Raw genomic sequence first — 115343 nt, 5'->3', positions numbered from 1 at the left:
GCGCCGCCCGCCCGCAATCTCTCCCGCTCCGCCGTTCCACCCCGGATCGCCCTTGGCCCGCGCCCGCGCCGGGGCCGCCGCCACCGCCGTATCGGCCAGCCCGGCCCCCGGCCCGGCCCGCCGCCCCAACCGCCGCCCGATCCACAGGTAGTGCTCGGCCGGGTCCATGCGCGACATCGCCACATCGGCATAGCGGTCGGCATACCATGCCGCATCGAATTGGCCCGACTGGCGCAATTACCCAACCGTCTCGGACTAAACTATTGTTTTTAATTACATTTTTTAGCCTCTCACCCGGCCCTCGGCCATGCCGAACAGGATATAATGGCGCAGCGGATCATGCCCCTGCGCCGCCACATCGGGATAGCGCGCCAGATAGGCCCGCTCATCAAACAGCCCCGCCTCGGCCACTTTTTTCGCCATCCGCGCGCTTTGCCAGCGCCAGGGCATCATCCACCACCAGCGCGGCCGCCGCGCAGTCACGTGGTACACTTCGCGCAGCCATTCGACCTGCGCGGCGCCGCGCAAGGCCTTCTCGCTCTCGGCCGACAACAGGCCCGACATCGTGGCCAATTCGCCGAAACGCTCGCTCAATTGCTGCTCCAGCCGGACCTTCTCGGCCTGCAAAGCCTGTGCATCCTCGACCGCCAGCCCATGCGCCCGCTCCAGTTCGGCCACCTGCTCTTCCAACTGGCGCGTCTGCTCGCCCCATGCCTGTTCGGCCTCGGCATGGCCGGTGGCCATGGCGGCGCGGCTCTGCTCGCTCTCCTGCCAATGGCCCTGCCAGAGCGCAGCCTCACCCTCAGCCTCCTGCAACAGCCGGGCCAGTTCGGTGATTTCGCGGGTAGCCTCGGCCTGATGGTCCTGCGCTGCAGCTTTGGCCTTGCGTGCCTCCTCCGCCCATGCGGCCTGCGCGCCCCGCGCGGCGGCCAGCGCCTCGCCCTGATCGGCCAGATCCCCGCGCAGCGCAGTCAGCATTTCGGCCATCGCGCCCACCTGATCCAGTGCGGCGCGCAATTGTTCGGCTTGGTCGTGCAACAGCGCCTGCACGTCGGCCAATTCCCCGGCCAGCTCCAGTCCGCTCTGCTGTTCGATCTCCAGCTCGGCGGACAAACGGCCGGCCTGTTCCCGCTCCTGCTCCAGCGCGGTCCGGGCCTGCTTCACCTCATCCTGCCGCCGGGCCAGCGCGCTTTCGCATTCTCCGATCCGTTGCCGATGTTCCTCCAATGCGGCGCGCAAATGCTCGATCTCACCCGCCATCGCGGCGCGCTCCTCGCCCCCGCGCCCTTCGCTCAGCGCCGCTTCGTCCAACCGCGCCTGCGCCAGTTGATAGGCCCGCGCCAGTTCGGCCAGCCCATCGACCGCCTCCTGCCGCTCCTGCCCGCGCTGGGCCAATTCCTCGGTCAGGGCCTCGACCCGCGCCTCCAGCCCGGCGCGCCGGGCATTCAGATCGGCGCGCTGAGCTTGGAGCTCCTCCAGCGCCCGCTGCTGCTGGGCAATCCGGCGCAGCGGTCGCGCAAACCCCGGCCCGGCCTCGTCCAAAGCCGCGCGCACCGCATCCAATTCGCCATAATCGCAGGCCCTCTCGCCCCCCTGAGCCCAGCCCAGCAGGACGCCATAGGCCCGCCGCACCCATGCCGACACCAACGGATTATCCACCACCGCCCGGTCCGATCGGCGATGATGGCGCAGATCCTGCGAGAGAAAGGCCTCAACCTCCTCGCCCACGCCCAGCGGCACCCGCGGCCATACCACCCCCAGTTCGCGCTCCACCCGGTCGGCCACATGCGCCCACTGGTCCAGCACCTGATCATAGCGGACCACCAGCCGCGCCCGCCCCCGCGTTGCCGCCTCGGCCTCCAGCACATGGCGCAGCCACACCAGCAGCGCGACCTGCGCATCCACACCATCGCGCCGCGCCAGTGAATCGGCCACCTCCAAAGGATTGCGCAGCGGCATGACTATCGCCGCCTCCACCCCTTCGGCGTCCAGCACATCCAGCCAGAAGCCCGCCAGACGGCACATGCGCGGGTCCTTCAGCGCAAAGAGCGGCGCATCGCCAAATTCGGCGCGCAGCACATCGCGCGCCCTTGCCACATCGCCCTGATACCCCAAAGAGCGCGACCACCCGTCATGCACCGGCAGCCAGTCGAACCAGTCGCTCCCGACCTGCGCCAAAATGGCATCGTTAAAGGCGCGCACGGCATCCGATTCCCAATGGCCGGCGGGGTTGGTCGGATTGCCGCCCAGCAGCGTGGCGGGCAATCCCGCGCCCAGCAGCGCAAACACCCGCGTCAGCGCGCTGGTCCCCGAACGATGCATGCCCAGCACCAGCAGGGCCATGCGCCGCGCGCTCGGCCGGGGCGCGTGGCCCTGCTCCGCGCCGGGCTTGCGGGCGCCGCTGTGCAGCAGCACCTCTTCGGGCCGCCGGATCGGGCCGCCCGCCTCCGACAAAGGCCGCAGCGCTGTTTCACCCATGGCTTGCGTGGCTATGTTCATAATTGCCTGATCCCTGCCCCGAACCTTGCCGCGCCGGGAGGGCCATTCCCATCCCTTCGCGCCGTGTGTCTTTGGGCTAAAACCGGGCCTTGCCCCGCGCAACAAAGGCTCTATCCATTTCGGCGGAGATTACGCATTCGCCCGCGATTCGACTGTGGCCATCGTTTACTTTCATGGCGTTGCAGCCCGCCCCGTGCGATCCGTTCACGCAGCAATTGGCGCGTTTCAGATCATCCCATCGGCAATATTCGTGCCCGCCAGATAGGCGCCCAGCCGCTCGCGCATCGCCTCATCCACCGGTCCGCCATGCGCCAGATGGGCAATCGAAAATTCCGCGCCGGTGCCGATCCGCCCCTCGCGGCTGATGATCCCGGCCCATCCGTCAAACACGCTGCCCATATCGATCGCCACGGCCCCGCGCCGCGCCGCGCCCGCCACATAGGCCTTGCCCAGCACGCCCGCGCCCACCAGCACCAGATCGCCCGGCCCCAGCCCCTCGATCCGCGCCATCATCCGCGCATAGCCGGTGGGCCAATGCCGCTCATCCACGGCGCCTGGAAACTGCGCCTCTCCGCGCAGCAGCCATTGGACGACCGGCACGTCAAAATGGGCGGCAAATTGCCCCGCCACATCGCGGCACCCGATCAGCACCAGCCGCCGCGCATCGCGCACAAGAGCGCCCAGCGCGCCGGACCATTGCAGATAGAAATGCAGCGCCGCATCGCCCACCAATGGCCGCCGAACGCCCAATACACGCCCCAGATTGGCAAAAACCTCGTGATAGCGCATCGAGATCTGCAACTGGGCGCGGCGGGGGATGGCCAGCACATTGGCCTCGCGCATCGCGCGTTCCAGCCCGCGCGCCATCGCGCGCCGGTCATCACCGTCAGCCTGATCGCCAAACCAGATGCGCAGGCATAAGGCGATCTCCTCGCCCATATGCGGCGCATCGTGGGACAGCATCGCCCCCTCGCCATCGCCCAGCCGGACCAGTGAAAAGCCGCGCCCCTGCGTCAGCGCGGCCTGCGCAGCCCGCACCACCGGCAACAGGCCGACGCGGGGCCAATCGAGAGTTGTTTCCATCATGGCGCCTGCCTTGACAGAGCCACCCGGCCCCCCGCCAGCACGATTGCCACGCAAATGGAGCCGATATCAGCCCGCCCGGCTCAAGCCTTGGGCAAAGCGCCCGCCACTTTGTCCACGGTCGCGCTCACCATCGCCTCGACGCCCTTGTCGGTGGGGTGGATATGATCGGGCAATTGCAGGTCGGCGCGGTTAAAGATGGGCTTGAGGAAAAACGGATCGAGCACGGCATGATGCCGCGCCGCCACGGCGGGAAAGATCCCATTGAATTCGCGCGCATAATCCGGCCCCATATTGGGCGCGGCCAGCATGCCCATCACCACGGTCCTGATCTTGCGCTTTTCCAGTTCGGCCAGAATGGCGTCGAGATTGTCCTTGGTCTGGGCCAGCGGCAACCCGCGCAGCATGTCATTGCCGCCAAGGCTGATGACCACCAGATCGGGCGGTGTCCCCTGCGCCAGCGTGAAGTCCAGCCTTGCGCGCCCGTCCTGCGTGGTATCGCCCGAAACCCCGGCATTGACCACCTGCGCATTGATCCCGCGCGCGCGCAGCGCCGCCTCCAGCCGCACCGGATAGGCCTGTTCGGGGCGCAGACCATATCCGGCAAACAGACTGTCGCCCAGGGCGATGATGCGCACCGGCGGGCCTTGGGGCACAGACACGGGCAGGGCCGCGGCGGCTGCAGAGGCGCTGGGCACAGGCGTGGGCGTCTTGTCTCCGCCGCATCCCGCCAGCATCAAAACCGGCAGCAAAACCGCCGCCATCCCGCCCAAAGCCCTCATCAACCTGCCCTTTCGTGCGGGCCCTCCTTGCCGAATCCGGCCGGGCCACCCATAAACATATCGTGACCCAATCCCCTGACCGCAAGAGCGCGATCCTCGCCCGCAACCTCACTCTCTCTTTGGGGAGCGGCGATGGCGCCACCTCGATCCTCAAAGGCGTCGATCTGACCGTGCCCGATGGTCAGGTCGTGGCGCTGCTTGGCCCGTCGGGATCGGGCAAATCCTCGCTGATGGCGGTGCTCTCGGGGCTTGAGCGCGCCAGCGGGGGCGAATTGAGCGTGGCGGGCGCAGATTTCATGGGCCTGTCCGAGGATCAACTGGCGCTGGCCCGGCGCGGGCGGATCGGGGTGGTGCTTCAGGCGTTTCACCTGCTGCCCACGATGACGGCGCAGGAAAATGTGATGACCGCGCTCGAATTGGCGGGCGTGGCCGATGCGGGGCCCCGCGCCGCCGAGGAACTCAAAGCCGTGGGCCTTGGCCACCGGCTGCACCATTATCCATCCCAGCTTTCGGGCGGCGAGCAGCAGCGCGTGGCCATCGCCCGCGCTCTGGCCCCGCGCCCGGCGCTGCTCTTTGCCGATGAACCGACCGGCAATCTGGACGGCGCGACCGGGGCGGCGATCATCGACCTCATCCTGACCCGGCGGGCGGAGACCGGGGCCACGCTGGTCATCATCACCCATGACGAGGCGCTGGCGCAAAAGGCGCAGCGGATCATCCGGATTGCCGACGGGCGCATCGAATCAGATACATATCCATCCGACACCTATGCTTCGGACAAATACGCGTCGGGCGAAATGGCGTGAACTGGGCCTCGGCGTGGCGCATCGCGCGGCGGGAATTGTCGGCGCGGTTTCGCGGGCTTCGCTTGCTACTCGCCTGCCTGTTTCTGGGCGTCGGCGCGCTGGCCGCGATCGGTTCGCTGACCAAGGCGATCAATGAGGGGCTGGCCGCCAAGGGGCGCCAGATCCTGGGCGGCGATGTCCAGATTACCGTGTGGCAGCGCCCGATTTCCGCCGAGGAACGCGCCGCGCTGGCCCGCTACGGCCGCCTTTCCGATGGTCAGCGGCTGCAGGCGATGGCCTCGAATGGGGATACCACCGCTCCGGTCCAGTTAAAGGCGGTCGATGCGCTCTGGCCGATGGTCGGGCGGCTGGAACTGGCCGATGGGCGGCATGTAGGCGCCCCGGCGGCGGGCACGGCATGGATCGCGCGCGGGGCGGCCGAAAGGCTGGGCATCAAGCCGGGCGACAGCTTCACCATCGCGGGCAAGCCCCTGCGCGTAGGCGGGATCATCGCGGTCGAACCCGATGGGCTTGGCGAAGGTTTCGCGCTGGGGCCGACGGTGATCGTGCCCATGGGCTTTCCCGATGGCGCTGGGCTGACCGCACCGGGGGCGATGTATCGCAGCCGTTTGCGCATGGATTGCGCCGGGGCCTGCGATGCCGCCGCCATTGCCGAGGCGCTGACCAAGCGTTTCCCGGAAAACGGGCTTGATGTCCGCACCCGCGACAAGGCCTCGCCCGGCACCGAGACCTTCATCGCGCGCATGGGCGATTTCCTTGTGCTGGTGGGTCTGGCCGCGCTGCTGATCGCCGGGATCGGCATTGGCGGGGGCACCGCCTCCTATCTGGAGGCGCGGCGCGGGGTGATCGCGACGCTCAAAGTGATGGGCGCGACCAGCGGCGACATTGCCCGGATCTATGTGTTGCAGATCGCGGCGGCGGCGGCGGTGGGCGCACTGGCGGGGCTGATCGCGGGGGTGGCGGTGCTGCCGCTGGTGGTCAAGGCGCTGGCGGGCGTGTTGCCGGTGGTCGATGGTTTTGTGCTGGCGCCATGGGCGCTGGCGCGAGCGGCGCTCTGGGGCTTGCTGGTGGCGCTGGTGTTTGCGGCCGGGCCTTTGCTGGCGGCGCGGACCTATCCGGCCATGGCGCTGCTGCGCGCGCGGGTCGCCCCTGTCTCGGGGCGGCAGAGCTGGCGCTGGGTGGGCGCGGGGCTGGCCGGGATTATCGCTCTGGCCTTTCTGGGTGATGGGTCGGCCAAGACTACCGCGATTTTCCTTGGCGGGGCGGCGGGGGCCTTTGTGCTGCTTTCCGCGCTGGGCTGGGGCTTGGCGCGCATGGCCGCGCATCTGCCACGCCCGCGCAGCCCGATCCTGCGCCTTGCGTTGAGCAATATTCACCGCCCCGGCAATCAGACCGCGCGGCTGGTGACGGCGCTGGGCTTTGGGCTGACCGCCTTTGTCGTGCTGGCCGTGGTGCAGACCAGTCTGGACGCCAATATTGCCGCGCGCGTGCCGCAAAAGGCGCCCGATTATTTCGCCATCGACCTGCAACCGGGCGATGAGGCCGGTTTCCGCGCCACCGTGGCCGGGGCCGCGCCGGGGGCCAAGGTACGCACGGTGCCGACGCTGCGCGGGGCAATTCTGGCCTATGGCCCGGCGGGCGCGCAGACCCGCGTGGCCGATATGAAGGACATCCCCGAGGACGCCTGGCAATTGAAGGGCGAGCGCGGGCTGACCTTTGCGCAGGATGTGCCCGAGGGCAATGTCATCACCGATGGCGCATGGTGGCCGCGCGATTATCAGGGCAAGCCGCTGGTTTCGGTCGATGAAAAGCTGGCGAAATCGACCGGGCTGAAAGTGGGCGACAGTGTGACGGTCGGCCTGCTGGGCGTGGAGCGGACGGCCAAGGTGGCCTCCTTGCGGCGGATCGACTGGGATTCCTTCGGGTTCAATTATGTGCTGGTGTTTTCGCCCAATGCGCTGGCGGGCGCGCCCTTCAAGCTGGCCGCCACGATCAGCCTGTCGGACAAGCGCGAGCATGGCTTGCTGCGGGCGCTGACGCGGGCCTATCCCACCGCCTCGGTGGTCGAGGTGGGGCCGCTGCTGCGCGATGCGCGGGGCCTGTTGGGGCAGATGAGCGCGGCGATCCTGTCGGCGGCGGGCGTGGCGGTGCTGGCGGGGGTGGCGGTCTTGCTGGGCGCGATTGCGGCGGCGCGGGCGTCGCGCGCCTATGACAACACGATCCTGCGCGTGCTGGGCGCGGGGCAGAGGCAGTTGCTGGGGCTGCTGCTGGCCGAATATGGCGTGCTGGCGGGCTTGCTGGCGCTGGTCGCGCTGGCGCTGGGCACGGGGCTTGGCTGGCTGATCGTGGTTCAGCTTTTCAGCTTCGATTTCCTGCCGTCATGGGCCTATGTGCTGGGCGTGCTGGGGGGTGGGCTGGCGCTGGTGCTGGCCTTCGCGCTGGGCGGGTCGCTGCCTTTGCTGCGCACCCGCCCCGCCGAGGCACTTAGAGAGCTTTAGGGAGAGCTTTAACGGAACACATCCGCCATGCCGCGGCCGCGTGGATCATCGCCATAGCGGTTGCGGCCATAGGTGCCGTCGAGGCAGAAGAAGATCAGCAGCACGAACCAGCCGACAAAAGGCACCAGCCACACCAGCAGCCACCAGCCCGACCGGTCAATATCATGCAGCCGCCGGATGCTGACCGTATAGCTGGGGATCAGGGTGAACAGGGCGATCAGGCCGACAAGGAACTGGCCCGTCAGGCTGGTCTGGGTGCCCCAATAGAAATTCATGCCGTTGGTATAGGACACCGGCGCACCGAACAGCGCCATGATCGCCCCGTTCACCACCCACAAGGCGATGAAATAGAGCCAGAACTCACGCCTTTGCGAACGGCCCGAAATCTCGAAATAACGCCGCAGCGGCAGAAACATCCAATGCATTATTCAAACACACCCGCATAAGTGGGATCGAGCGGATCGGCCCCATATTTGTTGGCACCCACCGTACCCTTGCGCGCCATCATCACAAGCTGGACGATGGGAAGGATCCCGCCAATGTAGGGCACTTGTTCAAGAACGGCAAACACCAGCACCAGCCAGCCGGTCAGGTTCTGATCGTGAAAGCGGCGTACGGTCACGGCAATGGCGGGAATGAGGCTGGCCAGCGCGAACAGCGCCAGCAGACAGCCGGAAACCAGGACGCTGGTACTGCGCATCATATCCTGAAAGGCCAGAGCGCCTGAAACCCTGTTGTCGAGCATGGCCTGCCAGGGCATTTGCGCCGCGATAATTCCGCCCAGAACGACATAGACGAGGAACATGAACAGGGCGAACATCCAATATTCCTTGCGGCTGGACCGCCCGGAAAATTCAAAATAACGCCTGTAAGGCAAAAACATCCATTCCATGCATATCCCCCCGATACGAACTTACGCTCATTCTTACCGAAGGCATCACATTTCTGTCCGGCTGCCAAGGGCTATCCCATAGGTCTGCCCAATAAAAGGGGCTGCGTCCAAAGTCGCGGCCCCTTTTATTGGCGCTCAGAACTTGGCCAGCGCGGCCACGCCAAAAGTGCGCGGCGTGTTGACATAGCCCGAGATCGAACCCGATTGCGCCGGGCTGTCAAAGATCACGGTGATATAGCGGTTGTCCGTCAGATTGCGGCCCCACACGCTCAGCTCGAATTTCTTCGAAAGCTGCCATGTGGCCGAGGCGTCCACTTCGGACACGGTACGCTTGAACGGGCGCGCCGCGTCCAGCCCGGTCTGATAGGAAATGATCGCCCCGGTCAGCGGGTTCTTGGTGATGAAACCGGGCATGCCGTCCTGATTCTGCACCGGCGATTCGTAATGCCAGTTGCCGCGCAGGATGATGTGCTGCTCGCCCCCGATCGGCTTGTCCCATGTGGCCGACATAGTGGTGGAAAGCGGCGCGATGCCCGCAGGCGTCACGCCCGAAATGTCGCCAAAGCTGGAATTGGTGAAGCGGTTATATTTGGGCACCAGATAGGTGACGGCGGCGGCCAGCGTCAGTTCGCTCGTCGGCCGCACCGATCCTTCAAACTCGAAACCATAGACCGATTCCTTGTCCGCATTGAGCAGGTCGAAACCGATGCCGGTAAAGATGTTCGACTGGAAATCCTTGATCGACTGATAGAAGGCGGCAAAATTGAGCGTGGCCACCGACCAGTTGGCCTTCATCCCCACTTCATAGACGGTGGATTTTTCCGGGCGAGCAAAGCGCCCGCCATAGCGCAAATTGGTGGTGGCAAGGCCGCTGGCCGCAATCGCGGCGGCGTCGCTCAAGGCCGGGCGGCTGTCGCGCGAGAGGTTGATTGAGCTGGCCTTGAACCCCGTGCCGATGCTGGCATAGAAATTCATATGCTTGCTGGCCTCATAGGCCACCCGCGCGGTAAAGGACAGGTTGCCGTCATTGGTACGCCCCGGCTCAACCGCATTGGGCACATTGAGGAAAGGCGGCATGAATTGCAGCGCCCGCAGCGCCAGCAATTGCGCGGTCTGGTTCGACACGCCCGTCACCACCGAATTATAGGCGGTGGGGTTGGCGCCAGCAAAAGCGGCGATCTGGGCCGGAGAGGCAAAGCCGCCCGGCACGGAAAGCAGGCCGCCGATGGTCTGCGAAATGCCCGCATTGGTGGCCGCCGCGCGCATCGCGTTCAGGTCTATCCCCGAAAACACATCGCTCGACATCACGCCGGTGGCGTAATGCTTGTTGTCCTTGGTATAGTTCAGCCCGCCCGTCAGCGTCACGCGCGGCGCGATCTTCCAGTCCATCTGGCCAAAGATCGAGATTGCCTCATTGGCGAGATGATAGGCCTCCGACAGCCCGGTGCCCTGTTTGAAGAACTGACCGGTATATTTGGCCGGATTGCCCTGAAGCGTGCCGAAAGTACCCTCCAGCGAGGCGACGTTGAGCGTGTTGGCGCTGGCGCCGCGAATCAGCAGGTCGGCATAGGAACGCATTTGCGAACCATAGAGCAGCGCGCCGGTCTGGTTGATCTTCTCATTGAAATAATAGGCGCCCAGCAACAGGTTCACCTTCTCGCCCAGCTTGGCGGTGGCGCGCAATTCCTGGGTAAAGGTGTTGATGCGCACATTGGCGCTGTTTTGCCCCAACAGGTCGGCGGAGGTGAAGTCGCTGTCCTGATTGTTGTAATTGGTGTTGTGGCGATAGGCGGTGATCGAGGTCAGCTTTACCCCATGGATTTCATGGTCAATCTGGGCCGAAAAGCCATAGTCGCGGATGCGGTTGGTCGAGGCGAAATTGTTATAGACATCGCTATAGGGATTGGCGGGCGCATTGACCTTGCCGCCCACCGCCTGAATCGCCGCCGTGCTCGAGGACGAGAGCAGGTTGACCACCGCACAGCAGGTTTCGTTGATCTGGGAATAATCGGCGATGATGCGCACGCGCGGCCCGTTGTCGGGCACCCACAGCAATTGCCCGCGCGCAAACCAGCGGTTGCGATTGTTGGTGTTGCCGCCCGTGGCGCCATCGTGGACAAAGCCATCGCGGCGATTGTATCCGCCCGCAACGCTCACGGCCACCGTGTCGCTCAAAGGCGTTGTATACATGCCCTTGACCACCAGGGCATTGTAATTGCCATAGGAAACCTCGGCGCTGCCGCCCGGCTTGAACTGCGGCTCCATCGTGGAAATCGAGACGACGCCCGCGCTGGCATTCTTGCCGAACAGTGTCGATTGCGGGCCGCGCAGCACCTCGACACGCTTTACATCGGGAAAATCGGCGATCTGGGCCGCGCTGCGCGAGCGATAGACGCCGTCGATAAAGACGCCCACGCTGGGCTCGATACCGGCATTGTTGGCGCCATTGCCAAAGCCGCGGATCAGGAAATCGGTCTGCGCGCTCGACTGGTGTTCCGACACGCGCAGTGATGGCACCACGCTGGTCAGATCCTTGATGTCGCGGATCTTGGCGCGGTTGATGACATCGGCGGTGGTGACCGTCACGGCCACAGGCACCTGCTGCAAGGTCTGCTCGCGCTTGGTGGCGGTGACGACGATCTCATTGTTGACCTGGTCGTCGGCGGCCATGGCCGGAGCGGCCAGAGCCATAGCCAACCCGGCCCCGCCCGCCGCCAGCGCCATGCGGCGGCGCGAGGAAAACGAGACCGGCGTTTTTGCTTTACGCGCGGGCAAGGCCCCCTGCACGCGCAATGCAGATGTCTGGTTCATGAAAACCTCATCCTTCCCACGAACCGGCATGCCAACAAGCCCCCCGCCTGTCGTACCCCCGGTTTCCTTTTTATCGTGCCCTGTGTTATGCCTTGTCGGCATGAGGCTCAATCCTTTAACGATCCATGCCTCGGTTTATCCCACAAATTCTTATCAAAAACGCAAAGACCGCCGCAAAATTCCCATAAGTGGACAATAGCCTTCCGACAGCATCCCTCTTGTCGAGTCTTGCCCAAAGCCGCTGCGTAAGCTAGGGGCGCGCGCATGTTGCGGCGCAACCAAAGCGCCACCCCCAAAACGGGCCTTGCCGCCCGCTGTTGCAGAAAGCCTTTTTGATGTCCGGCCCGCTTCCGCTTCGCAATATCGCGATTATCGCCCACGTTGACCATGGCAAGACCACGCTGGTCGACCAGCTCTTCCGCCAGTCCGGCACGTTCCGCGACAACCAGCGCGTCGAAGAACGCGCGATGGACAGCAACGATCTGGAAAAGGAACGCGGGATCACCATCCTTGCGAAGCCCACCTCGATCGAGTGGAACGGCACCCGCATCAACATCGTCGATACCCCCGGCCACGCCGACTTCGGCGGCGAGGTGGAGCGCATCCTCTCGATGGTCGACGGCGTGATCCTGCTGGTCGACAGCTCGGAAGGCGCGATGCCGCAGACCAAGTTCGTGACCGGCAAGGCGCTGGCGCTGGGCCTCAAGCCCATCGTCGTCGTCAACAAGGTCGACCGTCCCGACGAGCGTATCCAGGAAGTGCTGGACGAAGTGTTCGACCTCTTCGTCTCGCTCGACGCCAATGACGAACAGCTTGATTTCCCTGTTCTTTATGCCTCGGGCCGCAACGGCTATGCCAGCGATGACATGAACCGCCGCGAAGGCACGCTCGAACCCATGTTCCAGCTCATCGTCGACCACGTACCGCCGCCGGCGCTCGACGTTGACGCCCCCTTCACCTTCCTCGTCACCCTGCTCGACCGCGATAACTTCCTCGGCCGCGTGCTGACGGGCCGCGTCACCTCGGGCACGGTCAAGGTCAACCAGCCGATCCACGCGCTGGATATGGACGGCAATGTGATCGAAACCGGTCGCGCCTCCAAGATCCTCTCGTTCCAGGGTCTGGACCGCGTTCCGGTTGAAGAAGCCCGCGCCGGCGACATCATCAGCCTTGCCGGTCTGTCTGTGGCCACGGTGGCCAACACCATCGCCGACACCACGGTGCGCGAACCGATCAAGGCCCAGCCGATCGACCCGCCGACCCTGTCGATGCGCTTTGCGGTGAACGATTCGCCGATGGCCGGGCGCGAAGGCACCAAGGTGACCAGCCGCATGATCCGCGACCGTCTGGAGCGCGAAGCCGAATCGAACGTGGCCATCAAGATCACCGAATCGGCCGACAAGGACAGCTTCGAAGTCGCCGGTCGCGGCGAACTTCAGCTCGGCGTGCTGATCGAAACCATGCGCCGCGAAGGCTTCGAACTGGGCATCAGCCGCCCGCGCGTGCTGTTCGGCACCGATGAAAACGGCAACCGCACCGAACCCTATGAAACCGTTCTGATCGACGTGGACGAGGAATTTGCCGGCACCGTCGTCGAAAAGATGGCCAACCGTAAGGCCGAAATGACCGACATGCGCCCCAGCGGCGGCGGCAAGACCCGCATCAGCTTCATCGCGCCCTCGCGCGGGCTGATCGGCTATCACGGCGAATTCCTGTCCGACACGCGCGGCACGGGCATCATGAACCGCCTGTTCGACAAGTATGGCCCCTACAAGGGCAAGATCGAAGGCCGCAAGAACGGCGTGCTGATCTCGAACGGCGCGGGTGAAGCCAATGCCTATGCTCTGGGCCCGCTCGAAGAACGCGGCATCCTGTTCGTGGGCGTGGGCGAAGCGCTGTATGAAGGCATGATCATCGGCGAAAACGCCAAGCCCGAAGACCTCGAAGTCAACCCGATGAAGTCGAAGGCCCTCACCAACTTCCGCGCCAGCGGCAAGGACGACGCCGTGCGTCTGACCCCGCCCAAGGTGATGACGCTGGAACAGGCCATCGCCTATATCGACGAAGACGAAATGGTCGAAGTCACCCCCAAGAACATCCGTATCCGCAAGGCGATCCTCGATCCCAACGAGCGCAAGAAAGCCTCGCGCAAGAAGGATTGATCTTCGACGGATCGGTTTTGAAACACGAAAGCCGGGGGCGAAAGCCTCCGGTTTTTTGTTTGCGCGCCAGAAAAGAAAAGTGTTGAATGCTAGAGATTTACCTCCTTACGCTCCATATCTTTTCAGGAGACTGACATTGGTGAAGTTCATTCTCGTATTTGGCCCAACAAACAGCGGGAAAAGTACAGCCATTACACATTTCTGTGACGAAAAAGTATCAAATGTTAGAAAGCGCGTTCAAAAATATAATGATGAAACAGTAGATGACTTTAGAGCTACTGGAACAATTTTGAAAAATGGCCAATTAAGAGATATTGCCATCGCAAGCGCAGGCGATGTCAGGGCCATCATTGAGCAGAATTTTTCTTTCTTCAAAACTCTAAACCCCGTTTCAGAAATTATTCTTATATCTGCGAAACAAACGGGCCAAGGCATTCCATATCAAGTCACCATAGAACAAATTGAAAATTACCTCTCCCATATCAATCAACAGGTTGACGAAATCGATAAGATAATTACAATAATTCAAACAAATAAGCTTGCAAAAAATGCAAACGACCTCGAATTAGAGGCTGAGCGCGACCGCGTGGTGCAAGCGATCTACGATGCCATTTAACCCCTTTCCTACTCCCACCCCACCCGGTTAAACCCCTCCCCATCCGCTCCCGCCTGTGCGCAAGGGTGGGATCGGTGTTTCAGGCCGGCGTTTGTGGGCGAGTGGTGCGGGATGTGACCCAAGCCGTGGACCACGCCACACAGCGTCTGACCGATGGATCGGCGGACCGGGGCCTGAAATCCCCAAGTCGGTTGGGGCATCATCCGCGAGCCTAGATGCCCTGACTCCCCTGATCCACGCAAGGCCGTGCCGGGCTGTGAGCAAAGCGGCTACCCGGCCATTCGCACGAGCACGCGGCCCTCCTGCCCCTCGTATCTGCGGGGCGCCCCAAGCGTCGGCCTGATCTGCCCAAGCCGCTAGGCCCATTCATCCGCATTGGCCAGCGGAGGGGCAAACTCATCCAACCACCGCCTTCCTCTTCATAAACATCGAGCGCATGGGGCTAATCCAAGCCCGGTTGCGCGCCCAGCCCGATCGCCTCCGTTTATGATCCAGTTGGTCCGCCCGAAATTTCCGACAGGCCGCCTATTCCTGAACAATGCCTGCAAAGCGCATCCCGATTCCATTCAGCAAACCAGGCGTAGAAAACGAATCAACGGCGACACGGAGTTTCCCGGAAACTTCCATGAAGCCCAAAGTTCAGAAGAGGTGTACCATGCGCCAGTTCACGAAAAAGACGATCACTGCGGTGGCTCTGGCCGCCAGCGCTTTTGCCAGTTTTGCCGCAACGCCCGCGATGGCCGATCCCTATGGCCGGGGCGGTTATTACGGCGGCCGCCGTGGCGGCGGCGATGCGGTTGCGGCCGGTGTTATCGGCGGCGTGATCGGGCTGGCTCTGGGTGCCGCAATTGCCTCCGACCGTCAGCGCCGCCCGGTCTATGCGCCGGTTTACGCGCCCCCGCCGGTGGCCTATGCCCCGGCCTATGCGCCCGCCCCCGTCTATGTGGTGGACCGCAGCTGGGCCTGGCGCGATGGTTACTATTGGGACCATCACGGCAACCGCTACTATCGCGATGGCCGCCCCTGCGACGATTACGGTCGGCGCGGCTATTATGAAGGCCCCCGCGGCTATTACGAAGGCCGTCGCGGCTGGTAACATCTGACCGAATTGGCGGGGTGCTGACCTTCCCCTTACGCAACCGGCATCCCGCCAGACATCCTCTCCCAGAACCTCGCCGGCAATCCTCTGCAGCATGGCGGGGTAAACCTTGGGGGCGCATGACGGGCATCCTCGGCCTCCTTCGGGATGGTCGCCCGTCATGCGCCCTTTTTGTTTAGGGCCGCCCGTTTTTGTCCCACACCGCGCAGCCTCTCGCCAAAAGGTACAGGCTTCGCTATGGCGCGCTCGATGACACTCCCTTCCAAAACCAGTGATCTGCGCGTTGCCCTGTTCAGCGGCAATTACAACATGGTCACCGATGGCGCGAACAAGGCGCTCAACCGTCTGGTCGCCTATCTTCTGGCGCAGGGCGCGCAGGTGCGCGTCTATTCGCCCACCGTCGATGCGCCCGCTTTCGAACCGGCAGGCGATCTGATCAGCCTGCCCAGCTTTGCCATTCCCGGCCGCGCCGAATATCGGGTGGCCACCGGCCTGCCCCGCGCGGTGCGCCGCGATCTTGAGGCTTTTGCCCCCAATATCGTGCATGTCTCCAGCCCCGACCCTTCGGCCCACCGCGCCGTGACATGGGCGCGCGCGCGCGGCCTGCCCGTACTGGGCAGCGTTCACACGCGCTTTGACACCTATCCGCGCTATTACAACCTGGCCTGGGTCGAACCGATCCTGACGGCCATTCTGCGCCGGTTCTATCGCCGCTGCGACGGGCTGGTGGCGCCTTCGGAATCCATGGCGCAGGTGCTGCGCGAACAGCGGATGAATTACGACATCTCGCTGTGGAGCCGGGGCGTTGACCGCCATATCTTCGACGCATCGCGCCGCGACATGGCATGGCGGCGCAGCCTTGGCATCGAGGATCACGAAGTAGTCGTGGGCCTGTTCAGCCGCCTCGTCATGGAAAAGGGGCTCGATGTCTTTGCCGACACCATTGACCAACTGGTGGCGCGCGGCGTGCCGCACCGGGTGCTGATCGTGGGCGACGGACCGGCGCGCGAATGGTTCGAAAACCGCCTGCCGTCCAACGCCGTTTTTGCCGGTTATCAGGCCGGGACCGACCTTGGCCGCGCGGTGGCCAGCATGGACATCCTGTTCTTCCCCTCGATCACCGAAACCTTCGGCAATGTCACGCTGGAGGCCATGGCCTGCTCGCTGCCGGTGGTCTGCGCCGAGGCGACCGGATCGGAAAGCCTTGTCGACAACGGCCATTCCGGTCGCCTGATCCGCCCCGGCCATGTCCACGCCTTTGCCCAGGCCGTGCGCGGCTATATCGAGGATGCCGCCCTGCGCGCCGCCCATGGCGCGGCGGGCGAGGCGCGCAGCCGTGATTTCTCGTGGGATCGGATCAATCAGTCTGTCGCGGATACTTATCTGCGGTTGATCCGGCAGAAGGCTAGGGTGGGGAAGTAAAAAGGATGATGCGAGGGTCTAGACCCTCGCGCTCCCGTTACTGTCTGCGTTTGCGCCAAAGGTTCGACGTTTGGTGTCGGACGCGGCGTTTGAAATTTTAAAGCCTGCGGCGCCCATTTGCTTGCGCCGCAGGCTTTGAAACAATTGCCCCCAGCACCACGCCGCAAACCACCCACCACCCCATTACCGGGATTGCAAAGGGCCCCCGCCCTTTGCCCGCCGGAGGCATCTTCCTCCACCTGCCTAGGGCAAACCTTCCTTTTCCCCTCATTCCTCCCTACATACCCCCCCATGCCCGACCTTTTCGCCGCCGACGAACCCGCGCCAACACCCCGCGCCATTCCGGCGGGCGCGATTCCCTTGGCCGAACGCCTGCGCCCGACCGAATTGAGCGAGGTGATCGGGCAGGAGCATCTGACAGGCCCCAATGGCGCGATCGGGCGGATGGTGGTGGCGGGCAGCCTGTCGAGCATGATCCTGTGGGGCCCGCCCGGCACCGGCAAGACCAGCATCGCGCGCCTGCTGGCCGCCGCCGTGGGCATGCGTTACGCGGCGATCAGCGCGGTGTTTTCCGGCGTGGCGGATCTCAAACGCATGTTTGCCGAGGCCGAGGGCGCGCTGGCGCTGTCCGGGCGGCGCACGCTGCTGTTTGTGGACGAGATCCATCGTTTCAACCGGGCGCAGCAGGACGGCTTCCTGCCCTATGTCGAACAGGGCGTGGTGACGCTGGTGGGCGCGACGACGGAGAACCCTTCCTTCGCCCTCAACGCCGCTTTGCTCAGCCGCGCGCAGGTATTGATCCTGCACCGCCTCTCGCCCGAGGCGCTGGCCCATCTGCTGGCCCGCGCCGAGGAGGCCGAGGGTGTACCCCTGCCCCTGACGCCGCCTGCGCGCGAGGCGCTGATCGCCAGCGCGGATGGCGATGGCCGCTTCCTGCTGGGTCAGGCCGAAACGCTTTACAACGCGCAGATTGCCGCCCCGCTTGATCAGGCTGAATTGGGGCAATTCCTGCAACGCCGCGTGGCCGTTTATGACAAGGACCGCGACGGCCATTACAATCTGATTTCCGCGCTGCATAAATCTGTGCGCGGGTCCGATCCGCAGGCCGCGCTTTATTATCTGGCGCGGATGCTGACGGCGGGTGAGGACCCGATGTATCTGCTTCGCCGCCTTGTGCGCATGGCCTCGGAAGACATCGGTCTGGCCGATCCAATGGCGTTACAACAATGTTTGGCCGCCAAGGATGCCTTTGAATTCCTCGGCAGCCCGGAAGGCGAACTGGCCATCGCACAGGCGTGCCTTTATCTGGCCAGCGCGCCCAAATCGAATGCGGCCTACAAGGGGTGGAAAGAGGCGGCCGCCTCGGCCCGCGCCACAGGGTCGCTGATGCCGCCAGCCAATATCCTGAACGCGCCGACCAAGCTGATGAAGGACATCGGCTATGGCGCGGATTACGCCTATGACCATGACGCGCCCGACGCCTTTTCCGGCGCGAATTACTGGCCCGAAGGCATGGCGCCCCAGCAATTCTATCGCCCGGTCGAGCGCGGTTTCGAGCGCGAGATCCTCAAGCGCCTGGAATGGTGGGACCGCAAGCGGCGTGAGCGGGGCGGGTGACGCCGCGCTTTACCCATTTCGCCGCCATCGACTGGTCCGGCGCGGCCGGAGAGCGCCATCGCGGCATTGCCGTGGCGATAATGGCGGCCGAGGATGATACGCCCCATCTGGTCCGCCCCGGCCATGTCTGGTCGCGGGGTGAGGTGCTGGAATGGCTGGTCGATGAGACGCCGCCGCAAACGATCTTCGGCTTTGATCTGGGCCAGTCGCTGCCCTTTGCCGATGCGGGGGCCTTCTTTCCCGGCTGGGCCGACAGCCCGCCCGATGCGCGCAGTCTTTGGGCGATGGTGGAGGCATTCTGCGCCGATGATCCTCATCTGGGCGTATCCGGCTTTGTCGACCACCCCGAAATCGCCCGCCATTTCCGCCGCCATGCGGGGCGGGAGGGCGATCTGTTCGGCGGTGGGCGCGGGCGCTTCCGCGTGACCGAGGCCGCGCAGGCCATGATGGGGTGCAGCCCGACCAGCAATTTCAACCTCGTGGGCGCGGCGCAGGTGGGCAAAGGATCGCTTTCGGGTATGCGCCTGCTGCACCGCCTGCCGCGCGATATAGCCGTCTGGCCGATGGATGCGGCGGCGGCGGGAGGCAAGGTGGTGGTCGAAATCTATACCACCATCGCCGCCATCGCCGCCGGGCGCCGCGCCCGCGCCAGCAAGATCCGCGATGGCGCTGCGCTGGCGCAGGCGCTGGCTGCGCTGGGCTGTCGGCCGGGTGCCATACCCGACATGATCTCCGACCATGCCGCCGACGCCCTGATCACGGCGGCATGGCTGCGCGGCCATGCCCATCGCGGGGAATTGTGGCGCCCCGCGATGATGAATGACAAAATTGCGCAAACCGAGGGCTGGACCTTCGGCGCGCTTTAAGGCTATGGGGCTGTCGCGCCCAAGACGGCGCATGTCATGGGCCGGATTAGCACAGCGGTAGTGCAGCGGTTTTGTAAACCGAAGGTCGGGGGTTCGATCCCCTCATCCGGCACCATTTTCCTCCTTTCAAATCGCGGAAACCCCAGCGCTAAAACGAGGGGTAGTTGTCGGCCATGTCATTATGCGCCAGCGGCGGAATGTGATTCGACCGGAACCGGACATATTTGATCCATCGGCTGCAGCAGCTCTGGATATACTTTTCAAAAGAAGAGAGACAATCTGAGCAATGATCACCCGTGTGCGAAAGGGTACGATATTCTTCGCCATCAATGAATTGCCAGCCTTCGGGAAGGCCGTCTTCGTACAGATCATAAAAATGGTTATAGTTTGCGCGGCAATATACTGTCTTTCCACAAAAATCGCAGACACAAAACACCAAGACGCGCCTGACCATAGATTGCTCCATCCGTATATATCATGGAAATCGTCCCTCCCGATTCGTGAAAACCTTAATATGCACTCACCAGCCTGGTAAATACTTAGTCGATGAAATGAGTGCGCATATCCTTACCTATGATAATTCATTTTTTTGCTGTTAACCTTGACAGTCAACCGATCGCCAATACCCGAGCACCGCCAAACGCATGGCAAAAGGCCCGCCCCGCGCGATGCGGGGCGGGCCTTTGTCCTAAACCGAAGCCGTCAGATCAGAAATTGATCGCAGCATCGATGCCGAAGGTGCGCGGCGCGTTGAAGTTGCCGTAATCACCCAGGATATTGTTGACACTGCCCGTGGTGGTGCTGGTGGTGGGCGCACCGGGCAAGCTGTTCGAGGGGTCGCGGCGGAACACATACTGCGTGTTGAACATGTTGCGCGACCACAGCGTGACTGTCAGCTTCTGGCCGGAGTCGCTGACCGGGATATCGGCCAGAGCGACGCGACCGTTGAACACCAGCGAGGCGTCATTGTGGGTCGCGAACTGGTCGAAGGCCTGCGTCGACTGCGAATAGTTCGCGTCGATATGCAGCTTGGCCAGAGCGCCCGCGCCGCCCAGCGGAACTTCGTAGTCAGCCGAGGCCGAAGCCGCGTTGCGGGGCGTATAGACGATGTAGAACTTCTGATACACGCCGGTTTCCGGGATATAGATCTTCGGAATGTCGGTGTAGGTATAGGCATAAGAAGCGTTCAGCGTCAGGCCGGGCGCCACGCGGGCGGTGATGTCGGCTTCGATACCGCGGATCTTGGTGATGCCGGGCGCATTCAGCGTCTTGAGGATATTGATGTTGGTGGGTGTCGCCGTCGAGCTGTCGGTCTGGATCGAGCTGACGTCAACCTGGCTGTTCTTGCGGTCCATGATGTAACCGGCCAGGTTCACGCGAACCTTGCGGTCGAACAGGTCGGTCTTGAGACCCAGTTCATAGGCGGTCACGTCTTCCGGGTTGAACGGCAGATAGTTGGCGGTACGCGACGAGGCGCCGCCCGCGCGATAGCCGGTCGAGAACTTGGCATAGGCATGCGCGTCCGAAGTCACGTCCCAGGCCAGAGTCGCCATCGGGTTAAAACGGTTCCAGCTCTTGTTGAGCGGGGTATAGAAGTTATTGGCCGCAGCCGTAGTGTTCACGTCATAATTGACGTTGCGGAACATGTGCAGCACGCCGCGCTTCTTGTCGTTGGTATAGCGACCGCCGACCGTCAGATGCACCGTATCGGTGAAGTGATAGGTGCCCTGGCCATAAACGGCATAGGACTTCGACCAGACTTCCGAAGCGCGGTCGATCGAGGCGAAGGGGTTGGTGAAGACGTTCGAGTTGACGGTATAGCCGGTCACATTGCCCGAGCTGTCCGTGGTCCAGGTGTTCGAGTTAGGCGTGGCGGCATTGTCGCTCACATGCTCGTTGAAGTAGAACAGGCCGCCGACATAGTCGAGCTTACCAATGCTGCCCACAGCCTGGAATTCCTGGCTGAACTGGGCCTGCCACAGATTGGCGAGGCTGTAGCGGCTGAAACCGCCGTTGGCGGTGTAAACCGGAACGCGGTGGGCGCCGCCCGAGTTGTCCCACTGGGTCGCCGTCACCTGACGCCATGCGGTGATCGAGCGGATTTCCAGATCCGGCGAGACCTTCCACTTGAGCGAGTTGGTGTAGCCGCGCGTGGTGTCGACCGAGGCCTGCTGCGGCACGCCGATGTCGGCGGTGCTCATGCGGCTGGAACCGTTGATGGTGACGAGGCTGGGCAGAGACTTCACCGTGCCCGACAGGTTGGCATAGGCGGTGCCGGGCAGATAGCAGTTGGGAACGGCCGACTGCGCGGTGTTCACGCCGCCGACGGTGCCGGTGCAGCCGTTCGGGTTATAGTTCAGCAGCTGGCTGTAGAACGGGGTGTTCTTGTCCTGGCTAACGTCGAACGAGAAATCGTTGGTGATGTTGGCGGCGGGCTTCCAACGCACAGCGGCGCGCAGGCCCTTGCGGTCGTAATAACCCCAGCCCAGCTGACCCGGCATCGGGTTCTTGGTGATGGGCTCCTGATACTGCATCACGCCATCGAGCTTGACCGAGAAATTGTGGAATTCGGGCAGGTCGAGGTGGAGTTCGGCATTGTGCGAACCATAGTTGCCGATGCCGCCCTGAATGCGACCGCCGAACTTGCCCGAGGGGGCCTTGGCCACGATCGAAAGCGCGCCGCCTTCGGTATTACGGCCAAACAGCGTGCCCTGCGGACCCTTGAGGACTTCGATGCGCTCCAGATCGAACAGCGCGGCGTTCACGCCATGCTGGCGGCCCAGATACACGCCGTCGATATAGATGCCGACGCCCTGTTCACGGGCGGGCTGATTGGCGTCCAGCGGAACGATGCCGCGGATACCGATGGTCAGCGCCGAAACGCGCGCTTCAAACGGAGCCACGCGCAGCGAAGGCACCGCGCCGTCGCCCAGGTCGAACAGGCTCTGAACGTGACGCTTCTTGATTTCCTCGGCATTCACCACGCTGATCGAGATCGGCGTCTTTTGCAGGTTGGTTTCGCGCTTGGTCGCGGTCACCACGATGTCGGTCAGGCCCGAGGTGTCACCCGTGGGCGGGGCGGCGTCCTCGGCGGCGAAAGCCGGAGCGGACAACGCAAGCAGGCTCGCCGCAGCGAGGAAACGAGAAGCAGAGAACATATAACCCCCATCAAAGGCATGGCCAGCGGGAGGAAAGGGAGAGGAATTCCCATCCGGCCATTTGGTATTAAGGTGCAGACTGAGGCCGCCAATAGGTTGAGGGGGTTGCACTTTTTTGACGGGATTATGACACATCCATGACAAGGCCGAGTGATGCCCAAATGACACACAGCGCCCCGGCAAAGGGTGGCGAATCGGCGGAAATGCGCGACTTTCAAGGCGCCGCACCGGCACCGCCATGCCGATTTTCGCCCCGCTTCTTCACCTTTGGCGCGGAAAAATGACGATGGGTTAATCGCGAAAATTCCCCGCTCCACCCCTGTTTTGGCAATTTTTCGACCCGGTTTCGCAGGCTTGGCGGAATGAAAAGGGGGCGGCGCCCAAAGCCTGAATCGGTATTAACCACCGGATGTAACCAAATACGGCAAATTCTATCTTCAATCCCTGCGTGCTATATCTGTCAGGCTCGGGAACCAAGCGCCGATTCCCGGGTAGTGCGGATCAAATGGTCCACGGGGGAGGATAGCCATGCGCCGCCTTGCTTGTGTTGCAACTTCCGGGCTTGCCGCGCTGCTCGCCTTCGGGTGGGCGCCCTTGTGCGCCCAGGCGGGCATATTGCACCAGGCTCTGCGCGGCGCGCATCTCTCCACCGATATTGTCAGCGAATCGGCCATGACCGCGCTGGCGCACAATGGCACCGAAACGCCGCTCAACCGGCGGATGGATGTGGCGGTCATCACGCTGGAGCGCCCTGTGCTGCACCCCACACTGCAGGGGCGCGCGCTGTTGGGGCTGGATTTTCAACATGCCGGGATCAAGGTGATCGACGCCAATGACTGGGCGGACAATCCGCAGGACCATTTCAGCCTGTCCCTGACGCGCGAGATCTTTGTGGGCGCTCATCTGGCCTATCCGCTGGCGCTGGCGGCCTTGCCGATGGGCACGCGGCTGTTTGCGGGCGCGGGGGCCTTGCGCACGCAATTGTATGACCGCGCCGTGATCGGCCCTGCCCTGCGCAACCGCGACCGGATGATGGAGGGATGGCGTCTGTCGGCAGGGGCCGATGCGCCGATGGGGCCGGGCCATCTGCGGCTGGAATATCGCCTTTCGCGCAGCAGCGACACCGCCCCCGGAGAGGTCGCCGCGCTGGCCGGCAGCGCGCGCGACCGTCTCATGCTCAGTTACAGCGCCAATTTTTAGGCGACCATTTCTAGGCCACTTGCGCGCTGCTCTGCCGGATCGCGTTTTCGATGCCCGCCGGGATGGCCGGATCGTCGATGGTTGGCGGACAGGTCCATGCCTCGCCATTGGCGATCTTGCGCAGCAGATTGCGCAGGATCTTGCCCGAGCGCGTCTTGGGCAGCGCCCCCACCACATAGGCGGTCTTGAGCGCGGCCACCGCGCCCAACTCGCCCCGCACCCCGGCGATCACCCGCGCGGGCAGGCTGGCATCGGCATCAAACCCGGCGCGCGGCACGACAAAGGCGATCGGCACCATGCCCTTGATCGCATCATCCGCCCCGATCACCGCGCATTCGGCCACGCCGTCCTGCGCCGCCACGATCTGCTCCATCTGCCCGGTGGACAGACGATGGCCCGCAACATTGATGATGTCGTCGGTGCGGCCCATGATATGAACGAAGCCATCGGCGTCGATATAGCCCGCATCGCCCGTTTCATACCATCCGGGGAAAGCGGCAAAGTTCTTTTCCCAGCCCGCCTTGTTGTTCCACAGCGTGCGGAAGGCGCCGGGCGGCAAGGGCTCGCGCACGGCGACAAAGCCCGACTGATCGCGGCCCAGTTCCTTGCCATCGTCGCCCAGAATCGCAAATTCATAGCCCGGCACCGGAAAGCCCGCGCTGCCCGCGCGCCGCCGCGTGTCGCCAAGGGCATGGCAGGTGGCCACCCCCGGCCAGCCCAGTTCGGTCTGCCACCAGTGGTCGATCACCGGCAGGCTGGAATGCTCCTCCAGCCAATGGATCGTGTCGGGATCGGCCCGCTCGCCCGCCAGAAACACCGCCTGCAACGGGCCGGTGCCGATCTCGTGCAGGAAGCTGGCCGAGGGGTCCTCCTTGCGGATGGCGCGGATCGCGGTGGGGGCGGTGAAGAAGATCTTGACCCCGTGGCGCTGGATCGTGCGCCAGAAGGTGCCGGCGTCGGGCGTGCCCACAGGCTTGCCCTCGAACAGGACCGTCGTGGCCCCGACCAGCAGGGGCGCATAGACGATATAGGAATGGCCCACGACCCAGCCCACATCGCTGGCCGCCCAGAACACATCGCCCGGCCCCACGCCGTAAATGTTGGCCATGCTCCATGTGAGAGCAACCGCATGGCCGCCATTCTCGCGCACGACGCCCTTGGGGGTGCCGGTGGTGCCGCTGGTATAGAGGATGTAGAGCGGATCATCGGCCGCCATTTCGGCAGGCGGGGGCACGGGATCGGCGGAGGTTTCCTCGATCATCGCGGCCCAGTCGAGATCGCGCGGCGCAATGAGGTCGGCGGCCAGTACATCGCGCTGAAACAGCACCACATGGTCGGGCTGGTGGTTTGATGTGCGCAGCGCCTCGTCCACCATCGGCTTATAGGCGATCCTGCGGCTGCCCTCGACGCCCGCGCTGGCGGTCAGGATCAGGCGCGGGGTGGCGTCATCGATGCGCTTGGCCAGTTCATGCGCGGCAAAACCGCCGAACACCACTGAATGCACCGCGCCCAACCGTGCGCAGGCCAGCATGGCGAACATCGTCTGGGGGATCATCGGCATATAGAGGATCACGCGATCCCCACGCTCCACCCCAAGGCGGGCCAGCATCGCGGCCACGCGGCCCACTTCATCGGCCAGACGGGCATAGCTGTAGGTTTCGACGGTATCGGTGACCGGGCTGTCATAGATGATGGCGGCGGCATCACCGCGCCCGGCGGCAACATGGCGGTCAATCGCGTTGACGGCCGTGTTCAAGGATCCGTCAGGAAACCAGCCGCGCGCATCGTCCCATGCGCGCGACGGCTCCTTGCTCCATTCAACAGCCCCGGCAGCGCGGCTCCAGAAAGCTTCGCGGTTCTCGATGCTTTCTTGCCAGGCTGAAGTATAAAGCTCGCTCATGGCCATCCTCATGTTTATGAATTCTGGCCATGACTATCGCCTTATCGGAAGGTTTTCGATAGAACGACCAAAGTCGGATCGCCTTCGAAAGCCTCGGGGGTAAAGCCCTTGTCGCGCTCGACCTCGATGGCGGCATGGTTGTCGCGGCTCTCGATCGAGATCACGCGGCGCACGCCCCGGCGCTCGGCTTCGCGCGCCAGCAGGTCGAGCAAAGCCCAGCCCACGCCGCGCCCGCGATAATCGGCATGGACCGAAACCGCCACTTCGCCCGTGTCGAGCTGGTTGTCGCAGGCCAGCAGGCCCGAACCGACCAATTCGCCCGTGGTGTGTTCAAAGGCGATATAGCTTTCACTGCGGAAATGATCGGCGTGAATCAAGGGGTCGAGCTGATCATGGCTGACATGCTCACCAGCCGCGAAGAAGCGGAAGCGACGGTCCTGTTCGGACACCGCGTCGAAAAAGGCCGAAAGCGCGGCTTCATCGGCCTCGGTGGCGGGGCGCACGTCCAGCACCACGCCATCGCGGGTGGTGAGCTGGTGGCTGATGGCGGCATCGGTGGTCATGGCAAGTCTCCTTGAGAGGCAGGATGGACGCGCCTTTGGGCGCAAAAGCAAAGTCGCGCCTTGATTTGGGCCAAATAGGCCAGATCAGGACGCGACTTTCAAGGGAGTAAGACCTAAGTATTATTCATCGATGTTGCGGCGGAAAGTCTCGGGCAGGAAGAACAGGCCAAAGAAGAAGGTGGCCGCCGCCACGATCACCGGATACCAGAAGCCATAGTAGATATCCCCATTGGCCGCGACCATGGCAAAGCCGATGGCAGGCAGCAGACCGCCCAGCCAGCCATTGCCGATATGATAAGGCAGCGACATGGACGAGTAGCGGATCCGGCTGGGGAAGAGTTCGACCAGCATGGCCGCGATCGGGCCATAGACCATGGTGACCAGCAGGACGAGATAGAACAGGATCGCCACCACCTTGGGCTTGTCGATCTGATCCGGGTCGGCCTTGGTGGGATAGCCCACCTTGGTCAGTTCACCCACAACCGCAGGCTTGGCTTCGACCGCAGGCTTGCCGCCCTCGGCCGCCTTGGCGGGCGTTGCCGGTTTGCCGACCAGCGCGGTGGTGAAGTCGGCAATCGCCTTCTTCTTGTCCTCGCCCGAAATCTGGGCCGGATCGGGGGCGATGATGGTCTTGCCGCCAATCGAAACGCTGGCCACCGAACCCGAAGGCGCGGCCACGTTTTCGTAATTGATCGCCGCCTTGGCCAGAGCGTTCTTCACGATGTCGCAGCTGGTGGTGTCAAACTTGTTGGCGCCCACAGGGTCGAATTGCGAGGAGCATTCGCCCGGATAGGCCATGACCTTGACCGGGGCATTGGCCTGCGCATGGGCCAGAGCCGGATTGGCCGCCTCGGTCAGCGCATGGAACACGGGGAACATGGTGAGAGCGGCCAGCGCGCAGCCGGTCAGGATGATGGGCTTGCGGCCGATCTTGTCCGAAAGCATGCCGAAGATCAGGAAGAAAGGCGTGGCCAGCAACAGCGCGGTAATGATCAGCGTGTTGGCGGTCAGACCGTCAACCTTGAGCATCTTTTCAAGGAAATACATCGCATAGAGCTGGCCCGTGTACCACACGACAGCCTGACCCGCGATGGCGCCGAAGAAAGCGATCAGCACGATCTTGAGGTTCGACCACTTACCGAATGCATCCTTCAACGGAGCCTTCGAGCCGCTGCCTTCCGACTTGATCTTCTGGAACACCGGGCTTTCATGCAGCTTCAGGCGCAGCCACAGGCCCAGCACCAGGAACAGGCCCGAGATCAGATAGGGAATGCGCCAGCCCCATTGCTTGAAGGCTTCCTCACCCACACCGGTCACAGGCGAGCGCACGGTGATGACGATCAGCAGCGCCATGGCAAGACCGGCAGTCGCCGTGATCTGGATCCAGCTCGTGTAAAGCCCGCGCTTTCCGGCAGGCGCATGTTCGGCAACATAAGTGGCCGCGCCCCCATATTCGCCGCCCAGCGCCAGCCCCTGAAACATGCGCAGCACCACCAGCATGATGGGCGCCGCCACGCCAACCTGCTTATAGGTGGGCAGACAGCCGACGAGGAAGGTCGACAGGCCCATCACCGTGAGCGTGATGATGAAAGTATAGCGGCGCCCGAACAGATCGCCGATATGGCCAAACACCAGCGCCCCGAACGGGCGCACGATAAAGCCTGCCGCGAACACCAGCAGCGCCATGATAAAGGACGTGGTCTGATTGAGGCCGGTCAGGAACTGGGCCGCGATGATCGCGGTCAGCAGGCCGTAGAGATAGAAATCATACCATTCGAAAACCGTGCCCAGCGAGCTGGCGGTAATCACCAGTTTCTCGTCATGGGTGGCGACATGATGCTTTGGCAGTCTGGCTAGATCCTCTGCCGTTTCATGCAATACAGACATGACAGGCGCTCCCGTTATGGGTCTTTTGACCCGTTATGATTTGATTAGATCAGAAATTATAGCGTGCGGCAAACTCGAGCCGGTCGATGTTGCCTTTCTGGCCATTGATCAGTTCGCGCTGGCCGTGGCGATATTCGATGCCAAGGTCGATGGCCTTGACCGGCGAATAGAACAGGTTGACCGCGCCCGACCACGCCTTCTTGTTATAGGCGGCAATCGCGGTGGGGCTGAGGTCGCCGTCATAGTCGGCGCTTTGCATCGACCCGATGACATTGACGCGCAGGGTGGGCGTGATGGCGATGCGCGCGGCGGCCAGCGCGGCAAACACCCGGACATCGGCCAGGCTGTTGGTGGCCGCGACATAGACCGCATCGGGGGCAAAATTCAGGCCCACATAGCGCCCGATGTTCTGGCCATAGGTGGCCGAGAAACGCAGGTCGCTGGTGCGCTTTTCATTGAGGAAGATCTTGCCCGCAACCGATCCGCCAAAGCCCGCGCGGGTGATCCCCGCCCCGGCCGTTTCGGTGCGCACCTGACGACCCAGCGCGGCAAAGCTGATCTCGCCACGCCGCGTCATGTAATTCAGGCGGGCGGAAAAATCGGGCAGATGGTCAGTGCCGTTTTCCACCAGCGCGGCAGACCCTGCATTGGCCGTGGCGCTCTCGGGGTTTTCAACCGAGACGTGCAGCGTGGCCGCCTTGGAGAGCGGGGTGGAATAGCGCACCAGAGGCTGGCGCACGAAAACGGTGCCTTCGGTCGCGCCCACGAAATCGGTCGATTCGGGCAGGACGGCGGTGTTCTGGAACGTGGTCCAGTCCTGACCAAAGGTCCATTTGTCGAGCTGAACAAAGGCGCGGCGCAGCGCCAGCGTATAGCCATTGGTGGTGCGCTGGCTGCCGCCGCCGGTCACATTGGCGGCCGCGCTGGCCGTGGTCTGGAAATCGGTTTCGAGATAGCCGCGCACCGTATGGCCCGCCACCGTCGTGTCGAGGTTGAGCCAGATCCGCGTCTGCTTGGCCGAAAAATCGGTGTCGGTGCTCGATCGGCTGGTGGGTGTCACCACCGGGATCGCCTGAGGCAGATAGAAGTCGCGGCCCAGCGTGTTGGTGGCCACGGTGCCGCCGTCGAAATGGCTGTAATCGGCGTTGAACTTCAGGAAGCCGCCGATGCGGATATTCGTCGCGCCAACCCGCATCCCCTCGGGGGTCGGCTTCTTTTCCACCGCGGCCACGCGCTCGCCGGTGGCCTTGGCCTCCTGCGCGGCGCTCTGGGCCACCTGCGTGGCGGTGTTGGCCTGGGTGGCCACGGCCTGGACGGCCTCGCCCTGCTGCTGGCGGGTGGCGGCGGCATCGGCCCGCAACTGGCTCACCTCGGCCTCCAGCTTTTCCAGCCGGGCCAGCAGGGCAGCCTCACGCGCGCTCAGCGCAGGGGCCGCCTTGGCCATCGCACCCACCGGCGCCGCCAGCGCGGACGCGCCCAGCAGAACCGCCATCGCGCGCGCCTTTCCCGAAAAAAGCGTCATCAATCCTCTCCATCCATTTGGCCATCCCTTCTTGCGGGGGACAGTCCGATCCGTGATGGAAAGATCACTCGTAACAGCCGTTACGATCTATCCCGACCAAGGTTTATTTGCCGACCTTGCATGTACGACCTTGGTAAGGGCTACGACTTGGACCATATTGGCCTAGTATTGTTCCAAAGAATGGGCTGCGCGAGGGGCTCCCTCACGTTACGTCCATCGGAACGAATTTTGAGAGGAGTGCTGAAACGTGGGCGAAGCCATCTATCCCGTCCCCGCCGAATGGGCCGAAAATGCCCTGATCGACGACGCGCGCTATACCGCCATGTATCAGCAGTCGGTGAGCGATCCCGACGCTTTCTGGGCGACCGAAGCGCAGCGCATCGACTGGATCAAGCCGTTCACCAAGGTCAAGAACACATCCTATCACGCGGGCGATTTCGGCATCCGCTGGTTCGAGGACGGCACGCTCAACCTGTCGGCCAATGCGCTGGATCGCCATCTGGCCACGCGCGGCGACCAGATCGCCATCCTGTGGGAACCCGACAGCCCGGATGAGGCCGAACGCCGCATCACCTATCGCGAGCTGCACGAGATGGTGTGCCGCTTTGCCAATGTGCTCAAGGATCAGGGCGTTAATCGCGGCGACCGGGTGACGATCTATCTGCCCATGGTGCCGGAAGCCGCCGTGGCGATGCTGGCCTGCGCCCGTGTCGGCGCGATCCATTCCATCGTGTTTGCAGGCTTCAGCCCCGAGGCGCTGGCCGGCCGCGTCGAGGATTGCGGCAGCCGCATCGTCATCACGGCGGATGAAGGTCTGCGCGGGGGCAAGAAGGTTCCGCTCAAGAAAAACGTCGATGCCGCCGCCGCCCATGCGCCGGGCATTGAAAAGGTGATCGTGCTCAAGCGCACCGGGGGCGATGTGCCCATGGTGGCGGGCCGCGACATCGACTGGCACACGGCCTGCGCCGCCGCCTCGCCGGAAAACACCCCTGAGGAAATGAACGCCGAAGACCCGCTGTTCATCCTCTACACCTCCGGCTCCACCGGCAAGCCCAAGGGCGTGCTGCACACCACCGGCGGCTATTCGGTGTGGGTTTCGGCCACGCATCAATATGTCTTCGATTATCGCCCCGGCCAGATCTATTGGTGCGCGGCGGACGTGGGCTGGGTGACGGGCCATTCGTACCTGATCTATGGCCCGCTGCTCAACGGCGGCACCACGCTGATGTTCGAAGGCGTGCCCAATTATCCCGATCCCAGCCGCTTCTGGCAGGTGGTGGACAAGTATGAGGTCGAGATCTTCTACGGCGCCCCCACGGCTCTCCGCGCCCTGATGCGTGAAGGCGATGAATGGGTGAAGAAGACCAGCCGCCAGTCGCTGCGCGTCCTTGGCTCGGTGGGCGAACCGATCAACCCCGAAGCGTGGGAATGGTATCATAAGGTGGTGGGCGAAGGCCGCTGCCCGATCGTGGACACCTGGTGGCAGACCGAGACGGGCGGGACGATGATCACCCCCCTGCCCGGCGCCACGGCGCTCAAGCCCGGCTCGGCCTCGCGCCCGTTTTTCGGCGTGCAGCCGCTGCTGCTCGACAATGACGGCACGATCATGGAAGGTCCCGGCGACGGTTGCCTCGTCATTGCAGACTCATGGCCGGGTCAGATGCGCGGCGTCTGGGGCGATGCGGAACGCTTCTTCCAGACCTATTTCACCACCTTTGCCGGTTACTATTTCACCGGCGACGGCTGCCGCCGCGACGAGGACGGCTATTACTGGATCACCGGCCGCATCGACGACGTGATCAACGTCTCGGGCCACCGCATGGGCACGGCGGAAATCGAATCCGCACTGGTCGCCCATGAGCATGTGGCCGAGGCCGCCGTGGTGGGCATGCCGCATGAGATCAAGGGTCAGGGCATCTATGCCTATGTCACCTGCAACGCGGACGTCGAACCCGACGAGGCGCTGCGCAAGGAGCTGATCGCATGGGTGCGCCGTGAAATCGGCCCCATCGCCACGCCCGACGTGATCCAGTTCGCTCCCGGCCTGCCCAAGACCCGCTCAGGCAAGATCATGCGCCGCATCCTGCGCAAGATCGCGGAAAATGACGTCGGCAATCTGGGCGACACCAGCACGCTGGCCGACCCCTCGGTGGTCGATCACCTGCTGGCCAACCGCCCGCAACTGGCCAACGCATAAGACAAGTCGCTGTGATTAAGGACGGGCCGCCAACGAAAGTTGACGGCCCGTTCATTTTTGGTGGGCGCAAACGCCTGCAAGGGCTTGCCGCAAGGGCCAGCGGGTCTATCATAAGGCGCAGAACCGACAGCCCGGCCTGATGGCGAGTCGGCAGCATCATTGCCTGAAAGCCTGCCTCACGTGACCCAGACCGTCCTTATTGCTGATGACCACCCGCTCTTCCGCCAGGCGCTCAGCCTCGCCGTCAACCGGGTCCTGCCGCAGGCGCGCATCGTCGAGGCCGGAACACTGACCGCCGCCGCCCGCGCCGCCGCCGAGGCAGCCGACCTTGCGCTCATCACGCTGGATCTGAAAATGCCCGGTGCGGTGGGCTATTCGGGCATTGCGCTGCTCCACGCCGAAAAACCCGATGTGCCGATCCTCGTCGTCTCCAGCGCCGAAGGCAGCGCCGCGCCGCAGGAAGCGCGCGCATTTGGCGCCATCGGCTTCCTCTCCAAGGACAGCGACCTGTCCGCCATCGAAGCCGCGATCGCCGACACGCTGGGCGCTGCCGCCCCCGCCGCGACCGACGCCCATGGTGAACTCGACACCATCCGCCGCGAGGTCGCGGGCCTGACGCCGACGCAGCTCAAAGTACTGCTGGCCGTGCTCGACGGGCAGTTGAACAAGCAGATCGCCCATAACCTCGGCATCGCGGAGGCCACGGTCAAAGCCCATATGACCGCCATCATGCGCAAGCTCGACGTGCGGAACCGGACCCAGGCGGCGCTGGTGGCGCGGTCTTTGGGGCTGGATTTGAAGGGGTAAGGTTTGGAAGGTGCCTCCGGCGGGCAAAGGGACTCGGTCCCTTTGCAATCCCGTTAATGGGGTGATGGTTTACCGCTGGCGTTGTTTGGGTTTTTAAAGCCTGCGGCGCAGAGAAGTCAGAATTAGCCGCGCCGCAGGCTTTCACATTCCAAACAGCGCGTCCGACACCAGACGCCGAACCCTTGGCACAACGCAGACAGTAACGGGAGCGCGAGGGTCCAGTCCCTCGCATAAAAACTTAAACCTCAAACCCCCGCCAAAAACCCCTCGATCCCTGCCACATTGGCGGGCTTGGCCATCATCACCACGCCCATCGCCAGCGCCCGCTCACGGATCGCCGGATTGATCTCGGCGGTAATCAGCATCGCGGGCAGCCCGCTTTGCTCGGCGCGCAGGCTTTCCACAACGCTCAGCCCATCCTCGTCCGTATCCAGCCGATAATCGGCCAGCACCGCATCGACCGGCCCCTTGCGCAGGATGGCCCGGGCGGCATCGCCATCCTCGGCGCCGTGGGGATGGTGGCCCAGCGCGGTGAGCAGCGCGGCGGTTGCCTCCACGGTCAGCGGGTCATTGTCCAGCACCAGCACATTGAGCGCACGCGCATGGGCGGCCACGCTGCCGGGCGGAGGCGCGGCACTGGGCAGGCTCATCGTCACCGCATCCTGCGCAGCGGGCAGGGTCAGGCTGAAGCGGCTGCCGCGGCCCACTTGCGAGACGACCTCGATCCGCGCGCCCAGCAGGCGCGCGATCCGCCGCGACAGCGCCAGCCCCAGCCCCAGCCCTTCGGCCTCGACCTCGCCAAGGCGGGTGAATTCGCCAAAGATCGCCTCGCGCTGCTGCGGCGGGATGCCGACGCCGGTGTCGATGACATCGATGCGCAGTTCCTCGCCCTGCGCCGCCCCCTGTTCTCCCCCCTGCGCCTCATGCCGCCAGCGCGCGCCCACCAGCACTCCGCCATCGAGCGTATAGCGCAGGGCATTGGTGAGGAAGTTCTGGAGGAGCGAGCGCAACAGGCCCGGATCGGTGCGCAGCACCATCGGCCGCGCGCTCATCCGCGCCAGACGCAGTTCCAGCCCCTTCTGTTCGGCCATCGGGCGGAAATTCTCGACCAGATCGCGCAGAAAAGGCGCCAGCAACAGCGGCTCCGGCCGGGCCTGCACCCCGCCCGCATCCAGTTTGGAAATGTCGAGCAGCGCGCGCAGCAGATCCTCCGCCGCGATGATCGCATTGTCCACCCGCCCCACCAGCACCCGCGAATGTTCGGGCACATCGCGCGCCAGAGCCGCCGTAAACAGGCGCGCGGCGTGCAATGGCTGCAACAGATCATGGCTCGCCGCGGCCAGAAATCGGGTCTTGTCCCGGTCGGCCTGCGCCAGACGCTGGTTCGCCTCGGACAATTCATGCGTCCGCTCGGCCACGCGGCTCTCCATCCCCGCCAGCGTGCGCTTCAATTCGGCGCGCACCTGCGCCTCGGCGGTGATGTCGATGAAGCTGGTGACATAGCCACCGCCCGGCATCGGCCCGCCCACCATCTTGATGACCTGACCATCGGGGCGATAGCGCTCGAACGTGTATTCCTGGGCGCGGCGCAAATGGCGCAGGCGTTTTTCCACCTCATGCTCGACATCGGCCCCCGCGCCGAAATCGCCGCGCCGCGCATTGTGGCGAATGAGATCGGCCACCGGCGCGCCCACATAGAGCAGCCCCACCGGATAATCGAACAATTGCTCATAGCGTGTATTCCACGCCACCAGCTTCTGTTCGCCATCGACCACGCTGATGCCCGCCTCGATATTCTCAAAGGTGGCCGCCAGCAATTGCCGCGAGAAGGTCAGCGACTGCCCGCGCTCGTCCAGCAGGCGCGTCACGGCGGCAAGGCTCATCGTGCCCCCCGCCATCGCGCTGGCCACCAGCGCCCGCGCGCTGCTGGCCCCCACCACGGCGGCGATCAGCTTGCGCGCGCGCTGGGCCGAGCGGCTGTCGATGGCCATGCCCCGCCGCGCATCGGCAAATTCGCGCTCGGCGCGTTCGTGGCCGATGAAACTGGCGGTCAGGTCTTTGAGGTCCGACAGGTCCGACACCTGCCGCTGCCACCCCATCAGCGAGGGCAGCGGATTGCCCGCCCCCCGCCGTGCCGAAACGGCCACAAACATCGTCAGATTGACCCCCAGCGACCACAGCACCCCATGCACCAGCGGCGGCGCATGGCCGATGCCCAGCAGCCGCAACGGATCGAGCGGCCCCGCCGCCAGCCACACCCGCCAGCCTTCGGGCAGGATCGGCGGCAGCGCCAGCGTGTAGAGCCACAGCACCAGCCCCGCGCCAAGGCTGGCCCGCGCGGCCATGCCGTCGCGGTTGCCGCCAAACACGGCCAGAATCATATGCGGCGTGAATTGCGCCATTGCGGCAAAAGCCACCAGCCCGATAGAGGCCAGCGTCTGGCGCGGAGAAACCAGTTCGGCCCAAGTCAACGCCAGCGCGATGACCCCCACGATCGAGGCCCGCCGCACCAGCAGCATCCGCCGCCCCAGCACGCCCGCTTCGGCGCCAACCCCCACCCCGCCGCGCAGCAGCGAGGGAAAGATGAGATCATTCGACACCATCGCGGCCAGCGCGGTGGCGTCGGTAATGACCATGGCGGCCGCCGCGCTGATTCCGCCAATCAGCGCGGCGGCCGCGATCACGCCATGTCCGGAGGCCAGCGGCAGATAGAGCACGTAAAAATCAGGCGCCACCCCATGCCCCAGCGCGATAATCCCCGCCCATGCAATCGGCACGACCAGCAGCACCATCGCCAGCACGTAGGCTACCACGCCCCAGCGCGCGCGCGGCAGATCATCGACATCGCGCGCCTCGACCAACGCCATGTAGAACTGGCGCGGCAGGACGAGGATCGCGCAGGCCGAAATCAGCGCGATCACCCCGGTTTCCAGTGAAATATCCTCGGCGCGGAAATGGCGGGCCAGTTGGGCCAGCCCCTGCTCCGCGCGCGCGCCATCGGCCTGTATGACGATGCCTATGGCCAGCGCCGCCACCACAAAGAGCGCCAGCAGCTTGATCCCCGATTCGAGCGCGATGGCATAGACCATGCCCTCCGACCGGCCCGACCGTTCAAACCGCCGCGCGCCGAACAGGATCGCAAACAGCGCCAGCAGCCCCGCCGCGCCCAGCATCGTGGGCGCGACAACCGGGTCGCCATTGCCGGTGATGATCGCCATGGCCGTGCCAATGGACCGCAATTGCAGCGCCATATAGGGCACGCTGCCCGCCAGCGCGATCACCGTGACCAGCCGCGCCACCACCACATCATGGCCGAAACGCGCGGCGATAAAGTCGGACGGGGTGGTCGCCTGTGTCTCGCGCAGGGTGGCCGAAAGGCGGCGCAGAAAACCGGGCGCCAGCGCCAGCAGGGCAATCGGCGCGAGGTAAATGGGCAGGAAATTCCACCCCTCGCGCACCACGCTGCCCACCGCGCCATAGATGGTCCAGCTGGAGCAATAGACCCCCAGCGCCAGCGTATAGGCCCCAAGCCTGAGCCGTTTCAGCCCCGGTTGCGCCAATCGCAGCCGCCCGCGCGGTCTTTCGCCATAGGCCTCGGCCAGCGTGGCCACCGCAAAGAGCAGGCCGATCCAGCCCAATGCAAACAGCGCCGCCGTGCCCAAACCCATGACCAATCCCCCTATGGGCCGGTGTTAGCCCATGGAGGCGGGTGAAGCCAAGCGTCGATCAGGGCCAGGCGCGGACTCAGGCCGCCTGCGTCATCTCTAGCGCGCCCGCAATCGCGGCAAGAAACTGGTCGGTGGCATTTTCCCATGTAAAGCCCGCGCCGAACGCCGCCGCCCCGCCCCGCGACAGGCCCAGCGCGCACGCCACCGCCGCGTCCAGATCATCGTCCAGCGCGGCGACAGGTTCGGGGGCAATCCCGCCCTCACCCCGCCCATCCGCGCCCAGAATATCGAGCGGTCCGGCCACCGGATAGGCCGCCACCGGCACCCCGCAGGCCAGCGCCTCGATGATGACCAGCCCGAATGTGTCGGTGCGGCTGGGAAACACAAAGCAGTCCGCCGCGCGATAGGCCGCGGCCAGCGCCGCGCCGCTCCTGGGGCCGAGGAAATGCACATGGGGGTATCGCCGCTGCATCTCGGCCAGCGCCGGGCCATCGCCCACCACCACCTTGCTGCCGGCGGTGTTCAGCTCGCAAAAGGCCTCAAGGTTCTTTTCCGGCGCCACCCGGCCCACGTTCAGCAGGATCGGGCGCGGCAGATCGGCCATATCCGCCGCCACCGGCCCATCGGCGGTGAACTGGGAATGGTCGATCCCCCGGCTCCAGCGCCGCGTCTGGGTCAATCCGCGCGCGGCCAGTTCCACGTCAAGGCTGGGCGTGGCCACCATGATCGCGCGCGATGCGCCATGGAAACGCTGCATCACCGGCCAGAACCATTCCGCCGACAGCCCCGAACGCAGCGCCAGATATTCGGGAAACCGCGTGTGAAAGGCGCTGGTATAGGGCACCCCGCGCGCCCGGCACCAACCGCGCGCGGCCCAGCCGATCGGGCCTTCGGTGGCGATATGCACGATGTCGGGGCGATAGGTGTCGAGCATCCGCCGCGCATTGAAACGCGGCGCCACCGCCAGCCGGATCTGGGCATAGCCGGGCATCGGCATGGTCAGGAACCGGTCGGGGGTAATCATCTCTACCTCCGCCCCGCGCCCGCGCAAATGCTCGACCGTCGCGGCCAGCGTGCGCACCACGCCGTTGACCTGCGGAAACCACGCATCGCTGGCGATAGCGATCCGGGGGGCGATCCGGAGAGCGGTCACGCAGGCACGCCCACCGGCATCGCCTCTTGGGCCACCGGGGCCTTATCGGCGGCATTCTTCTTCAATTCGGCCAGCCAGTCGATGATGCTCATCTGGCCCGAAAAATCCTCGACCAGCGCGGTGCAGCTTTCCACCCAGTCGCCATCATTATAATAAGTGATCGCGCCGAACTGGCGGATTTCGGCCGAATGGATATGGCCGCATACCACACCGTCAACGCCCCGCTCGGCGGCGGCATGGGCCACGGCTTCCTCATAGCGGGTGATGAACTGGACCGCGTTCTTGACCCGCTTTTTCAGGTAAGCCGAGAGCGACCAATAGGGCAGATGCATCCGCCGCCGCACCGCGTTGAACGTGGTGTTGACCCGCAGCATCAGCTCATAGGCCTTGTCGCCAAGGAAGGCGAGCCAGCGGTGATAGAGCACGATGGCGTCAAACGCATCGCCATGCACCACCAGCAAGCGGCGCCCATCGGCCGTGGTGTGGATCGCATCGAGCAGCAGTTCCACCCCGCCAAAGGTCAGGCCCGCATAGGGGCGCAGCATCTCGTCATGGTTGCCGCAGATGAAGACCACCCGCGTGCCGCGATGCGCCATCTTCAGAATGCGGCGCAGCACCTCATTATGCGCGTCGGGCCAGTACCAGCCCTTTTTCAGCCGCCAGCCGTCGATAATGTCGCCCACCAGATAGAGCGTCTCGGTCTCCACCGAGCGCAGGAAGCTGACCAGCATATCGGCATTGCAGCCGCGCGTGCCCAGATGAACGTCGGAAATCCACACCGTGCGATAGCGCCGCTTGGGCCGCAGCCCCTTGGGATCGGGCGGTTCGGGCAGATCAAGCCATGAGGCGATCCCGCCCTTGGCCGAAACGACCGCCGCATCGCCGCCCAGCGCGCCGGGATTGCCCCCTTCGCCAAACAGAAAAGCGGTCTGGGCCGGATCGAGCCCCGAAGCAAAAGCAGCGCGCGCCATGGCATTTCCCCGATAGAACCCGTTGCGCGCGGATTATATCAGGCAAATTGCACCGCCATGACGGGGCCAAGTCAGAACTGTGACAGAGCCGCGATTACGGCAGATCAGCCGCAGTTTCCACGCTCAACCGATGCGGGGTCAGGCCCATCATCTCGGCCAGCACGCGCAGATCCTTGGCGCAGGCATCGGTATAGAGCGGGGCCATGGCGTGAGTCGTCGCCAGCACCAGCTTGCGCCCGGAAATGGTCAGCGAGGAGGCCTCCAGCACCTCGCCCGCCCCCGCGCAGAAGCGCCGCGCCAGCCGCGTGGCCATGCCCCAGATCACCGCCTCGCGCAGATCCTGCAACGGGGCCAGCCGGGGCAGTTCAGTGGGGATCTCGGCCTGACCGCTGTTGGCCAGCACGGCCATCGCGATCATCGCGCGCCCGGCCTCGTCCACGCCCAGCCAGCGTTTGCGCAGCGCCCATTGCGCGGCCTGTTCGGCGCGCAGATTGGGTTCGGAGCGCAAGGAGGCCAGCGCCAGCATCACCGCCGCGCGACGCAGATTGTCCGGCCCGGCATAGCCCAGCCGCGCGGTCCAGCGCGCCACCAGCTCGCCCGCCGAGGACAGGCCCGGCTGCTGCATCTCGACAAAGGCGATGACGCCCGCCAGCAAGGGGTCCTGCCCCGCCGTTTTCGCGCCCATCGCGCCCGCCAGCAAACCTTCGCGCAGGCCCCAGCCCGAGAACACCACACGCGAGGGATGCAATTCCTTGACCAATTGGCCCAACAAGGCCCCCGCATCGGCAAGGCTGGCCAGACGCGAGGCCGAAACACCGTTGATCGGGCTCAGCGCATTGCCCCGCGCCGTCTTGGACTGGAGCGCACGCACCGCCGAGAGCACTTCTTCGGGCGAGAGTTCATAGGCATGGGGATCGTCGATCGGCCAGTTCACCTGCTCCATGGCGAAGCGGGCAAAGGCGCGCAGCGATCCGCCCACCAGATAGAGCACCTGCCCCGAATGGGCGTCCCAGTCCTGACCTTTCAGCATACGGTGGATGCGGCGGGCGAATTTATCGTTCCCATCCGCCCGCAGCGCCGCCAGACGCAAAGTGCCCAAAGGCAGCGTCACGCCATGGGTGCAGCGCCCGCCGCCCTTGGCATCGCCCTCGATATCAATCAGTTCGAGCGAACCGCCGCCCAGATCCGCGACAATCCCGCAGGCGCCCGGAAAGGCCGAGAGCACGCCGCGCGCGCTGGCCACGGCCTCTTCCTCGCCCGAGAGCAGCCGGGGCGAGAGGCCAAGGGCGGCCACCTGTTCAAGAAATGCGCCGCCATTGGCCGCATCGCGCGCTGCCGCCGTCGCCACGGTCTGAACATCGTCCACCCCGCGCAGCTTGAGCACGATGGCAAAGCGCGCCAGCGCCGCCAGCGCCGTAGCCATGCCCTTGGCCGAGAGCATCCCGCTTTCGGCCACGCCCTTGCCCAGGCGCGCGGTGACCTTTTCATTGAACAGCACCACCGGCGCGCGCACCGGCCCGCCATAGATGACCAGACGCACGGTGTTCGAGCCGATGTCGATGATCGCGCGCTGATCCTGCGCGGACGGAAAAGAAGCGGGGAGGCGAATCATAGCGTTCCGTTTTACGCCCGGCCCCGGCGCAGCGCCAGTTTGGGCACCTTGCGCCCAGACCCCAGCGATGCCCCGCGCCCCGACAGCGAAGGATTGGTCATGAAATAGCGATGCGCGTTAAAGGGCTGCTCGCCCAGTTCGGCGCGGGTGTAATGGCCATCGGCGCCCAGCAGCCAGCTTTGCTCGCTGTCCAGCAGGTTGGCCATCATGACCTGATCGAGCACCTGATCGTGCACGGTCTTGTTGCGGATCGGCACCAGCACCTCGACGCGGCGGTCAAGGTTGCGGCTCATGCCGTCGGCGCTGGAAATGAACACGCGCGCGCGCGGATTGGGCAGCGCCGCCCCGCCCGCAAAGGCCCAGACGCGGGTATGCTCGAGAAAGCGCCCGATGATCGATTTGACCGTGATGTTTTCCGACAGACCCGGAATGCCGGGGCGCAGACAGCAGATGCCGCGCACCACCAGCCGCACCTCGACCCCGGCGCAGCTTGCCTCATAGAGCCGGTCGATGAGCTGGCTGTCGGTCAGCGAGTTGAGCTTGCCCCAGATCTGCGCCGGTTTGCCCGCGCGGGCATTGGCGATCTCGCGCTCGATGCTGCCATAGAGCCGTTCGCGCAAAGACACCGGCGCGACCGCCAGCAACGCGGTGCGGCGCGGCTCGACATAGCCGGTGATGAAGTTGAAGATCTGATTGGCGTCGCGCCCGATCGCCTGATCGGCGGTAAAATAGGACAGGTCGGTATAGATGCGGGCCGTGATCGGGTGGTAATTGCCGGTGCCGAAGTGGCAATAGGTGCGATAGACCTGCGCCCCGTCGCTGTCCTTTTCGCTGCGCACAACCATGCTGATCTTGGCGTGGGTTTTCCAGTCGACAAAGCCGTAGATCACCTGAACCCCGGCATTTTCAAGCTGGCTGGCCCAGTGCAGGTTCTGCTCCTCGTCGAACCGGGCCTTAAGTTCCACCACGGCGGTAACGGACTTGCCCGCCTCGGCCGCGGCGCACAGCGCGTTGATGATCGAGGATTGCTTGCCCGCACGATAGAGCGTCTGCTTGATCGCCACCACTTCCGGGTCTGCGGCGGCTTGCCGGAGGAAGTCGATGACGACCTCAAAGCTCTCATAGGGGTGGTGAACCACCAGATCCTTTTCGCGAATGGCCGAGAAAATATCGCCATCATGCTCAAGGATGCGTTCGGGATAGCGCGGCGAATAGGGCGCGAATTTCAGCTCGGGCCGCTTTTCATCGACGATGGCCGACAGGCCCGCCATGTCAATCGGCCCATGACTGCGGATGATGATCGCATGATCCAGCCGCAATTGATCGCGCAGCAATTGCTCGGCCTCGGGCAGGAAATCGCCCTGAAGCTGGAGCATGATGACGCTGCCCCGGCGGCGGCGCTGGATCGCGGTGCGGAAATAGCGCACCAGATCCTCGGCATCTTCCTCGATTTCGATGTCGCTGTCGCGCAGCACGCGGAACACGCCGTGGCCCAGCACCTGAAAACCGGGGAACAGGCTTTCCGCATTAAGCCAGATCACATCGGCGATCGAGACATAGGCCGCCTCATCATCGCCCGGAATGCGCACATAGCGCGGCAGGGCGGCGGGAATCAGCACCATTTCCATCACTTGCGCGCCATCGGCAATGCGCGTCAGGCTCATCATCACGCCCATGCCGCCATTGGTGACGAAGGGGAAAGGATGCGCCGGGTCGATGGCCTGCGGCGTGATGACGGGCAGGATGCGATCAAGGAAGTAATCCTTGAGCCAACGCGACTGCACCGGATCAAGGCTGCGCCCGCCCCGGTCGCCCACCACATGGATGCCCTCGCCCTCCAGCGCCTCGCGCAGTTCGAGCCAGATCTCCTGCTGCATCGCCTCCAGTCGCATCACCTCGTCGCGGATCGCGGCCAACTGGCGCGGCGGGGTCAGCCCGTCGATGGAAACTTCGGCAATATGGCGGCGCACCTGTCCGGCAAGCCCCGCCACGCGCACCATCAGGAATTCGTCGAGATTGTTGCCCGAAATCGAGAGAAACCGCAGCCTTTCGAGCAGCGGATATTCCATCCGCCGCGCCTCTTCCAGCACGCGCTGGTTAAAGGTCAGCCACGAGAGTTCGCGGTTGAAGAAGCGGTCGGGAATGGCCTTGATCGCGGCCAGATCGCTGCTGATGGGCGGGGTTTCGGCAACAGAAGCGGCAAGAGCGTCCATGATATTCCTCGACAAGGTGGGCAGGCACAGGCCCGCCCTCCCGACATAAGGTTACACTAGGATGACAGGGGAATGCCGCAAGGGCAATAATGCCCCTTTATCCCCGCCCGCGATAGGAAGCGACGCCTTGCTCTGGCACCCACAGTCCCTCGGGCGCGGGCCCCGATTGCCAGAACACGTCGATGGGGATGCCCCCGCGCGGATACCAATAGCCCCCGATGCGCAGCCATTTCGGGCGCATTTCATCAAACAGGCGCTGGCCGATGCCCACCGTCACATCCTCGTGGAAACCGGCATGATTGCGGAACGAGCCAAGAAACAGTTTCAGCGACTTGCTCTCCACAATCGTCTGATCAGGGGCATAGTCGATGACAATATGGGCAAAGTCGGGCTGGCCCGTGACGGGGCAGAGCGAGGTAAACTCGGGCGCGGCAAAGCGCGTCAGATAGAGGCTGCCCACGCGCGGATTGGGCACATAATCGAGCACCGCCTCGTCGGGCGATGCGGGCAGGCCGGTGTTCTGGCCAAGGAATTTGGGGGCAAGCGGCGCGTCATGGGAATTGCTCATGCCACCCCCATGCCACCGCCGCGCGCCCGAGACAAGCGGGCAGGCGGACAGGTGCGCAAGGGGGCCGCCATCCAGGGTTAAGGCTTTGAACAAATCCGTATAGGTGCAAGCCCCAGCTAGGATTAGCCCTCGCCCCGGCTTATCCCTCGGCTAACCCGTTTGGAGCGACAATGGGGCAATGCGCAAACTGTTCAGATCCGGCCGGACCCCATGGGCCGCGCCAATCCGCCTGAGCGGAACGGCGGGCGGATTGGCGGCGTCCGTTCTGCTGGGCGCCGCGAGCGCTCAGGCGCAATCGCTCGACGTTTTCGGCACGCCCCCGGCCCCAACGGCCACGGCCAGCAGCGCATCCACGCCCAAGGGTCCGCAAATCGTTCCCGTGTTCAAGGACCCGGTCGGCAAAATCCCCGTCACCTGGACACCCCGCCCCAGCCCGCCGCCCACACGCAGCGATCCCCCTCGCGCGGCGGCTCCGCGTGTTCAGGCCAAAGAAAACATCCCCGCCGAAACGCCCCGCCTCCGCATCGCCCATGCGGCGCCCCCGGTCGCACGCGCCGCGCCGGTTGCACCTGCTTCGGCCGCAGTTCCGGTTGCCCCCGCTCCAGTAGCCAAAGCCACGCCCGTGGCCACGCCCGCTCCGGCTATTCAGGCGTCGCCCGCCCCGCCGCGCGCCGCCGCGCCACGTCCGGCGGCCCCGGTTTCGGCGAGCGCGCCATGGCGTGACAGGCTCTATCCGATCGGCATCGGGGTCGGGCTGGCTCTGGAACTGGGCGCGTTGTGGCTGATCCTGCGCTGGCGGGCGCGGCGGAAAAGGCGGGAGCAGGGCGACGCCACACCCGAACCCAGCCCCGTCAAACGCCCCGCTCAGCACCGCGCCGCGCCGTCTGATCCCGCAGGCGATGAGGACCATGCCGCCACCATCGCGCGCATGTTCGATGAGGCCGTTGAGGCAGAGGCAGCGCAAGCCCCCGCGCCGACCGCAGAGCGCCCGCTCGCATCCTCCTTTCCCGCGGCCTATGCCGATGCACAGACCGCGCCCAAGTCGCCCATCACCAGAGCCGCGACCACAGAAATCCCGCGCCAGCCGGCCCACGCGGCCGCCCAAGCCTTTCCCGCCGATGCCCCAACGCCCGAAGCCATCACCATCGCGTCAAGGCCGGAGCCCGAGACAACGCCGCCAACGCGCGGCGTGTTCAAGCCATCGCCCCTGTTCAACCGCATCCAGCCCGCCGAACCGGCCAGGCCCGTGCCCATCGCCCCGCCCGATCCGCTGGCCATAGGCTTTGAGGCGCTGCGTTTGAGCACAAGCGCATCGCGGATCGAATTGCGGTTCCGCGTCACGCTGCGCAACGATGGCGCAGGGCCGCTCGGCCCGATTCGGGTGGACAGTTGCATGAGCACACCCGAGGGCGATCTGCCCCATACCGCGCTGGCGCACAGTCTGGCCACGCTGATGCCGGGCGAAGAGGCCGCGATTGCCGAGGAATGGCGCGTGCCGCTGGCCAAACTGCCTGCTTTGCGGCTTGGCGCAATGCGTTTGCTGGTCGGGGCGGCGCGAATCTTTGCCACGGTCGAGGGCGCGGCGGCCCATCCTTTTCAGGACCGCACATTTTTGATCGGCTTGCCGGAGGAAGGGGGGCGGCTGGTGCCGATTCCGCTGGATGGCGGGGCGCATTTATACGACAATCTGCTGGTGCAAAGCATTGCACACGAGTAGGGATAGAGCAGCCTTTCGCACTTGCAATATAATGCTTTAGTTCAATACAAACTTCATAGCAGCGCGTTTCCCGACAAAACCGTTTGCGTCGATCACAATTCGAGCCTAGATTTTTCGCTTTCGCAGCGAAGGAGGAGCGCCGGCGAATGGAAAGCCTGGTGACAACCCAGTGGCTGGCTGATGACATGGAGGCGTGCGATCTGCGCATCGTCGACGCCAGCAGCCACCTGCCCGACGCGGGGCGCAACGCGAAGGATGAATATGAAACCGGGCATATCCCCGGTGCGGTGTTCATGGATCTGGCCGATCTGGCCGATCCGGGGGCGCGGATCGAAAACACCCTGCCCGGCCCGGAACGTTTCGCCAGCCGGATGCAGTCGCTTGGCCTTGGCGATGGCAGCCGCATCGTGCTTTACGACGATTCAGCCATCCACAGTGCGGCACGCGCATGGTTCATGCTCAAACTGTTCGGGGCGCAGAATGTGGCGATCCTGGATGGCGGCCTTGCCAAATGGCATGCCGAGGCGCGCAAGGTGGAGGAAGGCGACAAGAAATTGCGCCACCGCCATTACACCGCATGGCAGGCCTCCGAAAAGCTGCGCGACAAGCTCTCCGTGCTGGCCAATATCGGCACGCGGGCGGAACAGGTGGTCGATGCACGCGGCGCCGCGCGTTTCGCGGGCAGCGCGCCCGAGCCGCGCCCCGGCATGGCGGCGGGCCATATTCCCGGCGCTTTCAATGTGCCCTATACGCTGATGTATCGGCCCGACGGCACGTTCAAGGACGCCAAGGGCATCCGCGAGGCATTTGTAAGCGCGGGCGTCGATCTGTCCCGCCCGATCATCGCTTCTTGCGGCAGCGGGATCACCGCCTGCGTACTGATTTTCGCGCTGCATCTGATCGGCAAGGAAGATGTCGCGCTCTATGACGGCAGCTGGGCCGAATGGGGCGCCGATCCCGCTATGCCCAAGGAAACCGGACCGGCGCAATATAACGCCGCCAGTCTGAAAACCGGGGCCTGACGATTTGACCGCACCGGGCGTTTCGGTGCGGCAAATTGTCCCTATTTGCAAACTCAACTTTTCGTTGGGCAAAAAAACGGCCAGAGCATCGCCATGGCCAAGAACATCGACACATCAGCCCTGCACACCGACACGCAACTGACGCTGGCAGGTCGCCGCCCGGAATGGACCGGGATCGAAAACCACCCCTCCGCCGTGGTGACGCCCGCCGTGTGGCGCGCCTCGACGCATCTCTATCCCGATATGGCGGCGCTGCGCGCGGGCCATGCCTATAATGAGGATGGGCGGTTCTATTACGGCCGTCGCGGCGCGCCGACGCAATGGGCGCTGGCCGAGGCGCTGACCCAGATCGAGCCGGGCGCGGCGGGCACGGTGCTTTATCCCAGCGGTCTGGCGGCGATTTCGGGCGTGCTGCTGGCGGTGTTGAAACCGGGCGATGTGCTGCTGATGACCGACAATGCCTATGAGCCGAGTCGGACGCTGGGCAATGGCATCCTGAAGACCATCGGCGTGGAAACCCGCTGGTTCGACCCCACCGACATCGCCAGTTTCGAGGCCGCGATCTGCGAGCGCACCGCCGCCGTCCTGCTCGAATCGCCCGGCAGCCTGACCATCGACGTGCAGGACGTGCCCGCCATCGCCGCGATCTGCCGCGACCGGGGCATCACCAGCATCATCGACAACACATGGGCCAGCCCGCTCGGTTTTGCCCCCCTGCCCCATGGCATCGACATCACGCTGATGGCGCTGACCAAGCACGCGGGCGGTCACAGCGATGTGATGATGGGCAGCGCCAGCGCAGGCCCCGAATGGTACGACCGCCTGCGCCGCCACGCCCAACAGATGGGCACCGTGGTCAGCCCCGATGACGCGGCACTGGTGCTGCGGGGCCTGCGCACACTCTCGCTCCGGCTGGAACGTGAAACGGCCAGCGCGCTGACCATTGCCGGATGGCTCGCGCAGCGGCCCGAGGTGGCGAAAGTGCTGTGCCCGATGCTGCCGGGCGCGCCGGGGCATGATCTGTGGCGCCGCGATTTCACCGGAGGCTGCGGGTTGTTCAGCTTTGTCCTGCGCGGGGGCAGCAGCGCGGCGCGCGATGCGTTGATCGATGCGCTCTCGCTCTTCGGGATCGGCTATTCATGGGGCGGGTTTGAAAGCCTGGCCACCCCGCTTGATCCTGCTCGCGTGCGTACGGCCAGCGTCTGGCCTTTGGCGGGGATGGAGGCGGAGGACCGCTTTGGCGTGCGGCTGTCAATCGGACTGGAGGATCCGCGTGATCTGATCGCGGATCTGGAGCAGGCTTTGGGGGTTTGGGCGGCCCAAAGGTAAAAAAATGTGCCTCCGGCGGGCAAAGGGACTCGGTCCCTTTGCAATCCCATTAATGAGATTTTTTAGCCGGGATCGGCGCGGATGGGACCATTTTATAAAGCCTGCGGCGCGGCGGGGTTGCGCTGATAGGCGCCGCAGGCTTTAAAATTCAGACGCCGCGCGCAACACACAACCCCGCCCTCATAGCGCAACGCCGACATTAACGGGATTGCAAAGGGCCCCTGCCCTTTGCCCGCCGGAGGCAAAAACTCTCCCCTTTAATCCACCCACTCCCGCGCCAAAAACCGCCCCCCCGCCATCATCAGAACGGCGGCCAGCAGATAGAACCCCAGCCCCAGCAGGATCGCATGGCGCAGGGCATCATCGCCATAGGCGGGCGTCAGCATATCCGAGAGCTTGCCGATGGTGAGCGAGCCGAGGCCAACGCCGATCAGATTGTTAATCAAGAGAAAGCTGGCCGAGGCGGTCGCGCGCATCGGGGCGGGCACGAGATGCTGCACCGCCGTCAGCACCGGGCCGAGCCAGAGATAGACCAGCGCCTGAGGCGCAAGGAAAAGCCAGAAAGCGATCTGGGCCGAACCGGAATAGAGCCCGGCGGCAAACAGCGGCACGCCCAGCAGGAAGGACACCGCCGGCAGCCAGCCATAGGCCGCGCGGCTGCGCCCGCCCAGCCAGTCGGCAAACACGCCGCCCGCCATCACCCCTACTGTGCCGCCGATCAGCAGCAGCAGGCCGAAGAACTGCGAGGTCTGCACCAGATCCAGCCCGAACGAACGCCGCATCAGCGAGGGCAGCCAGAAGGCCAGCCCATAGCCCATCATCGAGCAGGACCCCGCGCCAAAGCCCAGCAGCCAGAAGCTGCGCTTGACGGCAAGGATACGCAGAACATCGAGCAGGGCGGGCGCCTTGACGCTCTCAGCCTTGGGCGGATCGCGCACCAGCAGGCCGAACAAAGGCGTGAACACCAGCCCCGCCAGCCCCACACCCAGAAAGGCCGCGCGCCAGTTGACCGCCGCCGCGACATAGCCGCCCAGCAGCACCCCCGCCGCCGAACCGAGCGGAATGCCCAGCGAATAGACTGCCAGCGCCCGCGCTCGTTGGTGGGCCGGGAATGTGTCGGAAATCAATGCATAAGAGGGCGCAACGCCCCCCGCCTCGCCCACGCCCACGCCAAGGCGGCACACAAACATGGCCCAAAAGCCCGAGACCACGCCGCACAGAGCGGTAAAGGCGCTCCACACCGCCAACGAGGCTGCAATCACCCGCGTCCGGCCCCGCCGGTCCGCCAGCCAGGCCAGCGGCAGGCCCATCGTGGAATAGAGCAGCGCAAAGGCAAAACCGCCCAGCGCGCCCAGTTGCGTATCGGTCAGATGCAGATCGGCCTTGATCGGCCCGGCCAGAATGCCAAGGATCTGGCGGTCAATGAAATTGAACGTATAGACCACCAGCAGCATGGCCAGCACAAATATCGGCTTTTGCGTGGCCGGGTTTTTCCGGGTCGCGGGGTCGGACATGTTTCTCTCCCAAGGGGCCTTGCGCATGTCCGGTAAACCTTGCGGGGTAAACCTTGCGCTTTGGGCCTGCTTGGGCATAATAGTGAAAAATGAATCACGCTTCAAATTAGAAAGCGGCAAGAGCGATGTCTGATACGAAAAACACCCCGGCGCCCGCCCCCGTTCCCGGTGCGAACAAGGTGCCCAAGACCGAGCGCGGGCGGCGCACCTTGCGCGCGCTGCTCAATGCCGCGGCCGAGGAATTTGGCGAAAAGGGCTTTCACGACGCCGCGATCAGCCAGATCACCGCGCGCGCTGGCGTGGCCACGGGCAGCTTTTACGTCTATTTCGACAGCAAGGAAGCGATTTTTCAGGCCCTTGTGCGCGATCTTTCGGGTCAGGTGAAGGATTTCGTCGCCCCGCGCATTGCCGCCGCCCCGGACCAGATCGCCGCCGAACAGGCGGGCCAGCTCGCCTATCTGGAGTTCGTCCGCCAGCATAAAGAGATCTATCGCATCATCGACGAATCCGAATTCGTCGATCCGGCCGCCTATCGCGAACATTACACCAAATCGGCCACCCGCATCGCCTCCCGCCTGCAATCGGCGATGGAGCGCGGCGAGATCAGCGATGGCGATTGCGAGGTGCGGGCCTGGGCGCTGATGGGCATCAACGTGTTCCTCGGCCTGCGCTACGGCGTGTGGGGCGATGAGGCGCCCGAGGATGTCGTGCGCGAGGCGGGGCGCTTCATCACCGAGGGCCTCGCGCGGCGGGAGGAAAAGCCATGAACGACCATGTCACCCGCCACTGGCGCAGCGCCGAGGGGCTGAACCTGTTTGCCCGCGATTATGCCGGGGCGGGCGGCGAGGCGCGCCTGCCGGTGGTCTGCCTGCATGGCCTGACCCGCAATTCGCGCGATTTCGAAAATGTCTCGCCATGGATCGCGGCGCGGCAAAGGCGGGTGCTGGCGCTGGACATGCGCGGGCGCGGCCATTCCGAGCGCGACCCGGCAGAAAATTATGACATCGCCACCTATGTCGCGGACATCACCGCGCTGTTGGCGCAATTGGGGATTGGCCGGGCGATCTTTGTCGGCACCTCGATGGGCGGGCTGATCACGGTGGAACTGGGCACGCTCTATCCCGAACTGGTGGCAGGGGCGGTGATCAATGACATCGGGCCGCAGCTTTCGATGGTGGGGCTGGGCCGGATCGCGGGCTATGTGGGCCAGGGCAAACCCCTGCCCGACTGGCAGGCCGCCGCCGACGCCTGCGCGGCGATGAACGCCGATGTGTTTGCCCATTACGGCCCCGCCGACTGGATGGCCATGGCCCGCCGACTGTTCCGCGAGGAAGGCGGACAGGTCATCGCCGATTACGATCCCGGCATCGCCCGCGCGCTGGCCCGCATCGTGGCCGATCCGGACCCGTGGGGCAAATGGCACCGTTTTGCCGATGCGCGGCCCGTGCTGGTGCTGCGCGGGACGGTGACCGATCTGCTGGACGCGGATGTGGCGCAGGCAATGGTGGCGGGCAAGCCGCGCGCTGTTCTGGCCCCGGTGGCGGGCGTTGGCCATGCGCCGATGATGGATGAGCCGGATGCGCGGGAGGCGATGGGGCGATTTTTTGATCAGGTGGATTAAGGGGTAAATGCGAGGGACGGTTTTTAAAGAGCCGATTTGTCGAGACAAATCGGTTGGCCCCTCGCGCTCCCGTTACTGTCTTCGTTGCGCTATAAGTTCGGCGTTTTGTGTCGGACGCGGCCTTAGAAAAATTAAAGCCTGCGGCGCCATTAAACAGCGCCGCAGGCTTTTGTTTTTCATGTTCGAGACACCAAGTCGGTCCATCCGGCACCACCCCATTATCGGGATTGCAAAGGGACTGAGTCCCTTTGCCCGCCGGAGGCATCCCTTCCCTTCTCCTTAGAAATTCACCGTAGCCGTCGCAAACACCTGCCGCGGATTGCCCCAATAGGTGGTCAACACGCCTTCCTTGCCCAGCGTGGGGATCAGCGCGCCGCCCGCTGTATAGGTCAGCGCCCCGGTGGTGGGATTGGCCGCGACATAGGTGTAGCCGGAGGTCTTGTAGCGCTTGTCGGCGAGGTTCTTGCCATAAACGCCCAGCGTCCAGCGGCCGCCCGGCGCGCGATAGACGAGGCTGGCGTCGAAGAGCGCATAGGCAGGCTGGTCGAGATAGGGGTTGGGAATTTCGAACTGATAGGTCGTGCTCTTCCACGAGACGCCGCCCGACAGGTCAAGCGAACCGGCGGGCACCGGAATCGCATAAGTGGCCGAGGCGTTGCCGGTCCATGAGGGCGTGTTCTGCACCTTGCGGTTGGCGGCCACATCGGTGGGCTGGCCCGCGATCAGCGTAATATATTGCAGATATTTGGCGTCGATATAGCCTAGCGAGCCATTGAGCGAAAGCGCCCCCAGCTTCAGCCGCGCCTCGGCTTCCACACCCTGCATCCGCGCCTTGCCCGCATTGGTCACTACGCCGCAGAAGCTGGGCAGACCGCTGACCGTACAAGCCAGCGAGCCGGGGATCTGCACATCGGTGTAATCCATGCGGAATGCGGCCAGATTGAGCGCCAGTTTGCGATCGAACAGCCGGGTTTTCAGGCCGATTTCATAGCTGTCCACCTTTTCCGGGCGGAAGCTGAGGAACTGGCCCTGACTGACCCCGGCGGGGGCATTGACGCCCACGCCGCGCGGGTCAAAACCGCCGCCCTTGAAGCCCTGGCTGAAGCTGGCGTAAATCGTGTTGTTCGGATCCGGCCGCCAGTTGAGCGACACGCGCGGGGTGAATTTGGTATAGCTGGCGCTGCCCAGGAAATTGGTGCTGGGGGCGCCAAAGGGCGTTCCCGCCCCGCCGAATGTGGGCGAACCGCCGCCCAGATAATTCTGACGCAGGATCTGGGCATAGCGCTTGTCCCAGGTATAGCGCCCGCCCGCCTCGATGCTGATCTGGTCGGTGATGTCATAGGACATGTTGACGAAACCGGCCATCGTGTCGGTGCGGATATTGGCGTCGGTGTAGGCGGTAAAGCCGGGCAGCGTGGTGAACAGGCGCACGTCAAACTGGGTCAGCGCCGTGGCATAGAGGTAATAGAAACCCGCCATGCCGTTGAAACGGCCCTTGCTGTAAAGCACCTGAAGCTCCTGGCTCCATTGCTTATTGCGGTAATAGGCAGGTACATCGACGTCCTGCGAGGCGGTGGCGTCAAAGTCGATGGGCGAGGCCGAATCGTCCTTGCGGAAGGCGGTGATCGAACGCAGCGTCAGCGCCTCGGTCGGCTTGGCCTCAAGGAAGAGCGACCAGCCCCATGCCTTCACATCCTGCTTGGGGCTGTTGAGCCCCGCCTGCGTGTCGAACACATTGGCCAGCACCGGGGCGCCGCTGTACTGGCCCGGAATCTCGCGGTGGCCGCCGCGCGGGTTCGACATGTCATGGGTGTAATCACCGGTCAGGCGGGCGAAGATCTTGTCGCCATGCACCTCGATCGTGCCGCGTCCGGCCCAGATGTCCTTGTTATAATTCGACAAGCCCGTGGTCAGATTGCGCCCGAAACCGCCGCGCGTCAGCCGGGCCAGCGTGCCGCTGGCGCGGATCAACCCGTCCTTGGTGATCGGGCTGCTGATCGTGGCGACGCCATCGGCTTGGTCATAGCTGCCATAAGTGCCGCGCAGACCCAGATGCAGCTTGTCGTCGATCTTTTTCGTCACATATTTGATCGCGCCGCCAATGGTGTTGCGGCCGTAAAGCGTGCCCTGCGGCCCGCGCAGCACTTCGACGCGCTCGACATCGTAAATGTCCAGCACGGCAGCCTGCGGGCGGTTGAGATAGACGTCATCGAGATAGATGCCCACGCCCTGTTCAAAGCCCGAAACGGGGTCCTGCTGGCCCACGCCGCGGATGAAGGCCGAGAGCGTCGAATTGGTCCCGCGCGAAGGCTCCAGCGTCACGTTGGGTACTTCATCGGCCAGCGAGGTGATATCGGCAAAACCCTTGGCGGCCAATTGGTCGCCGGTCAGCGCGGTCATGGTGATCGGCACGTTGTTGAGCGATTCATTGCGGCGGCGGGCGGTAACGATGATGTCGCCATTGCTCGCGCCTTGCTGGGCCATAGCGGGCGCGGGCAGCGCGCCGATGGCCACGCTGGCCATCAAAAGGACGGCGGACGGACGGATGCTCTTGCGGGCGTTCAGGGCCATGTTCCTCTCCTTGCGCGGCGATCTTTTGCGCCGGCGTCTGAAGGGGACAATATTGAAAGGTGAACCGCCTTTCAACTTTGAATTACGGGCACACCGAAAAAGCCCGCAAAAGCGTTGCCAAGGCGCAACATGAAAAGTGGTTCAGGTGTTCTCGCGCGGGCCTGCGGGCCGCTTGGGGCTGCGCCCCAGCATCGCGCCGATATAAAGATGCTGGACCAGAATATAGCCCACGATGGTCATCGGCGCGGCCAGCAGAACCCCCGGCGGACCAAACAAGGTGCCTGTGGCGATCACCGTGAAAAGCAGCACGACCGGCGGCAGATCAACCGAGCTTTTCTGCACCATCGGCTGCACCACATGGCCCTGAATCTGCTGAACCAGCACAAACAGGCCGATGGTCCACAGGCCCGTGGACGGGCTGGCCGAAAAGCCGACCAGCACGCCGGGAATCGCGGCCAGCACTGGCCCCAGATAGGGAATGAAATCAAACGCCCCGGCCAGTATCGCCAGAGCATAGGCCGAGGGCACCTGCAACAGCAGCAACCCCACCAGCGTCAGCACCGCGATGAACAGGCTGGAGGCCATTTGCCCCTTGAGCCACAATTGCAGTCCGCGCCCGCAATCATCGAGCGCGTCGGCCATCAGGCTTTCGACCGAGCGGGGCAGCAGGCGCAGCACCCCGCCGCGATAGAACGCCGGATCGGCGGCAAAGAAGATGCCCCCCACAAACACCACCGCGACATCGGCGACCACCCCGCCCACCGAGATCACGAAACCGCTGGCCCGCTGAAAGATCGAGGACAATTGCTCACGCGCCACCTTGGCCATTTCGGACAGGTTATAGTCGATATGCCAATGGTCGAGATAGGCCTGCGCGGCATCCACCGCCTGCGGCAACTGGCGGCCCAGTTCGACAAACTGGCCCGAAACCAGCCCGCCGAACATCCAGCCCAGCCCCGCAAAAATCGCCAGCAGGGACAGCACCGCCAACCCCACCGCCGCCCCGTCGCCCAGCCGCAGGCGCAGAAAATGCCCCGCCAGCGAGCGCAGCACGACGGCCACCACCACCGAGGCAAACACCAGAATCAGCAGATAGGACAATTCCACCACCAGCGCCGCCAGCGCCACGATGAACAGCAAGGCCAGCGCCTTGCGGGTAAAGGCAATCAGATCATCGTCGCGCATGGAGCCCCGTGACTATTGGTGTATTTCCCGGTGCTTATGCCACAGCATCGCGCCAAGACACGAGTTTTATCAGGCCCGGCAGCGCAAATGGTCGACCAGCGCCTCGGCTGCAGCGGCAATTTCGCTCCATGCCGCGGCGAAATCCTCGGCCCCGCCATAATAGGGATCGGCCACCGAATGGCCCTCGCGCCCCGGCAGATGGTCGAGCAGCAGCGCCAGCCGGGCCGAGGCATCGGCCGGGGCCAGACGGCGCAGGTCGGCCAGATTGGCCTCGTCCAGCGCGATGATATGGCTGAAATGCCGGAAATCGGCGCGCTCGACCTGGCGTGCGCGCAATCGGGTGATGTCCACACCATGCCTTGCGGCCTCGGCGCGGGCGCGCGGATCGGGCGCTTCGCCAATGTGCCAGCCGCCGGTCCCGGCCGAATCGACATGCACGGCAAAGCCCGCCCGCGAGGCAGCGGCGCGAAACGCGCCCTCGGCCAAAGGCGAGCGGCAAATATTGCCCAAACAGACAAAAAGGACTGAGGCTTCCGACACCATTGAGGCGCAGATTAACCGCGATTCCGGCCCTTGTCACTCGCCGCGAGGCGCAGAATCGTGCGATTTGTTAAATTGTGGTCCCAATTCGGGACGGGCGCGGAAAGTCTTACCTAAAAGGTTGGATACGCGTTCTACAAAAACCAGACAGGCGAAACCTCGCACCCATGCGCCTGATGCAAGATCTCGCCCATCGAGCATTGCCAATATCGCCCCGCCTGCTTCAGGACGACTTTGGCGTCAATAACTCAATTCACGAAGTAGACAATAGGCCAGCGACAAAGCGCACAGCACTTTCGACGAATGGAGTGGCCCTGGAAAAAGCCCCCGTGTGCCGGGGCGAGACGCGATGCAAACAGGCGCTTTTCATCGCGCCAAACCCCGTCTAGGCCCCGAATCGTGACCCAATCCGCCCCCCTCCATCCGGTGCAGATGCGCCATCCCGATCTGACCCGCCTGGTCGAGTATTTCTATGGTCAGGCGCGTCAGGACCCAATGCTCGCGCCGGTCTTTGCGCGGATCACCGACTGGCCCCACCATTTCCGCGCGCTGACCGCCTTTTGGGCCACGCAGTTGCGCGGGCGCGGCCTTTATCGCGGCGCGCCCATCGCCGTACATCACGCCATGAAGGACCAGTTGAACCCGGCCATGTTCGACCGTTGGCTGGCCTTGTGGGACGCCTCCACCGCGCAGGTGATGGAGCCGCAGGATGCCGCCGCCCTGCAGGCCCATGCCCGCCGCATCGCCGCGGTGATGCAGAAGGCGATTTTCGAGTGAACGCCGCCCTGTGGGCCATGCTGGGCTGTTTTCTGGCCGGGATCGGCGCGCGCGACCAAATGCTGGTGGCGGCGTTGACCGCGCGGCTGGGGCGTCATGGCGGCCTGCTGATGATGGGGGCGATCACGGGCGCGCTGGCCTGTGCATTTGCAGCATGGTTTTCCGGCGAGATGGCCGCGCAGATGACCTATCCCGCGCGGCTGGTGCTGGCCTGTTTCGCGCTGATCGCGGCGGGCGGCGAAGCGTTAATATTTCGTCCCCGCTTCAAGGCCAAGGAACCGACCCGCTCGCTGTTCGCCGCCGCGCTGGTTTTGCTGATGCATCAGGCGGCCGATGCGGCACGGTTCATCGTGCTGGCCGTGGCGCTGGTGGGCGATGCGCCGATCCCGGCGGCGGCGGGCGGCGCGGTGGGCACGGGCTTTGCGCTGTTGCTGGGGTGGCTGGCCTCGGAGGCGATGCTGGACGCGCAGGGCGGGATTGTCCAGATCCGGCGCTGGGCGGGCGCGGTGCTGCTGGGGCTGGGTGTGGGCCTGTCGGGATGGATATGGTTGGGATTTAACGGCTAATCATCCCGATCACGCGCCAGATAAATCGCCCCAACCAATTACAATGGCCACATTGATCCATTTTTCCAATTGAACCAAACGCGCTAGACATCCCTTAACACAGCAAGGCCCCAATGCTGCGAGGCCTGATATTCAGCAAGGGATGCGCAAGATGAACGATCACAACGCCAAGACCGCCCTCACCCACAGCCTCAACGGCTTGCTGGCCGATCTCTTCACGCTCTATCTGAAAACCAAGAATTTTCATTGGCATGTCAAAGGACCGCAATTCCGCGACCTGCACCTCCTGTTCGATGAGCAGGCTGGCGCGATCTTTGCGCTGACCGATATTGTGGCCGAAAGGGTGCGCAAGAACGGCGGCGCGGCGCTGACCGGGATCGGCGCGATCGCCTCGGCCTCGCGCATTGCCGATCAGCCGCGCGCGGACCTGAGCGCGCAGGAGATGATTGCCGAATTGCGCGATGACAATATCCGCCTTGTCGAAGCGATCCGCGAGGTCAAGTCCGCCGCCGGCGCGGCAGGCGACAATGCCACCGAAGGCTTTGCCGATGACTGGACCGATCAGGCCGAAACCCGCGTGTGGTTTCTCTCCAGCCTGTTGGGCTGAAAAAGCGGCTCTGCCCGCCGCCCCGCGGGCAGAGCCTTTGCAGGATCAGATCTTCTTGACGATGCGACGCAGCGACTGCGTCATCATGTTCACCTTTTCCTTCTTGGTGATGTATTTCCAGGCGCCGTTCTTGCCCGCGCGGAACACATCCATTTCCGCACGCGAAGAGGTCAGCACCACGGAGGGAAAATCGACCTGAATCCGCGCCTTGAGATCGGCCAGCAAGGCAAAGCCGTTCATGCGCGGCATCGAGAGATCAACCAGCGCCAGATGCGGTACAAAGTTGCGCGCATCGACGATTTCCAATGCCTCAATCCCGTCAATGGCCCGGACGACCGATTTGACCTTGGGAATGTTCTTGAGCGCCTCAAGGATGATATAAGCATCGGCATCGTCATCTTCGACCAGAAGAATATCGATGCGTGCTTCATCCGTGCCGGCGGTCTTTTCCTGAACAGGATTGGGGCTTGCTTCTGGATTACGTTCCTTTTCAGCAACATTGGAAAGACGATCGTTCAAAACATGCTCAACCAGCATTACTTCCTCCATAAGCCCCCGATTAGATCAGGTGCGAAAAGGCGAACCGGCTATTTGCTGCCAATCCGCTATTTCGCATAAACAAAACCTATCTCTTTCTGATTATTATGTCCTTATGTAAGACTTAGTAAAATATACTCAGTTTACAATTTGTTCACGTCCCCGATTCTTGTTAACACAATCAATTGCATCGATTTACCATCGCAAAAGCGCCATCGATCAAGCCGGTCGAGATTGGATCAATTCTTATCGAATTCTGGCGTCATTACTTAGGGATGTCCCCTGATTTATGTGTCGATGCATAGGTTTGCATCCACACTCCGCCGCTTTGCCCTTGTCGCCGGCGTTTGCTATTCACCGTTCATGCCCCATGTCATCATCAACCAAGGCGCCAGCGACAGCGCCATCGCCGACTGGCTTGCCCAGCATCTGTCCGACGCACTTGCAGCACATTCTGGCGAAATCGCCATTTCGCTGCCAGGAGGATCGACTCCGTTTCCGATCCTTGCGGAATTGGCGCGTCAGGGCCTGCCTTTTGATCGAATCGCGGTCTGGCCGGGCGATGATCGCGTGGTGCCCGAGGATCATGCCGCCTCCAATGTCGGCCGCATCCGCGCCGCACTTGAACCTCTGGGCGCGCGCATCGTCCCGCTGGTCGAGGGCGCAGAGCCTCCGCGTTTCGCGCTGGTGTGGCTGGGCATGGGGCTCGACGGCCATATCGCCTCGCTCTTTCCCAACACCGACCCCCGGCCCGATGCCCCGGCGCGCGTGCTGCGCCTGACCCCCGATCCTCTGCCGCCCGAGGCGCCCTTTGACCGCCTTTCCCTGACCATCCCCAGCCTTGTCGCCACCGAGGCGCTGCTGTTCGTGGCGCGCGGTGCGGAAAAGGAAGCGATTCTGCGCGCGGCCATCGCTGGCGAACATGATCTGCCGGTGGCCCGCCTGCTGAACGCGGCGCAGGCGCCCGTCACCTGCTTTACCTGATGCCTGCAGGCGCGCCATGCTCGGCCTGATCGCCGAGGCGATCCTGGCGCGCCTGCCCGCGCCGCTGCACCGGGTCGCGTTGCGCGGGGCGCATGGGCTGCGCAAGACATGGTGGCGGGTCCGGCGGCCCAATCTCGAAGGCTGCCGGATCCTCGCGCTCGATGAAGCCGGGCGCGTGCTGCTGGTGCGCCATTCCTATGGCAGGCCCGACTGGATGCCTCCCGGCGGCGGCCTGAAACGCGGCGAAGACCCGATCCCGGCCTCCCTGCGCGAATTTTCCGAAGAGTTGGGCTGCGCCCTGATCGACGCGCGCCTGGTCGATGTGGTGCAAGACAGGCTGCACGGCGCGGGCAACAAGGTGCATATCGTGGTGGGCCGGTGCCTTGACACACCCCGGCCTGATCTGCGCGAAATCACCCATGCGGCGTTTTTTGCCCCCGATGCCCTGCCCGAAGATTTGATGCCGGCCCTGCGCGGGCGGATCGAGGTTTGGGTGTTGGGTGAAGAACAGAAGGGATAGATGCGAGGGATGAGTCCCTCGCATTCAGCCTTCCTTCTAAAACAACACCATCTGCCCCCCGCCCTCAACCGGCGGCGGCGCCTCTGCCGCCTCAAAGCCCGATAGCGTCAGCCCCATCAACCGCACCGCCAAGGGCAGAGGCAACAGATCGTCGAGCAACTCCCGCGCGATACCGGCAAATTCCTCGCGCCCGTCGACAAAACGGTCCAGCGTGCGCGAATGGGTGCGGATCGAGAAATCGGACAGGCGCAGTTTGAGCGTCACCGTCCGCCCCTGCGCCTTCGCCTTTTCAATATCTTGCCAGACCATCTCGATGATCCCCTCCAGCACTTGCCGCAGGCCCGGCCCGGTGGAAATGTCGCGGTCAAAGGTCCGCTCGCCGCCAAGGGATTTGCGCGGTCGGTTGGGCTTGACCGCGCGCAGGTCGATCGCCCGCGCCGCGCGATAGAGGTAATCGGCCAGCGACCCGAAATGCTCGCGCAAAAACGCAATGTCGCGCGCGCGCAGGTCCGCCCCCGTCTCGATCCCCAGCGCTGCCATCTTCTCCGCCCCGCGCGGACCCACCCCGTGAAACCGCCGAACCGGCAGCGCGGCGACAAAATCCGCCCCCTCGCCCGGCCGGATCACGCATAATCCGTCGGGCTTGTTCTGGTCGCTGGCGATTTTGGCGAGGAATTTGTTGTAGCTGACCCCGGCGCTGGCGGTCAGGCCGGTTTCCGCCTTGATGCGCGCGCGGATCAGCTCGGCAATGCGCGTCGCGCTGCCGATGCCTTTGATATCCTGCGTCACGTCCAGATAGGCCTCGTCCATCGCCAGCGGTTCGACGAGCGGCGTATATTCGCGGAAAATCGCGCGGATCTGCTGCGAGACCGCGCGATAGGCCTCAAACCGCGGCGGTTTGAAGATCAGCGCAGGGCACAGCCGCGCCGCGACCACGCTGGGCTGGGCCGAGCGGACGCCGAATTTGCGCGCCTCATAGCTGGCCGCGGCCACCACGCCGCGCTCGCGGCTGCCCCCCACGGCCACGGGCAGACCGCGCAGTGAAGGATCATCGCGCTGCTCAACGCTGGCAAAGAAGGCGTCCATATCGACATGGATGATCTTGCGCAGACCGGGCGCGCTGATTTCCTCATCCTGATGCGGGGCCGATTCCATGGATGCACAATAATGCCCCGGCGCGCATTTGGCACCGGGGCATCGCGGGATTTGAACATAAAAAGAACAAATCAGCGCTGGGCCAGCTTGCTTTCCTTCAGCTTGGCCGCAAAATGGGTGGTGGCCTTGTCCAGCGCCTCTTCGCGGCAGGTTTCGTAAAGGGCACGGGCCTTGAGCCGGTCGGGCAGGTCGGACATTTCATCGCACACCATATTGGCGGCGGTGGCCAGACGCTTGCGCATCACATGGCGGCCCTGCTCGGTCGAAAGGTCGAGATCGGCATAGGAGACCCGGATGGTCGGCGCATCGCCTTCCAGCTTTTCAAAGGTCACCGGAACAGACATGGTGGAGGAAGCAGGCGCGGCCGCATGGGCGGGCATGACGAAGGTGAACGTGGCAAGGCCCAGCGCGGCGGTGGTGGCAAAGCTCAGGGCAAAGGGGCTGAGAGCGGTGGTGCGGAAGATGGACATGGTCGGTATCCTTCTGATCAATTGTTGGCGTGGTTCAAACCGGCTCTGACCGGATGCCAGAAGGATTGCAGGGGGCGTGCCAATTTTAAAAAATATCTATATTTCTGATGTTTAAAAATTTTCGCCCAAAGTCACCCCTTGAAATCTGCCAAATCATCCGCATATATTCCCACTTATCAGCGTAATTTTCACCATGCGATTTGTTCACGCCGGGGCTAGCCATTTTGGCGTCATGCGGCCATGGTGGCCCCATGACTTCTCCTTCCCCCGGGCCTGCCGACAAGAAGATCGGCGGGCTGGAATTCATTCTCCTCATGGGTCTGGTACAGGCGCTGCAAGCGCTGGCGGTGGACTCGATGCTGCCCGCGCTTGGCGAAATGGCGCGCGAACTGGGCTCGCGCGATCCCAACGAGCGTCAGCTTGTCGTGGGCGTTTTCCTGATCTTCAGCGGTCTTGGCTGCCTGGTGCCCGGCGCGCTGGCGGATCGCTTTGGCCGCCGCCCGGTGCTGCTGGGCTGTATCGCGGCCTATGTGACCTGTTCGGCGGCTTGCGGTCTGGTAAAAAATTTCCAGCAATTGCTGGTGCTGCGCGCGATGGTGGGCTTTGCCTGCTCGGGGCTGGCGGTGCTGCCCGCCGCGATCATCCGCGATCTGCATGAAGGCGACCGGATGGCGCGGATGCAATCGACCGTCTCGATGGTCTTCATGATCGTGCCGATGATCGCGCCCAGCGTGGGCCAGGCGATCCTGCTGATGGCAAGCTGGCGCTGGATCTTTGGCGTGATGGCGCTGATGGGCACGGCGCTGGCGATCTGGATCTCGCTGCGCCTGCCTGAAACGCTGCGCCGCGAATATCGCCAGCCGATCAGCCTGCCCAACATCGGCCGCTCGATGATCGAGGTGACGACCACCCGCGCGGCGCTGGGCTATGTGTTCGGCATGGCGCTGATCCAGTCGGCCATGTTCGGCTATATCAACTCGTGCCAGCAATTGGTGGGCGAGCATTTCGGGGCCGGAACGCGCTTTCCGCTGATCTTTGCGGGCATGGCGATGGTGATGGCCTGCACCAATTTCATCAATTCGCGCATCGTCATGCGGTTTGGCGCCCGCCGGGTCAGCCATACCGCGCTGGTCGTCTATATCGCCACCAGCGCGCTGCAATTCTATATGGCGACGCGCCCGGATGAGACGCTGTGGCAATTCGTGCCGATGATGACGCTGAACATGTGCCTGCTGGGCTTTCTGGGGGCCAATTTCTCTTCGATCGCGCTCCAGCCCTTTGCCCGCAAGGCGGGGGCGGCCTCCTCGGCACAGGCATTCATCCGCATGGTGCTGGCCTCATGGCTGGGCGCGCTGATCGGGCAGGCGTTTGACGGCACGGCGCGGCCTTTGGCGGCGGCGCTGCTGACGGCGGGCTGCGGCTGCCTCGCCCTGATCCTTTACAGCGAGAAGGGCGAATTGTTCCGCCGCCGCAATCCTCCCGGCACCACCTATCCCATTGCCTGAACGGGCGGCCGGAAATTCCAGGCGACCACGCCCCTTTGCATTTTGCAAAAGAGTGCGCGGTCCAGCCAATCGGCGGGGTTGAGCGGCTTGTACCATATTGGATCATAAATGATGGTTAATTTCAACTTAACTCGCAGCCTTAAATAATAAATAAGGCAAACTTACAGATATTTAATCCCTGTTTGAACGGCATTTCGCCCAAAACAGAACAGGGGTCACAGGCATGAGCGTAAATATTATCCTGATTCTGGCTGCTTCAGGACTGATCGCTACATCGGCAACCGATAAGGTTCGCCCGACAGAAGCACTACCCAAAACCGAAGTAAACGCAGCACCATCGCATAACGAACCTGCGGGGCGCAATCATCCCGTCGGAACCGAATGGGCGCGTGAGAAGTTTTACCACAACGCTTCCCACGCCCTTGAGCATTTGCCTCACCCCAATCCGCATGCCTGCGGGTCGCATGGCGTAGCCATTTCGCCCTGCTGATAATTATAAAAATCGGGTCAAACCATTACGAAAGCCCCGCCTGGACCGGCGGGGCTTTTTGCGGGCCCAAGCCCCGCCAATCCGGTTAGACGCGCGCCACCGCCTGCGCCAGCTCGCCCCGGCGATAGGGTACCAAGGGCACCTGTTCCGGCGCCCCGGCCATCGCGCCGATCAGCCCGCCGCCCAGAAAACGCAATTTCTCGAATCCGCTGGTGGATACCCGGCTTTCCCATGCGCGCGGGCCGCGCGCGGCCACCTTGCGGGCAATCGCGCCATAGATCCCCGCTGCCGACAGCACCGCCCAGCGGCAGCGAAAAGGCAGACGCGCCGCCCCCGCCCGCGCACTGGCCTCATAAAGCTGCGCGGTGGCACACATGCGCGCGACCATCGCGGCCAGCGCCTCCCGGTTGCGGGGAGCCATCAGCTCACCCTCATCTACCCCCGCCTGCGCCAGCCAGTCGGCGGGCAGATAACACCGCCCCGCCGCATGATCCTCGGCAATGTCGCGGGCGATATTGCCCAATTGAAAGGCAATGCCCAGATCGCTGGCCCGGTTGAGCGTATCGCCATCCTCCGGGTCCACCCCCATCACCAGCGCCATCAGCACGCCCACCGCGCCCGCCACATGATAGCAATAGCCCAGCATATCCAGCTCGGTCCGGGGCCGCCATCCGGCCGCATCCAGCGCAAATCCGGCAATCACATCGCCGGTATGCACCGCATTGATCCCGCATTCCGCCGCCACCACGCCCAGCGCGTCAAAAGCGAAATGCCCGGTCACATCCCCGCCCAGCGCCCGCGCGGTCAGGCGGCGGATCTGCTCCAACCGCTCGGCCGCGCCGGCCTGCGCTCCCAACGCCCCGCCATGATCCTGATCGTCGGCCAGATCATCGCAAGCCCGGCACCAGGCATAGAGCAGCCAGACCCGTTCCCGCGTGGCCGCATCGAACAGTTTCGAGGCTGCGGCAAAGCTCTTCGACCCGCGCGCGATGCTCTCGCGCGCGGCCTCCACCAATGCCCCCCGGTCAAGGCTCACAGCGTCTTGGGGTCCATGCGGATGATCTGCTCGCCCGGCTCATGCGCGGCCATGCGGTCCAGCAACAGGTCCAGCTCGCGCTCGGCGAGAATGATGCCCTGATGCGCGGGCCGGATAAAACCGACCTCGCCCATGTGCCGGTTAAACGCCAGCAAGCCATCGTAAAAACCATAAGCGTTGAGCAAGCCCACCGGCTTCTGGTGATAGCCAAGCTGCGCCCAGCTCACCGCTTCCCACAGCTCGTCCATCGTACCCACGCCGCCCGGCAGGGTCAGGAAACCGTCCGAAAGCCGCTCGAACTGCGCCTTGCGCTCATGCATCGTCTCAACCGTGATCAGCTCGGTCAGGCCCGTATGCTCAACCTCGACATGGGCCAGCGCCACCGGGATCACCCCGATCACTTCGCCCCCCGCCGCCATCGCCGCATCGGCCACCGCGCCCATCAGGCCCAGCCGACCGCCGCCATAGACAAGCCCGATCCCGCGCCTTGCCAGCTCGGTGCCCACTTCCTGGGCCAGTTCGATGTAACGGGGATCGGCGGGAGTGGCAGAGCCACAATAGACTGCAATGCGTTTCATACCCCCACTTTAGCGAATGCTCCGCCATTGGCCAGACGGTTGATGGGGGGCTAGGTTTTTTTAGGAAAGGTTAGGTTGAGATGCCTCCGGCGGGCAAAGGGACTCGTCCCTTTGCAATCCCATTAATGGGGTGGCACGTGGTTGGCATGGATGTGTCTGCGGTATGAGTTGAAAGCCTGCGGCGCGGCAAGCTCACACTGATTGGCGCCGCAGGCTTTATATTCAAATACCCCCAGCACAAGGCAGCCCCAATGGCGCGACGCAGACAATATCGGGATTGTTAAGGGCCCCCGCCCTTAACCCGCCGGAGGCAAACCTTTAAACCCCCGCCAAACCCGTTACCCCGCCCGCTTCAACCGATAGGCATGCAACCCCGCCGCCACCGCCTTCAGCTCGGCATCCAATTCGCCCAGCAGCCGCTTTGCCGCCGGCCCTTCGTTGCGGCCCAGCGCAGTTTCGGCCCTTTGCGCCATGATGCGGATGCGCTGCATACCCAGCAGGCCCGCGTTGCCCTTCATCCGGTGCAGCCGCTTCATCATCGGTGAGGCAGGCTCATCCATCACCGCGATCTGGTCATTTTCGTCCAGGAACCTTTGCAGTGAATTGAGAAACAGCGTCTTGTTATCCGCCAGCCTTTCGCGGGCATCGTCAACATCGATCCCGTCGATGACCGGCCATTCGTCCGCCGCCTGTGCTCCGCCCTCGCCGTTGCGGGCGATATCGGGTTCGGCATGGCCGGTGGCCACCTTTTGCCGGATCACCTCGATCAGCGTCTTGGCGTCGAAAGGCTTGGTGATCAGCCCGTCCATCCGCGCCAGCGTGGCGTCGCGATCATCGCAATGCGCCGCCCCCGCCGTCAGCGCCACCACCGCGGGCCGCGCCGAACCCAGCGTCCATTCGATCTGGCGAAAGGCTTCATAGCCATCCATCACCGGCATTTGAATATCCATCAGGATGACGTCGAAGCCTCCCCTTTCGGCAATCACCTTCTCCACCGCCCGCGCGCCGTTTTCGGCCGTGGTGACGATCGCGCTTTCCAGTTCCAGCACATGGCGGGCCACTTCCAGATTGATCTCACTGTCATCCACGATCAGCACGCGGACGCCCTTGAGCCGGGGCGCGCCGACCTCTCCGCCCGGATCCTCGGCCACGATCAGATCGCCCGAGGCCAGTTCAAAGGGCAGATCGACCCAGAAATGACTGCCCTTGCCCGGCTCGCTGGCCGCGTCGATATGGCCGCCCATCAGCAAGGCCAGATCGCGCGAGATCGACAGGCCCAGCCCCGTTCCGCCGAAGCGCCGCGTGGTGGACACATCGGCCTGTTCAAACGGATGGAACAGGCGGCCGATATGCTCCGGCTCGATGCCGATGCCGGTATCATCCACCTGAAAACGCAGATGGGCCATCTCGTCATTGCGGTTCTTGACCGAAACGCTCAGGCTGACCTCGCCCGTCTCGGTAAATTTGATCGCATTGGTGACGAGGTTGAGCAGGATCTGATGCAGCCGCCCGCCATCGCCCACGATCATGTCGGGCAGGCTGCTCCCCCGCCGCAGGGCAAAGCGCAATTTGCGGCTGCCGATCTGGACAAGCGCCAGCCCTTCGATGCTGCGCAGCACCTCGTTCAGGCTGAAAGGGGCGATGGCCAGATCGATCTGGTTCGCCTCGATCTTGGAAATATCCAGCACATCATTGACAATGCCCAGCAAGGCCCGGCTTGCCGCCTTGATCTTGCCCAGCAGATCGCCCTGCTGCTGGTCCAGCTTCGTCCGCTCCAGCAGATAGCTCAGCCCGATGATCGCGTTCAAAGGCGTGCGGATCTCGTGGCTCATATTGGCCACGAACATGCTCTTGGCGCGATTGGCCGACTGCGCCTCATCCAGCGCGCGCTGCAAGGATCGCTCATGCTCGTCGCGCAGCGCCTCGGTGGCCTGACGCAGCCGCTCATCGGCCAGCCTTGTGGCATGTTCCAGCTCGGCCCGGCGAATCGCGCTGATGATGACCTCGCGCAGGCGTTCCGGGCTGACCGTGGCCTTGGCCACATAATCGGACACGCCCCGCCGCATCGAATCGGCCAGCACCTCTTCAGCATCGCGCAAAGTCACCAGAATGACCGGGCACGGCTCCTCGCGATGGGCGTGGATATCGGGCACCAGATCAGTGCCTAGTTCGCCGCCCAGATGATAATCGAGCAGGACGCAGTCGAACTTGTGCTTGCGCAATTGTTCGCGCGCCGAATCCAGGCAATTGGCCTCGGCTATCGTCGAAAACATGCCCATCCGGTCCAGCGCCCGGATGAACACCTCGCGGTCGACATCATCGTCATCGACCAGCAGGATGGATTGGGGGACGATCTCGGTCATCGCGCACCACCATCAAAGCGGCAGCCGGACCGACTGCGCATAATCATGCAGCAGCGCGGTCAGGCGCACCATTTGCGGGCCGATCGCCGATTTCAGCATATAGCCGGCCACCTGATCCTTGTACGCGCGGGTGCGGTCAGCATCGGAATCCGATGTGGAAAGGACAAAGATCACCGAGCTGGCCAGCGTGGGATCGCCGCGCACCGCCTCGAGAAATTCAAATCCGTTCATCCGCGGCATGTTCAGATCGAGCAGCGTGATATAGGGCCGATGCAACCGCTTGTCCGACCGGCCCCGCAATATATCCAGCCCTTCCTGGCCATCGCCGGCCTCGACCACATGGAAATGGCCGCCCACCTTGCTCAGCGAGCGGCGCACGGTTTCGGCCGCCACATCATCATCATCGACCACCAGAATATTGACGATCTCAGTCATCACGGTCACTCCGGGCAAAGCGAGGCCAATAGACGCGGAAATGGCATCCGCGCCGGCTATCGTCGCTCATCAGTTCGATGTCGCCCCCATGGGCCTCGACCAGCCGTTTCGCCACGGCCAGCCCCAGCCCCGAATTGTTGCGCCCCGAACTGGACACGGTCTGAAACAGGCGGAAGGCGCGGGCCTGTGCCGCCTCGGCGATGCCGGGGCCATCGTCGCGCACATCGATCACGCACATGTCGCCCTCGGCGCGCGCGCGGATCGTAATATTGATCTCTTCCCGATCATGGTGCTTGATCGCATTGGAGAGCAGGTTGCGTAAAACCGTGCTGATCGGCACGCGCACGCCGTCGAAATCCTCCACATCAATGTCGGTTTCGATCCGCACGCCCGGACCCGGCGCCTCCAACTCGATCACCTCAGCCACGATGGCGGCAAGGTCGATCGCCTCGTTTTTCAGCGTGCGCCGCCCGGCGCGGGCATAAGTCAGCAGATCGTCGATCAGCCGCTCCATCGCGCCGATCCTCTCGGCCATCCGGCCCAGATTGCGGCGCACCTCGGGCGGGGCGCTCCCGCCATAATCCTCCTCGATGAATTCGATCAGATTGGCGATTCCCCGCAGCGGGCTGCGCAGATCATGCGAGGCCACATGGGTGAATTCCTCAAGCTGCACATTGGCCTCGCGCAGGCGCAATTCGGCCCGCTTGCGCAGGGTAATGTCGATCACCAGCGCGCAGGTCATCCGCCCTTGCGGCAGATCGACGAAGGTCAGCGCGATTTCGACCGGGATTTCCATCCCGTCCTTACGCCGCCCCGACAGATCGCGCCCAAGCCCCATCGGCCGCACCGCAGGCGCCTTGATGAAGCCATCGCGCAGGCCGACATGCTGCGCCCGGTCGCGATGGGGCAGCAGAATTTCAACCGGCTGGCCCAGCAGTTCTTCCGCGCTGTAATCAAAGATTTCCTGAAGGCGCTGGTTCACAAGAACGATCCGCCCCTTTTCATTCAGCAGGATCAGACCGCAGGGCGAGGAATCGAACAGGGCGCGAAACGCGCTGTTCATGTCGGCCGCCTGAAAAGGCATGGTGCCGGGTTGCTCGATCATGGCCGCGCGGCCTCCCGCGCCCGGTGCGCCGCGGTGCGCAGGGAAAGGACGGCAGACATGGCCGCGCGCAGACCCCGCGAATGAATTGTATTATGCATATCGAAATTTTCCTTCGATCAATTCGCTTTTGTCGTCCTCCGTCCCAGTTGAACCCTCCTCATTCCATCACACTTTCGACAGTCACCATGGAATTTGTCTTAAAGTCTGATAAGTATTGCCGTCAAACCATGGATTAACCCAAAGTCACGGGACAATAATCCACTATGGCTCATTTATCATTTTCATGCCGCCGCGTCCTGAGCCGACGCCGTTTTCAATCGCAATGAAAACGTGCTGCCCACGCCGGGCGTGGATTCGCACCGGATATCGCCGCGCATCGCCACCACCGCCTTGCGCGCCAGCGTCAGCCCCAGCCCCGAACCTTCGTATTCGCTGCGATTATGCAGACGCGTCAGCGGCTTGAAGACATGTTCGAGATATTGCTTCTCAATGCCGATGCCATTGTCGGTTATATTGACCACGACAATCTCGCCATTCTGCGTGACCGACACATCGATCACGGGCTGCTCGCTTTTGTTATACTTGATACCGTTGATAATCAGGTTCTGCAGAACTTGTGACAGAAAGGAGGCATTAACCAGGACCAGCGCATCGCCGGTAAAATTCACTTTGGCGTTTCTTGCGGTGATATAGTCCTGAAGAGACGCAATCGTTTCCTTCAAAATGGCGGAAAAAACGCAAAGCTTCAATTCGGGCGTCTGCTGCAGCAAAGTATATTGCACCATCACATCGACCAGCGAATCGAGCCGCCGCGCGGCATCGCTCATGAATTTGAGCATCTGGGGCAGACGCTCGCCCTTCAGCCTCTTGGTCTCCTGCGCGATCATATCGGAAAAGGTGATGATCTGGCGCACCGGCTGTTTGAAATCATGGGCCAGCGCAAAGCCGAAGGCTTCTATATCAACCTGCTGATCGTGGATGGTTTTCATCCGCACATTAATATCGATCGCGTTGTTGATCGCGCGGCGCAGCGCCACGGGCGACATGCGGTTTTTCGGGAAATAGTCGGTGGCCCCGCTTTTCAGCGTTTCGGCGGCCAGCAATTCATCGCCCGCCCCGGTGCACAGGATGATCGGCAGAAACGGATATTGTTCACGCAGCAGGCGCACCAGCGTCAGCCCGTCCATATCGGGCATTTCATAATCGACCAGCACACAGTCGACTTCCTGTTCGCGGCAAATTTCCAGCGCCTCCTGCCCATTGGCCGCCACGATGCTGCGAGAATTGGGCTTGGCCGCCGCGATGATCCCGCAGACCAGCCCCTGCGACAGCACATCGTCATCCACGACCAGAATAAGGTGATGCTTCAAATCCGCCTCCGCCCCATCATTTTTAACCATTTCTATTGGCTCATCGTTAATTCTTCTCATTGGGCTGATTACGCATTTTCCGTGGTTGACACTTTAAAACTAACACCGCATCACTCATCCAACCATCTGTTACTACAAAACAAAGCATCCATTTCAGACGGACCTTGCCCCGCTGCCCCGCAGGGCCAACCGTGCCGATGACAAGACCGAAAGAGCGGCCCGCCGCGCCCACAGCCAAACCGGCCCATGGCGGCCCGAACCGGCAGGCAAAAGTTTCCCTTCCCCCGGCCAAAGCCATTCTGCCTTTCAACCTTGCGCGCATCGGCCCATGGGGGCGACCATGAATCAAACCACCTCCTCGGGCGCGCCCGGCCTTCATGCCTCTGCGGGCAAAGTTTGGCTGGTCGGCGCCGGACCGGGCGATCCGGACCTGCTGACGCTGCGTGCGGCGCGGCTGATCATGGGCGCGCGGTTGATCGTGCATGACGGGCTGGTCGATCCGCGCATTCTGGCGATGGCGCCCGCGGGTGCGCGCCTTGTCAGCGTGGCCAAGCGCCGCAGCCGCCATTCGATGCCCCAGGACGAGATCAACGCCCTGCTGGTGCGCGAGGCGCTGGCGGGCGGTGAAGTGCTGCGCCTGAAGGGCGGCGATCCGTTCATTTTCGGGCGCGGCGGCGAAGAGGCCGAAGCCTGCATCGCGGCGGGCGTTGCGGTCGAGGTCGTGCCCGGCATTTCGGCGGCCGTGGGCGCGGGGGCGGCGGCGCTCCTCCCCCTCACCCACCGCGACGCGGCCAGCGTGGTCAGCTTTGTCTCGGGCCAGTGCAAGGGATTGACCGACCAGAACTGGGCAGGCCTTGCCGGGGTCGGCCGCACGCTGGTCATCTATATGGGGCTGGCGACGGCGACGCAGATTGCCGAAAAGCTGATCGCTGACGGGCTTTCCCCGGAAACCCCGCTGGCGGTGGTTGAAAATGCCACGCGGCCCGATATGCGCGTGCTGCGTTCCCCGCTGGCGGCTCTGGCCGATCTGGTGGAGCGTGAGAGGGTGCAAAGCCCTGCCCTTATCATCATCGGCGCCGTGACCGCGCGCCCCCCGTCCGAACTACGCCAAGTGGCGCTGGAGGCAATAAAGTGAAGATTATCACGGGCAATGACCTGAAATCCGGGGCGGTGACCTGGTGGAATGGTGCGGCATGGTCGCTCCATGTCAATGATGCGGTGGATATGGGCGATGAAGCCGCCGCCGTGATCGCCGCCGAGGAAGCCGCCCGCCGCGTCAATGGCGCCTATGTCATCGAGGCGGAACAGACCGCCGACGGCATCCGCCCCGCTCACATCAAGGAGCGCATCCGCGCATTGGGCCCCACGGTCCGCCTTGACTTGAGCCTCGACCCCACCGCGACCCCCGACAAGGTGCTCTGATGTATCTGTACGACCATTATGATCAGGCGATGGTGGATGCCCGCGTCGCTGAATTCCGCGACCAGACCCGCCGCCGCATCGAAGGCACGCTGAGCGAGGAAAAGTTCCGCCCGCTGCGCCTGCAGAACGGCCTCTATCTCCAGCTTCACGCCTATATGCTGCGCGTGGCCGTGCCCTATGGCACGCTCTCGGGCGCACAGATGAAGATGCTGGGCGATATTGCGGACAAGTATGACCGCGGTTACGGCCACTTCACCACGCGCCAGAACATCCAGTACAACTGGATCAAGCTGGAAGACACGCCCGACATTCTGGCCGATCTGGCCAGCGTGGAAATGCACGCGATCCAGACCTCGGGCAATTGCATCCGCAATATCAGCGCCGACCAGTATGCGGGCGCCACCGCCGATGAACTGATCGACCCGCGCCCCTATGCCGAACTGCTGCGTCAGTGGTCGAGCTTCCACCCGGAATTTCTGGCCTTGCCGCGCAAGTTCAAGATCTGCGTGATCGCGTCCGACACCGACCGCGCGGCCATGCGCCTGCACGACATCGGCATCCAGATCGTGAAGAACGAAGCGGGCGAAATCGGCGCGGCGTTTTATGTGGGCGGCGGCATGGGCCGCACCCCCTTCATCGCGCCGCTGGTCAAGGCCTTCGTGCCGCTTGACGAGCTGATCACCTATTCCGAGGCCTGCCTGCGCGTTTACAACCGCTATGGCCGCCGCGACAACAAATACAAGGCGCGGATCAAGATCCTCGTCCATGAACTGGGCGTTGATGAATATCGCCGTCAGGTCGAGGAAGAATTCGCCCATCTGCAGACGCTGGCCATCGAGCCGCCGCTGGCCGAGCTGGAGCGCATCAAGACCTTCTTTGCCGATCCGGCCTATGAAGCGGGTCTGTCGGATGATCTCGACCTGTCGAACCCTGCCTTTGCCGCATGGGTGAAGAACAACACCGCCGCGCACAAGACGCCGGGCTATGCCATCGTCAACATCAGCCTCAAGCCGGTGAAGACCTTGGCCGACGGCAGCAAGCAGGCCGGCATTCCGGGCGACGCCACGGGTGAGCAGATCCGCGTGATGGCGGACCTGGCCAAAACCTACAGCTTTGACGAGCTGCGCGTGACCCACACCCAGAACATCGTCCTGCCCCATGTGCGCAAGGCCGACCTGTTCACGGTCTGGGAAAAGCTGGTCGCCGCCGAGCTGGCCGAGGCCAATCTCGACAAGATCACCGATATCATCGCCTGCCCCGGCCTTGATTATTGCACGCTGGCCAATGCCCGCTCGATTCCCGTGGCGCAGAAGATCGCTGAACGCATGGCCGACAAGGCCGAGGAAATCGGTGAGCTCAAGCTGAAGATCTCGGGCTGCATCAACGCCTGCGGCCATCACCATGCGGGCCACATCGGCATTCTGGGCGTCGACCGCAAGGGTCTGGAAAATTACCAACTCCTGCTCGGCGGCTGCGAAGGCGCGGACACCTCGCTGGGCAAGATCGTCGGCCCCGGCTTTGACGAAGACGGCATCGTGGGCGCGGTTGAAAAGGCCACGCAGGTCTATCTGGCCAACAAGGAAGGCGAGGAACGCTTCCTCGACACCTATCGCCGCATCGGCATGAACCCGTTCAAGGAAGCGATCTATGGCTGACGTCCAGTTCCTGTTCCGCGAAGGTGAAGAGGCCGTCAGCGCCCCCACCGTCGCGCTCTCGGCCTTTGCCGAAGATACCAATGCCACCGCCGTGGTGATCGAGCCGGGTGAGGATGCGCGCGCGCTCCTGCCCCATCTGGATCGCCTCTCGCTGGTCGAGGTCACCTTCCCCGCCTTCACCGACGGGCGCGGCTTCTCCTCGGCCCGCATCCTGCGCGAGGCGGGCTATACCGGCGAATTGCGCGCCAGCGGCGACATTGGCGTCGATATGCTCAGCCACCTGCACCGCTGCGGCTTTGACGCCATCGCGCCCAACACCCCGCTCGATCTGGCGCAGGCCGATACCGCGCTCAAGACCTGGCCGCAGGTCTATCAGGCCACCGTGGTCGATGGCCGCAAGCCGATCTGGGCCTTGAGGCACGGTCTGTAACATGGCCGCCCGCCCCATCGACCGCATCGACACTTCGGCGGCTTTCACTGCCGGGGACGTTGCCGCGCTCAACGCCCGCTATGCCGATGCCAGCACGGCGGATGTGCTGCGCGCGGTGCTGGTCGAGGGCGTGGCGGGCCGCGTCGCGCTGGTTTCCAGCTTTGGCGCGGAAAGCGCGGTGCTGCTCCATCTGGTGTCGGGCATCGCGCCCGATGCTCCGGTGCTGTTCCTCGAAACGGGCAAGCATTTCCCCGAAACGCTGACCTATCGCGACACGCTGATCACGCATCTGGGGCTGACAGGCGTCATCAACCTGACGCCGGATGCCGAGGTGCTGGCCAAGAAGGATGATGCGGGCCTGCGCTGGTCCTATGACCCGGACGGCTGCTGCGAAATCCGCAAGGTCATCCCGCTGGCCAAGGCTCTGGCCGGGTATGACGCCTCGGTGACGGGCCGCAAGGGGTTTCAGGCCGAAACCCGCGCGGGCCTGCCGATCTTTGAGCTGGACACGACCGATGCGGCCGGGCGTCTCAAGATCAACCCGCTGATCGACTGGAACGCAAGCCGTCTGGCCGCCTATATGGACGAGCATGACCTGCCCCGCCATCCGCTGGTGGCGCAGGGTTATCCTTCCATCGGCTGCATGCCCTGCACCAGCAAGGTCGCGCCGGGCGAAGACCCGCGCTCGGGCCGCTGGCGCGGTTGGGACAAGACCGAATGCGGCATCCATGTCGAAGGCGCGGCCAGCAATATCAGCGACCTGCCTCCGGGGTATGAACCGGCGTTTTAATCGCCCGCCGGGCCACGACCCGGCCTTTTGACAAGGCGAATCGCGGGCGGCGGGGCCTTGTTCCCCCGCCCGCTTTGCCCTATCCGCTGGCGCCATGTCTTTAATAGCCCAGCTCTCCGACCTTGCCGATCCCACGCTGACCCCTCGCCTTGTGCTCAAGGTGGGCTCGTCTCTGCTGGTTGATAATGCAGGCGCGCGGCGCGAATGGCTGACCGCGCTGGTGACGGAAATCGCGGCGGCCAAGGCGCGCGGTCAGGATGTGATTGTCGTCTCCTCGGGCGCGATTGCGCTGGGGGCGCGGCGGCTCGGGCTGGAAAAGGGCGGGCGCGGGTCGCTGGCCGATGCGCAGGCCGCCGCCGCCGTGGGCCAGATCGCGCTGTCGGGCCTGTGGGCTGAACTCTTGGGCGCGCACGGTCTGACGGCGGCGCAATTGCTGCTCACGCTGGAAGATCTGGAGGATCGCCGTCGCTATCTGAACGCCACGGCCACGCTGACGCGCCTGCTCGATGCGGGCGCGGTGCCAGTGATCAACGAAAACGATTCGGTTGCCACACAGGAAATCCGCTTTGGCGACAATGACCGCCTTGCCGCACGCGTGGCGCAGGCCGCGCGCGCCGATGCAGTGCTGCTGCTCTCCGACATTGACGGCCTGTATGACCGCCACCCCAAGGAGCCGGGCGCGCAATTGCTGCCGATGGTCAAGGGCATCACCCCGGAAATCCGCGCCATGGCCAGCCCCGTTTCGGGCAGCGGCATGGGCTCGGGCGGCATGATCTCGAAATTGCAGGCGGTGGAAATCGCCGAAATGGCGGGCATCGCGCTGGTCATCGGCAATGGCACGGTGGAAAGCCCGCTGCGCCGCATCATGGAACAGGGCGTGGGCACGCTGTTCCTGCCGCGCTCACGCAAGCCTGCGCGCAAGGCATGGCTGGGCGGGCGGTTGCGGCTCAAAGGCTCGCTGACCGTGGATGCGGGCGCGGTAAAGGCGCTGCGCGGCGGGGCCAGCCTGCTCGCCGCCGGGATCGTCGCGGTCGAGGGCGCCTTTTCGCGCGGCGATGCCATCACCATCCGCGATGATGCGGGCGCGGTTCTGGCGCATGGGCTGGTCGAATATGACGCGGGCGAATGTGCGATGCTGATGGGCCGCCAGTCGGCCGATCATGCCGAAATCCTGGGCTATGCCCCCCGCCCCGCCGTGGTCCACCGCGATCAGTTGGTGATGGTCTGATGGTGCGCAAGGATCGCCCACTGGTCGCGCTGACCGGCGGCACAGGTTTTGTGGGGCAAATGGTGCTGGAACTGGCCCGTTCGCGCGGGATTGCGGTTCAGGCGCTGGCCCGCCGCGCACAGGCGCCGCAGGACCATGTGGCATGGGTGGCGGGCGATCTGTCCACCCGCGGGGCGCTGGACGATCTGGTGCGCGGGACCGAGGCGGTGATCCATGTCGCGGGCCTGGTCAACGCCGCCGATCCGGAGGAATTCGAGCGCGCCAATGTGCTGGGCACGATGAACATGATCGAGGCCGCGCGCGCCGCCGGCGTGCCCCGCTTCATCTTCGTCTCCTCGCTTTCGGCGCGCGAGCCTGATCTCTCGGCCTATGGCGCCAGCAAGGCGCGGGCCGAAATGCTGGTCAAGGCCAGCGGGCTCGACTGGACGATCATCCGCCCGCCCGCTGTCTATGGCCCGCGCGATGCGGAAATGTTCGAACTGTTCCGCGCGGCCAAATGGGGCGTGGTGCCGGTGCCCGCCGGGGGCCGCGCCAGCATGATCCATGTCGAGGATCTGGCGCGCCTGCTGCTGGCGTTGATTCCGGGCGGCATGGCGGTCAATGGCCATACGTTTGAGCCTGACGATGGCGTGCCGGGCGGGTGGAGCCATATCGACATGGCCCGCGCGATCGGCGCCGCGCTGGGCAAACGGCCATGGGTGATTTCGCTGAAGCCCGGCTTTTTGCGGCTGGGCGCGCGGATCGACGGTATGCTGCGCGGGAACCGGGCCAAGCTGACGCCCGACCGCGTGGGCTATATGACCCATCCCGACTGGGTGGTCAGCCCCGAGGCCGCGCCGCCCGTCGATCTGTGGCGCCCGCTGATCGAAACGCGCGGGGGCCTGACGGGTACGGCGGAATGGTATCGCCGGGAAGGCTGGCTTTAACGGCCAGCCCTTCGGCATTTAACCCAAAGGCGACCAAGGCTTTTCGTCGGCCTCTTCCTGCTCGCCCACGGGGCGCTCGGTGATGGTGGCCGCAGGCAGATAGCCGATGACCGCATCGAGCAGCCTGTCGATCCCCGCCCCGGTCAGGCCGGACATCGCGAAAACCTCATCCGCCCCGGCTTCGAGCAATTCCTTGCGATAGGCGGCCACCAGTTCGTCATCGGCCTGATCGATCTTGTTCAGCACGACCAGACGCGCCTTCTCGTCGAGACCCGCGCCATAGGCTTCAAGCTCGCCCTCGACGATCTGCATCGCCTCGACCGGCTCGACGGGCTTGCCGTCCTTGTCCACCCCGGCAATGTCGATCAGATGGATCAGCACGCGGCAGCGCTCGATATGGCCCAGAAACCGGTCGCCGATGCCCGCGCCCTCGGCCGCGCCCGCGATCAGGCCGGGAATGTCGGCCAGCACGAATTCACGGTTCTTGTGCCGCACCACGCCCAATTGGGGGCGCAAGGTGGTGAAGGCATAGGCGCCGACCTTGGCCTTGGTGTTCGACACCTGATTGATAAAGGTCGATTTGCCCGCATTGGGCAGGCCCAGCAGGCCGACATCGGCCAGCAGCTTCAAACGCAGCCAGACGTACATTTCCTCGCCCGGCCAGCCCGGACCGTGCTGACGCGGGGCGCGGTTGGTCGAGGACTTGTACGAGGCATTGCCCCGCCCGCCATCGCCGCCGCGCAGAAACACCTCGCGCTGGCCCGCATAGGTCATGTCCAGCAGCACCGTTTCGCGGTCGTCGTCAAGGATCTGCGTGCCCACCGGCACCTTGATGACCATATCCTCGCCGCCCGCGCCGGTGCGGTTGCTGCCCGCACCGCCGCCGCCGCGCTGGGCCTTGAAGTGCTGGGTATAGCGAAAGTCGATCAGCGTGTTGAGGCCGGGCACCGCCTCGAAAATGATGTCGCCACCCTTGCCGCCGTTGCCGCCGTTGGGGCCGCCATATTCCTCATACTTTTCGCGGCGAAAGCTGACCGCACCGCCACCACCGCTGCCTGAGCGGACGAAGATCTTGGCCTGGTCGAGAAAATGCATGGGCAGGGTTCCGGCGTAAAAACATCAAATATCAATGCGAAAAGGGCCGTCTGGCATCGTGCCGACGGCCCAATCGCTTTTTGCTGTGCATCTGGTGGAGCCGAGGGGGATCGAACCCCTGACCTCGTCATTGCGAACGACGCGCTCTCCCAGCTGAGCTACGGCCCCGTTCCAGTGCAAATCCTTCGGAGAAATTCCCCTTGGGAGGCGCCCCCTTAGCGAATGGATCGCGGGGTGGGAAGGGGAAATTTCGCGCCCGATGAAATTTTCCCCGGCCTGCGGCCAACCCCGCGACATTGCCCTTCCCTCACCTGCCTTACTGAGTCCCCGCGCGCTGCGGCGCGGTGCCGGGGGTGCCATACTTGGCCTCCCAATCGGCCAGTTCGACGCGATAGGCCTCATAGGCGCGGTAGAAGTCCTCATAGACCTGCGCAAAGGCGGCAAAGCTGCGCTTGGAGAAATCGGGCAGATCGGCAGGCTTCACGCTCGCGCTCTCGCGGCTCATCACCAGCGCCGCATCGCAGAAATGGGTCAGCGTGGGCGGATAGGCGAAGTAATTGTAGACCTGCGTCATATAGGTTTCGCGGGTGCGGATATAATCCTTGGCCCCGTATTTCGCCTTGAACGTGGCATCCACGCCCGCATTGGCGCGGGCCAGCGGCTTGGCGTGGCTCTTGAGGAAAGCGCGGTAATTGTCGACGATCTCGCCATAGGCCGGACCGTTGCAGTTGAGCGCGGCGACATTATAGGCCGCGCGCAAATTCCACACCAATTGCGCATCGACCGAATCGACCAGAATCGTGTGGCGCACACCATCAGGCCCGCGCGTGGGAATCGCCACATTGCCAGCAGCCCCCAAAGGCGCGCGCGGCCGGGGCGGGATCACCACCACCTTGGGCGGCGGCGGGGGCGGCGGGGGCGGAGGAGGAGGCGGGGGCGGCGCCGCGCAGGCGCCAAGAACGGCCAGACCCAAACCCATCAATGCCAACCGGATACGATTCACCTGCCACCTCATTTCATACACCGCGTCCCATAGCGCGGCGCAAAGCCCGCTACGTTTAACCGATACGGGACACAAAGAAAATGCCCGAGGCGCCAAATGGCACCCCGGGCACGATAATCCGCCCGTCGCTCAGGCCGGTCTGCGACTGCCCTTAGCGGCGGTCGCCCAGAAAGCTGAGCAGGAACTGGAACATGTTGATAAAGTCGAGATACAGCGTCAGCGCGCCCATGATCGCCACGCGTTCGGCATAGGGCGTACCCGCAACCTGCACATAGCTCATCTTGAGCTGCTGGGTGTCATAGGCGGTCAGACCCGCAAAGATCAGCACGCCCAGCACCGAGATCGCGAAAGCCATGCCCGGCACGTGGAAGAACATCGAGATCAGCGAGGCGATGATCAGGCCGAACAGGCCCATGATCAGAAAGCTGCCCATGCCCGACAGGTTCTTCTTGGTGGTGTAACCCACCAGGCTGAGACCCGCGAAAGAACCGGCGGTGGCAAAGAAGGTCAGCGCGATCGACGGCCCGGTGTAAACCAGGAAGATCGACGACATCGACAGCCCCATCGCCACGGCAAAGCCCCAGAAACAGGCTTTAAGCGTGCTGCTCTGCATCCGGCCCATACCCGCGCTCATCGCGAAAACAAAGCCCAGCGGCGCCAGCACGATCAGCCAGCGCAGCGGCGTCACAAACACCTGCGCGGCCAGACCGCTCTGCACGAACAACAGCGCAACGATGCCCGAAAGCATCACGGCCGAAGCCATGTAATTGTAAATCGACAGCATATATTTGCGCAGGCCCGTATCGAGGGCGGCTGCGTCAACATACCCAGCATTCATCCTCGAAGACGCGCCAAAGCCCGTCTGAGTGGGCTGGGGGTCATTCCAGATGGCCATGTCATTCACTCCATAAAGCGCCGATCAGCAAAACCTGCGGCGCATAGAGGGAATATCGCCCCTACGCCCGCGGCTTTCAAGCGGGGGATAGGCTAAATTTGGTATCAAAGTGTTGCTCTGGGGCAAATTTGTCGTTTTTTGCCTTGGGCACAGAGGGCAGATGCCTCCGGCGGGCAAAGGGACTCGTCCCTTTGCAATCCCATTTTTGGAGTCTTGGATGGTTTGCAAGGGTACGCCTTGAGGAAATTGAAAAGCCTGCGGCGCCATTTAACTGCGCCGCAGGCTTTTCAATTTCAACCTCGCGTCCGGCACTCAACGCCGAACCCGAAACACAACGCAGACAGTAACGGGAGCGCGAGGGTCGAGACCCTCGCATTCAAACCCTTACTTACCACCCGCCCGTGCCATCGCGCCCAATTCCACATTCCGGTCCCGCGCCGCCGTCAGCGTGCCCAGCACCAGCGCGCCCAGCGCATCGCCCGAATCCAGCACCGACAGGCCCGCCAGCGTCGACCCGCCCGGCGAAGACACCCGCCGCGCCAGCTCACCCGGCCCCACGTCCGAGGACGAGGCCAAAGCCGCCGCCCCATCCACCGTGGCCAGCGCCAGACGCAGCGACTGTTCGGGATCGAGGCCCAACGCCGCGCCGCCCTGCGCCAGCGCGTCGATAAAGCGATAGACATAGGCCGGACCCGACCCGGCCAGCGCCGTCACCGCGTCAAACAGGCTCTCATCCACCCATTCGGGCGTGCCCAGCGGCGCCAGCCATGCCATCACGCATTCGCGCGCCTCATGGTCCAGCCCCATCGCCGCCACGCCTATCGGCGATTTGCCCAGCGCCGCCGACAGGTTGGGCATCACCCGCACCATCCCCCGCGCATCGGGGAAGCGCAGCGACAGGCTCGCCATTTCCACGCCCGCCAGCATCGAGAGCACCACCGTATCGCGCCCGGCCAGCGCCGTCAGCGCACCCGCCACGCCATCGAGCATCTGCGGCTTCACGCCCAGGATCAACAGGTCAAACACCCGCCCTTCCGGCAATGCGCGCAGCAGTTCAACGCCCTCGGGCGCGGCCTCGAGAAACGGATCGTAAATGGTGAAACGCTCGGCCGCCACGCCGCCGCGCAGCCACCCGGCCAGCATCGCCCCGCCCATATTGCCGCAGCCGATGAAGAGCACATTGGCAGGCCACATGATCACGCCTCCCCCGCCGCATCGACCAGCGCGCTGGCCAAAGCGTCCGCCGGGCTCTTGTCGCCCCACAGGATGAATTGAAACGCCGGATAGAACCGATCGCATTCCTCGACCGCCACCTCGACCAGCATCTGCGCTTGGCTGAGGCTGAGCAGCCCGTCATCGCTGAGCAGCAGACCATGGCGATAGAGCAGCATCGTGTTGTTCGACCAGATGTCGAAATGGCCCAGCCAGAGCTGTTCGTTGATCAGGCCCAGCACCTCGAACATCGCGGGGCGCTTGTCATCGGGCACGCGAATGTCGGGCAGGCACAGCAATTGCAGCACATTGTCCTCGGCCCGCCAGACCGCGCGCAACTGATAGGTCGCCCAGCTGCCCTGAACCTCGCCGGTGAGCTCATCGTCGCTGACGAATTCGTAATGCCACCCGCGCGCTTCGAACAATTGCCCGAGCATCTCGACCGGCGCGCAATCCTCATGCCGCCCCAAATCGCCCTCGCCAGTCCTCATCATGCTCATTCCAGTCTCAAGAACCCGATGCGGCGCGCCCCAGACCCAAGCATCAGACAAGGAGCGCGGGAGGCCTAGTGATACTCGGCTTGCATGGGGCACTCATACCCCCAAGCACAAGCCGCGTTTCGATCAAGCCCTGCGCATAACTCCATAAGCCTGTTTACAGCTTGTGGAAAAGACGTTTTGTTCGGCCCAATTTGAAACAGTCTTGATCCCCTTTACAGAGAATCAACAACTTGTCCCGCCGGACTGATCCACACAAAGCTGCCGTCATGCCCGGCTTTATGGGCCTTTTCATTAAACGCCTTGGCCGCCGCTTCGGTTTCAAACGGGCCGACCAGCACGCGATTGGTGCGCCCCCAATCGGAAATCGAGGGCTTCTGTCCCTTGAACAATTCCCCCTCGGCGCGCTGCAATTTGCGCCAGTCATAGAGGATGCGCTCATTGTCGCGCCCTGCGGCGATCTGGACCCAGATGCGGCTGGGATGCTGGGGCGGCGCGGCCTCCTTGATCTTTTCGGCCTCCCTCGCCTTCTCAACCTTGTCGGTCTTCTCGGCCAGCTTCTTTTCCTTTGCCTTTTCCGCCGCCTTCTCCTTGGCGCTCAACACCACAGGAGCGGGCGTCGGCGTGGCGGCGGGGGTTGGCGCCGGGGCGGGCGCGCTATGCGCAGGCTGGATCTTGCGAATGTCCACGGCGCCGCTGGCCGGGACGGTCGTGGTCGAAACCTTGCCGAAATCCTCAAACAATTCGGCAAAGCTGGGCTTCTTGCCCGCCGCCTTGCCGCCCGCCTTGGCCACGGCTGGCTTGACCGGCGCAGGCACAGGCGTGGCGGGCGCGGGCCGGGCAAACGCTGGCCTGACATTCGCAGCCGCCATCGGCGCGGCGCTGACCGGCGCGGAAACGACAGGCTGCGAGGGCTGCTCAACCACCGCCACCGCAGGGCGCGGCGCGGGATCAAGATCGCCATCCACCGTGGCCACCTGCGGCGCGCGGGCCGCGCTGCGCGAAAGGTCGAAACTCGACACGGCCGCAGGCGTGCTGGCCAAAGGCGCGACCGGACGGGTTTCCGCCGCGCGGGCCACCGGGCGAGGCGCAGGCGTGGCAGCCGCCAGTTCGACCGGGGCCGCAGGCGTATCCACCCGCGAAGGCTTGGGCTCGGGCGGCGCGGGTTCGCCGCGCGGCGGCAATTCCTCATTGGCCCTGCGCCCGGCAGATTTCGCGCCAGCCTTGGGCGCAGCCTCCGCCTGCGCCAGACGTGTGCCCAAAGGCTCGCCCGCCGGAACCAGCCCCTGATCCACCGCGCCCTGCCCGGCAAAGCTGGGACGCTTGAGATGCTGGCTGGCGATGTAATCGGCGATGCGGGCATTCTCCTGCCCGATCTGCGAAGGCTGGGGGAAAAAGCCCAGATTGGCCGCCGCCGCCTGCTGCGCCGGGGTCAGCTTGCGCATATAGCGCAGATAGGGCGCCATGGCGGCGGCCATTTCGGGCGGCATGGTCGAATTGGTGATCGCCACCGCCTCTTCCTCGCGGCCCATGATCGCAAAGGCAAAGGCTCGGATGCGCCACGCCCCGCGATCCTGCTTTTGCAGCAGCGGCGCCAGCACGGTTTCCACCGCGCGCCGGTCACCCATGATCGCCAGACTGAGCGCCAGACGCCGCGCCGCCTCATCCCCCGCGCCTGCGGCCAAAGCCTCCCGGTAATAGCGCTGTGCCGTCACATTGTCGGACACCAGATCATAGGCCAGCCCGCGATCGGCAATCTGCTCGCCGGTCAATGTCCCCGCCTTGGCCGCATCCTCGAACAGGCCCAGCGCGGTTACCGGGTCCTGCATCCGCATCCGCGCCGAACCAAGGCTGGCCATCACGCGCGGCTGATAGGGTTGCAGACGGTCGGCGCGGCTGAGAAATCCGATCGCGGCCTGCGTATCACCCAGCGCCAGCGCCGATTCGCCCGCCTGCAGCAAAGCCTCGACATCGCGCGGGTTGCGGCCCAGCCGCGCCAGCGCCGCCGACATGGCGCGATTGGGGTCCATGCCCTCGCCCTGCACGACGGGGGTGCTGATCGATGCGCCCTGCCCCCATGCCACCGGCATGGCCAACACCGAAGCCCCGGCCAGCAAAACACAGGCCAATCCCGCCCGCAACTGTCGCGGTTCAGGCCATACTGCGCTCATCTCGCCGCGCCCTATCAACCGGGCAGACAAGGCCCGCCCGGTCCCTTTCATCACTGGTTGTTCTGACGCCCAAGGAAGCGGGGAATGTTGATCGAGCCGCCTTCGTCGCCGCCATCCTCATTGTCATCGCGGCGGCGGGCCGACAGGTTCGCCATCCGTTCAAACAGTGTCCCTGCCGAACGCGGCGCGGGGGCGGGCTGGGGCGCCTCGGGTACGATCTGACGGCGGCGCGCTGCGGCGGGCGCCTCGTCCTCGTCGACCAGACGGCTTGCATCGAGCAGCAATTCGTCCCGCTTGGGCGCGGCCGGGGCCTGAGCCGGAATTTCCGCATTGCCCAGCGCGCCCAGATCAAGCGGCTCCTGCGACGGAGCAGGCGCAAAAGGAACCGGCTCCTGCACCAGCGGCGAGAAGCCGACCGGCTCGGCAGGCGCGGCCGCCGGAGCGGGCGCGATGGGCGTGAACACGGCGGGCTGCGCCGGCGGGGCATAGGCGGGCGCCGGAGCCTGGGCCACAGGCTGGGCCTGAACCGCCTGCGGGGCAAAACCGGGCCGGGCCGGGCCGCGCGCGGCCTGAAGGCTGAACGGGCGCGAGGCTTCCTCGGCCTGAGTCGCGGTCTGCTCGATGCCGGTGGCCACCACCGAGACGCGGATCTTGCCCTGAAGATCGGGGTTGAACGCGCTGCCCCAGATGATGTTGGCATTGGGATCGACCAGCTCGCGAATGTGGTTCGCGGCCTCGTCCACTTCAAGCAGCTTCATATCGTCGCCGCCGATGATCGAGATGATGACGCCCTTGGCGCCCTGCATCGACACGCCATCGAGCAGCGGGTTGGCGATCGCCTTTTCGGCGGCCTCCAGAGCGCGGTTCGGGCCTTCGCCCTCGCCCGTGCCCATCATCGCCTTGCCCATTTCGGCCATGACACTGCGCACGTCGGCAAAGTCGAGGTTGATGAGGCCCGGCATCACCATCAGGTCGGTGATCGAGCGCACGCCCTGCTGCAGCACTTCATCGGCCAGCTGGAAGGCTTCCTTGAAGGTCGTTTCCGCCTTGGCCACCAGGAACAGGTTCTGGTTAGGGATGACGATCAGCGTATCGACATGTTTTTGCAGCTCTTCGATGCCGCTTTCGGCGCTGCGCATCCGGCGCGTGCCTTCAAACAGGAACGGCTTGGTCACCACACCCACGGTCAGCACGCCCTTCTTGCGCGCCGCCTCGGCGATCACGGGGGCCGCGCCGGTGCCGGTGCCGCCGCCCATGCCGGCCGCGATGAAGACCATATGCACACCGTCGAGCAGACGGTCGATTTCAGCCAGCGTCTCCTCAGCCGCCGCGCGGCCCACCTCGGGGCGCGAACCGGCGCCAAGGCCCTGCGTGATGTCGGGGCCAAGCTGGATGCGATGTTCGGCGATGGAATTGTTCAACGCCTGGGCGTCGGTATTGGCCACCACGAAATCGACGCCTTCAATCTCGGCGCGGATCATGTTGGCGATGGCGTTGCCACCGGCGCCGCCTACCCCGATCACGGTGATCCGGGGACGCAGTTCCTCAACGGTGGCGGGGCCAATATTGATGCTCATTGCCTTCTCCTGCCGGGTGCGTAATCCGATTTAAAGGATCGGCACCGTATCGAGCGAAATTGCACATATCCAAGCCGCGAAGCAAAGCGTTTGCGCCATTTGTCCACAGAACTGCGACGTTTTGCGGCGTCATCCTATCAGAAATAATCGCGCATCGCGTGGAAAAACCGGGTCAGCACGCCCAGCCCCGCCCCCGCGCCCCGCCCGCCGCGCGACGGACCGATGGTGCGGATGTCCTGCGGATCGGAGGAGGCATAGAGCGCAAGGCCCGCCAGCGTGGAAAAACCGGGCGTGGCATGGGCCTCGGGCAGGCCTTTGAGCAGGCCGTTGGCGGGCCGCCCGATGCGCACCGGCCGCCCCAGCGCCCCTTGCGCAAAGTCGGCCAGGCCCGCCAGTTCGGCACCGCCGCCGGTAAAGACCACCTGCGCGCCCTTTACTCCGGAAAAGCCCATCTGTTTCAGGACTTTGGAAATCTCGTCCATCAATGTCGAAAGCTGGGCGGTGATGATGCTGATGAGTTCGGCGCGCGGGATGCGGTTTTTCTCATCGGCATGGCGCGCCAATTGGCCGGTGAATTCCTCGCCCGGGCCATGAACGGGAATCATCTCGCGGTGGTCGGCCGGGCTGGCGATGGCCGAACCGTTGACGCATTTGAGGCGTTCGGCCTGAAACCGGCGGATGCCCAAAGCCCCCGCGATGGCATCGGTAATATCGCCCGAACCCATCGGAATCGTGCGCAGCTCCAGCAGCATTCCAGCGATATGAACGGAAACCGTCGTCACCTCGCCACCGAATTCGACCAGCGCCACGCCCAGTTCGCGCTCTTCCTGCGACAGACATGCCAGCGCGGTCGCCATCGGGCTGGCCACCACCGCCTCGACATCGAGATGGGCGTTCTGCACCGATTCCGTCAGATTGCGCACCGGCGCGCCATCGGCCAGCATCACATGAATATCCACGCCCAGACGCTCGGCATGCAGCCCCTTGGGATTGGTCACGCCATGCGCCCCGTCCAGCGTGTAATGCGCCGGGCTGGCATGCAGCACCATCCGCCCCTCGGGCTGGATCACTTCGCGTGCGCCGATCAGCAGGGATTGAATGTCATCCGCCTCGATCCGCCGCCCGCCGATCTCGTTTTCGACATGGGCGATCCTGCTGGCCAGACCTGCGCCCGAACAGCCCACCCACACGCCCGAAACGCTGGTATTGGCCATTTTCTCGGCCCGCTCGATGGCGTCGCGCACGGCGTAGGTCGCCGCCGGCATGTCCACCACATAGCCGCGCTTCACCCCCTGCGCCGCGCGATGCGCACTGCCCAGCACCATCAGGTCGCCATTTTCCGCACGGCCCGCGATCAGCGCGGAAATGCGGAAAGAGCCGATATTGACCGCGCCAAACACGCGGGCGATACGCGGGACGGGCATCAGTGCTTCTCCCCGGTCTTGGCATGCGGCTTGGCGGTGGGCTTGGCAGCGGGTTTGGCGGGCGTTTTGGCCGCTTCCTTATGGGCCGTTTTCACCGGCTCCCTATGCGCAGGCTTGGCTGCCTCCTTATGCGCGGCCTCCTTATGCGCCGCCGGTTTGGCCGCAGCCTTGAGGATCGCTTTCACCGGGTCCTTGTGCACTTCCTTCGCCGCAGGTTTGGCGGCAGGTTTCGCGGTCGGTTTCGCAGCGGTCTTGGCCGGTTCCTTGTGCAGCAAGGTCTTGGGTTCGGATTTCGGTTCAGGCCTGGCCGAAGGTTTCACGGTCGGCTTGGTCGCTTCCTTCTCCACCGCCTTGGGTGTTTCCACCTTGGGCGTCTCGCTCTTGATGGCCACCGCCTTGGCCGCCACCGCTGCGGCCACGCCCGCCGCCGCCGCGCCCGCCACCGGCGCGCCGCCCGTTGCCAGCGAAGCACCCGGATTGGCCGGGTCCACATCGCCGCGCATCCGCATATACATCCGGTCGCCCGTGCGCATGTCAAAGGCCAGCACGCGCCCCCCGATCAACTGGTTCGTGCCATCCATGCGCGCAAAAGCCTGCAGCGCCTTGGCCCCCGCCTCCACGCCCTCGGGCAAGGCCAGCGTCTGGCCGCTCTTGAAGGTCAGGTTCCAGCGGCGATGGCCGACCCATTCAGCCTCGGCCACCTGACCGCGCAGCGCGGGCGCGGCCTCCAGCAGGCTTTCCAACGCCGCCATCTGCCCCTCTGCCCCCGCGCCCGCCAGCACCAGCAGGCCGCCGATGCGGCCCGGGCTGATACCCTGCAATTCATGGCCGGTGGCGTCGATCAGCACGAAACTGTCGCTGCCATCCTCATTGTGCTGCTTGAGCACCGCCTGCGCCTTGCGCTCGGTGATGTCGACGATCAGCGTGTCGGGCAATTGCCGCGAGATCCGCGCATCCTCGACCCAGCTCAGCGTCATCAGATCCTGCCGGATGCCCTCAAGATCGATCCGCGTCATCGCCTGCCGCCCCTGCTGGCCCAGCACGCGCTCGTAAACCTTCTGCTCGTTCAGCTTCTTGACGCCGTGGATTTCCACCCGGCGCACCGCAAACCCGGCCTGCGTGGCAAGGCTTGCCGCGCGCTGTTCGGCCAGCGAGGGCACCCCAGCCAGCCCCGCCACCACCCAGAGCAAGACCCCCGCCGCCGCCAGAATCAGCACGAGGAAGATCTTGTGAAGCTGCGCCTCGGAAATGGGCAGCATCGCCATCACCTGATCCATCAGCGATCCGGTGCGCGCGCGGGCAGCCTCCACCTTGCGGGCGGATTGGGCCTTGGCGGCCACCTTGCGGGCGCTGGCCCCGCCCCGGCGGATGGTCTGGCTCATGGCTTAAAGCTTTCCGGCGTCCTTCAGGGCTTCTTCGATAATCGCTTCCACCAGGGTTTCGTAATCCATGCCCAGATAGCGGGCCTGTTCGGGCACAAGGCTCAAAGGCGTCATCCCCGGCTGGGTGTTGATTTCGAGCAGGAAGAGGCCATCAACGCCCTTCTCATCATCCCAGCGGAAATCGCTGCGGCTGGTGCCCTTGCAGCCCAGGATCTGATGCGCGCGCAGCGCCAGTTCCTTGCACTTTTCCGCGATTTCATCGGGGATCTGCGCGGGACAGACATGCTCGGTCAACCCATCGGTATATTTGGCGTCGAAATCATAGAAACCGGTCTTGGGCTTCAGCTCGGTCACGCACAGCGCCCGATTGCCCATCACCGCCGTCGTCAGCTCCAGCCCGCGAATGAAAGGCTCGGCCATCAGCTCGTCGAAATGCTGCCACGGCCCTTCCACATCGCGCGCAATCGGATTGCCGTAATTGCCGGTGTCGGTGACGATGGCCACGCCCACGCTCGACCCCTCGGCGGCGGGTTTCAACACATAGGGGCGCGGCAGAGGATCGCCCGCATACAATTCGGCGGCCTTCACAATCCGTCCGCCCGGCATCGGAATGCCATGCGGCACGAGGAACTGCTTGGTCAGCTCCTTATCAATCGCAATCGCCGAAGTCGTCAGCCCCGAATGCGTATAGGTCAGGCCCAGCAGGTCCATCATCCCCTGCACCGTGCCATCCTCGCCCGGCGTACCGTGGAGCGCGTTGAACACCACATCGGGCGCGGCCGCGGACAAAACCTGCGCCACATCGCGGCCCATATCCACCCGCGTCACGCGATGCCCCCGCGCCTCAAGCGCCTTGGCCACACCCTCGCCGCTCATCAGCGAGACCGGGCGTTCGGACGACCAGCCGCCCATCAGGACCGCGACATGAAGTTTGGGGATGCTCACTTTTCGTTACCCACTCGCTTGATTTCCCATTCCAGGCTCACGCCCGACTGTTCCTTGACCCGGCGGCGCACTTCCTCACCCAGCGCCTCGATCTCCGCGCTGGTGGCCTCGCCGGTGTTGATGAGGAAATTGGTGTGCTTTTCCGACACCTGCGCCCCACCCAGCGTCAGCCCTCGGCAACCGGCCTTGTCGACCAATTCCCATGCCCGCGCGCCGTCCGGGTTCTTGAAGGTGCTGCCCCCGGTCTTGCTGCGCAGAGGCTGGCTGGCCTCACGCGATGCGCTGATCCGGTCCATCTCGGTCTGAATGGCCTGCGCCTCGCCCGGCACACCGCGAAACCGCGCCGCCACCACGATGCAGCCATCGACCAGATCGGAATGGCGATAGGTGTAGCCCAGCTCGCTCAAAGGCAGGGTCGCGATCTCCCCGCTGCGGATCACCACGTCGCAATCGACAAGGATATCCTTGACCTCGCGCCCATAGGCCCCGCCGTTCATGCGGACAAAACCGCCCACCGTGCCGGGGATCGAGCGCAGAAATTCAAGGCCGGCAATCCCGCAATCGCGCGCGGTGCTGGACACCAGAATGCCGCTGGCCCCGCCGCCGCATTCCAGCGTCAAAGGCTCAACCTCTGCTACCCGCGCAAAGGCCTTGCCCAGCCGGATCACCACACCCGGTACCCCGCCATCGCGCACGATCAGGTTCGACCCCAGCCCCAGCGCCATCACCGGCACAGGCGGCGGCAATTGCGCAAGGAAAGCGCAGAGATCAGCGGTATCCTTGGGCTCAAACAGCCATTCCGCGCATCCGCCGCTTTTAAACCACACCAAAGGGGCCAGCGGCGCATTGGCCGTCAGCTTGCCGGAAACCTTGATCTGGCCGACCTCCGGAAACATCAACCCGCCTTTGCCTTAGCAATCGCATCGGCAAGGCCCGCCGCCCATTTGGTGATGTCGCCCGCGCCCAGGCACACGACCATATCGCCCGGCTGCACCTGCGCGGCCAGCGCCTGCGCCAAAGCCTCGGCCCCGGCGATCAGATGCGCGCTGCGATGCCCGCGATCCTTGATCCCCGCGACCAGCGCGGCTGAATCCACGCCCTCAATCGGCGCCTCGCCCGCCGGATAGACGGGCGCGGCATAGACGATATCGGCATCGTTAAACGCGGCGGCGAAATCATCCATATGGTCGCGCAGGCGCGTGAAGCGATGCGGCTGGACCACGGCGATCACGCGGTTCTGCACGCCTTCACGCGCGGCCGCCAGTACGGCGCGGATTTCGACCGGATGGTGGCCGTAATCGTCGATGATCGTGGTGCCATCGACCTCGCCCACCTTGGTAAAGCGCCGCTTGACCCCGCCGAATTTGGCGAAACCGGTGCGGATGATCTCCTCCGACACGCCCATTTCCACCGCGACCGCCACAGCGGCCAGCGCGTTCTGGACATTGTGGCGCCCCGGCATCGGCAATTCGATGCCCTCGATCCGGCGGAAGCTGCCGTCACGCTGGCGCAGCACGGCGGTAAAGCGGTTGCCGCCCGGATAGGGGGTCACCGCCTCGCCGCGCACATCGGCCTGGGCGGAAAAGCCATAGGTGATGACCCGGCGGTCGCGCACCTTGGGGATGATCGCCTGCACCACCGGATGGTCGATGCACAGCACAGCCGCACCGTAAAAAGGCACGTTTTCAATAAATTCGACAAAGCTGCTCTTCACCTTGTCGAACGAGCCGTAATGGTCGAGATGCTCCGGGTCGATGTTGGTGACGACCGCAATCGTGCCGTCCAGACGCAGGAACGAACCGTCGCTCTCGTCAGCCTCGACCACCATCCAGTCGCTCGCGCCCAGACGCGCGTTCGAGCCATAGGAATTGATGATCCCGCCGTTGATGACCGTGGGGTCCACCCCGCCCGCATCCAGCAGCGCGGCCACCATCGAGGTGGTCGTCGTCTTGCCATGCGTGCCCGCAATCGCCACGGTGCTTTTCAACCGCATCAGTTCGGCCAGCATTTCGGCCCGGCGCACCACCGGAATGCGCGCCTCAAGGGCAGCCACCACTTCCGGATTCTCGCGCTTGACCGCCGTGGAGGTCACGACCACCGCCGCATCGCCGACATTCTCTGCCGCGTGGCCGATCATCACCTTGATGCCGCGCTTGCGCAATCCTTCGACCACATAGCTTTCGGCAATGTCGCTGCCCTGCACGCTATAGCCCAGATTGGCCATCACCTCGGCAATGCCCGACATGCCGATGCCGCCGATGCCGACAAAGTGAATCGTACCAATATCTGTCGCTACACCCTTCACGCAATCTGCTCCTTGAAACCCGTTTCGGCCGCGTGCCCCACGCGGATCACATCCATCAAGGGGGCCTGCCCAAATCCTTCGACCAGATCGGCCAGATCGGTCGCGGCATGCGGCCGCCCGCAATTCCACGCCGCATGGGCGGCATTGGCCAGCGCCTCGGGGCTTTTGGCAATCGCCTGAATTTGCTTGGCCAGTTCGACGGCGGTGAATTTGTCCTGCCGGATCGAACGCGCGCCGCCCGCGGCCACCATCTCGCGCGTGTTGGCGGCCTGATGGTCATCGGTGGCAATGGGCAGCGGGATCAGGATCGCGGGGCGCCCCACCGCCGTCAGTTCGGCAATCGTGCTGGCCCCGGCGCGCCCGATAAACAGATGCGCATCGGCCAGACGCTCGGCCATATTCTCAAAATAGGTCGCAAGGTCGGCGGGAATATCATGCCCGCGATAGCGCTCGCGCACCGCGTCAATATCCTCCGGGCGGCATTGCTGGATCACCTGAAGCCGCGTGCGCAGCGCCGTCGGCAGCATCGCCAGACCATCGGGCACCACCTCGGACAGCACCCGCGCGCCCTGCGACCCGCCCGTCACCAGCACGCGCAGCAAGCCATCCTCACCAAACGCCGGGAAAGGCTGATCGCGCAGCTCCAGCACTTCCTCACGCACCGGATTGCCCACCAGCGCCACCTTGTCGGCATATTTGGCGTCCAGCCGGTCCACTTCAGGGCAAGCCGTGGCAATCGCCTGAACCCTTCCGCTAAGGAAGCGATTGACCCGCCCCAGCACGGCATTCTGTTCATGGATCACCGCCGGAATGCCCGCCGACGTGGCCGCCAGCAGCGCGGGCAGCGCCGGATAGCCGCCAAAGCCGATCACGCAGGCGGGCGCAAAGCTGTCAAACAGGCGCAGCGCCATCGCCCGCCCGGCCCAGATCGCGCGCAGGCCCTTGATCCAGGCGATCGGGTTCTTGCCCTGCAACCGCCCGGCGGGCAGGACATGGGCGGTCAGATAATCGGGCTTGCCGGGGATCGCCGCCCCGCGCTCATCCGTAATCAGCGCCACATGATGGCCGCGCGCGTGCAATTCGGCCGCCAGCGCAAAGGCCGGGATCAGATGCCCCCCGGTCCCCCCGGCGGCCAGCACATAGTGACGCGAAACTCTCGGTTCGTTCTGATGGGTCATTTGAACAGGCTCAGGATCGCAGGATGCCCTTTGGGAGCAAAGGGATCGCGTTTCAGATAGGGGTTGCGCCGCGTGATGGCCAGCAGGAACCCGACATTGAGGCACAGCGCCAGCGTCGAGGACCCGCCATAGGAGATCAGCGGCAGGGTCATCCCCTTGGACGGGAAAAGCTGCAGATTGACGAGGATGTTGATGAAAGCCTGCCCGCCCAATTGCGCAACCAGCCCGCTGGCCGCCAGCACGGTGAACAGATCCTCTTCATCCCACAGCCGCAGCAGCACCCGCGCCACCACCGCGAAATAGAGCACCACCACCAGCGCGCACATCAACAGCCCGAATTCCTCGCCGATGACCGAGAAGATATAGTCGGTATGCGCCTCGGGCAGGCCCAGCTTCCTGGTGCCCAGCCACAATCCGCTGCCCGTCCATCCGCCCGCCACCAGTGTGTGGCGCGCCAGATCCACCTGGTCAAAGGCCGTGCCGCCGCCAAGGAAAGCATCAATACGGTGGCGCCCGTTTTCATAAAAGGCATAGGTCGCCCCGATCAGCGCCACGCCGCCGCCGATCACCCCCATCACCCAGCGCACCGGCAGGCCCGCAATCAGCATCATCACAAACCACACCGCCGCAAACAGCACCGCCGAGCCGAAGTCAGGCTGCATCATCAGCAGCGCCCCCACCAGCCCCATGATGCCGGTACAGATCAGCATCACCGGCATACGCGGATCGCGCAGTTTCCAGGAGATCACCCAGGCCAGCGTGATGGCAAAGGCAGGTTTGAGGAATTCGGAAGGCTGCAAGGAAATGCCCAGATTGAGCCAGCGTTTCGCGCCATTGACCGTCGTGCCCACAATCGGCACCAGCATCAGCGCGACCATCATCGCCACGCCCAGCACGATGCCGCAGCGCCGCGCCATATCACGGTTCATCCGCGAGGCGCCCAGCATCGCCACCAGACCCAGCGCCTGCCAGCGGATATGCTGAACAAAAAAGTGCAGATCATCCAGCTTGACCTTGGCCGTCGAAAGGCGCCGCGCGCTGGCAGGACTTGCCGCCGCCACCGCCAGCGTGCCCAGCGCCATCAGCGCCAGCACCAGAACCAGCAGCACCCGGTCGATCTCGCGCCACCACACGATCCAGTCGGTGCGCCGCGTCTTGCGCTGCTTGGCGCCCCCGCGCGCGCCCGGTACATAGCGGGCCGGGTCCTCATGCGGCAGGCTGGCCATCACCCATCTCCACCTTCCGGTGCGGTCAGCACCTCGACAATCTGGCGAAAAGCCTCGCCGCGCGCTTCGTAATCGCGAAACTGGTCGAAACTGGCGCAGGCGGGCGAAAGCAGGACGATATCGCCCGGCGCCGCCGCCTCACGCGCCAGACGGATCGCCTCGCACATCATCTCGGCGCGCGCGACCGGCATATAGGGATCGAGGATCTCGGAAAAACGCTGGCCCGCATCGCCGATCGTATAGGCCGCGGCAATATTGCCGAACCATGGCGCGCATTCGTCCAGATCATCGCCCTTGGGCAATCCGCCGCAGATCCAGTGGATGCGCTTGTGCCCGTCGACCGGCGGAAAGGCCGCCAGCGCGGGCGCGGTCGAGGCCGGGTTGGTGGCCTTGGAATCGTTGATGAAGGTGACGCCGCCCGCCTGCCCCACCCGCTCCATGCGGTGCGGCAGGCCGACAAAGCTCTTCAGCCCTGCCTCGATGGTGGCATCATCCACCCCCAGCGCTCGCGCGGCGGCCACAGCGGCCTGCGCATTGGCCCGGTTGTGCGGGCCCTGCAAGGACGGCCAATCGGCCTGCGAACCGGGCAGATCCACCCCGTCGATGAACTGGAAAGGCTGGCCCTCGGGTGCGAAACGCAGGATGTCATCCTCCATCTCGGCGGCATAATCGATGATCGCCAGATGGCCCATCGCCTGCATCCCGAACAGGCGCGCCTTGGACGCGACATAGCCGGCATAGCCCTCGTCATAACGGTCCAGATGATCGGGCGAGAGGTTGAGGCACATGGCCACCTCGCAATCGAGGCTCTGCGTCAGGTCGATCTGATAGGAGGAGAGTTCCAGCACATAGACCCCGCCAGAAGGCAGCGGTTCCTGCCCCAGAATCGGCAGGCCGATATTGCCCCCCATCAGCACCGGCACGCCCGCCACTTCAAACAGATGCCGCGTGAGGGCCGTGGTGGTCGATTTGCCGTTGGTGCCGGTAATGCCCACCACCTTGTGCGGGGGCAGCCATGCGCGGCATTGCGCAAACAGTTCGATGTCGCAGATGAGCGGCGCCCCGCCCGCGCGCGCGGCATCCGCGATCGGATGGCGGTTGATCGGCACGCCGGGCGAAACGACCACGCCGTCATAGCCCTTGAGATCGGCCGCGACCGGATCGGCAAAGCTCAGCCGCCCATCCTCCACCGCTTGGGCATGGGCGGCGGCGGCGGCGGCGCGCGGCTCCTCCTTGGCGTCCCATGCCATCACAGCGGCCCCGCCCGCCAGCAGCGAGGCCAAAGCCGCCTGCCCGCTGCGCGCCAGACCCAGCAAGGCATAGCGCTTGCCCGCAAAGGCCCCGGTCGAGGCGGGCGCGGTAATCATCGCACCTTCAGCGTCGAAAGGCCGATCAGCGCCAGCACGATCGACACGATCCAGAAGCGGATCACCACGGTGGGCTCGGCCCAGCCCTTTTGTTCAAAGTGATGGTGGATCGGCGCCATGCGAAACACGCGGCGCCCCGTGCGCTTGTACCAGAACACCTGCACGATCACCGACACCGCCTCCAGCACGAAGAGCCCGCCCACGATGCCCAGCACGATCTCATGATGGCTCGCCACGGCAATCGCGCCCAAGGCCCCGCCCAGCGCCAGCGAACCGGTATCGCCCATGAACACAGCGGCGGGCGGCGCGTTGAACCACAGGAAAGCCAGACCGCCGCCCATGATCGCGGCACAGAAAATCGCCAGATCGCCCGCGCGCGGCACATGGGGAATGCCCAGATATCCGGCGTAGTCGACGCGACCCACCAGATAGGCGATGATGGCAAACGTGCCCGCCGCAATGATGACCGGCATGGTGGCCAGCCCGTCCAGCCCGTCGGTCAGGTTGACCGCATTGCCCGCGCCCACGATGACAAAGGCGGAAAACAGGAAATAGATCGGCCCCAGCGGCACATAGACCTTGCTGAAGAAGGGCAGATAGAGATCGGTCTTGCCGATATGGGCGACCATGATCCAGCTGGCCACGCCCGCCACCAGGAATTCGCCGATCAGGCGCGCCTTGCTCGACACGCCCGCGGTCGAACGCTTCTTGACCTTGTCATAGTCGTCAAGAAACCCGATCAGGCCAAAGCCCGCCGTCACCGCGATGCACGCCCAGACCAGCGGATTCGACAGATCCATCCACAGGAACACCGAGCCCATCAGCGCGATCAGGATCATCAACCCGCCCATCGTGGGCGTGCCGCGCTTGGCCAGATGGGTCTTGGGGCCGTCCTCGCGGATCGGCTGCCCCTTGCCCTGCTTCATGCGCAGCATGTCGATAAAACGCGGCCCGATCACCAGACCGATCAGCAGCGCCGTTGCCAAAGCCGCGCCCGCGCGAAAGGTCTGATAGCGGATCAGGTTGGCCAGACCCGGAAAATGAAACCATTGGGCAAGCAGATAGAGCATGGCGACCCGTCAATTCGTGGTGTGGCAGAGCGTGGCGACCAGCGACCCCAGCCCCACCGAGTTAGATCCCTTTACAAGCACCGCATCGCCCTGTGCCAACCCAAAGTCGGCCAGAGCCTTGGCGGCCTCTTGCGCGTTGCTGCAATGGGCGAAGGGGATGGGCTTGCCAAGCGCGCCGGGGCCGGATTTCCCCAGTTCCTGCGCCAAAGCGCCCATTTCATCGCCCACCAGCACCGCATAATCGACTTTGGCCGCCGCAATCGGTTCGGCCAGCGCGGCATGAAGCGCCGGGCCGAAATCGCCCAGTTCCTTCATCGCGCCCAGCACCGCGATGCGCCGCTTGGCCGGTTCTTCCGCCAGGACCGAGAGAGAGGCGCGCATCGAGGCCGGATTGGCGTTGTAGCTTTCGTCGATCAGCAGCGCCTTGCCGCCATCGGCCAGTTCGATCCCGCTGCGCATGCCGCGTCCGGCCAGCCCCTGCATCTCGGCCAGCGCAAGGCCTGTCGCGCCCAGATCGCCGCCCACCGCGCGCACCGCCGCCACCACGGCCAGCGAGTTCATCACCCAATGGTCGCCCGGCATCGAAACCGAATAGCACAGCCGCGAATCGCCCAGATCCACCGTCACCAGCGTACCGCCCAACATGCCCGACAAGGCGTCGAGCAGGCGGATATCGGCATGGGCCGCCCGGCCATAGGACATCACCTGCGCTCCGCAGGCAATGGCCGCCGCGCGCAGGCGTTCGTAATGGGGAATATCGGCAGGGATGATGGCGATCCCGCCCTCATGGCCTTCAAAACCCTGCAGCCCCTCAAAAATCTCGGCCTTGGCGTCGGCAATCGCCTCCTCGCTGCCCAGATTTTCGATATGGGCGGGCGCAATGGTCGTAATTACCGCCACATGCGGGCGGGCCAGAGCGGTCAGTTCGCGGATCTCGCCCGCATGGTTCATGCCCATTTCGAAAATGCCGTAGAGCGTGCGCTGCGGCATCCGCGTCATGCTCAGGGGTACGCCGACATGGTTGTTGTAGCTTTTGACGCTGCGATGGGCGCGGCCATGGCTGGAACGCTCCAGCGCGGCAAAGATCGCCTCCTTCACGCTGGTCTTGCCCACCGATCCGGTCACGCCGATCACGCGCGCCTCGGGCAAAATCCGCTCACGCGCCGCCCGCGCCAGAGCCTGAAGCGCGGCAAAGCTGTCCTTGACCAGCACATGAGGCCGGTCAATCGGCTGCTCCACCACGGCCGCCACCGCGCCCAGTTCGAAAGCCTTGTCGAGGAACTTGTGGCCATCCATCGCCTCGCCGCGCATGGCAAAGAACAGGCCGCCCTCCACGATCTCACGCGAATCGGTGGCGACATTGGAAATCTGCGCCTCGCCAAAGACCTGCCCGCCCGTGGCCGCGGCCACTTCGGCCAGAGTCCAGAGCGCCAAAGGCTGTCCGTCCTCCGCCGTCACCGGCCATTCCCGAAGTTTCGCTTTTGCCGCCATCACACTTTCTCCCCGGCCGCTTCACGCGCCACGGTCACATCATCAAAAGGCAGGACACGCGCATCAGACCCACGCCCGATGATCTGTCCCTGCTCATGCCCTTTGCCCGCGATGAGCAGGATGTCATCCCTTTTCGCCTGCGCTGTCCCCTGAAAAATCGCCTCGCGCCGGTCGCCGATCTCGATCAGCCGGTCCGGCGCCCCCGCGATCACCGCCGCGCGGATGGCCGCCGGGTCCTCGCCGCGCGGGTTGTCGTCGGTGACGATGGCGATGTCGGCCTGCGCTCCGGCAATGGCGCCCATCGGCGCGCGCTTGCCCGCATCACGGTCGCCGCCTGCGCCAAACACCACGATCAGCCGCCCCTTTGTATGCGGGCGCAGCGCGGCAATCGCGGCCTCCAGCGCATCGGGCGTATGGGCATAATCGACATAGGCCGGCGCGCCCGCCGCATTGATCGCCGCGCGCTCCAGCCGCCCACGCACCGGGGCCAGACGGCCCAAGGCGTCAAACACCTGCGCGGGGTTCAACCCGCCGGCGAGCGCCAGTCCGGCCGCCACCAAAGCATTGGCCGCCTGATAGGCGCCGATCAGCGGCAGGTTGATCCGCCGCTCGACGCCCTCATGGCTCACCGTCAACACCTGCCCCAAAGGCCCCGGTTCGCGGCGGATCAGGCGGATCGTCTCGCCGCCCTCGCCCACGGTGATGAGGCGCAGTCCGCGCGCGCGCGCATGCTCGATGGCACGCGCGCTCCACGCATCATCGGCCCAGACCACCGCCGATCCGCCATCGACCACCACCTCGTCGAACAGGCGCATCTTGGCGGCGAAATAATCCTCCATCGTCGCATGATAATCGAGATGGTCACGGCTCAGGTTGGTAAAGGCCCCCGCCGTCACACGCGGCCCCTCGCTGCGATATTGCGACAGACCGTGGCTCGACGCCTCATAGGCGACATGGCTGACGCCCTCACGCGCAAGGCCTGCCAGATTGGCCAGAAAGGTCACGATGTCGGGCGTGGTCAGGCCGGTATAGGTCGTCTCATCCGCCGTGGTGATGCCCAAAGTGCCGATGCTGGCCGCGCTGTGTCCGGCCATGCGCCAGATCTGGCGCAGCATCTCGACCGTGCTGGTCTTGCCGTTGGTGCCGGTCACGGCCACCAGCGTTTCGGGCAAGGGCGCATAGAAAGGCGCAGCCAGACGCGCAAAGGCCCGGCGCGGATTGTCATCCACCAGCGCCACCGCGCCCGCCGCTTCTATCGCCGCGCGCGCCTCGGGCCGGGCCACAATGGCCACCGCGCCAGCCTTGACCGCCTGCGCGATAAAATCCTCGCCATTGACCGTGGCGCCCACGAAGGCGCCGAACACATTGCCCGGCGCGACCTTGCGATTATCAATGGCAAATCCGGTGACGTCCACGTCACCGGCACCAACGCCAAAGCCGGTGACTTCCACGTCACCGGCTTCCACCTTGTCCCCGCCTTGGATCAGGTCGGCTAGCCTCATTCGCCGTCTCCATTGGCAATCAGCGGGGCGATGTCGCTGATATCAATGTCGCGCGTGGCGTCCGGCATCACCCCCAGCAAGGGGCCGATGCGCGGGATCACCCGGCCCACGATGGGCGCGGCGTTCCATGCGGCGGTGCGCTGGAAACTGGTGGCGGCATTGGCCTTGGGCTGGTCCAGCGTGGCGATCACGACATAGCGCGGGCGGTCCATTGGAAAGGCCGAGGCAAAGGTGGCCACCACGCGGTCGTGGTGATAGCCCTGCGCGTCGGCCACTTCGGCGGTGCCGGTCTTGCCGCCCACGCGGTATCCCACGGCATTCGCGCTGCGCCCGGTGCCCACATCCACGATCGAGCGCAGCAATTGCCGCATCCGCGCGCTGGTCGAGGCCTGCCACACGCGGCGACCGGCGGGGGCCTGCCCCGGCGCGATCTTCTGCAAGGTGGCCGGGCGCCAGATCCCGCCATTGACCATGGCCGAATAGGCGCTGGCCAGATGCAGCGGGGTGATCGAGAAACCATGGCCATAGGAAGCCGTGACCGTAGTCACGCGCGACCACACGCCGTTCTTGTCGCCCCGCGGCCAGATCGGGCGTCCGCGCGCGGGCAGCTCGATATAGGGCCGCTCGTTAAAGCCCAGCGCTTTCAGCGTGGTCTGCATCTTCTGGGCGCCCAACTGGTCGCCCACCTGCGCCAGCACGATGTTGCTTGAATGGATCAGCGCCTCGATGATGTTCAGGCTGGCGCCGTAATTCTCGTGGTCATGCACGGTGATCCCGGCGATTTCCAGCGGATGGTCCGATGGATAGCGGCGGGCAAGATTGGTGATGATCCCCGCATCAATCGCGCTGGCCACGGTGATCGGCTTCATCACGCTGCCCAGCTCATAGGTCTGGTTGGTCGCGCGGTTGAAGATATTGGCCTGCTTGCTGGGATCGCTGTCGGAAATATCCTGTGGGCGCAGGGCGTTGGGGTTGAAGCTGGGCAGCGAGGCCAGCGCCATCACTTCGCCCGTGTCCACATCCATCACGATGCCCGCCGCGCCCTTGGCCTGCGCGCGGGTCATGCCCCACATCAATTCATCCTCCAGCGCGCCCTGAACCCGCGCATCGATGGAGAGCACAGCGGGCGCGCCGCGCGTGGCCGGATCGGTCAGCTGCTTTTGGAACACCGCCTCCATGCCGACCTGGCCCATTCCCTTGCTGTCGACATAGCCCAGGATATGGGCCGCCATCGTGCCCTGCGGATAATAGCGCTCGGCCTCACGCGGGAATTCCAGCGCCGGTTCGCCCAGCGCATGGATGCGGTTGGCATCCTCGGGCAGGATGCGGCGGCGCAGATAGCCCGCCTTGCCCGAAGCGAGGCGCCGGGTCAGTTCCTCGACATCCTCATCAGGAAAGATCTTGACCAGCGCGGCGGCCAGATCGGCGGGCGAGCGCACCAGCGGCGAGCCCTCGCCCATCGCACGGGGGTTGAACCAGAGCGCATAGGCCGGAAAGGCGCGCGCCAGCGGCACGCCGTTGCGATCAAGAATATCGCCGCGGTCGGGCAGGCCCGCCATCCCCTCACCCCCCGGACGGCCGGGATCGGACAGGCCCAGATGCGCAATGCGCAGCAGCGCCAGCAGCAGCAGCATGGCAAAACCCACCAGCACCCAGAGCGCGCGAAACCGCGCCTGCGCCAGCGCAAGGGCCCGCACATTCTTGAGAACACGGGCCTTTTCCGCGCCCTGCCCTTGCAAAATGACGCCCTTATCCACCATTCCCGCCGCCAGAGTGTTCATTCGCGATGCCCCGTATTCTGACCCGTCCGCCCGGAAAAGCGAGCCAGATGCTCGGAGATATCCTCGGATTTCTTTGCCTTCTTCGCCGCCGGCTCGGGCTTGGCGCCCATGCCCAGCACAGCAAAGGGCGAAGAGGGCTTGGCCTCCACCGCCATCATCGTGCGCACCGAGGCATTCACCGCATCGGCCGAGGCCACGCGGATCGGATCGGGCGCATCGGGCGAACGCGGCTTGCCAAGGGCGGCGAGCTGCCGCTCGCTCTCCAGATATTGCCCGACCGTGGGCGCGCTATAGCCAAAGTCCACATCGTTGAAGGCTTTGAGCTGCTGCTGGCTGGCGCGGGTCTCGAACTCGGTTTCGAGGAACAGCTTTTCCTGCTTCAACTGCGCGATCTGTCGCTCGGCCAGGCGCACCTGGCTTTTCACCGCATTGACGCGGAACGTCAGCGCCAGCGTCAAGGCCAGACAAATCACCAGGGACATGCCCCAGCCGATCGTGTGCATGCGATCACGGGTCAGATTCACGGGCGCCTCCGGGAGCCAGCAGGACGAGCGGGAACATCGGTGCGCGTGGCAAAGCGCAAAGTGGCCGAGCGCGCACGGGGGTTACGGTTCAATTCCACCTCGCCCGCGCGGATCGCTTTGGAAATATGGCTGTAGACGGCCGGAGCCGCGCTTGCGGCGACCGGCATATAGCGCGATGTGGCGCTGGCCACGCCGCTGGCATCCTTGAAGAACTGCTTGACGATGCGGTCCTCAAGGCTGTGAAAGCTGACGATGGCCAGACGCCCGCCGGGGCTGAGCAGGCTCTCGGCGGTGGCCAGCAAAGCCTCCAGCTCGCCCAGCTCGTCGTTCACATGGATGCGGATCGCCTGAAAGCTGCGCGTGGCCGGATCTTTGGGCGCCCCCGGCTTATAGCCCAGCGCGCGGCGCACGACATTGGCCAGTTGCCCGGTGGTTTCCAGCGGGCGCGCGGCGACGATGGCGCGGGCGATCCGGCGCGACTGGCGCTCCTCGGCGTAATTATAGAGGACGTTGGCGATCTCTTCCTCCGCCGCCTCGTTGCAGAAATCGGCCGCGCTCGGCCCCTCCTGCGACATGCGCATGTCGAGCGGACCATCGCTGGAAAAGGCAAAGCCGCGGCCCTGCTGATCGAGCTGCATCGAGGACACGCCGATGTCGGCCACCAGACCGTCAATCGCGCTCACGCCCGCCTGCGCCAGCGCATCGCCCACCTCGGAAAAGCGGCGTGGATGCAGGATCAGGCGGTCATAGCCCGCACCCCATTCGCGCGCAGCGGCAATCGCATCGGGGTCGCGGTCAAACGCATGGACCGTGGCCCCCGCCGCCAGCAGCGCGCGCGTATAGCCGCCCGCGCCCAGCGTGGCATCGACGATGACCTTACCGGGCGCCGGATCGAGCGCGCCGATGACCTCGTCGAGCAACACCGGAATATGCGGGGCGTCATGCGGGATTGCGGCCAAAAGGCTGGTGGGGTGGCTCATTTGCGCGCCCTCCCGCCCGCTGCGGCCAGATAGCTCTCGCAGCTTGCCTTGGGCCCGATCCATTCATCGCCCGCCATCGCCATCAGCACCTCGGGCGACCACAGCGTGAAATAGTCCATCGTGCCGTGGATATAGAGCCCGTCCGTGATCGTGGCCTGCGCCCGCATATGCGCGGGCAGGATGAAGCGGCCCGAATTGTCGAAAGCCACGCGCGTCAGATTACCAAAGACCAACGCATCGCGCGCCCGGGTAGAGGGACGACCGGCGGCCACATCGGCGGCGTGTTTCACACGGATTTCCTCGGCAAGCTGATTTTTGTACGACGTGCCGCAGGCGAACAGGCAGGGCCATTCCTCATGTTTGGCCACCAGCATCTCGTTGATGTTGTCGCTGGCCTCGGCCACGATCTTGCGGATGTCGGCGGGCAGGACGAAGCGCTCCTTGTCGCCCTTCGGCGAGAAGCCCTGCCCCATATAAATGACCGGGAAACCAGTCACCCCACCCACTACCTTTGCGAAGAAAGCCCCACACCGACAGGCAAAGCTTCGCCGCTTGCCGCAGCACCATGGCCACGCCAAACCCCCGCAAAAGGACGGCTGAAACTCTACCCGATGATCATGTTCTATCGCGGAGTTTGCGGGCGGGAAAGGGACTTTACGGGAAAATCTGCCACTTTGTGGAAAAGAATGAAAATATCCTTATTTTTCAGATTTTTGATTAAATGCCGCCAAGGCCCATTTATTACCAAAACATTACCATACCCTCTATGAATCGAGGTCAATTCCGTAATTTCCCGGATGCGATCGGGGCCGTGAAAACACCTTTCCCGCCGATTCCCGCCTATCGGGATTCGCAAATCCGCCACGATTCCCGCTGCTTTGACCGATTGCTGCGCCGGAGCGCCGCCCCGGTGGCATAAATTCCCGCGCGGGGCAGGTTTTCCCACCCGTCGCGCCGTTTCCCTCAAGTGGCAGGCTTTCCCGCAGGTGGCAGGCTTTCCCGCGCCCTCCATCGCGCGCAGGCAAAAGGCCGATCAAACTCCCGGCGCGGCGCGCCCGATCAATGCGGCGCGGCGGGTGTCACGCGGGGCGATGCGCCCGCTTGCGTCTTGCCCGCATCGGGCGAGGGAATGACACCGATATCGGCCAGCGGATCGCTGGTCCCCCCTGCGCTGGTGCTGGCCTGCGCGCTGGCGGCGGCGGCATCGTTGCGCCGCGCATTGTCCATGATGATATTGGCCAGCCCCACCAGCAGCAGCATCAGCGACAGGCCGAACAGGCCCACCTGCAGGCGCTGCACCATCTGCGCGCGGATTTCGCGCGGGGTGCGCTCAAATTCCGAGGTGGCCGGATCGCTGGGGCTGGAAGTCTCCGTCATCGCGGCGATCCTACTCCATCACGCCAGCCAAGGAAAGACCGGCAGCCCCTTCGCCTCCAGCCATGCCTTGTTATAGAGCGTCGAGAGATAGCGCAGCCCGGTATCGCACAGGATCGTGGCCACGCGCACGTCCTTCTTGCCCTGCGCCACCAATTGCCGCCCCAACGCCACCGCGCCCGCGACATTGATCCCGCTCGACAGACCCAGTGCCAGACCTTCCTCGGCCAGCAGGCGGCGGACCCATTCGAGGCCTTCGGGATCGGACATGCGGAATTGCGTGTCGATGGGCGCCCCGTCCAGATTGGCGGTGATCCGCCCCTGCCCGATGCCCTCGGCCACGCTGCTGCCTTCCGCCTTCAGCTCGCCATGGGCATAGTAATTGTACAGAGCCGCGCCATAAGGATCGGTCAGCGCGATGGTGATGTTTTCATCAAACGCCTTCAGCCCCAGACCGACGCCCGCCAGCGTGCCGCCCGTGCCCGCAGCGCAGGTGAAGCCGTCGAGCCGCCCTTCCATCTGCGCCCAGATTTCGGGCGCGGTCGATTCGATATGGGCCTTGCGGTTGGCGGTGTTGTCGAACTGGTTGGCCCAGATCGCCCCTTCCGTCTCCTCGGCCAGACGGCGCGATGTATGCACGAAATGGCCCGGATTGCTGAAAGGCGCGGCCGGCACCAGCACCAGTTCAGCCCGCAGCGCGCGCAAAGTGTCCATCTTCTCGCGGCTCTGGGTTTCGGGCATGACGATGATCGTCCTATAGCCCAGCGCATTGGCCACCAGCGCTATGCCGATGCCCGTATTGCCCGCCGTGCCTTCGACAATCGTGCCGCCCGGCTTCAACGCGCCCGAGCGTTCCGCATCGCGGATGATCCACAGGGCGGCGCGATCCTTCACGCTCTGCCCCGGATTGGCAAATTCGCACTTGCCCCAGATCTCGCAACCTGCCGCCTCGCTTGGCCCTTTCAGAAGGACCATCGGGGTGTTGCCAATCAGATCGAGGGTGTTTTGATAAACGGGCGCTTTCGTCATGGCGCCCTAGGTAGGGGTGCCTTACGCAACGCGCAACGCATTTGCGCAAGGCACCCCTAAAGTCAGGCTTTTAGGCCCGCGCGCGAAACCCGGCGCGCGCCTAAAAGATCAGTCCGCCTCGGCAATCGTCACGCGCATGCCGTCGATGGCGTCGGTCACGGGCAACTGGCACGACAGGCGCGAATTGCCGTCGCGGTGGTCGCTGCTGTCGAGCAGGTCGTCTTCATCGGCGCTGATCGCGGGCAGCTTGTCGGCAAAGGCCGGATCGACATGCACATGACACGTCGCACAGGAGCAGCAGCCCCCGCACAGCGCCAGCAGATCGTCAAAACCCGCATCGCGAATCACTTCCATCACGGTGCGGCCGGTCTGGGCCTCAACTTCCTTTTCTTCACCCGCAGTATTGACGATCACCAGCTTCGGCATATCAAATCCCTCTGTATGATGCGCAGTTATATGAAGCGCAGCGCAACCGGCGCTTGGCCACGGCTGCTATCGGCAAGCCGCCGGTTTGGCAACTGGCCGAATTGCGCAAAATTTTGTCATTTCCATTCACGAAACGGGCACAAATGGGACTTTCGGCGCAAGCAATTGAAATGGGGCTGAATAGCATCGCCCAAACCACACCGGGCATCACGCAGGCGCTGGGCCGGGTGGGCTATCCCGAGCCCCGCATCCGCGCGCGCGGCCATGCCACCATGCTGCGCACCATCGTGGGCCAACAGGTTTCGGTGGCCGCCGCCTCGTCCATGTGGGCCAAAATGGTGGGCGTCGTGGGCGAGGAGGCCGACCCCGCCGCGCTGCTGGCCGCCGATTTCGACACTTTGCGCGCCTGCGGCCTCTCGCGCCAGAAGCAAGGCTATGCGCGATCCCTGTGCGAACTGGTGCTGGCGGGCGAACTCGATTTCACCGCCCTGCCCGCCGATGACGAGGAAGCCATCGCCCTCCTCACCCGCATCAAGGGCATCGGCCGCTGGTCCGCCGAAATCTATCTGTTGTTTGCCGAAGGGCGGCCTGACATCTGGCCCGCCGGCGATCTTGCCGTGCAGATCGGGTTGGGCAAACTGCTGGGATTGCCGGAGCGGCCCAGCGAGAAGCAAACGCGCGTGCTGGCCGAAGAATGGCGGCCGCATCGAGGGGCGGCGGCGATCTTTACGTGGCATTGCTATAATAATGCGGCGTTGTGAGAGGATTAGGAAGATGGATGCGAGGGACTCGTCCCTCGCGCTCCCATTACTGTATATGCTGCGCGCGGGGTTCGGCGTTTTGTGTCGGACGCACCGTTTGGAATTTTAAAGCCTGCGGCGCCAAACCGGGTACCCTCCCCGCGCCGCAGGCTTTCATCCCCCACACACCCCAGCCAACCTGACGCCACCCCATAACGGGATTGCAAAGGGCCCCCGCCCTTTGCCCGCCGGAGGCAAAACCTTCTTCTTGGCAGCCCCCCCACTTTTCCCTATCGCCACCCCATCATGCCATCCAACGCCCTCACCGCCACTGACCTGTGCTGCCGCCGCGGCGACCGCTGGCTGTTTTCGGGCCTTTCGCTGAATTTGGCGCGGGGGCAGGCGCTCCATATTCTGGGCCCCAACGGCTTGGGCAAATCCAGCTTGATGCGAATGCTCGCGGGCCTGCTGCCGCCCAGCCCCGATCCGGTCAGCGGCACCACCGGCACGATTGCGTGGGACGGCCCGCTGGCCCTGATGGACGAGCGCCACGGCCTTGACCTGGGTCAGCCTTTGGGCGCGGCGCTGGCGTTTTGGGCGCGGGTCGATGGGCCGGTGCCCGATGAAGCGATCAAGGGGCTGGGTCTGGCCAATCTGCTCGATGTTCCGGTGCGTTACCTGTCCACCGGCCAGAAAAAGCGCGCCGCCCTTGCCCGCCTGATCGGCCAGAACGCGCCCAACTGGCTGCTGGACGAGCCGTTGAACGGCCTTGATGTCGCCGCCTGCGCGATGGTCGAGCGCATGATCGAGCGCCACTGCGCGGGCGGAGGCGCCTGCATCATCGCCTCGCACCAGCCGCTGGGCATCCCCGCCCTCACCCGCCTCGACCTTGCCGGGTACGCGCTGTGAAGGGCGCCGCACTCCTCGCCATCCTGCGCCGCGACCTGCGCCTGCTTTTGCTGGGCAGCGGGGGCGGAGGCGGCATCATGCTGCCCATCCTGTTCTTCCTGGCGGTGGCCATCATCTTCCCCTTCGCCGTCGGGCCGGACCCCAAACTCCTCGCTCGCGTGGGCGGAGGGGTGATCTGGCTGGCCGCGCTGCTGGCCGCGATCCTGCCCCTCGACCGCCTGATCGAACCCGACCGCGAGGCGGGCCTGTTCGAGCAATGGGCGCTGCGCGGCATCTCCGAAGAAGTCATCATCGCCCTGCGCCTCCTCGCCCACTGGCTCTCCTTCGCCCCGCCGCTCATGCTGGCCACGCTGCCCGCCGCCGCGCTTTTGGGCCTCGACGGACGCACCATAGTGCTGGTCGAACTCGGCCTCCTCGCCGGAACCCCCGGCCTTGCCGCCGTAGGCGTTGCCGTTGCCACCATCACCGCAGGCCTCAAAGGCGGCGCCGCGCTGGCGGGCCTCCTCTTCATCCCCCTGTGCGTACCCATCCTCATCTTCGGCGCAGGCGCGCTCGCCATCGGCGGCGAAAGCGGTCTGGCGCTGGCGGGCGCGGCGAGTTTAGTGCTGGTGGCGTTGACGCCTTTTGCGGGCGCAGCGGCGTTGCGGGCGGGGCGATAATTTTGCCTCCGGCGGGCAAAGGGCGACAGTCCTTTGCAATCCCGTTACTTTTCATATTGCACTGTCGATCAACGGCGGTGAGAAGAACCTCGATCATCAGTCGAAACGGCAAAAGTTAATCGCCCCATGAAGAATATCGATGTATTTTTTACAACCGCTCTTTGGGATGAATATTTAAAAGTCATTCAGAGCGACATTAGCCATGCCGAAGAAAAATTGAAAGGCAAGGTCGAAGTTGACGACAACTGTTCCATTTGCGCCATTACTATATGCCTGCTCAGCATGTTTGACGACATCGAGAAGGACAGAGCATATTGCAGAAGGATGGAAAGCTTGGTGCCCTGGCAATTGGATACGACCAATAGGAAGCAAATGTACAACCTAGGAGTCTCACTGGCCATCCCAGCCAATTTATTCCTGAATTACAATAAAACCAGCTTTGCCAATTATTGTAAAAAGGAATTTATCGAAAAATCTTATTTATGGAAGAAAAAAGGTGTCGAAAAATTTGACAAAATTTCTGTTTCAGAGATAGTTTTTAACAATATTTTCTCATAAAGCCTACACCCCGCTGCCATCCTCGCGCCACCCCATTATCGGGATTGCAAAGGGCCCCCGCCCTTTGCCCGCCGGAGGCACCTAAACCCCTCTAAACAAACCTCGAAGGCCCAAACACCCCCGGATCGACCTCGCCTGCCTCCTGCCCCAACAGCAACCGCGCCGCCATCTCCGACGCCGCAGGGGCCGTCTGGATGCCAAAGCCCCCCTGCCCCGCGCACCAGAAGAAGCCCGGCACCGAGCTATCCCAGCCATAGACCGGCAACCGATCCGGCGCGAAACTGCGCAACCCCGCCCAGCGATGCTCGACCGCCTCGACGCGCCAGCCCACCACGCCTTCAAACCGATCGATGGCCACGGCCACGTCGATTTCCTCGGGCGCGACATCGCAGGGCGGCACGGGGGTTTCATCGTGAGGGGTCAGCCAGAGCCGACCGCCCTCGGGTTTGAAATAGAAGGTGCCCGCCATATCCATCACCAGCGGCATGTCGCCCTGCGCCTCCGGGGAAACGCGGATTTGCGCCATGGTGCGCCTTAAAGGCTGGATGCCCACGGGCCTTGCTCCGGCCATCACGGCCACCTCATCGGCCCATGCGCCCGCCGCGTTCACCAGCACCCCGGCGCGGATCTCGCGCCCGTCCTCAAGGCGCAGCGCCCAATCATCCCCCCGCCGCGCCTCGGTCAACCGCGCCCGCGTCCACACCTCGCCCCCGCCGCGCCGAAAGGCCGAAAGGTAATGCTGGTGCAGCCCCGCCACGTCAATGTCGCGGCATGACGGCTCGGCCAATCCGGCCACCCATTGCGGGTCGAGGCCCGGCACCTGCGCCTCCATCGCGGCGCGGTCCAGCGTCGGCAGATCGACGCCAACGCCGGTAAACTCCTGCGCAAAAGCATGCAGTTCGGGCAAATCCTGCGCCCGCGCCAGATGCAGCCCGCCGCGCGGATGCAGAAAGCCCAGTTCCTCCAGCACCGGCCCGGAGGCCAGCGTCAAAGGCTGAACCTGCGGCCCGCCATAGGTTTCCTGCCAGAAGGCCGCGCTGCGCCCGGTGGAATGGTATCCGGGGCGGTCCTCGCCCTCCAGCATGACCACAGACCCCGCGCCGCGCGCCAGCAATTGCGCGCCCAGCGAGGCGCCCGCCATCCCGGCGCCCACGATTGCTATATCAAACCTCTGGCTCATCCCCCGACCCAAGCCGCTCAGAGCGCGCGGGTCAAGTCCGACCTGATGGGCAACGCCACATGCTCGCGCAGAAAAGCCTCGATCCGCGCCATGGCGGGGGTGCGCACCGCGTCCACCTCGCGCAGGATCTCATGGGCGGCCTCGGGGCCAAAGCTCATGATCTCGCCATGGGGCAGGCGCTGTGCCGCCTTCAGATTGGCCCGGTGACACACCAGCCCGTCGGCGGCGGTCGAGAGAATCAGCACCGGCGTCTCGACCCGTTCCAGCACGCCGGGCGCCATGAACGTCTCCATCGAGCGCAATCCGGCCGCCATCCAGCCCCAACTGGCCGGGCCCATCGCCAGTTCGGGCCGCGCCGCGCGCCAGTCCATCTCCTGCTGATAGCGCCGCGCGTCATGGGTCAGCAGCCCTTTGCGCGCATGAAGCGAGCTGGCCGGTTTTTCCCCGCCGCTCCACGCCGGACGCCGCGCATCGCCCAGTTTGAGCATCGCCCAGCCCAGCGCCTTTTGCGACCAGAACGGCGCCCCGCCCGCCGCAAACCCCAGCATCGGCGCCGAGAGCACCAGTGCGTCAGGATCAACCCGCCCCTGTGCCAGCGCGCGCAGAGCCAGATGCCCGCCCATCGAATGGCCGATCAGCGCCACCGGCCCCGCCTGCTCGACCCGCCACTGCGCCCAGAACGCGGCCAGATCCTCGATCCACACCGAAAAATCATCAACGTGCCCGGTAGAGTCATCCATCCCCAGCCGCCCCGACCCGGCCTGACCGCGCCAGTCAAGGCTGGTCACATGCCATCCGGCATCGCGCCATTCCTCCAGCGACTCGAGGTATTTTTCATAGAAATCGCCCCGCCCGGGCATGAACAGCAGGCTGCCGCGAACATGATGGCGGGGGGCAAGATCGATTCGGCGGATCGGCCAGCCATCCGGCGCCATCCAGAATTGTTCAACGCCGCCCTCGGGAAGTTCCATTAGCACCTCTTTTACGCCTTGCCGCCCGCCAGCCCCCCGATTGCGCCCGCATCCACCATTTGCGCGCCTTGCGTTGGTTACTGTTTGGTAAGTCATCACCACTAAAGCGGAACCCTGATCCAGCCAGAGGTCCGCATGCTTGGTTCTTCCTTTTCCTACGGTTTGCTGATCGCCTTGGCAATCGCGCTGCTGGTGGCGGCCTATACCGACATCCGCCGCCGCCAGATCGACAACTGGCTCAATGCCGGGATCGCCCTGGCCGCCCCGCTGTTCTGGTGGGCCAGCCATATGGGGCTGGCCGAGATCGGCTGGCAACTGGCGCTGGCGGCGGGGGCCTTTGTGGTGCTGGCCGGATTGTTTGCGATCGGCGCGATGGGCGGGGGCGATGTCAAGCTGCTGGTGGCGCTGGCGCTGTGGATCAAGCCTGTGTGGTTTGCCCAGTTGCTGATGGTGATGGCGGTGTCGGGGGGCGTGCTCACGGTGGCGCTGGCCGCGTGGCATGTGGCGCGGCGGCATCCGCGCAAACCATCCATCCCCTATGGCATCGCGATAGCCCTTGGCGGGCTGTGGGTGATTGCTTCGGGCTATTTATTTCCGGCCGCCGGAACCGTTCTGGCGGGGTGATCGAATGTTAACCAATCTATCGGATATTTCCGGTCGTATTGCGGTTAGGGCGTAAGGGGCTTGTTCAGCGATGGATAGACGAAGGCTGATGCTGTTGATTGGCGCGATGGTCATCGCGATCGGCACAGCGCTCGCTGCCCGCAGCATGTTGTCGGGCGGCAATGTTGCCCCTGTCGTTCAGGCGGCCCTGCCCGTGGCGCCCACCGGCCCCAAGGTGCTGGTGGCCCAGCGCGCGCTGCCCCCTGGCACGATCATCACGGCCGACGCGGTCAATTTTCAGGATTGGCCCGGCAATCTGATGAAGGAAGCCTATTTCGTCGACGGCAAGATCGACATGAACAAGCTGATCGGCACCGTCGTGCGCTATCCGATCACCGCGGGCCAGCCGCTGACGCAGGGCGCGCTGGTGGCGCCGGGCGACCGGGGCTTCCTGGCCGCCGCGCTGGGCGCGGGGATGCGCGCGATCACCATCACCGTCTCGGAAAAGTCGGGCGTGGCGGGCTTCATCTTTCCGGGCGACCGGGTGGATGTCATGCTCACCCAGACCATTCGCGGCAATGGCGGCGACGCGCAATCGCTTAACGTGACGGAAACCGTACTGCGCAATCTGCGCGTGCTGGCCACCGACCAGTCGACCGAAAACCAGACCAACGAGGGCAAGACCGTGGTGCGCACGTTCCACACGGTCACGCTGGAGGTCACGCCCAAGATCGCCGAAAAGATCGAGGTGGCCCAGGCCGTGGGCGCGCTCAGCCTGACGCTGCGCAGCCTGGCCGACAATCAGGGCGATCTGGACCGCGCGATCGCCAATGGCGCGGTGAAACTGCCCGAAGGCGCCGGCAAGGCCGATGAAAGCCGCCTGCTGGCCAGCGCCTCGCGCTCCTCGGCCTTTGGCGGCGGATCGGGCGGCGAATCGATGACCACGGGCGCCGAAGTTTCGCACTTTCAAAAGCGCACCCTGCCCCCCAGCGGCCCGGTGATGGCGGCGGCGGGCGCCCCCTCGATGGGCGCGCCGATGATGGCGCGCGCCAGCAGCAACGGCGTGCGCGTGATCCGCGGGCGCGACACTCAGAACGTTTCCATGGGCGCCAATGGCCAGCCGGTTCAGGCGATAGCCAATGGCATGGGCGCAGCGGGCAATGCCTTTGGCGGCGGCGCAGCCGGCCCTCTGGCCCAACCTTGAGATGAGAGGCCATACAATGCAACACCGCCTCACCCTTCCACTGTCCGGTCCTCTGGCCGCTCTGGCGCTGGCCTCGGCCTGTCTGACCGGCCTTGCGCCCGCCGCGCTTAGCGCTGGTCCGGCCCATGTCGCCAAAAAACCCGGAGCCAAGATAGCGACCAAGGCCAAAACCGCCGCAAGGCCGGTGATGGCCCCCGCCAAAGGCCCCAGCCGGGAAACCATGCGCGCCTATGCGCCCGTGGCGATCAGCGGCCCTTCGGCGGCGATGGCGGTGGCGCTTGGGCGCGGGCAACTGGTCAATCTGCCCTCTGCGATGAAGGATGTCTTTGTCGCCGATGACAAGATCGCCGACGTTCAGGTCAAATCGAACAACCAGCTCTATGTCTATGGCCGGGGCGCGGGTGAAACCACGATCTATGCCAGCAATGCGGCGGGTCAGGTGATCTGGTCCACCAATGTGCGCGTGGCCAGCAACATCGACAGCGTCGACCAGATGCTCAGGGTCGCCATGCCCGAATCGCATATCAATGTGGCGACGCTGAGCGCGGGCACCTATCTGCTGACCGGCACCGTGGGCGCGCCCGAGGATGCCGCCGAGGCCCAGCGCCTTGTCACCGCCTTTCTGGGCAAGGAAGCCAATGTCATCACCCGCCTGAAGACGGCCACCCCGCTTCAGGTCAACCTTCAGGTCCGCATCGCCGAAGTCTCGCGCTCGCTGGCCAAGCAGCTGGGCGTCAACCTGACCAGCATCGCCAATGCGAGCAACGGGTTCCAGTTCGGCATTTCGCAGGGCCGTTCGGCGGCCTCCACCTATGTTCCGGGTGCGCCGATGGGCGTGGGAGGCAAGACCACCTATACCGATTCGACCGGCGCCACCAAGGATGGCACCTCGATTGCCGCGCTTTCCACCGCCACCACATTGGCCGGGGCGGGCACGCTGCTGGGCATGAACATTCTGGGCACGCTGGATGCGGGCGAACAGATCGGTCTGGTCACCACGCTGGCCCAGCCCAACATGACCGCCCTGTCGGGCGAAACGGGCGAGTTTCTGGCGGGCGGCGAATTTCCGATCCCCATCTCCTCGGGCCTTGGCACCGTCTCGATCGAATACAAGAAATATGGCGTCAGCCTGAGCTTTACCCCCACCGTCCTGTCCGACGGCCGGATCAGCATGCGCGTGCGCCCCGAGGTTTCCGAACTGTCGAGCCAGGGCGCGGTCACGCTCAACGGCTATTCGATCCCCGCGCTTTCCACCCGCCGCACCGAAACCTCGGTCGAGCTGGGTTCGGGTCAGAGCATGATGATCGGCGGCCTGCTGCAGAACAAGGCCAGCAACACCATCCAGAAGATGCCCGGCGCGGGCGATCTGCCGATCCTGGGCGCCTTGTTCAAATCCACCAGCTTTATCAAGGGCGAGACCGAACTGGTGATCGTGATCACCCCCTATCTGGTCAAGCCGGTCAATGACGGCGACATCAAGCTGCCCACCGACGGCATGCAGACCGCCAATGACATTCAGCAGGTGGCCGCCAACATGCTGAGCGACGGCAGGAGCGGCGTGGACCGCCCCAAGCCGAGCCTCAAGCCCGCCGAAACCGACGGCACCCCGCCCAAAAAGGTGGGCGCCGCCGAGGAACGCAGGAGCGAGGAACCCAAGGCCGGGAAGCGCGCCATGGCCGGTGAAGCAACCCAACCCGGCTTCAGCCTGAATTGAGAGGAGAAGCAGCGATGAACAGGATGACTTCTCCACTTTCCGGGCGTATCATGGCCGGGGCCGCACTGGGCCTCTCGCTGCTGCTGGGCGGATGCGGCGGCGTGGCGGAAAACCGGATGCTCTCCAGCGTCAACCAGCCCGTAGTCAGCCACAACAGTTTTGCCCTTGATGTCATCACCGGGCCGGGCGGCCTCTCGCGCGCCGAGGCGCAGCGGGTGTCGGGCTGGTTCGATGCGCTGGGCCTGCGCTATGGCGACCGGGTGGCGATCGATGATCCGCTCAAGAGCGAGGCGACGCTGGCCGCGCTTTCCGATCTTGCGGCCCGGCGCGGGCTGCAGATCAGCCGCGAGGTGCCCGTGGGCGAAGGCAGCGTGAATGCGGGCATGGCGCGCATCGTGGTGACGCGCGCGGTGGCCAGCGTGCCCAATTGCCCCAACTGGGCCGACAACAGCGAGAGCAATTTCAACAATGGCACCAGCCATAATTTCGGCTGCGCGGTGAACGGCAATCTGGCCGCGATGGTGGCCGATCCCGATCACCTGCTGGCGGGCGCGCGGGGCAAGGGCCAGACCGTGGTCATGACCAGCAACAAGGCCATCGACGCCTATCGCGCGGCCAAGCCTTCGGGCGATGGCGGCACCACGGTCAAGAAAGTCGGCACCGGGGGGAGCAATTAAGCCATGAACGCACCATGGAAACCCGGAGCGGCGCAAAACCGCGACAGTTTCGCCGCCTATGTCTGCGACGAAGCGACGCTGGATGTGATGCGCCCCTTGGCCGCCGATTTCGGCTGGGCGCCGGAAAAATGCACGCGCGGGGGCCTGCGCAGCGCGGTTCAGGCGCTTTCGGTCTCCTCCTCGCCCGCCATTCTGGTGGTCGATCTGTCGGAAAGCGGCGACCCGCTGGGCGATATCAACGCGCTGGCCGAAGTGTGCGAACCCGGCACGGTGGTGATCGCCATCGGCCAGGTCAATGACGTGCGCCTCTACCGCGACCTGCTGGGCAGCGGCATCCACGATTACCTGCTCAAGCCCCTCTCCTCGGGTCTGATGCGCGACGCGCTGGTGCAGGCTCAGAACATGCTCAATGCCCCGCGCGCCAGCGAGGCCGGTTCGGACACGCCGCATCTGAGCACCGCCGTCATCGGCACGCGCGGCGGCGTCGGCGCCTCGACCGTGGCCAGTTCGATCGCATGGCTGTTTTCCACCGACCACAAGCAGCCCACCGCCCTGCTCGATCTGGACATCCATTTCGGCACCGGCGCGCTCAGCCTCGATCTGGAGCCGGGCCGCGGCCTGACCGACGCCATCGAAAACCCCAGCCGCATCGACGGATTGTTCATCGAACGCGCGATGATCCGGGCGGGCGAACATCTCTCGCTGCTCTCGGCCGAGGCGCCGATCAGCCATCCGCTGCTGACCGATGGTTCGGCCTTCGTCCGGCTGGAGGAGGAATTCCGCCACGCCTTTGAACACACGGTCATCGACCTGCCACGCAACATGCTGATCAATTTCCCGCATCTGCTGGCGGACGTGAATGTCGTGCTGCTGGTGACGGAACTGACGCTGGCGGGCGCGCGCGATGCGATCCGCATTCTTTCGTGGCTGCGCGCCAATGCCTCGCACGCGCAGGTGATGGTGGTGGCCAACCGCGTTCAGGCGGGCATCGCCGAAATCAGCCGCGCCGATTTCGAAGCCTCGATCGAACGCAAGATCAACGTGACCATCCCCTTTGACGTCAAAGCCGCCGTGCATTGCGCCAAGCTGGGCCAGACCTTTGCCGAGGCCAACCGCGCCACCAAGGCGGGCGCGGCGCTGCGCGATCTGGCGATGGCGGTCAAATCGCTGGTTGCGACCGAGGCCAAGGAAGGCGCGGCCCAACCCGAGCGCAAATCGCTGCTGGGCAAGATCGATCTGATGGCCCTGCTGGGCGGCAAGAAGGACGGGGCGAAAGAAAAGGCGCGCTGATATGGACACGGTCCAGATCCTGCTGATCACTTTTGGCGCAGGCGGCTTGCTGATGCTGCTGGCGCTGGCCTTTGGCGGGCCTTCGCCGGCCAAGGAGGGCGCGCGCCGGCTGCAATCGGTGCGTTTCCGCCATTCCGAAAGCGCGACCGACAAGGTCGAGGCGCAGATGCGCCGCGCGCTGGCCCAGCGCCGCCCGATGATCAGCAATGATGGCAGCCCGCGTTCCCAGCTTGAAATGCTGGCGTTGCGCCTGCACCGCGCGGGCAAGACCTGGACCGTCCAGCAATATCTTCAGGCCTCGGGCGGGCTGATGGCGGTGGTATCGCTGCTGCTCTGGCTCAAGACCGGCTCGCTGATGCTCGCGCTGATGGTGGGGCTGCTGGTGGGGGCGGGCGTGCCGCATATGGTGGTGGGCTATCTGATCCGTAAGCGTTACGATGATTTCACCGCCAAGTTTCCCGATGCCATCGAATTGCTGGTGCGCGGCCTGCGTTCCGGCCTGCCCGTCACGGAAACGCTGGGCATTGTCTCGGCCGAAGTGCCCGGCCCCGTGGGTCAGGAATTCAAGCTGGTGACCGAACGCATCAAAATCGGGCGCGGCATGGACGAAGCGCTGCAGGACACCGCCGACCGGCTCAACATGGCCGAATTCAACTTCTTTTGCATCACCATCGCCATCCAGCGCGAAACGGGCGGCAATCTGGCCGAAACGCTGGGCAATCTGGCCGATGTTCTGCGCAAGCGCGCCCAGATGAAGCTGAAGATCCGGGCGATGAGTTCGGAATCGAAAGCCTCGGCCTATATCGTCGGTTCGCTGCCTTTCATGGTGTTTCTGATGATCAATTGGGTCAATCCGCAATATCTGGCCGGGTTTTTCTCCGATGACCGCCTGATCATCACCGGGCTTGGCGGGCTGACATGGATGGGCATCGGCGTGTTCATCATGGCCAAAATGGTCAGCTTCGAGATCTGAGGGGGCCAAGCGATGGACCAGACAGCCGCAACCCACCCCCATATTCTGGGCTTTGACGTGTTTTTCGTCGGCACGCTGCTGGCGGGTGTGGCCGCGATCATGGTGATGGTGGCGATCTATGCCGCGCTGACCGTGCGCGATCCGATGCAGAAGCGGGTGAAGGCGCTCAACGAAAGGCGCGAACAGCTCAAGGCGGGCATCGTTGCCCATACGCCCAAAAAACGCGCCAATATCGTGCGCCGTTCCGACACGACCGACGCCATCCGCTCGATCCTCGACAAGCTCAAAGTGCTGCAGGACAGCCAGTTGGCCGATGCCCAGCAAAAGCTGGCGCAGGCGGGCATCCGCAACAAGGAATGGGCCGTCGCGATCATTTTTGGCCGTATGGTGG

At 64.4% G+C, this 115343-nt stretch carries 99 protein-coding genes and 2 tRNA genes (2 of these 101 running past the window's edge); 42 read left to right on the top strand and 59 right to left on the bottom strand.

Translation table 11 applies throughout. The annotated features are described in order from the left end of the window. From FHW92_RS05835 to FHW92_RS05820, 4 genes are all read right to left on the bottom strand, one after another. Window positions 1-237, bottom strand: partial view of a hypothetical protein gene (locus tag FHW92_RS05835; RefSeq protein ID WP_168602154.1) — the 5' portion only. 81 nt of this gene lie to the left of the window's left edge; 237 of the gene's 318 nt are visible here — the first part of the coding sequence; its start codon is at window positions 235-237; its stop codon lies off the left edge, out of view. A gap of 45 nt (window positions 238-282) precedes the next feature. Then, window positions 283-2499, bottom strand: coding sequence for a hypothetical protein (locus FHW92_RS05830; protein WP_210428388.1), 2217 nt, complete (start codon window positions 2497-2499; stop codon window positions 283-285). Window positions 2500-2724: 225 nt separating this feature from the next. Continuing rightward, window positions 2725-3585 carry a hypothetical protein gene (locus FHW92_RS05825; RefSeq protein ID WP_168602324.1) on the bottom strand — a complete coding sequence of 287 codons (861 nt, stop codon included), beginning with the start codon at window positions 3583-3585 and terminating at the stop codon, window positions 2725-2727. A gap of 80 nt (window positions 3586-3665) precedes the next feature. Continuing rightward, window positions 3666-4364 (bottom strand): arylesterase, encoded by a 699-nt coding sequence (locus tag FHW92_RS05820; protein WP_168602323.1) that lies wholly within the window; start codon window positions 4362-4364, stop codon window positions 3666-3668. 62 nt (window positions 4365-4426) lie between these two features. On the opposite strand from FHW92_RS05820, the gene FHW92_RS05815 reads away from it, so the two are divergent. Together FHW92_RS05815 and FHW92_RS05810 are read left to right on the top strand one after the other, a co-directional pair. After that, complete coding sequence (locus FHW92_RS05815; protein ID WP_349237649.1) at window positions 4427-5170, top strand: ATP-binding cassette domain-containing protein; 744 nt, start codon at window positions 4427-4429, stop codon at window positions 5168-5170. After that, on the top strand, window positions 5167-7668 hold the full coding sequence (locus tag FHW92_RS05810; RefSeq protein ID WP_168602322.1) for an FtsX-like permease family protein: 2502 nt from the start codon (window positions 5167-5169) through the stop codon (window positions 7666-7668). Before FHW92_RS05815 ends, FHW92_RS05810 begins: the two co-directional genes overlap by 4 nt. Before the next feature lie 8 nt (window positions 7669-7676). Here the strand turns inward: FHW92_RS05810 and FHW92_RS05805 are convergent, their stop codons facing one another. From FHW92_RS05805 to FHW92_RS05795, 3 genes are all read right to left on the bottom strand, one after another. Beyond that, window positions 7677-8084, bottom strand: coding sequence for a DUF805 domain-containing protein (locus FHW92_RS05805; RefSeq protein WP_246869970.1), 408 nt, complete (start codon window positions 8082-8084; stop codon window positions 7677-7679). An 8-nt stretch (window positions 8085-8092) separates the two neighbouring features. Beyond that, window positions 8093-8551 carry a DUF805 domain-containing protein gene (locus tag FHW92_RS05800; RefSeq protein ID WP_282599702.1) on the bottom strand — a complete coding sequence of 153 codons (459 nt, stop codon included), beginning with the start codon at window positions 8549-8551 and terminating at the stop codon, window positions 8093-8095. A gap of 144 nt (window positions 8552-8695) precedes the next feature. Next, a complete protein-coding gene (locus FHW92_RS05795; RefSeq protein WP_168602319.1) occupies window positions 8696-11371 on the bottom strand; it encodes a TonB-dependent receptor in 2676 nt (891 codons plus the stop codon). A 335-nt stretch (window positions 11372-11706) separates the two neighbouring features. Between FHW92_RS05795 and typA the strand changes: the two genes are divergently transcribed. The 7 genes from typA to FHW92_RS05760 all read left to right on the top strand — a co-directional run bounded on the left by typA (window position 11707) and on the right by FHW92_RS05760 (window position 19268). After that, the gene (gene typA / locus FHW92_RS05790; protein WP_168602318.1) at window positions 11707-13533 is read left to right on the top strand and encodes a translational GTPase TypA; all 1827 of its coding nucleotides are present in this window, start codon (window positions 11707-11709) and stop codon (window positions 13531-13533) included. A gap of 139 nt (window positions 13534-13672) precedes the next feature. After that, complete coding sequence (locus FHW92_RS05785) at window positions 13673-14149, top strand: hypothetical protein (protein ID WP_168602317.1); 477 nt, start codon at window positions 13673-13675, stop codon at window positions 14147-14149. Between the two features lie 655 nt (window positions 14150-14804). Next, window positions 14805-15245 carry a hypothetical protein gene (locus FHW92_RS05780; RefSeq protein WP_168602316.1) on the top strand — a complete coding sequence of 147 codons (441 nt, stop codon included), beginning with the start codon at window positions 14805-14807 and terminating at the stop codon, window positions 15243-15245. Window positions 15246-15497: 252 nt separating this feature from the next. Beyond that, window positions 15498-16670, top strand: coding sequence for a glycosyltransferase family 1 protein (locus FHW92_RS05775; protein WP_246869968.1), 1173 nt, complete (start codon window positions 15498-15500; stop codon window positions 16668-16670). Window positions 16671-16961: 291 nt separating this feature from the next. Continuing rightward, on the top strand, window positions 16962-18287 hold the full coding sequence (locus tag FHW92_RS05770; RefSeq protein WP_168602314.1) for a replication-associated recombination protein A: 1326 nt from the start codon (window positions 16962-16964) through the stop codon (window positions 18285-18287). Continuing rightward, on the top strand, window positions 18284-19153 hold the full coding sequence (locus FHW92_RS05765) for a hypothetical protein (RefSeq protein WP_168602313.1): 870 nt from the start codon (window positions 18284-18286) through the stop codon (window positions 19151-19153). The genes FHW92_RS05770 and FHW92_RS05765 overlap by 4 nt, the downstream gene beginning before the upstream one ends. Before the next feature lie 40 nt (window positions 19154-19193). Continuing rightward, window positions 19194-19268 (top strand) — tRNA-Thr (locus FHW92_RS05760). A 592-nt stretch (window positions 19269-19860) separates the two neighbouring features. Here FHW92_RS05760 and FHW92_RS05755 read toward each other — a convergent pair. Next, the gene (locus FHW92_RS05755; protein ID WP_168602312.1) at window positions 19861-22311 is read right to left on the bottom strand and encodes a TonB-dependent receptor; all 2451 of its coding nucleotides are present in this window, start codon (window positions 22309-22311) and stop codon (window positions 19861-19863) included. Window positions 22312-22926: 615 nt separating this feature from the next. On the opposite strand from FHW92_RS05755, the gene FHW92_RS05750 reads away from it, so the two are divergent. Further along, window positions 22927-23511 (top strand): hypothetical protein, encoded by a 585-nt coding sequence (locus tag FHW92_RS05750; protein ID WP_168602311.1) that lies wholly within the window; start codon window positions 22927-22929, stop codon window positions 23509-23511. 10 nt (window positions 23512-23521) lie between these two features. On the opposite strand, the gene FHW92_RS05745 is transcribed toward FHW92_RS05750, so the two are convergent. From FHW92_RS05745 to FHW92_RS05730, 4 genes are all read right to left on the bottom strand, one after another. Beyond that, entirely contained in the window at window positions 23522-25411 is a 1890-nt protein-coding gene (locus tag FHW92_RS05745; RefSeq protein WP_168602310.1) for an AMP-binding protein, read from the bottom strand. A 41-nt stretch (window positions 25412-25452) separates the two neighbouring features. After that, window positions 25453-25974: a GNAT family N-acetyltransferase gene (locus FHW92_RS05740; RefSeq protein WP_168602309.1), complete on the bottom strand. Its 522-nt coding sequence runs from the start codon at window positions 25972-25974 to the stop codon at window positions 25453-25455. A 120-nt stretch (window positions 25975-26094) separates the two neighbouring features. Next, window positions 26095-27861 (bottom strand): MFS transporter, encoded by a 1767-nt coding sequence (locus FHW92_RS05735; RefSeq protein ID WP_168602308.1) that lies wholly within the window; start codon window positions 27859-27861, stop codon window positions 26095-26097. Window positions 27862-27910: 49 nt separating this feature from the next. Next, on the bottom strand, window positions 27911-29383 hold the full coding sequence (locus tag FHW92_RS05730) for a DcaP family trimeric outer membrane transporter (protein WP_246869967.1): 1473 nt from the start codon (window positions 29381-29383) through the stop codon (window positions 27911-27913). A gap of 247 nt (window positions 29384-29630) precedes the next feature. On the opposite strand from FHW92_RS05730, the gene acs reads away from it, so the two are divergent. Together acs and FHW92_RS05720 are read left to right on the top strand one after the other, a co-directional pair. Further along, window positions 29631-31580: an acetate--CoA ligase gene (acs, locus tag FHW92_RS05725; RefSeq protein WP_168602307.1), complete on the top strand. Its 1950-nt coding sequence runs from the start codon at window positions 29631-29633 to the stop codon at window positions 31578-31580. Window positions 31581-31760: 180 nt separating this feature from the next. Then, entirely contained in the window at window positions 31761-32387 is a 627-nt protein-coding gene (locus tag FHW92_RS05720) for a response regulator transcription factor (RefSeq protein WP_168602306.1), read from the top strand. A gap of 245 nt (window positions 32388-32632) precedes the next feature. Here the strand turns inward: FHW92_RS05720 and FHW92_RS05715 are convergent, their stop codons facing one another. The 6 genes from FHW92_RS05715 to queF form a co-directional block, all read right to left on the bottom strand. Continuing rightward, window positions 32633-36055 (bottom strand): PAS domain-containing hybrid sensor histidine kinase/response regulator, encoded by a 3423-nt coding sequence (locus FHW92_RS05715; protein WP_168602305.1) that lies wholly within the window; start codon window positions 36053-36055, stop codon window positions 32633-32635. A 76-nt stretch (window positions 36056-36131) separates the two neighbouring features. Continuing rightward, window positions 36132-37208: a glycosyltransferase family 1 protein gene (locus tag FHW92_RS05710; RefSeq protein ID WP_349237648.1), complete on the bottom strand. Its 1077-nt coding sequence runs from the start codon at window positions 37206-37208 to the stop codon at window positions 36132-36134. Next, window positions 37205-38179 carry a UDP-2,3-diacylglucosamine diphosphatase gene (locus FHW92_RS05705; protein WP_168602304.1) on the bottom strand — a complete coding sequence of 325 codons (975 nt, stop codon included), beginning with the start codon at window positions 38177-38179 and terminating at the stop codon, window positions 37205-37207. Before FHW92_RS05705 ends, FHW92_RS05710 begins: the two co-directional genes overlap by 4 nt. 94 nt (window positions 38180-38273) lie before the next feature. Beyond that, entirely contained in the window at window positions 38274-39791 is a 1518-nt protein-coding gene (locus FHW92_RS05700) for an exopolyphosphatase (RefSeq protein ID WP_168602303.1), read from the bottom strand. Window positions 39792-39802: 11 nt separating this feature from the next. Continuing rightward, the gene (locus FHW92_RS05695) at window positions 39803-42004 is read right to left on the bottom strand and encodes an RNA degradosome polyphosphate kinase (RefSeq protein ID WP_168602302.1); all 2202 of its coding nucleotides are present in this window, start codon (window positions 42002-42004) and stop codon (window positions 39803-39805) included. 97 nt (window positions 42005-42101) lie between these two features. Next, window positions 42102-42572, bottom strand: coding sequence for a preQ(1) synthase (gene queF, locus FHW92_RS05690; protein ID WP_168602301.1), 471 nt, complete (start codon window positions 42570-42572; stop codon window positions 42102-42104). 178 nt (window positions 42573-42750) lie between these two features. Here queF and FHW92_RS05685 point away from each other — a divergent pair, with 178 nt between their 5' ends. From FHW92_RS05685 to metC, 3 genes are all read left to right on the top strand, one after another. Continuing rightward, window positions 42751-44289 (top strand): hypothetical protein, encoded by a 1539-nt coding sequence (locus FHW92_RS05685; RefSeq protein ID WP_168602300.1) that lies wholly within the window; start codon window positions 42751-42753, stop codon window positions 44287-44289. A 146-nt stretch (window positions 44290-44435) separates the two neighbouring features. Beyond that, the gene (sseA, locus tag FHW92_RS05680; protein ID WP_168602299.1) at window positions 44436-45311 is read left to right on the top strand and encodes a 3-mercaptopyruvate sulfurtransferase; all 876 of its coding nucleotides are present in this window, start codon (window positions 44436-44438) and stop codon (window positions 45309-45311) included. A 93-nt stretch (window positions 45312-45404) separates the two neighbouring features. Further along, a complete protein-coding gene (gene metC, locus FHW92_RS05675) occupies window positions 45405-46640 on the top strand; it encodes a cystathionine beta-lyase (RefSeq protein WP_168602298.1) in 1236 nt (411 codons plus the stop codon). A 257-nt stretch (window positions 46641-46897) separates the two neighbouring features. Here metC and FHW92_RS05670 read toward each other — a convergent pair whose 3' ends face one another. After that, the gene (locus FHW92_RS05670; protein WP_168602297.1) at window positions 46898-48154 is read right to left on the bottom strand and encodes an MFS transporter; all 1257 of its coding nucleotides are present in this window, start codon (window positions 48152-48154) and stop codon (window positions 46898-46900) included. Window positions 48155-48279: 125 nt separating this feature from the next. Between FHW92_RS05670 and FHW92_RS05665 the strand changes: the two genes are divergently transcribed. Both FHW92_RS05665 and FHW92_RS05660 read left to right on the top strand, forming a co-directional pair. Continuing rightward, window positions 48280-48921 carry a TetR/AcrR family transcriptional regulator gene (locus FHW92_RS05665; protein WP_168602296.1) on the top strand — a complete coding sequence of 214 codons (642 nt, stop codon included), beginning with the start codon at window positions 48280-48282 and terminating at the stop codon, window positions 48919-48921. Continuing rightward, window positions 48918-49775, top strand: coding sequence for an alpha/beta hydrolase (locus FHW92_RS05660; protein ID WP_168602295.1), 858 nt, complete (start codon window positions 48918-48920; stop codon window positions 49773-49775). The genes FHW92_RS05665 and FHW92_RS05660 overlap by 4 nt, the downstream gene beginning before the upstream one ends. 279 nt (window positions 49776-50054) lie before the next feature. Here the strand turns inward: FHW92_RS05660 and FHW92_RS05655 are convergent, their stop codons facing one another. The 3 genes from FHW92_RS05655 to FHW92_RS05645 form a co-directional block, all read right to left on the bottom strand. Further along, window positions 50055-52340, bottom strand: coding sequence for a TonB-dependent receptor (locus FHW92_RS05655; protein WP_168602855.1), 2286 nt, complete (start codon window positions 52338-52340; stop codon window positions 50055-50057). Between the two features lie 147 nt (window positions 52341-52487). After that, a complete protein-coding gene (locus FHW92_RS05650) occupies window positions 52488-53531 on the bottom strand; it encodes an AI-2E family transporter (protein WP_168602294.1) in 1044 nt (347 codons plus the stop codon). Window positions 53532-53600: 69 nt separating this feature from the next. Continuing rightward, window positions 53601-54074: a low molecular weight protein-tyrosine-phosphatase gene (locus FHW92_RS05645; protein WP_168602293.1), complete on the bottom strand. Its 474-nt coding sequence runs from the start codon at window positions 54072-54074 to the stop codon at window positions 53601-53603. Window positions 54075-54470: 396 nt separating this feature from the next. On the opposite strand from FHW92_RS05645, the gene FHW92_RS05640 reads away from it, so the two are divergent. From FHW92_RS05640 to FHW92_RS05630, 3 genes are all read left to right on the top strand, one after another. Continuing rightward, window positions 54471-54848 carry a group III truncated hemoglobin gene (locus tag FHW92_RS05640; RefSeq protein WP_168602292.1) on the top strand — a complete coding sequence of 126 codons (378 nt, stop codon included), beginning with the start codon at window positions 54471-54473 and terminating at the stop codon, window positions 54846-54848. Further along, on the top strand, window positions 54845-55414 hold the full coding sequence (locus FHW92_RS05635) for a hypothetical protein (RefSeq protein WP_168602291.1): 570 nt from the start codon (window positions 54845-54847) through the stop codon (window positions 55412-55414). The genes FHW92_RS05640 and FHW92_RS05635 overlap by 4 nt, the downstream gene beginning before the upstream one ends. A 151-nt stretch (window positions 55415-55565) precedes the next feature. Continuing rightward, window positions 55566-56021 carry a DNA starvation/stationary phase protection protein gene (locus FHW92_RS05630; protein WP_168602290.1) on the top strand — a complete coding sequence of 152 codons (456 nt, stop codon included), beginning with the start codon at window positions 55566-55568 and terminating at the stop codon, window positions 56019-56021. 45 nt (window positions 56022-56066) lie between these two features. Here the strand turns inward: FHW92_RS05630 and FHW92_RS05625 are convergent, their stop codons facing one another. Continuing rightward, the gene (locus FHW92_RS05625) at window positions 56067-56558 is read right to left on the bottom strand and encodes a response regulator (RefSeq protein ID WP_168602289.1); all 492 of its coding nucleotides are present in this window, start codon (window positions 56556-56558) and stop codon (window positions 56067-56069) included. Between the two features lie 363 nt (window positions 56559-56921). Between FHW92_RS05625 and FHW92_RS05620 the strand changes: the two genes are divergently transcribed. After that, window positions 56922-57542, top strand: a complete 621-nt coding sequence (locus FHW92_RS05620) for a 6-phosphogluconolactonase (RefSeq protein ID WP_168602288.1) — start codon at window positions 56922-56924, stop codon at window positions 57540-57542. 16 nt (window positions 57543-57558) lie between these two features. After that, on the top strand, window positions 57559-58062 hold the full coding sequence (locus FHW92_RS05615; protein WP_168602287.1) for an NUDIX domain-containing protein: 504 nt from the start codon (window positions 57559-57561) through the stop codon (window positions 58060-58062). A 36-nt stretch (window positions 58063-58098) separates the two neighbouring features. Here FHW92_RS05615 and dinB read toward each other — a convergent pair whose 3' ends face one another. Continuing rightward, entirely contained in the window at window positions 58099-59217 is a 1119-nt protein-coding gene (dinB, locus tag FHW92_RS05610) for a DNA polymerase IV (protein WP_168602286.1), read from the bottom strand. Between the two features lie 71 nt (window positions 59218-59288). Next, entirely contained in the window at window positions 59289-59687 is a 399-nt protein-coding gene (locus tag FHW92_RS05605) for a UrcA family protein (protein WP_168602285.1), read from the bottom strand. A 251-nt stretch (window positions 59688-59938) separates the two neighbouring features. Between FHW92_RS05605 and FHW92_RS05600 the strand changes: the two genes are divergently transcribed. Beyond that, window positions 59939-61192, top strand: a complete 1254-nt coding sequence (locus tag FHW92_RS05600; protein WP_168602284.1) for a multidrug effflux MFS transporter — start codon at window positions 59939-59941, stop codon at window positions 61190-61192. Window positions 61193-61415: 223 nt separating this feature from the next. Further along, on the top strand, window positions 61416-61682 hold the full coding sequence (locus tag FHW92_RS05595; protein WP_168602283.1) for a hypothetical protein: 267 nt from the start codon (window positions 61416-61418) through the stop codon (window positions 61680-61682). An 85-nt stretch (window positions 61683-61767) separates the two neighbouring features. On the opposite strand, the gene FHW92_RS05590 is transcribed toward FHW92_RS05595, so the two are convergent. The 6 genes from FHW92_RS05590 to FHW92_RS05565 all read right to left on the bottom strand — a co-directional run bounded on the left by FHW92_RS05590 (window position 61768) and on the right by FHW92_RS05565 (window position 68569). Beyond that, window positions 61768-62718: a phytoene/squalene synthase family protein gene (locus FHW92_RS05590; protein ID WP_168602282.1), complete on the bottom strand. Its 951-nt coding sequence runs from the start codon at window positions 62716-62718 to the stop codon at window positions 61768-61770. Further along, window positions 62715-63296: a TIGR00730 family Rossman fold protein gene (locus FHW92_RS05585; protein WP_168602281.1), complete on the bottom strand. Its 582-nt coding sequence runs from the start codon at window positions 63294-63296 to the stop codon at window positions 62715-62717. Before FHW92_RS05585 ends, FHW92_RS05590 begins: the two co-directional genes overlap by 4 nt. Window positions 63297-63634: 338 nt before the next feature. Beyond that, window positions 63635-65659, bottom strand: a complete 2025-nt coding sequence (locus tag FHW92_RS05580) for a response regulator (RefSeq protein ID WP_168602280.1) — start codon at window positions 65657-65659, stop codon at window positions 63635-63637. A gap of 12 nt (window positions 65660-65671) precedes the next feature. Next, window positions 65672-66094 carry a response regulator gene (locus FHW92_RS05575; RefSeq protein WP_168602279.1) on the bottom strand — a complete coding sequence of 141 codons (423 nt, stop codon included), beginning with the start codon at window positions 66092-66094 and terminating at the stop codon, window positions 65672-65674. After that, window positions 66087-67199, bottom strand: a complete 1113-nt coding sequence (locus FHW92_RS05570; protein ID WP_168602278.1) for a PAS domain-containing sensor histidine kinase — start codon at window positions 67197-67199, stop codon at window positions 66087-66089. Before FHW92_RS05570 ends, FHW92_RS05575 begins: the two co-directional genes overlap by 8 nt. Window positions 67200-67480: 281 nt before the next feature. Then, window positions 67481-68569, bottom strand: coding sequence for a hybrid sensor histidine kinase/response regulator (locus FHW92_RS05565; protein ID WP_168602277.1), 1089 nt, complete (start codon window positions 68567-68569; stop codon window positions 67481-67483). Between the two features lie 340 nt (window positions 68570-68909). On the opposite strand from FHW92_RS05565, the gene cobA reads away from it, so the two are divergent. The 7 genes from cobA (at window position 68910) to FHW92_RS05530 (ending at window position 75020) form a co-directional block, all read left to right on the top strand. After that, a complete protein-coding gene (gene cobA / locus FHW92_RS05560) occupies window positions 68910-69704 on the top strand; it encodes a uroporphyrinogen-III C-methyltransferase (RefSeq protein WP_168602276.1) in 795 nt (264 codons plus the stop codon). Further along, window positions 69701-69991 (top strand): DUF2849 domain-containing protein, encoded by a 291-nt coding sequence (locus tag FHW92_RS05555; protein WP_168602275.1) that lies wholly within the window; start codon window positions 69701-69703, stop codon window positions 69989-69991. Before cobA ends, FHW92_RS05555 begins: the two co-directional genes overlap by 4 nt. Continuing rightward, window positions 69991-71646, top strand: a complete 1656-nt coding sequence (locus FHW92_RS05550; protein ID WP_168602274.1) for a nitrite/sulfite reductase — start codon at window positions 69991-69993, stop codon at window positions 71644-71646. The genes FHW92_RS05555 and FHW92_RS05550 overlap by 1 nt, the downstream gene beginning before the upstream one ends. After that, the gene (locus FHW92_RS05545) at window positions 71639-72076 is read left to right on the top strand and encodes a DUF934 domain-containing protein (protein WP_168602273.1); all 438 of its coding nucleotides are present in this window, start codon (window positions 71639-71641) and stop codon (window positions 72074-72076) included. Before FHW92_RS05550 ends, FHW92_RS05545 begins: the two co-directional genes overlap by 8 nt. A 1-nt stretch (window position 72077) precedes the next feature. Beyond that, complete coding sequence (locus FHW92_RS05540) at window positions 72078-72866, top strand: phosphoadenylyl-sulfate reductase (protein ID WP_168602272.1); 789 nt, start codon at window positions 72078-72080, stop codon at window positions 72864-72866. A 94-nt stretch (window positions 72867-72960) separates the two neighbouring features. Continuing rightward, complete coding sequence (gene proB / locus FHW92_RS05535; RefSeq protein WP_168602271.1) at window positions 72961-74094, top strand: glutamate 5-kinase; 1134 nt, start codon at window positions 72961-72963, stop codon at window positions 74092-74094. Continuing rightward, entirely contained in the window at window positions 74094-75020 is a 927-nt protein-coding gene (locus tag FHW92_RS05530) for an NAD-dependent epimerase/dehydratase family protein (protein ID WP_168602270.1), read from the top strand. Before proB ends, FHW92_RS05530 begins: the two co-directional genes overlap by 1 nt. 18 nt (window positions 75021-75038) lie before the next feature. Here FHW92_RS05530 and obgE read toward each other — a convergent pair whose 3' ends face one another. The 26 genes from obgE to FHW92_RS05400 all read right to left on the bottom strand — a co-directional run bounded on the left by obgE (window position 75039) and on the right by FHW92_RS05400 (window position 103474). Beyond that, on the bottom strand, window positions 75039-76115 hold the full coding sequence (obgE, locus tag FHW92_RS05525) for a GTPase ObgE (RefSeq protein WP_168602269.1): 1077 nt from the start codon (window positions 76113-76115) through the stop codon (window positions 75039-75041). A 92-nt stretch (window positions 76116-76207) separates the two neighbouring features. Then, a tRNA-Ala gene (locus tag FHW92_RS05520) sits at window positions 76208-76283 on the bottom strand. Between the two features lie 148 nt (window positions 76284-76431). Beyond that, window positions 76432-77118 carry a hypothetical protein gene (locus FHW92_RS05515; protein WP_168602268.1) on the bottom strand — a complete coding sequence of 229 codons (687 nt, stop codon included), beginning with the start codon at window positions 77116-77118 and terminating at the stop codon, window positions 76432-76434. A gap of 151 nt (window positions 77119-77269) precedes the next feature. Next, the gene (locus FHW92_RS05510; RefSeq protein WP_168602267.1) at window positions 77270-78013 is read right to left on the bottom strand and encodes a Bax inhibitor-1/YccA family protein; all 744 of its coding nucleotides are present in this window, start codon (window positions 78011-78013) and stop codon (window positions 77270-77272) included. A 384-nt stretch (window positions 78014-78397) separates the two neighbouring features. Then, window positions 78398-79207, bottom strand: coding sequence for a pyrroline-5-carboxylate reductase (locus FHW92_RS05505; protein ID WP_168602854.1), 810 nt, complete (start codon window positions 79205-79207; stop codon window positions 78398-78400). Window positions 79208-79209: 2 nt separating this feature from the next. After that, complete coding sequence (locus tag FHW92_RS05500) at window positions 79210-79725, bottom strand: YbjN domain-containing protein (protein WP_168602266.1); 516 nt, start codon at window positions 79723-79725, stop codon at window positions 79210-79212. 212 nt (window positions 79726-79937) lie between these two features. Then, entirely contained in the window at window positions 79938-81893 is a 1956-nt protein-coding gene (locus FHW92_RS05495; protein ID WP_168602265.1) for an SPOR domain-containing protein, read from the bottom strand. Between the two features lie 50 nt (window positions 81894-81943). After that, the gene (ftsZ, locus tag FHW92_RS05490) at window positions 81944-83470 is read right to left on the bottom strand and encodes a cell division protein FtsZ (protein ID WP_168602264.1); all 1527 of its coding nucleotides are present in this window, start codon (window positions 83468-83470) and stop codon (window positions 81944-81946) included. 137 nt (window positions 83471-83607) lie between these two features. Continuing rightward, window positions 83608-84894, bottom strand: a complete 1287-nt coding sequence (gene ftsA / locus FHW92_RS05485; RefSeq protein WP_168602263.1) for a cell division protein FtsA — start codon at window positions 84892-84894, stop codon at window positions 83608-83610. Beyond that, a complete protein-coding gene (locus tag FHW92_RS05480) occupies window positions 84894-86276 on the bottom strand; it encodes a cell division protein FtsQ/DivIB (RefSeq protein ID WP_246869966.1) in 1383 nt (460 codons plus the stop codon). The genes ftsA and FHW92_RS05480 overlap by 1 nt, the downstream gene beginning before the upstream one ends. A gap of 3 nt (window positions 86277-86279) precedes the next feature. Next, window positions 86280-87221, bottom strand: a complete 942-nt coding sequence (locus FHW92_RS05475) for a D-alanine--D-alanine ligase (protein WP_168602262.1) — start codon at window positions 87219-87221, stop codon at window positions 86280-86282. Next, window positions 87218-88117, bottom strand: coding sequence for a UDP-N-acetylmuramate dehydrogenase (murB, locus tag FHW92_RS05470; RefSeq protein WP_168602261.1), 900 nt, complete (start codon window positions 88115-88117; stop codon window positions 87218-87220). The genes FHW92_RS05475 and murB overlap by 4 nt, the downstream gene beginning before the upstream one ends. Further along, the gene (gene murC, locus FHW92_RS05465) at window positions 88117-89526 is read right to left on the bottom strand and encodes a UDP-N-acetylmuramate--L-alanine ligase (protein ID WP_168602260.1); all 1410 of its coding nucleotides are present in this window, start codon (window positions 89524-89526) and stop codon (window positions 88117-88119) included. Before murC ends, murB begins: the two co-directional genes overlap by 1 nt. Next, complete coding sequence (gene murG / locus FHW92_RS05460; RefSeq protein WP_168602259.1) at window positions 89523-90704, bottom strand: undecaprenyldiphospho-muramoylpentapeptide beta-N-acetylglucosaminyltransferase; 1182 nt, start codon at window positions 90702-90704, stop codon at window positions 89523-89525. Before murG ends, murC begins: the two co-directional genes overlap by 4 nt. After that, window positions 90701-91930, bottom strand: a complete 1230-nt coding sequence (locus FHW92_RS05455; RefSeq protein ID WP_168602258.1) for a putative peptidoglycan glycosyltransferase FtsW — start codon at window positions 91928-91930, stop codon at window positions 90701-90703. Before FHW92_RS05455 ends, murG begins: the two co-directional genes overlap by 4 nt. Continuing rightward, complete coding sequence (gene murD / locus FHW92_RS05450) at window positions 91930-93297, bottom strand: UDP-N-acetylmuramoyl-L-alanine--D-glutamate ligase (protein ID WP_168602257.1); 1368 nt, start codon at window positions 93295-93297, stop codon at window positions 91930-91932. Before murD ends, FHW92_RS05455 begins: the two co-directional genes overlap by 1 nt. Continuing rightward, on the bottom strand, window positions 93294-94367 hold the full coding sequence (mraY, locus tag FHW92_RS05445; RefSeq protein WP_168602256.1) for a phospho-N-acetylmuramoyl-pentapeptide-transferase: 1074 nt from the start codon (window positions 94365-94367) through the stop codon (window positions 93294-93296). Before mraY ends, murD begins: the two co-directional genes overlap by 4 nt. Before the next feature lie 9 nt (window positions 94368-94376). Continuing rightward, entirely contained in the window at window positions 94377-95858 is a 1482-nt protein-coding gene (gene murF / locus FHW92_RS05440) for a UDP-N-acetylmuramoyl-tripeptide--D-alanyl-D-alanine ligase (RefSeq protein ID WP_168602255.1), read from the bottom strand. After that, the gene (locus FHW92_RS05435) at window positions 95858-97360 is read right to left on the bottom strand and encodes a UDP-N-acetylmuramoyl-L-alanyl-D-glutamate--2,6-diaminopimelate ligase (protein WP_168602254.1); all 1503 of its coding nucleotides are present in this window, start codon (window positions 97358-97360) and stop codon (window positions 95858-95860) included. The genes murF and FHW92_RS05435 overlap by 1 nt, the downstream gene beginning before the upstream one ends. Beyond that, on the bottom strand, window positions 97357-99120 hold the full coding sequence (locus FHW92_RS05430; protein WP_168602853.1) for a penicillin-binding protein 2: 1764 nt from the start codon (window positions 99118-99120) through the stop codon (window positions 97357-97359). The genes FHW92_RS05435 and FHW92_RS05430 overlap by 4 nt, the downstream gene beginning before the upstream one ends. Before the next feature lie 17 nt (window positions 99121-99137). Continuing rightward, window positions 99138-99665, bottom strand: coding sequence for a hypothetical protein (locus FHW92_RS05425; protein WP_168602253.1), 528 nt, complete (start codon window positions 99663-99665; stop codon window positions 99138-99140). Next, window positions 99662-100645 carry a 16S rRNA (cytosine(1402)-N(4))-methyltransferase RsmH gene (gene rsmH / locus FHW92_RS05420; protein WP_168602252.1) on the bottom strand — a complete coding sequence of 328 codons (984 nt, stop codon included), beginning with the start codon at window positions 100643-100645 and terminating at the stop codon, window positions 99662-99664. Before rsmH ends, FHW92_RS05425 begins: the two co-directional genes overlap by 4 nt. Next, a complete protein-coding gene (locus tag FHW92_RS26020) occupies window positions 100642-101151 on the bottom strand; it encodes a division/cell wall cluster transcriptional repressor MraZ (protein ID WP_168602251.1) in 510 nt (169 codons plus the stop codon). Before FHW92_RS26020 ends, rsmH begins: the two co-directional genes overlap by 4 nt. A 553-nt stretch (window positions 101152-101704) precedes the next feature. Continuing rightward, window positions 101705-102022 carry a hypothetical protein gene (locus FHW92_RS05410; protein WP_168602153.1) on the bottom strand — a complete coding sequence of 106 codons (318 nt, stop codon included), beginning with the start codon at window positions 102020-102022 and terminating at the stop codon, window positions 101705-101707. A gap of 18 nt (window positions 102023-102040) precedes the next feature. Then, complete coding sequence (locus FHW92_RS05405) at window positions 102041-103048, bottom strand: cysteine synthase A (RefSeq protein WP_168602250.1); 1008 nt, start codon at window positions 103046-103048, stop codon at window positions 102041-102043. Window positions 103049-103156: 108 nt separating this feature from the next. Next, window positions 103157-103474, bottom strand: a complete 318-nt coding sequence (locus FHW92_RS05400; RefSeq protein ID WP_168602249.1) for a 2Fe-2S iron-sulfur cluster-binding protein — start codon at window positions 103472-103474, stop codon at window positions 103157-103159. A 143-nt stretch (window positions 103475-103617) separates the two neighbouring features. On the opposite strand from FHW92_RS05400, the gene FHW92_RS05395 reads away from it, so the two are divergent. The 4 genes from FHW92_RS05395 to FHW92_RS05380 all read left to right on the top strand — a co-directional run bounded on the left by FHW92_RS05395 (window position 103618) and on the right by FHW92_RS05380 (window position 106340). Continuing rightward, a complete protein-coding gene (locus FHW92_RS05395) occupies window positions 103618-104235 on the top strand; it encodes a DNA-3-methyladenine glycosylase 2 family protein (RefSeq protein ID WP_168602248.1) in 618 nt (205 codons plus the stop codon). A gap of 285 nt (window positions 104236-104520) precedes the next feature. After that, window positions 104521-105123, top strand: a complete 603-nt coding sequence (gene ccmA / locus FHW92_RS05390) for a heme ABC exporter ATP-binding protein CcmA (protein ID WP_168602247.1) — start codon at window positions 104521-104523, stop codon at window positions 105121-105123. Then, window positions 105120-105782, top strand: a complete 663-nt coding sequence (locus tag FHW92_RS05385; protein ID WP_168602246.1) for a heme exporter protein CcmB — start codon at window positions 105120-105122, stop codon at window positions 105780-105782. Before ccmA ends, FHW92_RS05385 begins: the two co-directional genes overlap by 4 nt. Window positions 105783-105908: 126 nt before the next feature. Continuing rightward, complete coding sequence (locus FHW92_RS05380; protein ID WP_168602245.1) at window positions 105909-106340, top strand: hypothetical protein; 432 nt, start codon at window positions 105909-105911, stop codon at window positions 106338-106340. Window positions 106341-106431: 91 nt separating this feature from the next. Here the strand turns inward: FHW92_RS05380 and FHW92_RS05375 are convergent, their stop codons facing one another. Further along, window positions 106432-107520: an FAD-dependent oxidoreductase gene (locus FHW92_RS05375; RefSeq protein WP_168602244.1), complete on the bottom strand. Its 1089-nt coding sequence runs from the start codon at window positions 107518-107520 to the stop codon at window positions 106432-106434. A gap of 17 nt (window positions 107521-107537) precedes the next feature. Continuing rightward, on the bottom strand, window positions 107538-108491 hold the full coding sequence (locus tag FHW92_RS05370; protein WP_168602243.1) for an alpha/beta hydrolase: 954 nt from the start codon (window positions 108489-108491) through the stop codon (window positions 107538-107540). A gap of 135 nt (window positions 108492-108626) precedes the next feature. Here FHW92_RS05370 and FHW92_RS05365 point away from each other — a divergent pair, with 135 nt between their 5' ends. The 7 genes from FHW92_RS05365 to FHW92_RS05335 all read left to right on the top strand — a co-directional run. Beyond that, the gene (locus FHW92_RS05365) at window positions 108627-109115 is read left to right on the top strand and encodes a prepilin peptidase (RefSeq protein ID WP_168602242.1); all 489 of its coding nucleotides are present in this window, start codon (window positions 108627-108629) and stop codon (window positions 109113-109115) included. Window positions 109116-109185: 70 nt separating this feature from the next. Further along, on the top strand, window positions 109186-110298 hold the full coding sequence (cpaB, locus tag FHW92_RS05360) for a Flp pilus assembly protein CpaB (protein WP_168602241.1): 1113 nt from the start codon (window positions 109186-109188) through the stop codon (window positions 110296-110298). Window positions 110299-110314: 16 nt separating this feature from the next. Beyond that, window positions 110315-112012, top strand: coding sequence for a type II and III secretion system protein family protein (locus FHW92_RS05355; RefSeq protein ID WP_172249348.1), 1698 nt, complete (start codon window positions 110315-110317; stop codon window positions 112010-112012). Window positions 112013-112026: 14 nt separating this feature from the next. Further along, window positions 112027-112689, top strand: a complete 663-nt coding sequence (locus FHW92_RS05350) for a CpaD family pilus assembly lipoprotein (protein ID WP_168602240.1) — start codon at window positions 112027-112029, stop codon at window positions 112687-112689. Window positions 112690-112692: 3 nt separating this feature from the next. Further along, entirely contained in the window at window positions 112693-113979 is a 1287-nt protein-coding gene (locus FHW92_RS05345; RefSeq protein WP_168602239.1) for a pilus assembly protein CpaE, read from the top strand. 1 nt (window position 113980) lies between these two features. Beyond that, on the top strand, window positions 113981-114952 hold the full coding sequence (locus FHW92_RS05340; protein ID WP_168602238.1) for a type II secretion system F family protein: 972 nt from the start codon (window positions 113981-113983) through the stop codon (window positions 114950-114952). A gap of 12 nt (window positions 114953-114964) precedes the next feature. Further along, window positions 114965-115343, top strand: partial view of a type II secretion system F family protein gene (locus tag FHW92_RS05335; protein ID WP_168602237.1) — the start only. It continues 641 nt past the right edge of the window; only the first 379 of its 1020 coding nucleotides appear in the window; it begins with the start codon at window positions 114965-114967; its stop codon lies off the right edge, out of view.

It is taken from the genome of Novosphingobium sp. SG707 (assembly GCF_012275515.1).
Lineage (GTDB): Bacteria > Pseudomonadota > Alphaproteobacteria > Sphingomonadales > Sphingomonadaceae > Novosphingobium.
The sequence above is the reverse complement of the archived record's forward strand: the minus strand, read 5'-3'. Positions and strand labels throughout refer to the sequence as shown.

Coding starts and splice junctions, on each gene's coding strand:
- FHW92_RS05585 (WP_168602281.1), bottom strand. CDS start 63,296: ATGAAACGCATTGCAGTCTATTGTGGCTCTGCCACTCCCGCCGATCCC.
- FHW92_RS05500 (WP_168602266.1), bottom strand. CDS start 79,725: ATGAGCATGATGAGGACTGGCGAGGGCGATTTGGGGCGGCATGAGGAT.
- FHW92_RS05540 (WP_168602272.1), top strand. CDS start 72,078: ATGGCCGCCCGCCCCATCGACCGCATCGACACTTCGGCGGCTTTCACT.
- FHW92_RS05400 (WP_168602249.1), bottom strand. CDS start 103,474: ATGCCGAAGCTGGTGATCGTCAATACTGCGGGTGAAGAAAAGGAAGTT.
- FHW92_RS05780 (WP_168602316.1), top strand. CDS start 14,805: ATGCGCCAGTTCACGAAAAAGACGATCACTGCGGTGGCTCTGGCCGCC.
- FHW92_RS05600 (WP_168602284.1), top strand. CDS start 59,939: ATGACTTCTCCTTCCCCCGGGCCTGCCGACAAGAAGATCGGCGGGCTG.
- rsmH (WP_168602252.1), bottom strand. CDS start 100,645: ATGAGCCACCCCACCAGCCTTTTGGCCGCAATCCCGCATGACGCCCCG.
- FHW92_RS05530 (WP_168602270.1), top strand. CDS start 74,094: ATGGTGCGCAAGGATCGCCCACTGGTCGCGCTGACCGGCGGCACAGGT.
- FHW92_RS05730 (WP_246869967.1), bottom strand. CDS start 29,383: ATGACGCTTTTTTCGGGAAAGGCGCGCGCGATGGCGGTTCTGCTGGGC.
- dinB (WP_168602286.1), bottom strand. CDS start 59,217: ATGGAATCGGCCCCGCATCAGGATGAGGAAATCAGCGCGCCCGGTCTG.
- FHW92_RS05805 (WP_246869970.1), bottom strand. CDS start 8,084: ATGTTTCTGCCGCTGCGGCGTTATTTCGAGATTTCGGGCCGTTCGCAA.
- FHW92_RS05350 (WP_168602240.1), top strand. CDS start 112,027: ATGAACAGGATGACTTCTCCACTTTCCGGGCGTATCATGGCCGGGGCC.
- FHW92_RS05700 (WP_168602303.1), bottom strand. CDS start 39,791: ATGATTCGCCTCCCCGCTTCTTTTCCGTCCGCGCAGGATCAGCGCGCG.
- FHW92_RS05355 (WP_172249348.1), top strand. CDS start 110,315: ATGCAACACCGCCTCACCCTTCCACTGTCCGGTCCTCTGGCCGCTCTG.
- FHW92_RS05455 (WP_168602258.1), bottom strand. CDS start 91,930: ATGGCCAGCCTGCCGCATGAGGACCCGGCCCGCTATGTACCGGGCGCG.
- FHW92_RS05505 (WP_168602854.1), bottom strand. CDS start 79,207: ATGTGGCCTGCCAATGTGCTCTTCATCGGCTGCGGCAATATGGGCGGG.
- FHW92_RS05685 (WP_168602300.1), top strand. CDS start 42,751: ATGCGCAAACTGTTCAGATCCGGCCGGACCCCATGGGCCGCGCCAATC.
- FHW92_RS05575 (WP_168602279.1), bottom strand. CDS start 66,094: ATGACTGAGATCGTCAATATTCTGGTGGTCGATGATGATGATGTGGCG.
- typA (WP_168602318.1), top strand. CDS start 11,707: ATGTCCGGCCCGCTTCCGCTTCGCAATATCGCGATTATCGCCCACGTT.
- ftsA (WP_168602263.1), bottom strand. CDS start 84,894: ATGCCCGTCCCGCGTATCGCCCGCGTGTTTGGCGCGGTCAATATCGGC.
- FHW92_RS05625 (WP_168602289.1), bottom strand. CDS start 56,558: ATGCTGGTTGAGCATGTTTTGAACGATCGTCTTTCCAATGTTGCTGAA.
- cobA (WP_168602276.1), top strand. CDS start 68,910: ATGAATCAAACCACCTCCTCGGGCGCGCCCGGCCTTCATGCCTCTGCG.
- murB (WP_168602261.1), bottom strand. CDS start 88,117: ATGTTTCCGGAGGTCGGCCAGATCAAGGTTTCCGGCAAGCTGACGGCC.
- FHW92_RS05825 (WP_168602324.1), bottom strand. CDS start 3,585: ATGATGGAAACAACTCTCGATTGGCCCCGCGTCGGCCTGTTGCCGGTG.
- FHW92_RS05705 (WP_168602304.1), bottom strand. CDS start 38,179: ATGGCGCGCGCTGCTTTTGCTTCGGGGCTCGATCCGGCCCAGACCGCT.
- FHW92_RS05550 (WP_168602274.1), top strand. CDS start 69,991: ATGTATCTGTACGACCATTATGATCAGGCGATGGTGGATGCCCGCGTC.
- FHW92_RS05735 (WP_168602308.1), bottom strand. CDS start 27,861: ATGTCTGTATTGCATGAAACGGCAGAGGATCTAGCCAGACTGCCAAAG.
- FHW92_RS05545 (WP_168602273.1), top strand. CDS start 71,639: ATGGCTGACGTCCAGTTCCTGTTCCGCGAAGGTGAAGAGGCCGTCAGC.
- queF (WP_168602301.1), bottom strand. CDS start 42,572: ATGAGCAATTCCCATGACGCGCCGCTTGCCCCCAAATTCCTTGGCCAG.
- FHW92_RS05800 (WP_282599702.1), bottom strand. CDS start 8,551: ATGTTTTTGCCTTACAGGCGTTATTTTGAATTTTCCGGGCGGTCCAGC.
- FHW92_RS05745 (WP_168602310.1), bottom strand. CDS start 25,411: ATGAGCGAGCTTTATACTTCAGCCTGGCAAGAAAGCATCGAGAACCGC.
- FHW92_RS05630 (WP_168602290.1), top strand. CDS start 55,566: ATGAACGATCACAACGCCAAGACCGCCCTCACCCACAGCCTCAACGGC.
- FHW92_RS05740 (WP_168602309.1), bottom strand. CDS start 25,974: ATGACCACCGATGCCGCCATCAGCCACCAGCTCACCACCCGCGATGGC.
- FHW92_RS05605 (WP_168602285.1), bottom strand. CDS start 59,687: ATGTCCATCTTCCGCACCACCGCTCTCAGCCCCTTTGCCCTGAGCTTT.
- FHW92_RS05660 (WP_168602295.1), top strand. CDS start 48,918: ATGAACGACCATGTCACCCGCCACTGGCGCAGCGCCGAGGGGCTGAAC.
- FHW92_RS05405 (WP_168602250.1), bottom strand. CDS start 103,048: ATGACGAAAGCGCCCGTTTATCAAAACACCCTCGATCTGATTGGCAAC.
- FHW92_RS05645 (WP_168602293.1), bottom strand. CDS start 54,074: ATGGTGTCGGAAGCCTCAGTCCTTTTTGTCTGTTTGGGCAATATTTGC.
- FHW92_RS05435 (WP_168602254.1), bottom strand. CDS start 97,360: ATGAGGCTAGCCGACCTGATCCAAGGCGGGGACAAGGTGGAAGCCGGT.
- FHW92_RS05670 (WP_168602297.1), bottom strand. CDS start 48,154: ATGTCCGACCCCGCGACCCGGAAAAACCCGGCCACGCAAAAGCCGATA.
- ftsZ (WP_168602264.1), bottom strand. CDS start 83,470: ATGAGCATCAATATTGGCCCCGCCACCGTTGAGGAACTGCGTCCCCGG.
- metC (WP_168602298.1), top strand. CDS start 45,405: ATGGCCAAGAACATCGACACATCAGCCCTGCACACCGACACGCAACTG.
- murF (WP_168602255.1), bottom strand. CDS start 95,858: ATGGCGGCAAAAGCGAAACTTCGGGAATGGCCGGTGACGGCGGAGGAC.
- proB (WP_168602271.1), top strand. CDS start 72,961: ATGTCTTTAATAGCCCAGCTCTCCGACCTTGCCGATCCCACGCTGACC.
- FHW92_RS05375 (WP_168602244.1), bottom strand. CDS start 107,520: ATGAGCCAGAGGTTTGATATAGCAATCGTGGGCGCCGGGATGGCGGGC.
- murD (WP_168602257.1), bottom strand. CDS start 93,297: ATGATTACCGCGCCCGCCTCGACCGGGGCCTTTGCGGGCAAGCGCTAT.
- FHW92_RS05830 (WP_210428388.1), bottom strand. CDS start 2,499: ATGAACATAGCCACGCAAGCCATGGGTGAAACAGCGCTGCGGCCTTTG.
- FHW92_RS05770 (WP_168602314.1), top strand. CDS start 16,962: ATGCCCGACCTTTTCGCCGCCGACGAACCCGCGCCAACACCCCGCGCC.
- FHW92_RS05580 (WP_168602280.1), bottom strand. CDS start 65,659: ATGACCGAGATCGTCCCCCAATCCATCCTGCTGGTCGATGACGATGAT.
- FHW92_RS05595 (WP_168602283.1), top strand. CDS start 61,416: ATGAGCGTAAATATTATCCTGATTCTGGCTGCTTCAGGACTGATCGCT.
- FHW92_RS05340 (WP_168602238.1), top strand. CDS start 113,981: ATGGACACGGTCCAGATCCTGCTGATCACTTTTGGCGCAGGCGGCTTG.
- FHW92_RS05615 (WP_168602287.1), top strand. CDS start 57,559: ATGCTCGGCCTGATCGCCGAGGCGATCCTGGCGCGCCTGCCCGCGCCG.
- FHW92_RS05510 (WP_168602267.1), bottom strand. CDS start 78,013: ATGGCCATCTGGAATGACCCCCAGCCCACTCAGACGGGCTTTGGCGCG.
- FHW92_RS05380 (WP_168602245.1), top strand. CDS start 105,909: ATGAAGAATATCGATGTATTTTTTACAACCGCTCTTTGGGATGAATAT.
- FHW92_RS05795 (WP_168602319.1), bottom strand. CDS start 11,371: ATGAACCAGACATCTGCATTGCGCGTGCAGGGGGCCTTGCCCGCGCGT.
- FHW92_RS05820 (WP_168602323.1), bottom strand. CDS start 4,364: ATGAGGGCTTTGGGCGGGATGGCGGCGGTTTTGCTGCCGGTTTTGATG.
- cpaB (WP_168602241.1), top strand. CDS start 109,186: ATGGATAGACGAAGGCTGATGCTGTTGATTGGCGCGATGGTCATCGCG.
- FHW92_RS05570 (WP_168602278.1), bottom strand. CDS start 67,199: ATGATCGAGCAACCCGGCACCATGCCTTTTCAGGCGGCCGACATGAAC.
- mraY (WP_168602256.1), bottom strand. CDS start 94,367: ATGCTCTATCTGCTTGCCCAATGGTTTCATTTTCCGGGTCTGGCCAAC.
- FHW92_RS05370 (WP_168602243.1), bottom strand. CDS start 108,491: ATGGAACTTCCCGAGGGCGGCGTTGAACAATTCTGGATGGCGCCGGAT.
- FHW92_RS05365 (WP_168602242.1), top strand. CDS start 108,627: ATGCTTGGTTCTTCCTTTTCCTACGGTTTGCTGATCGCCTTGGCAATC.
- FHW92_RS05775 (WP_246869968.1), top strand. CDS start 15,498: ATGACACTCCCTTCCAAAACCAGTGATCTGCGCGTTGCCCTGTTCAGC.
- sseA (WP_168602299.1), top strand. CDS start 44,436: ATGGAAAGCCTGGTGACAACCCAGTGGCTGGCTGATGACATGGAGGCG.
- FHW92_RS05410 (WP_168602153.1), bottom strand. CDS start 102,022: ATGACGGAGACTTCCAGCCCCAGCGATCCGGCCACCTCGGAATTTGAG.
- FHW92_RS05395 (WP_168602248.1), top strand. CDS start 103,618: ATGGGACTTTCGGCGCAAGCAATTGAAATGGGGCTGAATAGCATCGCC.
- FHW92_RS05715 (WP_168602305.1), bottom strand. CDS start 36,055: ATGGGTTTGGGCACGGCGGCGCTGTTTGCATTGGGCTGGATCGGCCTG.
- ccmA (WP_168602247.1), top strand. CDS start 104,521: ATGCCATCCAACGCCCTCACCGCCACTGACCTGTGCTGCCGCCGCGGC.
- FHW92_RS05495 (WP_168602265.1), bottom strand. CDS start 81,893: ATGAGCGCAGTATGGCCTGAACCGCGACAGTTGCGGGCGGGATTGGCC.
- FHW92_RS05480 (WP_246869966.1), bottom strand. CDS start 86,276: ATGAGCCAGACCATCCGCCGGGGCGGGGCCAGCGCCCGCAAGGTGGCC.
- obgE (WP_168602269.1), bottom strand. CDS start 76,115: ATGCATTTTCTCGACCAGGCCAAGATCTTCGTCCGCTCAGGCAGCGGT.
- murG (WP_168602259.1), bottom strand. CDS start 90,704: ATGACCCATCAGAACGAACCGAGAGTTTCGCGTCACTATGTGCTGGCC.
- FHW92_RS05695 (WP_168602302.1), bottom strand. CDS start 42,004: ATGGACGCTCTTGCCGCTTCTGTTGCCGAAACCCCGCCCATCAGCAGC.
- FHW92_RS05755 (WP_168602312.1), bottom strand. CDS start 22,311: ATGTTCTCTGCTTCTCGTTTCCTCGCTGCGGCGAGCCTGCTTGCGTTG.
- FHW92_RS05650 (WP_168602294.1), bottom strand. CDS start 53,531: ATGCGCGACGATGATCTGATTGCCTTTACCCGCAAGGCGCTGGCCTTG.
- FHW92_RS05345 (WP_168602239.1), top strand. CDS start 112,693: ATGAACGCACCATGGAAACCCGGAGCGGCGCAAAACCGCGACAGTTTC.
- FHW92_RS05620 (WP_168602288.1), top strand. CDS start 56,922: ATGCCCCATGTCATCATCAACCAAGGCGCCAGCGACAGCGCCATCGCC.
- FHW92_RS05665 (WP_168602296.1), top strand. CDS start 48,280: ATGTCTGATACGAAAAACACCCCGGCGCCCGCCCCCGTTCCCGGTGCG.
- FHW92_RS05430 (WP_168602853.1), bottom strand. CDS start 99,120: ATGGTGGATAAGGGCGTCATTTTGCAAGGGCAGGGCGCGGAAAAGGCC.